This is a genomic window from Parabacteroides sp. merdae-related_45_40 (assembly GCF_001915675.1).
Genome location: NZ_MNQY01000031.1, coordinates 492 through 92,075, shown reverse-complemented (window position 1 = coordinate 92,075; position 91,584 = coordinate 492). Strand labels below are relative to the sequence as shown.

The 91,584-nt window shown below is 48.0% G+C and carries 59 protein-coding genes, 2 pseudogenes and 4 riboswitches; of the genes and pseudogenes, 36 read left to right on the top strand and 25 right to left on the bottom strand.

Annotation, left to right across the window (positions count from 1 at the left end; genetic code table 11):
• The 6 genes and pseudogenes from BHV83_RS01950 to BHV83_RS01925 all read left to right on the top strand — a co-directional run.
• A pseudogene (locus BHV83_RS01950) lies at window positions 1–253 on the top strand (O-antigen ligase family protein); the annotation flags it as partial.
• Between the two features lie 137 nt (window positions 254–390).
• Window positions 391–543, top strand: a complete 153-nt coding sequence (gene rpmH, locus BHV83_RS01945) for a 50S ribosomal protein L34 (RefSeq protein ID WP_005633099.1) — start codon at window positions 391–393, stop codon at window positions 541–543.
• A gap of 120 nt (window positions 544–663) precedes the next feature.
• Entirely contained in the window at window positions 664–1,296 is a 633-nt protein-coding gene (locus BHV83_RS01940; RefSeq protein ID WP_005650734.1) for a PASTA domain-containing protein, read from the top strand.
• 2 nt (window positions 1,297–1,298) lie between these two features.
• The gene (locus tag BHV83_RS01935) at window positions 1,299–2,378 is read left to right on the top strand and encodes an RluA family pseudouridine synthase (RefSeq protein WP_005633104.1); all 1,080 of its coding nucleotides are present in this window, start codon (window positions 1,299–1,301) and stop codon (window positions 2,376–2,378) included.
• A 3-nt stretch (window positions 2,379–2,381) separates the two neighbouring features.
• Window positions 2,382–3,359, top strand: coding sequence for a D-alanine--D-alanine ligase (locus tag BHV83_RS01930; RefSeq protein WP_005650732.1), 978 nt, complete (start codon window positions 2,382–2,384; stop codon window positions 3,357–3,359).
• 89 nt (window positions 3,360–3,448) lie between these two features.
• The gene (locus BHV83_RS01925; RefSeq protein ID WP_005633106.1) at window positions 3,449–4,606 is read left to right on the top strand and encodes a 1-acyl-sn-glycerol-3-phosphate acyltransferase; all 1,158 of its coding nucleotides are present in this window, start codon (window positions 3,449–3,451) and stop codon (window positions 4,604–4,606) included.
• Window positions 4,607–4,714: 108 nt separating this feature from the next.
• Here the strand turns inward: BHV83_RS01925 and BHV83_RS01920 are convergent, their stop codons facing one another.
• Window positions 4,715–8,683, bottom strand: a complete 3,969-nt coding sequence (locus tag BHV83_RS01920) for a hybrid sensor histidine kinase/response regulator transcription factor (protein ID WP_270658314.1) — start codon at window positions 8,681–8,683, stop codon at window positions 4,715–4,717.
• A gap of 222 nt (window positions 8,684–8,905) precedes the next feature.
• Here BHV83_RS01920 and BHV83_RS01915 point away from each other — a divergent pair, with 222 nt between their 5' ends.
• From BHV83_RS01915 to rocF, 3 genes are all read left to right on the top strand, one after another.
• A complete protein-coding gene (locus tag BHV83_RS01915; RefSeq protein WP_005633115.1) occupies window positions 8,906–10,138 on the top strand; it encodes an MFS transporter in 1,233 nt (410 codons plus the stop codon).
• A 623-nt stretch (window positions 10,139–10,761) separates the two neighbouring features.
• Window positions 10,762–11,970 carry an ornithine--oxo-acid transaminase gene (rocD, locus tag BHV83_RS01910; RefSeq protein WP_005650729.1) on the top strand — a complete coding sequence of 403 codons (1,209 nt, stop codon included), beginning with the start codon at window positions 10,762–10,764 and terminating at the stop codon, window positions 11,968–11,970.
• Between the two features lie 6 nt (window positions 11,971–11,976).
• Window positions 11,977–12,873: an arginase gene (rocF, locus tag BHV83_RS01905; protein WP_005646713.1), complete on the top strand. Its 897-nt coding sequence runs from the start codon at window positions 11,977–11,979 to the stop codon at window positions 12,871–12,873.
• A gap of 104 nt (window positions 12,874–12,977) precedes the next feature.
• Here the strand turns inward: rocF and tamL are convergent, their stop codons facing one another.
• Both tamL and BHV83_RS01895 read right to left on the bottom strand, forming a co-directional pair.
• Window positions 12,978–15,281, bottom strand: coding sequence for a translocation and assembly module lipoprotein TamL (gene tamL / locus BHV83_RS01900; RefSeq protein WP_005650727.1), 2,304 nt, complete (start codon window positions 15,279–15,281; stop codon window positions 12,978–12,980).
• Complete coding sequence (locus tag BHV83_RS01895) at window positions 15,278–19,906, bottom strand: translocation/assembly module TamB domain-containing protein (protein WP_195489572.1); 4,629 nt, start codon at window positions 19,904–19,906, stop codon at window positions 15,278–15,280. The genes tamL and BHV83_RS01895 overlap by 4 nt, the downstream gene beginning before the upstream one ends.
• 174 nt (window positions 19,907–20,080) lie before the next feature.
• Between BHV83_RS01895 and BHV83_RS01890 the strand changes: the two genes are divergently transcribed.
• A complete protein-coding gene (locus BHV83_RS01890) occupies window positions 20,081–20,869 on the top strand; it encodes an inositol monophosphatase family protein (RefSeq protein WP_005633122.1) in 789 nt (262 codons plus the stop codon).
• A 404-nt stretch (window positions 20,870–21,273) separates the two neighbouring features.
• Here the strand turns inward: BHV83_RS01890 and BHV83_RS01885 are convergent, their stop codons facing one another.
• Both BHV83_RS01885 and BHV83_RS01880 read right to left on the bottom strand, forming a co-directional pair.
• A complete protein-coding gene (locus BHV83_RS01885; RefSeq protein WP_286755767.1) occupies window positions 21,274–22,812 on the bottom strand; it encodes an Ig-like domain-containing protein in 1,539 nt (512 codons plus the stop codon).
• Between the two features lie 26 nt (window positions 22,813–22,838).
• Window positions 22,839–25,199 carry a TonB-dependent receptor gene (locus tag BHV83_RS01880; protein ID WP_122206114.1) on the bottom strand — a complete coding sequence of 787 codons (2,361 nt, stop codon included), beginning with the start codon at window positions 25,197–25,199 and terminating at the stop codon, window positions 22,839–22,841.
• Window positions 25,200–25,326: 127 nt separating this feature from the next.
• A riboswitch (cobalamin riboswitch) is annotated at window positions 25,327–25,533 on the bottom strand.
• A gap of 120 nt (window positions 25,534–25,653) precedes the next feature.
• On the opposite strand from BHV83_RS01880, the gene BHV83_RS01875 reads away from it, so the two are divergent.
• The 6 genes from BHV83_RS01875 (at window position 25,654) to BHV83_RS01850 (ending at window position 36,249) form a co-directional block, all read left to right on the top strand.
• Window positions 25,654–26,031 (top strand): thioesterase family protein, encoded by a 378-nt coding sequence (locus BHV83_RS01875; RefSeq protein WP_005633127.1) that lies wholly within the window; start codon window positions 25,654–25,656, stop codon window positions 26,029–26,031.
• A 367-nt stretch (window positions 26,032–26,398) separates the two neighbouring features.
• Complete coding sequence (locus BHV83_RS01870; RefSeq protein ID WP_081582786.1) at window positions 26,399–26,761, top strand: DUF8478 family putative metalloprotein; 363 nt, start codon at window positions 26,399–26,401, stop codon at window positions 26,759–26,761.
• A 176-nt stretch (window positions 26,762–26,937) separates the two neighbouring features.
• Entirely contained in the window at window positions 26,938–29,373 is a 2,436-nt protein-coding gene (locus tag BHV83_RS01865) for a TonB-dependent receptor (RefSeq protein ID WP_055284672.1), read from the top strand.
• Between the two features lie 226 nt (window positions 29,374–29,599).
• On the top strand, window positions 29,600–30,805 hold the full coding sequence (locus BHV83_RS01860) for a FecR family protein (protein WP_122203374.1): 1,206 nt from the start codon (window positions 29,600–29,602) through the stop codon (window positions 30,803–30,805).
• A 97-nt stretch (window positions 30,806–30,902) separates the two neighbouring features.
• Window positions 30,903–34,262 (top strand): TonB-dependent receptor, encoded by a 3,360-nt coding sequence (locus BHV83_RS01855; protein WP_055284669.1) that lies wholly within the window; start codon window positions 30,903–30,905, stop codon window positions 34,260–34,262.
• A gap of 28 nt (window positions 34,263–34,290) precedes the next feature.
• Entirely contained in the window at window positions 34,291–36,249 is a 1,959-nt protein-coding gene (locus tag BHV83_RS01850) for a RagB/SusD family nutrient uptake outer membrane protein (protein ID WP_286755756.1), read from the top strand.
• A 59-nt stretch (window positions 36,250–36,308) separates the two neighbouring features.
• Here BHV83_RS01850 and BHV83_RS01845 read toward each other — a convergent pair whose 3' ends face one another.
• Window positions 36,309–36,845 (bottom strand): RNA polymerase sigma factor, encoded by a 537-nt coding sequence (locus tag BHV83_RS01845; protein WP_005650715.1) that lies wholly within the window; start codon window positions 36,843–36,845, stop codon window positions 36,309–36,311.
• 387 nt (window positions 36,846–37,232) lie between these two features.
• Between BHV83_RS01845 and BHV83_RS01840 the strand changes: the two genes are divergently transcribed.
• The 6 genes from BHV83_RS01840 (at window position 37,233) to BHV83_RS01815 (ending at window position 44,332) form a co-directional block, all read left to right on the top strand.
• A complete protein-coding gene (locus BHV83_RS01840) occupies window positions 37,233–37,643 on the top strand; it encodes a hypothetical protein (RefSeq protein WP_286755752.1) in 411 nt (136 codons plus the stop codon).
• A 32-nt stretch (window positions 37,644–37,675) separates the two neighbouring features.
• Window positions 37,676–38,764, top strand: coding sequence for an acyltransferase (locus tag BHV83_RS01835; RefSeq protein ID WP_005650712.1), 1,089 nt, complete (start codon window positions 37,676–37,678; stop codon window positions 38,762–38,764).
• Window positions 38,765–38,994: 230 nt separating this feature from the next.
• Window positions 38,995–39,200, top strand: a riboswitch (cobalamin riboswitch).
• Between the two features lie 47 nt (window positions 39,201–39,247).
• Entirely contained in the window at window positions 39,248–40,765 is a 1,518-nt protein-coding gene (gene accC / locus BHV83_RS01830; RefSeq protein ID WP_138273129.1) for an acetyl-CoA carboxylase biotin carboxylase subunit, read from the top strand.
• A gap of 13 nt (window positions 40,766–40,778) precedes the next feature.
• Window positions 40,779–41,318, top strand: a complete 540-nt coding sequence (locus BHV83_RS01825) for an acyl-CoA carboxylase biotin carboxyl carrier protein subunit (protein ID WP_005646738.1) — start codon at window positions 40,779–40,781, stop codon at window positions 41,316–41,318.
• Window positions 41,296–42,828, top strand: coding sequence for an acyl-CoA carboxylase subunit beta (locus BHV83_RS01820; RefSeq protein WP_005633024.1), 1,533 nt, complete (start codon window positions 41,296–41,298; stop codon window positions 42,826–42,828). The genes BHV83_RS01825 and BHV83_RS01820 overlap by 23 nt, the downstream gene beginning before the upstream one ends.
• Before the next feature lie 154 nt (window positions 42,829–42,982).
• On the top strand, window positions 42,983–44,332 hold the full coding sequence (locus tag BHV83_RS01815) for a threonine/serine exporter family protein (protein ID WP_005646742.1): 1,350 nt from the start codon (window positions 42,983–42,985) through the stop codon (window positions 44,330–44,332).
• 38 nt (window positions 44,333–44,370) lie between these two features.
• On the opposite strand, the gene nrdG is transcribed toward BHV83_RS01815, so the two are convergent.
• From nrdG to atpD, 11 genes are all read right to left on the bottom strand, one after another.
• The gene (nrdG, locus tag BHV83_RS01810; RefSeq protein ID WP_005633029.1) at window positions 44,371–44,871 is read right to left on the bottom strand and encodes an anaerobic ribonucleoside-triphosphate reductase activating protein; all 501 of its coding nucleotides are present in this window, start codon (window positions 44,869–44,871) and stop codon (window positions 44,371–44,373) included.
• Between the two features lie 104 nt (window positions 44,872–44,975).
• A complete protein-coding gene (locus BHV83_RS01805) occupies window positions 44,976–47,183 on the bottom strand; it encodes an anaerobic ribonucleoside triphosphate reductase (protein WP_046452522.1) in 2,208 nt (735 codons plus the stop codon).
• A 288-nt stretch (window positions 47,184–47,471) separates the two neighbouring features.
• A riboswitch (cobalamin riboswitch) is annotated at window positions 47,472–47,678 on the top strand.
• A 270-nt stretch (window positions 47,679–47,948) separates the two neighbouring features.
• Window positions 47,949–48,806, bottom strand: coding sequence for a F0F1 ATP synthase subunit gamma (locus BHV83_RS01800; protein ID WP_286755740.1), 858 nt, complete (start codon window positions 48,804–48,806; stop codon window positions 47,949–47,951).
• Between the two features lie 52 nt (window positions 48,807–48,858).
• Window positions 48,859–50,439, bottom strand: a complete 1,581-nt coding sequence (gene atpA, locus BHV83_RS01795) for a F0F1 ATP synthase subunit alpha (protein ID WP_195292945.1) — start codon at window positions 50,437–50,439, stop codon at window positions 48,859–48,861.
• 14 nt (window positions 50,440–50,453) lie between these two features.
• Window positions 50,454–50,996: a F0F1 ATP synthase subunit delta gene (locus tag BHV83_RS01790; protein ID WP_005633035.1), complete on the bottom strand. Its 543-nt coding sequence runs from the start codon at window positions 50,994–50,996 to the stop codon at window positions 50,454–50,456.
• Window positions 50,997–50,999: 3 nt separating this feature from the next.
• Window positions 51,000–51,500, bottom strand: a complete 501-nt coding sequence (atpF, locus tag BHV83_RS01785; protein ID WP_005633036.1) for a F0F1 ATP synthase subunit B — start codon at window positions 51,498–51,500, stop codon at window positions 51,000–51,002.
• A 13-nt stretch (window positions 51,501–51,513) separates the two neighbouring features.
• The gene (atpE, locus tag BHV83_RS01780) at window positions 51,514–51,768 is read right to left on the bottom strand and encodes an ATP synthase F0 subunit C (RefSeq protein ID WP_005633044.1); all 255 of its coding nucleotides are present in this window, start codon (window positions 51,766–51,768) and stop codon (window positions 51,514–51,516) included.
• A gap of 35 nt (window positions 51,769–51,803) precedes the next feature.
• Window positions 51,804–52,862 (bottom strand): F0F1 ATP synthase subunit A, encoded by a 1,059-nt coding sequence (atpB, locus tag BHV83_RS01775; protein WP_005646756.1) that lies wholly within the window; start codon window positions 52,860–52,862, stop codon window positions 51,804–51,806.
• Entirely contained in the window at window positions 52,840–53,268 is a 429-nt protein-coding gene (locus BHV83_RS01770; RefSeq protein ID WP_005633048.1) for a hypothetical protein, read from the bottom strand. The genes atpB and BHV83_RS01770 overlap by 23 nt, the downstream gene beginning before the upstream one ends.
• Window positions 53,269–53,288: 20 nt before the next feature.
• On the bottom strand, window positions 53,289–53,522 hold the full coding sequence (locus BHV83_RS01765; protein WP_119216304.1) for a F0F1 ATP synthase subunit delta/epsilon: 234 nt from the start codon (window positions 53,520–53,522) through the stop codon (window positions 53,289–53,291).
• A gap of 8 nt (window positions 53,523–53,530) precedes the next feature.
• Window positions 53,531–55,048, bottom strand: a complete 1,518-nt coding sequence (atpD, locus tag BHV83_RS01760; RefSeq protein WP_005633052.1) for a F0F1 ATP synthase subunit beta — start codon at window positions 55,046–55,048, stop codon at window positions 53,531–53,533.
• Between the two features lie 302 nt (window positions 55,049–55,350).
• A riboswitch (cobalamin riboswitch) is annotated at window positions 55,351–55,608 on the top strand.
• Window positions 55,609–55,642: 34 nt separating this feature from the next.
• Between atpD and BHV83_RS01755 the strand changes: the two genes are divergently transcribed.
• The 4 genes from BHV83_RS01755 to BHV83_RS01740 all read left to right on the top strand — a co-directional run bounded on the left by BHV83_RS01755 (window position 55,643) and on the right by BHV83_RS01740 (window position 62,070).
• Window positions 55,643–57,640 carry a TonB-dependent receptor plug domain-containing protein gene (locus BHV83_RS01755; protein WP_036724435.1) on the top strand — a complete coding sequence of 666 codons (1,998 nt, stop codon included), beginning with the start codon at window positions 55,643–55,645 and terminating at the stop codon, window positions 57,638–57,640.
• 39 nt (window positions 57,641–57,679) lie between these two features.
• Window positions 57,680–58,765, top strand: coding sequence for a DUF5074 domain-containing protein (locus BHV83_RS01750; protein ID WP_005633060.1), 1,086 nt, complete (start codon window positions 57,680–57,682; stop codon window positions 58,763–58,765).
• Between the two features lie 63 nt (window positions 58,766–58,828).
• Window positions 58,829–59,905, top strand: a complete 1,077-nt coding sequence (locus tag BHV83_RS01745; protein WP_502687955.1) for an ABC transporter substrate-binding protein — start codon at window positions 58,829–58,831, stop codon at window positions 59,903–59,905.
• 1,001 nt (window positions 59,906–60,906) lie between these two features.
• On the top strand, window positions 60,907–62,070 hold the full coding sequence (locus tag BHV83_RS01740) for a 6-bladed beta-propeller (protein ID WP_046452525.1): 1,164 nt from the start codon (window positions 60,907–60,909) through the stop codon (window positions 62,068–62,070).
• A gap of 93 nt (window positions 62,071–62,163) precedes the next feature.
• Here BHV83_RS01740 and BHV83_RS01735 read toward each other — a convergent pair whose 3' ends face one another.
• From BHV83_RS01735 to carB, 3 genes are all read right to left on the bottom strand, one after another.
• A complete protein-coding gene (locus BHV83_RS01735) occupies window positions 62,164–63,540 on the bottom strand; it encodes an NAD(P)/FAD-dependent oxidoreductase (protein WP_122122322.1) in 1,377 nt (458 codons plus the stop codon).
• Between the two features lie 195 nt (window positions 63,541–63,735).
• Window positions 63,736–65,793: a transcriptional regulator gene (locus BHV83_RS01730; protein WP_286755712.1), complete on the bottom strand. Its 2,058-nt coding sequence runs from the start codon at window positions 65,791–65,793 to the stop codon at window positions 63,736–63,738.
• A 77-nt stretch (window positions 65,794–65,870) separates the two neighbouring features.
• A complete protein-coding gene (gene carB / locus BHV83_RS01725) occupies window positions 65,871–69,089 on the bottom strand; it encodes a carbamoyl-phosphate synthase (glutamine-hydrolyzing) large subunit (protein WP_005646775.1) in 3,219 nt (1,072 codons plus the stop codon).
• Between the two features lie 378 nt (window positions 69,090–69,467).
• Between carB and BHV83_RS01720 the strand changes: the two genes are divergently transcribed.
• Entirely contained in the window at window positions 69,468–71,297 is a 1,830-nt protein-coding gene (locus BHV83_RS01720; protein WP_119216298.1) for a heparinase II/III domain-containing protein, read from the top strand.
• 76 nt (window positions 71,298–71,373) lie between these two features.
• Here the strand turns inward: BHV83_RS01720 and BHV83_RS01715 are convergent, their stop codons facing one another.
• From BHV83_RS01715 to BHV83_RS01705, 3 genes are all read right to left on the bottom strand, one after another.
• A complete protein-coding gene (locus BHV83_RS01715) occupies window positions 71,374–73,122 on the bottom strand; it encodes an O-antigen ligase family protein (RefSeq protein ID WP_229032887.1) in 1,749 nt (582 codons plus the stop codon).
• Window positions 73,123–73,529: 407 nt separating this feature from the next.
• Window positions 73,530–76,796: an efflux RND transporter permease subunit gene (locus tag BHV83_RS01710; protein WP_286755700.1), complete on the bottom strand. Its 3,267-nt coding sequence runs from the start codon at window positions 76,794–76,796 to the stop codon at window positions 73,530–73,532.
• A gap of 13 nt (window positions 76,797–76,809) precedes the next feature.
• Window positions 76,810–78,255 carry a TolC family protein gene (locus BHV83_RS01705; protein WP_050760752.1) on the bottom strand — a complete coding sequence of 482 codons (1,446 nt, stop codon included), beginning with the start codon at window positions 78,253–78,255 and terminating at the stop codon, window positions 76,810–76,812.
• A 406-nt stretch (window positions 78,256–78,661) separates the two neighbouring features.
• Here BHV83_RS01705 and BHV83_RS01700 point away from each other — a divergent pair, with 406 nt between their 5' ends.
• Together BHV83_RS01700 and BHV83_RS01695 are read left to right on the top strand one after the other, a co-directional pair.
• Window positions 78,662–79,897, top strand: a complete 1,236-nt coding sequence (locus BHV83_RS01700; protein ID WP_117720306.1) for a site-specific integrase — start codon at window positions 78,662–78,664, stop codon at window positions 79,895–79,897.
• 12 nt (window positions 79,898–79,909) lie between these two features.
• Window positions 79,910–80,269 carry a RhuM protein gene (locus BHV83_RS01695; protein WP_117720305.1) on the top strand — a complete coding sequence of 120 codons (360 nt, stop codon included), beginning with the start codon at window positions 79,910–79,912 and terminating at the stop codon, window positions 80,267–80,269.
• A gap of 105 nt (window positions 80,270–80,374) precedes the next feature.
• Here the strand turns inward: BHV83_RS01695 and BHV83_RS01690 are convergent, their stop codons facing one another.
• Both BHV83_RS01690 and BHV83_RS01685 read right to left on the bottom strand, forming a co-directional pair.
• On the bottom strand, window positions 80,375–80,680 hold the full coding sequence (locus BHV83_RS01690; RefSeq protein WP_117720304.1) for a helix-turn-helix domain-containing protein: 306 nt from the start codon (window positions 80,678–80,680) through the stop codon (window positions 80,375–80,377).
• Window positions 80,681–80,707: 27 nt separating this feature from the next.
• A complete protein-coding gene (locus BHV83_RS01685) occupies window positions 80,708–81,007 on the bottom strand; it encodes a helix-turn-helix domain-containing protein (protein WP_182424850.1) in 300 nt (99 codons plus the stop codon).
• A 200-nt stretch (window positions 81,008–81,207) separates the two neighbouring features.
• Here BHV83_RS01685 and BHV83_RS01680 point away from each other — a divergent pair, with 200 nt between their 5' ends.
• The 7 genes and pseudogenes from BHV83_RS01680 to BHV83_RS01650 all read left to right on the top strand — a co-directional run.
• The gene (locus tag BHV83_RS01680; protein ID WP_106624794.1) at window positions 81,208–81,579 is read left to right on the top strand and encodes a helix-turn-helix domain-containing protein; all 372 of its coding nucleotides are present in this window, start codon (window positions 81,208–81,210) and stop codon (window positions 81,577–81,579) included.
• Between the two features lie 3 nt (window positions 81,580–81,582).
• Entirely contained in the window at window positions 81,583–81,936 is a 354-nt protein-coding gene (locus BHV83_RS01675) for a helix-turn-helix domain-containing protein (protein ID WP_117512732.1), read from the top strand.
• 23 nt (window positions 81,937–81,959) lie between these two features.
• Window positions 81,960–82,235 carry a DUF3408 domain-containing protein gene (locus tag BHV83_RS01670; RefSeq protein ID WP_106624792.1) on the top strand — a complete coding sequence of 92 codons (276 nt, stop codon included), beginning with the start codon at window positions 81,960–81,962 and terminating at the stop codon, window positions 82,233–82,235.
• A 23-nt stretch (window positions 82,236–82,258) separates the two neighbouring features.
• Window positions 82,259–83,862 (top strand): annotated as a pseudogene (locus tag BHV83_RS01665) (DUF3945 domain-containing protein).
• A 63-nt stretch (window positions 83,863–83,925) separates the two neighbouring features.
• Entirely contained in the window at window positions 83,926–86,016 is a 2,091-nt protein-coding gene (locus BHV83_RS01660) for a type IA DNA topoisomerase (protein ID WP_117720301.1), read from the top strand.
• Window positions 86,017–86,184: 168 nt separating this feature from the next.
• Complete coding sequence (locus BHV83_RS01655) at window positions 86,185–86,637, top strand: DUF1896 domain-containing protein (protein ID WP_181951174.1); 453 nt, start codon at window positions 86,185–86,187, stop codon at window positions 86,635–86,637.
• Window positions 86,627–91,584 (top strand): helicase-like domain-containing protein (locus tag BHV83_RS01650; RefSeq protein ID WP_286755819.1); only part of this gene is annotated, 4,958 nt, incomplete at its 3' end. The genes BHV83_RS01655 and BHV83_RS01650, both read left to right, overlap by 11 nt.

The following is a 91,584-nucleotide window of genomic DNA, read 5'->3' as shown; positions in this document are numbered from 1 at the left end:
AAACCGGCAGACGCTCGGAGATTACCGGGAGGCGGAAGAAGAATTGCTTCAGGCTATCGGGATACTGCCGGAGAGATTGTATCCATATTATTTGTTAGCAAAGCTATATGCAGAGCCGGAGTTCTACCAGGTGGATAAATTGCGGGCTGCCGCCAGTGTCGTGCTGACCAAAAAGCCGAAGGTGGAAACGACCGCAATCCGGGAAATGAGGGAAGAAGTAAAAAAGATAATAGACAAGGGCGACTTTGATTGAATATTCTATTTGTGATTAAAAGAGACTCTGTATAGATAAAGTTTTTCTTGCAACTCTTTGTTTATTAAAAAAAAGCCTCTATCTTTGCAGCCCAAATTGGTATGAGAATAAGATAATAATAAATAATATACAGAAAGATGAAAAGAACATTTCAACCTTCCAACCGGAAAAGAAAGAACAAGCACGGCTTCCGTTCAAGAATGGCTACAGCTAATGGCCGCAGAGTATTAGCTTCTCGTCGTGCTAAAGGAAGAGCTAAATTAACAGTTTCTGACGAATACAACGGATAATTCTTTCCGTTTGAAGATTTTTCATAAAGAAAGTAGAGGTTTTTACTAAAAAGCCTTTACTTTCTTTGTTTTAACGGCTTTGTTTTCTACTTTTGATCCGCCGACAAATACAAGATAGAAATGAAAGACTTTTTGGTTAAACTGATAAAAAATCCGTACGTCTTAAATCTGTTGCTGGCTGTGGTCGTGGCATGTGCTCTGGTGTTCGGAACATTGAAGTGGCTCGACTCGTACACCCGGCATAATGAGGCTGTGGTAGTGCCGGATGTTAAAGGATTGGGAATGGAAGAGGCCGCCGAATTTTTCAAGAATAGTAATCTACGCTATAACGTGATCGATTCCGTCTTTTCAAAAGACGTGAAGCCCGGTGCGATTGTCGAGCTGGTCCCGATGGCCGGTTCGAAGGTGAAGGAAGGACGTATCGTGTTCGTCACCGTGAATGCGCTCACTTCGCAGATGGCGACAATCCCGGAAGTGGAAGACCTTTCGTTCCGGCAGGCTTACGCCATTCTTCGTGCCCGCGGGTTTGAAAAGATCGAGATCGAATATGTCCCCGGTGATTTTAAAGACTTAGCTCTTGGTGTCGAGCTGCACGGGCGTGTTTTGCAGAAAGGCGAGCATGTACCGCTTACCGCTCCGTTGGTGTTGAAGGTCAGTAGTGGGGATGCTGAGATGCCGGCCGACTCGCTCGGACTACCGGATGACAGCGTGCCGGTCGAATCGTTGGATAGTGAAGAAGAAAACTGGTTTTAACTATGGATGAGTTTTTAGACGAAATGGATGATGAACAGGTAGACGACCTGTTACAACCGGAAGAGGGTGAAGATAAGGCTCCTCAACTGTATGAACACTTCCGCTTCGTGGCCGATCGCGGGCAGTCGTTGTTGCGTGTGGATAAATTCCTGGTAGACCGGATGTTCGGTGCTACGCGTAACAGGATACAGTCGGCTGCCGATGCCGGTTGTATCATGGCAAACGGCAAACCGGTGAAAAGCAATTACCGGGTGAAACCGGAGGATGTTGTGACAATTATGATGACACGACCTCCGCGGACTTTCGAGATTCTCCCTGAAAATATCCCTATAAAGATCGTGTACGAAGATGACGATCTGCTGGTGGTCGACAAACCGGCAGGGTTGGTCGTACATCCCGGACACGGAAACTATACCGGAACGCTGGTGAATGCCCTTGCTTGGTATTTGAAAGACGATCCTACCTACGATCCCAATGATCCTGCCCTGGGACTCGTCCATCGTATCGATAAAGATACATCCGGCCTGCTGGTTGTCGCCAAAAAGCCGGAAGCGAAAGCACACCTCAGTATGCAATTCTTCCATAAGACAACCAAGCGGGAATATCGGGCCTTGGTGTGGGGGATCGTGCGTGAAGACGAAGGACGGATAGAAGGCAATATAGGCCGTAACCCGCGTGACCGTATGCAGATGACGGTTTTCCCAGAAGGCGACCAGGGAAAGACGGCGGTCACCCACTATTCTGTTTTGGAACGTCTAGGCTACGTCACGCTGGTGAAATGCCGTCTCGAAACCGGACGTACGCATCAGATACGTGTCCACATGAAATATATCGGGCATACGCTATTCAACGACGAACGTTATGGCGGAAACGAGATCCTGAAAGGAACAACCTCTTCTAAATATAAACAGTTTGTCGATAACTGTTTCGCCATTTGCCCGCGGCAGGCACTCCATGCCAAGACGCTGGGTTTTGTTCATCCGACTACAGGCGAGGAAATGTTTTTTGATTCCGAAATACCTGCCGACATGACTGCGTTGATCGATAAATGGCGCGTATATGCAAATACTAAAGAATTATAGATGATGAAAAGGAACATTGCTATTGTAGCCGGAGGCGATTCCTCCGAAATCGTTATTTCATTAAAAAGTGCGGAAGGAATCTTCTCTTTTCTTGATAAAGACAAATATAATGTATATATTGCCATCGTAAAAAGAGACGAATGGGCGGTAAAACTTCCCGGCGGGGAACACACACCAATAGACAAGAATGATTTTAGTTTCCGTGAGAACGGCGAGATCAGACATTTTGATTTCGCCTATATTACGATCCATGGAACTCCGGGAGAAGACGGACGTCTGCAAGGATATTTCGATATGATCGGAATGCCGTATTCTTCTTGTGGTATGTTTGTAAGCGCACTTACGTTCAACAAGTTTGCCTGCAATCATTATCTGAAGGGATTCGGTGTCGATATTGCCCGTTCTATACATTTGTTTAAAGGACAGACTGTGACAGACGAAGAAGTGGTCAGTCGTTTGGGGCTTCCGGTCTTTGTGAAGCCGAACGACGGCGGCAGTAGTTTCGGAGTGACGAAAGTGAAAGAAGCCTCGGCTATCCAGCCGGCGATTGACAAGGCTTTCAGTGAAGGCCGGGAAGTGGTCATCGAAAGTTTTATCGACGGGACCGAGGTTACATGCGGTTGCTATAAGACATCCGATAAGGAGGTGGTGTTCCCGCTCACCGAAGTCGTAACGGATAACGAGTTCTTCGATTTTGACGCCAAGTATAACGGACAGGTACAGGAAATAACGCCGGCCCGTATTTCTGCAGAACAAACAGAAAAAGTACAACGCGAGACATCGAGGATTTACGACATATTGGGGGCGAAAGGTCTGATCCGTGTGGATTATATCATTCCGGCGGACGGTGAACCAAAATTGCTCGAAGTCAATACGACTCCCGGTATGACGGCAACCAGTTTTATCCCACAGCAGGTACGGGCTGCCGGTCTGGAGATGAAAGATGTGATGACAGATATTATAGAAAACGAGTTTAACTAATTGACAATGAACAATTGCCAATTGCCAATTATATGAGAAACGAATTGTCGATTGTCAGTTGTCCATTGTCAATTGTCAATTATAAAAATATGGAAGTTCCTATTAATGATTTTGACGATATCCGTCCGCTGAATAACGACGAGGTGAAAGACGCGATCGAATCGCTGATAGCCAACGAAGATTTTGAGCGGGCCTTTCGGTATATAAATCCGGATGTGAATTGGAAAGAGTTTTCAGAAACCATGCGTTCCTTCAAGACAAAGGAGGATTTCAAAGCGAAGTTGGCATATGAAGCGGTAATGATGGTGGCAAATAAAACCACTTTCTCACTGACGATTTCCGGTCGTAGCCGTTTGCCGAAGGACAAAAAGCCTTGTACCTTTATTTCTAATCACCGCGATATTGTATTGGATGCCTCTTTTTTGAACGTCATGCTGTATGATGTAGGGTATGGAATGACACAGGTTGCTATTGGTAATAACTTGTTGATCCGTCCGTGGATCGAAACGCTGGTTCGTTTGAACAATAGCTTCATCGTGAAACGCAATGTCCCGGTGCGCCAGATGTTGGAAGTGAGCAAAGTCCTTTCCGCTTATATCCGTCGTACGATCACGGAGACGAAAGAATCCATCTGGATCGCGCAACGTGAAGGTCGTGCCAAGGATTCGGATGACCGTACCCAGGGCAGTATCTTGAAGATGCTGAACATGAGTGGTGACAAGGATATCCTGTCAAACCTGATGGAATTGAATATTTTTCCGGTTGCAATCTCGTACGAGTTCGATCCGTGCGATTTCCTGAAAGCAAAGGAGTTTCAGCAGAAACGCGATGATCCGGACTTTGTGAAGAGCCAGCGTGACGACCTGTTGAGCATGGAAACCGGTATCCTGAATAACAAGGGACGTGTTCATTTCACCTTGACGTCGCCGATTAACGATCAGTTGGCGCAATTGGATCCGAATATGGAAAAGAACGAGTTGATCGCCGCTATCGCCTCCATTATCGATAAGGAGATTTACAAGCACTATCGTTTTTATCCCTGCAACTATGTTGCCTATGATATGCTGACAGGCACACGCCGTTTCAGCGAACATTATGGACTGAAAGATAAAAAGCAGTTTGAAGATTATCTGCAAGGTCAGTTGGATAAGATCGTATTACCGAACAAGGATGAAGCTTTTTTGCGTACGAAAATCTTGGAAATGTATACGAATCCATTGAAGAATTTTTTTGCTAATCAGGAATAAGGCCAAACGTGTTTCATCACGATCTTTCAGGCCCGGATTTCACATCGTGTGATTCGGGCCTGAATTATTTCTGTTAGTAAGTTGGATTTTGTTTAGGCACACCTTTTTCTATTTATTCTCTTTCGCGTAATTCGACGGGCTCATACCGAATTGCTTGATAAAGGCGGACCAGAAATAAGACTGGGAGCTGAAGCCTGTAGCTTCCGAAATCTCATAGATCTTCATATTCCCCTGTATCAACAGCTCAGCGGCCTTTTTCAGACGGCTTATCTTGATCAACTCGTTAGGAGTCAGGTCGGAGATGGCACGGATTTTCCGGTACAAGGTCGGGCGACTCAGGTGCATCAGGTCTGCGATCATATTTACATCTAAGGCTGGATTGCCGATATGCTCGTTGATGATCTCGTTCAGCTTTTCCAGAAAACTTTCGTCCGCTTTGGTATAGGCCATCGATTTCATATTCGCTATAGGAGAGTTGAAATAGAATTTGCGTATATTGTCGCGGTTGGAGATCAGATTGGAAATCTGCGCCATCAGCAGGTTGGTGGAGAAGGGTTTGTCCAGGTAAGCGTCGGCTCCTAATTCCAGACCTTCCAGGCGTGACTGTATGGTGTTTTTGGCTGTCAGCAGGATGACTGGGATATGGCTGAATTCGATCTCCGTCTTTACCTCTTTCAAAAGGGCGAAGCCATCCATGACAGGCATCATCACGTCGCTGATGATCAGTTGAATGCTGCGTTTCTTTAATAACGTGATTGCTTCGGCTCCGTTTCCGGCTATCTCTACATTATATAACTGGTTGACTTCATCGGCGATGAAAACGGCCATTTCTTTATTGTCTTCGACGATCAGGATCGTCGGGCGCGATTCGTCGTGGACGAATTCTATTTTTTGAGGTACGGTTTGCGTTATAGCCTCTTCTTCTGTCTGCTTGATGGATTCGGGCAGCTTGACGGGCAAGGTCAGGCGGAACATCGTCATGGATGGGCTGTCGGCAAAAGTCTCCAACTGCAAGCTACCGTGGTGCATCTCTGCCAGTGAACGTGCCAAGGGCAATCCAAGCCCTGTCCCCGGTTTATCCGTAGCGCCTTCTTTCACCCGGAAGAAAGGTTCGAATATTTTTTCCTTTAATTCTGCAGGGATAGGAGTGCCATCGTTGATAAAGTCTATCGTGAATGTCTCATAATCGGGAGAAAGTTGCAGGCGTATGATGATGCTGCCGGATGCATATTTGATTGCGTTCGTAAACAGGTTGCTGAATATCTTTGTGATCGCTTCTTTATCCACGAACACGTACAATTCCGGCAAAGACAAGTCGAGGTTCAGCAACAGGTTGTGTGCCGTTGCCGATTCTTGGAACCGCTTGGCTGTATCGTTTAGGAGCGAGACGATCTCCGTTCGGACGAAACTGAGGCGGTATCCTTCTATCTCTGTTTTGCGGAAGTCCAACAATTGGTTGACCAATGACAGGAGGCGGGATACATTTTTATCCATCAACGTAAGCGACTTATTCTCTTTTTCCCCGATCTTGTCGGATTTCAGGAGACGTTCGAGCGGGTTCTTGATCAGGGTGAGCGGCGTACGGATCTCATGAGCGATATTGATGAAGAAATCGATCTTGGCCTGATACAGTTCCTTCTCTTTCTGATCTTCGAACAACTGCATGTTGTAGGCCATTGCCCGTTTGGTTTTCCGGCGCCAAGACCAGAAGAAGCCGACGATGATGGCGAGAGTGACGACAATATAAGAAGCATATGCCGGAGTCGATGCCCACCAAGGGGGCAAAACGGTAATATTCAGTCGTGTCGGAGTGTCGCTCCAGTTGTTCGACAGGTTGGCAGCCCGTACCTCGAAGGTGTAGTCGCCCGGATGTAATTCAGCGAAATAGACCGTGTTGCGTTCTCCGATCGGAATCCATTCCTTGTCCATATTTCCCATCCTGTATGCATACTGGATGGATTTAGGGGCGATGAAGTTGAGTGCGGAGAAGTTGATGCTGAATGTGGATTGCTTGTAGGTCAGCGTGATCTTCTTAGCCTCTGATTCGGCGGAAGAGTTGATGATGCGTTTCTCTCCGGCTTCATTCTGGATTTCGAGGCTTCCCAAATGGACGTTCATCTTCTCGGCTGCCGGGATTACTTCGGATGGCTTGAAATGGATAAAGCCTTTGACCGAACCGAAATAGAAAGTCCCTTCGTTGTCTTTGAAGGCGGAGTTATCGTTGAATTGGCGAGTGATGAGTCCGTGGGATTCCGTGTAGGTCGTGATCTTACCAGTTCCTGTTTCCAGGCTGACCAGTCCGTTGGCCGTACTGATCCATAAGGTTTCGTTTTCGTCAGGTAGGATGCGGAAAGCAACATTGCTCGGCATACCGTTTTTGACGGTGTAATGTAGGGATTCGCCGGTTTGGAAGTCGTATTTGATAACCCCTTCTACGGTAGCAAACCACATATTGCCGTCTTTGTCCTCGCAGGCGTCGTTAACGAAATTGTGGCGTTGGGTGTTCAATTTGTCGTACGGCAGATACATGCCGGTATTGCTGATCGGATTATAATAGAAACTGCGGTTGAACATGCCGGTCCAGATTCTTCCTAAGCGATCTTCGTAGATGCAGTTTACTGCGAAAGGAGGAAATTGCGGGGCATACAGGAAACGGTCGTTCAGGAAGTCATATTTATAGATACCGTCATCGGTCCCGACATAGACTTGTCCCTCCTGCAATACTTTGATGCAACGGACGGTGCTGTTCTTTACCGTCAGCGAGTCTTTCAGCAGGTTGTAATGCTTGATAACCTTTCTCGTCTTGATATCCATCAAGTCGATGCCGTGGATAACGTGTCCGATCCAGAGCCGGTCACCTGATGCAGCCAAGCCTCGGATATTGGTGTGCGACAAGCCGTTTCCCCCCGGAACCGGCTGGTAGTTGGTGAATGTCCCGGTTTTCTTTTCCAAGCAGTTGATGCCCGCATCTTCCGTCCCGACCCATATATTACCGTATATATCGGTACAGATATCGCGGATCACTTCTCCTTTCATCGAATACTGCCCGTCCCAGGGATAATGCACATGGAAAGGGCGGAAAGGGGAATAATAGTTGAGGCCGTTTTGGTGGAAACAAATCCAGATGCCGTTCTCCCTGTCTCGGCAGAATGCAGAGATAAAATGGCTCGATAAGGCGTATGGGTCCAACGGGTCCTGGCGGATACGGGTACACTCGCCGGTGTTGACCTTATAGATAAACAAGCCGGAGTCTGTCCCGATCCACAATTCGTCCTTGTCTTTTTCGAGGAAGCTGTTGATCAGGATCGTAAGCTGGTTGATCTTTTGAATGTTCAGATCCTGGTAGTCGCGTGTGGCCGGATCGAATATCTTCACGTCGTCATGCTCGAAAGCGATGTAAATGCGATCAGTCGTAGGAGAGGGATATAACATGGAAAGTTTCCGTGGCGTGTTCGGGGATGAGTGGGCGAATACATTATAGGACTCCATCGTCTCGTCTTCCGGATTCAACAATGAAATCAACCCGTCCGAACTCCCGATCCAGATACTGTTTTCGCGGGTAATGCAAAAAGTGGTGTAGCTTTGGTTGTCTTCCGGAGCGAAGATACGGAACTGGCTGTCCTCCGTATTGAACCGGATCAGGTTACCGTCCATCAGTATCCATAGTTTATTGTCTTTGTCGAACTGGAAGATGTCGATCCCTTTGTCTGCTGTGAAAGGAATGTGCCGGAACGATTCCTTTTCATCGTCATACTGATATAATCCCGAAAGCGTCCCTACCCACAAGTCGCCGTTCATGTCGCACCCCAGGCATGTGATCCAGTTGCTTCCCAATGTCTCGGTTTCGTCGGGGTCGTTACGGAATACTTTGAACGTATATCCGTCGAAGCGGTTCAGACCGTCGCGTGTCCCGATCCAGATATATCCTTTCCTGTCCTGCACGCAACAAGTGGCCATATTGTCGCTGAGTCCGTTTTCGACCTGATAATGGCGGAAAAGATAGTTACTGTCGTCTGCATATGTCCGGGTGAGACAAAATATGAATAGGATGGATAAGATTAACTTCAGATGTTTCATATATGACTTTGCTATTATGGGCGAAAGATACTGAAAAATGTATTATGGATTTCCTTTTATTGTGTCACGGATTTCATAAATCATCTCAATAAGGATGATAACGGCAGAGAATGAGATGAATACGGAAAAGATTGCAACAAGGTCAAACAAACCGGCCGTGGAGGAATCGATACATTTGTACCATGTGAAACACAGGTAATAAAAACCTTTTATTCTAATAATATGAATACTCTTACTACAAAACAAGGAATCGGAACGAAGGTTCAACTCTGCACAATGATGTTTATGCAGTATATGCTGAGTGCAGTCTGGTGGGTTCCTTTAGCTGCTTACCTTTCCCATACGCTTAAATTGGAAGTGTATCAAGTCTCGTTGGTATTAAGTGCGATGGCTATCGGTGCGATGGCATCCTCTTTTATCGGCGCGATAGCCGACCGTTATTTTGCCGCAGAGAAGATCTTGGCTGTATTGAATATACTGACAGGTGCCTTTTTGCTTCTGGCTGCCCAGCAGACATCATTTGTTCCTCTTATGGCATGTGTCGTGCTGGCCATGCTTTGCCATATGCCGACACAGAGCCTGACCAGTACGATCGCCATGAGCCATACGCCTTCGGAACAGTTTCCGCGTATCCGTATGTTCGGTTCGGTAGGATGGGTAGCTTCCGGTATCTTCAGCGTGATCGCCCTTCATGTGATGCATTTATCCGCTTTCGATGATACGAACCTGCCGATGTATTGCGGCGCCGCTGTCTGTTTCGTGGCTGCGCTTCTGAACTTGCGACTGCCGCACACCCCGCCTTCGGTCGATAAGAGTGCCGGTATCTCGGTGATGGATATAACCGGCTTCAGCGCTTTCTCCCTGATGAAGGATAAGAATTACCGGGTTTTTATGATTCTGACGTTCTTGGCTATCATCCCGTTCAACTTGTACCATGTATATGGTTCGATGATTCTCGCCGACGAGCATGTGCAGAATATAACGGTGACGCTGAACCTTGGGCAGTTGGCCGAAATGTTTTTCCTGGTCATCACCACTTCTATACTGATAAAGTCGGGGATTAAGAATACCTTGATCTTCGGTATGATCGCTCTCGTGGTCCGGTATGCTTCGTTCTATATCGGTGCGGAGACCGGTCTGCAATGGTTCTATTATATCGGGATTATCGTACACGGGTTGATCTTCGGCCTCTTCTTTGTCGGTGGCCAGGTCTATACGGACAATGTGGCTCCAAAAGAAATGAAAGCACAGGCACAGGGTTTGCTCTTCTTCCTGGTGTGGGGCATCGGCTTCCTGATCGGGACGCTTTGGAATGGCTGGCTGATCGGCCTTTTCCGTGACGGGGATAAATGTGATTGGCCTGTCGTCTTTGCCATCTCGACCCTGTTCTCGTTCGTCTTGTTGATCCTTTTTGTCTTTTTATTTAAACCGGTAGCATTAAAGACTAATAAATAGTAAAGAGTAGTAAAGTAATAATTTTATCAAACCCTTTTAATTCTCAAGATCAAATATATTATCACACGCCAGATGTAATGCGGGCTGTCCAACAACTTTGGATGGCCCGCTTTTATTGATGGGAATTAGCTCCGGGCACTTATTTTTCCTTTTTCATAGTTACTGTTTTTTTATTTGTTACGTGATCTACAAATATGTATATTGTATTATTAATTAATCAACAAATACACAGGTATTAACAGCATTACTACCACTCCTTTACTTTTCGCCCTTAGTCGAAAAGGTTTTTGACCAGTGTCGAAAGGGCTTTTGACCAAGGGCGAAAAGGTTTTCGACTAAAGGCAAAAGGTCTATGAGCAGGCAGTTTGACAACAGTAGCATGGCGATTGTCATTTAAATAGAACCTTCCGGGGCCCGACTTTATCCCTGATGGAGGCAGACGTAAGCGGTGAAACTCCTTTTACTACCGGCATTCATCTGTCCGATGCCGACAGAAAGGAATGACACTGGCGTATGTTTCTTAACATACTCTTTTGGGTGACATAATGTTAGCCTTATTTCTTATCTTTGGGACAAGGACGTGAGAAACACTTACAGTCTGCTAATTTTAAATCTGAATGAAGATGAGACCGGAAGATTACATCACCCGTGAGGGGAAGTTTGGTGCGCACAACTATCATCCCCTGCCTGTCGTTCTCCAGAAGGGAGAAGGTGTTTATGTTTGGGACGTGGAAGGAAAACGATATTTTGATTTCCTGTCCGGCTATTCCGCCCTGAGCCAAGGGCATTGTCATCCGAAGATCATTAAGGCACTTACCGACCAGGCACAGCAGTTGACACTAGTGTCGCGTGCTTTCCATGCCGATATTTTAGGAGAGTACATGGAGTTTGCCTGCAAGTTCTTCGGGTATGACAAACTGTTGCCGATGAACACCGGAGCCGAGGCGGTCGAAACGGCTCTGAAGCTGGCGCGGCGCTGGGGATACCGGGTGAAGGGGATAACCCCTGAACATGCGAAGGTCGTCGTCTGCAGCGAGAACTTTCACGGACGGACGATCACGATCATTTCTATGAGTACCGATCCCAGTTCGTATGCGGACTTCGGGCCTTATACGCCTGGTTTTATCAAAGTGCAATATAATAATGTGGCCGAATTGGAAGAGGCATTGAACGATCCGGACGTAGTCGGTTTCTTGCTGGAACCTATACAAGGGGAGGCTGGCGTGGTCGTCCCCGACGAGGGGTATTTGCGTAAGTGTTATGACCTCTGCCGGCAACATAACGTCCTCTTTATCGCCGATGAGATCCAGACGGGTATCGGACGCACCGGTAAACTGCTTGCCTGTGATTATGAGAATGTCCATCCTGACATACTGATTTTAGGTAAGGCTTTATCCGGAGGTGTCACTCCTGTCTCGGCGGTCTTTGCCGACGATGAGATCATGTTGACGATCGCTCCGGGTGAACATGGTTCCACCTATGGCGGTAACCCGTTGGCTGCCCGTGTAGCGATAGCTGCCCTTGAGGTGGTGCGTGACGAGCATCTTTCGGAGAATGCTTTCGAAATGGGTATCCTTTTCCGCAGTGAAATGGAGAAGATCGACAATCCGATGATCCGCCAGGTGCGTGGAAAAGGACTTTTGAATGCTGTTGTCACTGAGCCGCGAGGTGGAAAAGCGGCCTGGGATATCTGTTTGGCACTGAAAGAAAAAGGATTGATTGCCAAGCCAACGCACGACCATATCATCCGTTTCACTCCTCCGTTGGTCATTGACCGGGATCAGATGATGGAGGCTATTGGCATTATTAAAGATACGTTCGCTCAATTTTGATTGCCTATGAAGATAAATGTGATAGGAGTACCTCTCAATTTAGGGTGTGACCGCGAAGGTGTGGAGCGTGCTCCGAACCATCTGCGTGAACGGGGCCTGATGAGGATTATCCGTAAAAACGGACATCGGGCCTTCGATCTGGGTAATCTGTATGTCCCTTTGGTTTCGGAGGCGGATAAGTTTGCCAGAGGGCGGAGCTTGAAATATCTGGATGCGATTGTCGAAGTCAATAATAACCTGGCAGAGCTGGTCTACGACACGTTGCGCGGAGGGGCTTTCCCTTTGGTGATAGGCGGAGATCATTCGTTAGGGTTGGGCAGTGCGTCAGGGGTGGGGAAGAGCTTTGATGATTTCGGTATCATCTGGTTGGATGCGCATGGCGACATCAATACGAGCGAGACTTCTCCCAGCGGTAATATTCATGGGATGCCGCTTAGCGCCTTGATGGGGATGGGGAGCGAAGAATTAGTCAATATCTATGCGCCCGGCAATAAGGTGAACCCGCAGAATGTCTTCCTGGTCGGGACCCGGAGCCTGGATGAAGGGGAGCAGGCTTTGATCGAGCGTGAGCAGTTAAGCGTTTACACGATGGACATGATCCACCTGAAGGGTATCGGTTTTGTTGCCGAAGATATCAAACGGAAGCTAAAGGAACGGAAGATACGGAATGTCCATTTCAGCATAGACGTGGACAGTATCGATCCCCGCTTTGCACCCGGTACAGGGACACGCGTGTGCGAAGGGTTGATGCCGGACGAGTTCAAGGATTTCGTCGAACATATACTATCCACCAATCTGATCAAGTCGATGGATCTGGTCGAGCTGAATCCCGAACTGGATGTGAACGATCAGACAACCAATCTGTGCTTGGACATAATCGATTATATAACAGCCCGTTTGTAAGCGGATTCTATTGTTGAGAATGGGACTTGGGGTTCCTCGTAGAAGAAACTGTCTTGAAACTCCAAGAGCCGTTCTTGAAGCGTAAGCATATTCGAAACCGTTTTTTAGAACGGATAACCGATTGCCAGATGGACGCCCATGCCGTCTTTGAAGTCCGGAATATTGTAATAGCCTTTCTTTCCCGTATCGTACGGTACGTGCAAGCCGATTCCCCAATCCAGGCGGATAACGAGGAAGGTCAGGTCGTAGCGTAGTCCGATACCGGTTCCTAAAGCCAGGTCTTTCAGGAAACGGCCCCATTTCAACTGTCCGCCGGGGCGGCTTTTGTCGTAGCGTAGCAGCCAAACGTTGCCGGCATCGAGGAAAGTCGCTCCGTGCAGATCGCCCAAAATCGGGAAACGGTATTCCAGATTGGCTTCAAATTTGATGTCACCGGTCTGATCCAAATAGCCGTATTTTGAGTCGGTCGGGCGATAACTGCCCGGTCCGATGCTTCGGATCGTGAAAGCCCGGATACTGTTGGCACCGCCTATATAAAATTGTTCGCTGTAAGGTGTCGTGATCGAATTGCCGTAGCTATATGCGACTCCGGCCATCAGGCGTCCGACCAGGTGTTGCTTCTTTCCGAGATAATAGTTGTATCGTATTTCGCTCGTCAGTTTGGCAAACTGGGCGAAGCGGTTCCCTAACAGTTTCTTATCCCGTTTGTTAAAGCTCTTACCGGCGATGGCATAGGCACCGTCGAGAATAAGGCCCGCCTGTGTGATGGAAGACTGCCACCAGAGATGGTTCTTTTTGGTAGTGATGGGAGAATCGTCATACGTGTATGTATAGCCCATCGACGGGATGAACTGGTTCTCGAGGCTTCGCCCCAACGCCTTGTTGACATCTACGATGGAGTCGAATTCATGCGTCGTATGCTGCAACAGCGAGTAGGTCAGCTTGAACGGCGTCACCGAATGGTGGCTGGTCGCCGATGGCTGGAACTCGTACGAGGCGCTTCCGCCGAATGCCAGCATCTTGAAGAATTTGGCACGGTTCAACTGATCCGCATAGATACGGAAAGAGGTACTGGAAGGGTATTTCGTATCATGCTTTATCAAACTGGGGAAAAGTACCCGCGGGAAAGTCAGCGTACCGCTGATACCGAACTCCCAGCTGTTGATCGCCGAGCTGTTGCCCGAAACCCGTTTGCCGGTCTGCCATTCGTAAGAACCGCGCATACTGACGCCGAATGTCTCCCCTCCTCCGAATATATTCCGTTTGGTAACGCTGAAAATGGCGCCCGGTCCTGTCTGGTCATTGCTCTTGGTAGTCACGTTCAGTTCCAGTTCTCCATCCAGAGGAAGGTCGTAAACGGTGTTGATCTGCAAGTTCAACGTATCGCAACGGCGGGCGGTATCTTTGGGGATATATTGCATTTCCGAATAACGGAAAATGCCGAGACGGGAGAAGCCGGTCTGGGTCTTTTCCTGCTGTTGCTGCGAATAGAGATCGCCGGGGCGGAATTTCAGCCGGTCGTACAGCACCTTCGGACGGACACGCAACTTCCCTTCGTAAAAGATGGTCATATCTTTATACCGGATGGAATCTGTCGGTGGCTCGTTGTTGTAGCCGTTCAGGAATACCGATATGTCGCCTATCTTCCAGGGGCGCAGTACGGTGCGTGGCAGCCCTGGCTTTGTGGAGATACGGAGCGCTACCTTTCCGGGATTCATGATCGTATCGGCCTGGTAGCTGATAAATTCGGGACGGAAATAGTAATACCCGTTGTTACGGAGTAGGGAAGAGATGCGTTGGCGTTCGGCTTCGAGTTGTACGACATTGAAATTATCTCCGTCGCGCAGAAGCCGGTCGCCGATGTTGCGCTGGACGAGTGTGTCGATGCGATGCCGTAGCCGGACGTAAGCAATGCTGTCGTATGTGTAGGCATTGTTCATCTCCACCTTGTAGCTGATCTTTGCCTTTTTGGGGTTCTTGGGGTCCGGTTCCACCTCGTAGGAAGTCGCTCCGTTGAAGTATCCATATTCGCGAAGCAGGTTATAGGCTACCTTTGTCCGGACTTCCGGATTGACCGTGTTGATGAAAACGGGTTTGGATGCCAGTTTATTGAATATCCATTTACCCACTTTTCCCTTTCTGTTCACGAATGCATTGTACATCCATAGTCCGAACGGCAAAGGGATACGGATAGACGAACTCCCTAGCAGGGCGTTATTGGGCGGATAGGCAAGAGCGGCCTCTATTTCCGTCAGCGCCTCTTCCCCTTCCTTGCTTTTGTCCTCATTCGTCACTTCAATCTTCTTGATTCCCGTATATAAAACTTCCCCCTCCGGCAAATTCTTCGTTGTAGAGCAGGAAGCAAGCAGGAATAACGAAATATATGCAATATATTTGATGTGTTTCATTTTTTCTCTTCTGTTTGTTTGTCGTCCGTTACCGGTTTGGGCTTGTTTTTTTTAAAGATGAAGAGTTCACGGAGGTGAAGCATCTTTTTGCGCAGGACGATACCGGCACCGGTTTCTGTGATCTCGCCTTCCAGCAGACTCTCGTAGTTCTTGTCGTGGAAGAGCTTGATGTAGCGGGTTCCGCTGCCGTCGAGACGGTATTCGATCGAAACGTTGTCGATGAACTGCTGCGACTGTCCGGCGTTGACATCCTGTCCGGTCGAAACACGTCCGCCCAGTATGATACTGATCCGGTCGTTGTAGAACCGCTTGGCGAAGCGGAAGGAGAAGTCTGTCCGCTCCCCGCCCGATCCTGTGCCGTTCTGGTCGTACTGCTCCATGCCCAAAGTGATATCCACAGACTTCAAGGCGCTACCCGCGATATTGTTGATCTCGCTTTGCAGGAAGCTGTTCAGGGCGGCTCCCATATCGAGGCTCGGTTTCTTTCCGCCGCCGCCGACATCGCTCATGTTGAGGTACATCCCTGTGACAAGCATCGTAACGGCGATCTGCGAGCGTTGTCCTTCGCCCATCTTGTCCAGTTCCTGTTGCATGGATTGGTCTTCCGGTGCGGAGAGGATAAATTGCAGTTGCAGGTTCTCCAATGTCTGTTTGATCGCCACACCGACATTGAAGGTGACCAGACGTGAGCTGCCGTCGTCTTGTGTGACGGATGCCCGCATCCGTTCGGTTGCTGTCAGGTTCAGCATCGGGTCCATCGGGTTGCCGCTCCACTGGACGTAACTACCGTCCTGTATCGTGAACTCCTTGAGCGGAATAATCGGCATGGCATATTTTACCATGCCTCCCGAAAGTGTATAACGTCCGTTCAGGATCATTTCACCCTGTGTCGTATATTGGAATGACAAGTCGCCCCCTCCCTCCAGTTCCACACGGCTCGATTGGTCGGGGGTGATATCTGCGTTCAGACGGACGGCCTGGTCGATCCGGATCGTCATCAACATGTCCAGTCCGCCGATGGGCAGAGGTGCTTCCGGCCGGTGCCGGCGGGTCAGCAGCGTATCGGAGAAATCGGTAAAAGTCACAAGGTCTGCTAAGCGGTCTTGAGCCGTGAGCGGGGATTCCTGCATCACGTAAGTGACATTTGTCCCGCCCAACAGTTGTAAATCTCCTCGCATGATCAAGGCATCGAGCGGCCCCTTGACAGTCGAGTTGAGGTTGACAAGCAGCTTGCCGTACACCATGCTTTCCTTATTGCGTTTCACATTCAGCAGTTGCATGTCGTGGGCTGTCAGTTTCAAGTTTGCCGTCATTCGGGAAAGATTGTGAATGTCGATCGTTCCGTCGACTACGAACGGATTGATCCCCGATGCATAGATGTTGTATTTGTCGAAACTGATCAGATTATTCTTGATCTTGATATCCTGCTTGTCGAAACGGAAGGAAGAACCGACTGCCGTGACATATACCGCCGAGCTGTCCATCCGCACATACCCGTTGACGGCAGGGGCCGAGGTGGTTCCGGTTATCGCCAGTTCCCCTTGCAAGGCTCCCGTCAGTTTGGCCATCTTGTCCGGAATGAACGGGTTTACCATCTCCAATGGCAAGGCGGTGATGTTCATATTTCCGTCCAGATAATCCGTTTTTCCCATTTTGTAATAGGCATTGATCGCCGCAACCTCGTTACGGTCGCGGAAAAGGTGCATGTCGACCTGATGCTCCTTGTCGCTAAGTGGCAGGTAAACAGTGTTGAACATCAGTTCACCTACCCGTCCCCCTTCATAGAACAGGCTGTCGATATGAGCGTCCGCCACAACCATGAAGCTGCTGTCCGAAGGGGCATACTGCAAGTCGGCGCTAAGCATTCCTCGCATGGAAGGGAGGTCCGGGAATCCCTTCGTGATCGCATCTAGGTCTATCTGGCTTAGCTCGGCATGGATTTCTTCCATTCCTTCTTCTCCGGCAAGCGAGTGAATCCAGAGCGAAGCATTGTTTTCACCGGTCAGCCGGACATCGGCGGCAATATCCTTTATGTTGCGGTACAGGATATAATTATCGGTATTCAATTTAAATGTACGGAAAGCCAGTATAGGGTCTTCCGGGAAAAGATGCAGGCGCAATCCCTCTTTTTCCTTGTCGACACGAGCCCCTAACCGGATACCGGTTTTACCTTGGCCGTCGGTATATTTCAGTTTGGCATCGACAAAAGTGTTGCGGAGCTTTCCCAGCAAGCTGGCGGTGAAAGGTTGTTGTTTCCTGTATTTTGTCTTGATGACTTTCGTGTCGTACAACAAGCCGAGCGAATCCTGCCGGACAATGAGGCAGATCGTGTCGATCCGTGTTGTGTCCTGCATCAGGTTGAAGAGATCGGCATCGAGGAAGAAACCCTTTTCTGGTGAAGTGTTGGCTTCGATATTCAGGTTGTCGAAGGTAATATAATATTGTTGCAGGATGTTGTAGATCGGATTATCCTTACCGGCTGTGATTTTCAGGTCCATATCCGGGAGGAGAGGACGGAAAGATGGAATGTCGATCATCGAATCGCGTTCTAGCTGTTGGGTGAGACCTTCGTTTATTTTCGTGAACTTATCGGTCATCGTCTCGATATCCGCATTTCCGGTCAGGACGATTCCAAAGTCTCCGGCGTGGAAAGAGACGCGGGTAGTGTCTTTATCGCTGTGAGCGTGTAAAGTCAATGTTTTCGGGTGGAACTTACCGGTCGGATTTATCAGTTCCCAGTTACCGAGGGTAACGTCCACTTGGTTATTCTTTCCCATGTCTGTTTCCGCCTCTGCGAAAAGCTGGAAGGAGGTCGCCAGCGAATCATTCATAAAGTGCATGCCGTACAGGTCCAGGTTTTGCACGTCGGCGATTAGCATCGCATTCACTTTCTTCTTGTGGAGGGTTGCATTGAGCGACATATCCATCTTCGCAAGCGGATAATGGCTGAGCAGGTCGAATTTCAACAAGTTCTTTTCCAGCGAACCGTCTAACCTTACGTCGGATACGGCGTATGTCCCATACTCGATATTCGTAATCTTCCCCTCTAATTTAGCCCAAGTGGAAACGTCGAACGGATCATACCCTTTCCCCTCAGCACGGAACGAGGCGGCCAGGTGGTAAAGGGAATCTTTGGGTAAGAATTCGGTTGGTTTCAGGCTGTCAATCTTCAGGTCAGCCAAGTAAGACGCTTGTACGGGGTTATAACGTGCAGTCAGTCCGACCTTGCCTTCGCCTTGCGTGAGCAAAAGGTCGGCGCGGTACTCTTGGTTTTGCAAAGTCGCTTCCCCTTTCAGTTTCATTACCGGAAGGTTATAGCGTGACCGTTCGGATTCCGGTAGCATGCTGAGAACAAAGTCAAGATTCCCGGTTTGGGCATCCAGCTGAAACTTACCCGAACGGCGGATACTGTCTGCCACGGCTCTCATTTCTCCTGTGATATTCAGATTGAAGATGCCAGGCAGTTCGCCTTTCAGCTGGCGCAGCCGTAAAGCAGCCAGGTTCCCTTCTATTCCGGCTGTCAGGCTGATTTCTTTTTGGGGATAGGCTTGTTTGAACTCCTTGGGGAGAGGACCGGCAAAGATAAATACATCTTCTTTTCCTACCGAGGCTGTCAGCAGGCTATGGAGCGTACCGCTCGGTGTATTGTCGAACGTATTCCAGGGAACGGTTGCCAGCAGGCGGATCTCTGAGTAAGGTGTTTTCAACAGAAGCCCCGGAACCTGTATCGTCGTGCTGTCACTGCTGATGTCTCCGGTCAGTGAACTGAGCGTCAAACCCGAGCGGTCATTAGCAGAAAATTTTTTGATCCGTGCACTGATGTCCCTGCCTCCGTATAAAAGCGAATCGATCCGGATATTCACATCGTTCAAGGCTATATGTGCCGGATCGAAACCCGGCGCCGGGTCACTATAGCTACCGTCGTAGCTCAGGGAAGAGCCGGACAGCAGAAACTGGGATGCACTGTAGCGTGCCGATCCGAGGTCGACTATCCCGTCGGTTAATCCAGCCTTGTCGATATAGGTCGAAAGACGCAGCGAGTCGCCCGGCATCTGCATGGCAAACGCTACCCGATCCAGGTCGATTTGATCCAGCATCAATTTCCAGTTGACCGCCGTCGATGTCGTATCCTTGTTTGTTGTCGTGTCGTTCATCAGGAGAGTGATGGCTGTGTCCGAAAGGTCGATTTTGTTCAGCCGGGCGATCTCTTTTCCGAGGTCTATACGATCTGCTTTAGCATAGAGCTTTCCTAAAGTACCTTTGATCTCCATTCCCTCGATCAGGTTGCCAGTATTGGCTTTCACGCCGCGCAGGTCGATCGCATCCACCAAGACTTCTTTTTTCAGCAGTGGCAGCGGACGGATGTTGACTTGGAAACTTTCGAGTGACAATAACGTGTCGGGAGGAGTTATGACTTTCACGTCCCGGATCGTCAGATTCAGCGGGAAGGAAAGACGTATCTGCCCGATCCCGATATTCATACCGGTTGTTTCACTGGCATATTCGGTGGCTAGCCGCACAGCGAAATTCTGGAAGGGAGGTATATATAAAAGAATTGAAATCAAGATGACCAATACCATCGGTATCAGGCATATGATCCCTATTCGCTTCATCCAACGTCTCATTTGTTCTTATTGTGTGTTTTCGTTATAATCATAACGGTTAAAGGACCTGTTTTGTTTGACATTCCATTAACAAAAATAGGGAATAAATTAAAAATAAAGAAGTAATATCGATAAAACGGTAATAATAACTGCTTAGAGCCGTTATATTAAGGCTGAACATAAAAAGATTAAACGATGATTGGAATATCGGACCTGGAATACCTTTGTGCGGAAGTACGGCAAATAGCCCGTAAAGCCGGTGCATTTCTGCGTGATGAACGGCAAAAGTTCGATCGGGAGCGGGTGGAGGAAAAGAGTGCACACAATTATGTCTCGTATGTGGATAAAGAATCCGAACGGCGTCTGGTCGAACAACTTTCGACATTGCTTCCCGAAGCAGGGTTTATTGCCGAAGAGGGTTCGGGAAGCCTGACGGACGAGGAGTATTGTTGGGTGATCGATCCGCTCGACGGAACCTCCAACTATATCCATGATATGGCTCCTTACAGTGTCAGTATTGCCTTGCGGGATAGGGAAGAACTGTTGTTGGGTGTTGTATATGAGGTCTGTCGCAATGAATGTTTTTATGCTTGGAAAGGAAGTAAGGCTTATCTGGACGGTAAAGAAATACGGGTAACGGATGTAGCTGTTTTGGATAAGGCTTTTGTTGCGCTTGGTTTCCCCTATGATTCCGACCACTATCGTCCGGTCGCCCAAAAGCTGGTGGACCGTTTGTATGGTTATGCCGGGGGGACGAGGCTGTTGGGATCTGCTGCGGCCGAGCTCTGTTACGTCGCCTGTGGGCGATTCGATGCTCGGATAGAAGGACATCTCGGCCCGTGGGATGTTGCGGCAGGCGGCTTGATCCTGATGCAGGCGGGTGGCAGGCTGTCAGACTTTGCCGGTGGCGACACTTGGCCTTCTGCCGAGCAGGTGATGGCGAGTAACGGGGTGATACATGATAAGATCCTCCGCTTGTTGTAGTATTGTTTTTATCAATGCCGTTATTTCCTTTTCCAGTCCTTTTTGAGGGCTTTCTTTCGGATTAGGATGATTGGGATAAATATGATAGCTATCCAAAAGAGGCTGATCAACATAAGAGTTAGAGATGAAAGGTTCTCCGGCATCAATGCTTTGTCGGCCTGTTTATCGGGTATTGCTTCGGAATGTATCTTTTGGGCGGATAGATGAAAAAAGTCCTACCTATTTTTAGGTATGAATGTAAAGGGCAGAATGATTTATTTGTCGGAAAGAATCGTGATGAGGAGCGATATCCCTGCTAACAAGCCCTCGAAACTAATCAATTCTGGTGAAAGAGGTTGTGCCGAAACAGTCTTGTTCCCGCACAACCTTTTTATTTAAATAGATACAGGCAGATTAGGAATGGATCAATCGTTTTCTATCACACGGATCATGTCGAAGTAGAATTCGCCGGCTACTTCTGCTCCCTTTTCTACAACTCCCGTCTTTGTATCGTAGATGTAAATGATGGCATTAGTGTCGACTTCAGTGTTCACACCGAAATAAGCTTTCTCGTTGAAGACGACAGAACGCTGTGAGAAACGGCCGCCACTGTAAGCGAGTTCTTTTCCTTCATAGCTCAAACGTGTCCTTTCGCCTGTAGCAAGATCGATGATAGAATAATAATGGCTGTAACTGTCAATTGCTGTACCAGCAGCATCGTTGCGTGCATAAGCTAGAGCTTTGCCGTTTCCCAAATACTGGATGGTGAGCAATTTACCGTCTGCATTCGGATATCCTTCGTAAGTGGCGTCGAAATCGATTTCACCATTGTTGATACGCAACAGGTGTCCTTGTTCCAAATCGCCCTTTTCGGTGATTGCGGCGAGGTAGAGGTTACCGCTTTCATCATACATTACGCAGTCTTGCATCAATTCGCCGTAGGCACTTCCCGCCATTTCTCGGGCAAGCGAGTTGCGCTTGTTGCTTTCTACCGCCAGAGTGACAGGATCGAGCACTGCTGTATAAAAAGCAGTAGTGGTTTTGCCGCTTTTTCCTGAAAGACCGTTCTTCCCGTAATAGAAATAGAACAGTTTTCCCGTTTTTTCATTATAGGTAAGGATGCCCGATGTGGTGAATTTCTTTGTTTCTTCTCCTGTAACCTCTGATTCCGGTAGTAGGATGTCCAGTGTGCCTTCTGCCAGAATCGACATATTATCGGTGTTCAGCTTACTCCAGATGACCTTGCTTGCATCGCCGTTGGCAGCCATGACAACAAGCGTGTTGTCATCTATCCAGGCATGGGTGTAGGAGCGTACTTTGTATGTATTTGTCTTAAAGGGAGATGATGCACATTCTATTACTTTGTTATCTTTGATCTGATATTTTACGAAACGGTCGTTGCTTGAAGGGATCTGATAGTAATATTTCCCTTTCGAGATGCTTTCCATCGAGTAGTCTCCCAATTCGGTTCCTTCACCTTTAACAGTGATAGTCCCCATATCGGCTGTCAGTTTATTGACGCTGTTGACAACCGTCGTGTTCTTGCTGCTCATGCCGCCATGTTTTCCTACGGTCAGAAACAGGTCGAAATGATACTTGCTTTCGTCGAAGGCAGGTGCATCGTTGGTTACAGTCACTTCACAAGTGGCAGTGAATCCACCGTCGTCCGTTTTTACCTTGATTGTAGTCGAACCTTCGGAAATTGCTGTTACAATACCATTTTCTATTGTAGCGATATTCGTGTCCGAACTGCTCCAAGCGACAGTTGTAACAGCTGCATTTTCAGGAACGACAGTCGCAGTCAGTGTTCCTGTAGTTCCTGTTTTTAGTGTTAATGTGGTAGGAGTGATCGTGACACCGGTCACAGACACGTTTTTCAAATCATCGTCATCAGAACAAGCCGTGAAACCAAGTGAGATCAGGGCTGTCATGAAGGTGAGTAATGCAAATTTGAACTTCTTCATTTTTTTCTTGTTTTTAAATATGAATGTTAATTGATAAATACTCTGAATTTTGCAAAGAATGCGCGTCCGGGTTTTTGCAGTTTATAGTTGTCATAAGCTGTTTCGTCGAGGAAATTAGAACATTCCAGTGAGATGTTGTAGCTGTCGTGTTTCCATGAATAGGTGATATTGGCATTGCAGATATGCTGTGAGGGTATACGGGCTTTGGTATCGCGGTTGCCATAGGCTTCCCATGTCAGGAAATACCAATGTACCCACTGGAATGTACAGCCTAAACGTAGCTTGTTGTCATGTAGTAGGAGGTTGTGGAACGTATAACTCGCCTCCGCGTTGCCGAATAGCCAGGGACGGTTGGGTACGTGGTTGTCATATGTGGCGGATGGTTTGCCGTCTTCTTTGTATTTTTGTTGGTCACGGGCGTCTTGATAGCTGACGTTGGCCATGAGTTGTAATCGACCGTCCCAATCATAACGAATTTCCCCTTCTACGCCTTTGATATGGACGGCTGGATCATTGACAAACTGCATCATACCCTCTTTTTCAATGACGGAGGTTTGAATATAATTGTCCACATAACGTAGGAATCCGTTTGCCTCGTAATAGATAGTATGTCTGCCGGCAGGATGCCATGTGCCAAACAAGGCGAGATTGACGTTGTTGCTTTTTTCTGGTTTCAGCGCTACATTTGCATAAATGGTGGTTCCGTTGCCTAACAATTCACGGGCGATGGGCAAGCGTACGCTGTGTTCATAAGAAACCTTTACCGCTAATGGGTCGAAGAACATATAGCGCAGTCCGGTACCATATCCAAAGTAATTTTTGGTAGTAGAACCTTGCACTTTGTCCGATCCCGTCACGGTGGACTGGTCGGTCTGCCGGATATTCGGGTGATTCACATAATCTTTGGCAAAGAATACATTCTGCATTTTCCCATCAAAAAACGACTGGCTGTAGGTCAGTCCGATGATATGTTTGGTAACTGCATCGTTTGATGGTTCGAAACTTTGGTCCAAATCATCATAGCGATCATTTCCGGTCCGGTTCATATGATAATTCAGGTTAAGACCGTGATGTCCGTCCAGTTGGTAATCCAAATTGACACGCACGATAGTCAGAGGGCGTTTGTAATGACGTATAGAAGGTTCATTACCTCTGATTTCGTTGCGTTGACTCACGATATAGCCTCCATCCCAATAATATTTCCGATAAGCTGTATCGATAGTAATGGAATGATCCCATGTATGTGACAAAGTTGCTTTCAATGTCATGCCTTCGGTCATGAAATTATATTTGTTATAACGAACCGATACGTTCCATGCATCCGAATTATGTTCAGCCATACCATAAACTTTGGTTTGTATGGATCCGGTCTGCAGTTCCTTGTCTGTTTTGGAGTAGGAAGCGGAAACGAAAAGTTCGTCAGCCCAAAACTTACCTGTGATTCCAGCTTCTATCTGTGCCAATAGCGAAAAATAGCCGTCATGGAAACGTTTTGGGTTGCCGTAGATGAATTGATCACCTGTCTCATTGCGCATCTGCACGTCTTTCATCCGGTAGTCGTTTTTCGAATAGCTGATACCGATGGCAGGACGCACGACCAATCCGGTGTGCCGTTCCATAAACTGTGCGTTCAGGTTGGCACGATGTGTATGGAAGGAACCGATGCTATAAGAAGCGTCCATGAAACTTTTCTTTTCTGCCTGGGTGATAATGTTGACAGCTCCGCCTAATGCATCCGTCCCCAATGAGGCTGGTACTACGCCTTTATAGATTTCCACTCGGTCAATCAGGTTGACGGGCAGATTGGCGAGCGTCACATAGCTCCCTTTGCTATCCAAGGGAACACCGTCTATGAAATAGCGGACGGAATTACCTGACAGCCCGTTGATCGAGAGGTCGAAATCGGAACCTACGCCTCCCTCTTCGCGTATTTTGACACCGCTTGTACGATTCACTAATTCATTCAGGCTATTAAGTGAATTAATGACAGGCTTAACGTCAAGAGCATTAACCGAAAGTGCGCTTTCTCTTACCTGTTGTGATTGTGTTTTCCCATACACCTCCACTGGACTTATGCTTACGGAACTTTCTTCCAGTTTGAAGTCGAGGGTTTTGTCGTGATGAAGGTCGAGTGAGGTTTTGATCGTTTGGTATCCTAAGGAGGAGACGACGAATGTGTGTTTGCCAGGGGATACTTGTAGGGAATAAAGCCCACTGTCATCTGTATAAGTGCCGGAGACCGTGTTTTCGACGGCGATCGTTACCAACGACAGGGGCGTACCTTGTTGATCGGTGACTTTCCCGGAGAGCGTAATTTTGTTTTGTGCCGTCAGACTTAGTTGCGACAGGCAGACAAGCAAAAGGAATACATGTACAAAGACTTTCATTTTAATCCTTGATATAGTGTTCATGACTTGCTTAAGGGAATACACACAAGGAGAAATGATATCTTTATGTAAGGGGATAAAGAATGACTTGACTCGATGTTTTGTAGCTTTATTTCCCGAAAGCTTTAAAACTATGTTTGTTTTGGCAGGTCTTCTGACTTGTTCCGTCTTTGAATGCCTTCCCATCCGGTGACGGACAGTGGCTTGTAGCGTATTCAAAGATTTGGAGAGGAACTTACAGCAGCGGGTCTGTTCAGGATTCGCACCTGATTCCCTTTTCATCACGCCTCCCGTAGCGGTTGGGAGCCGTGAAACCAAAACTGTGGCAAAGGTATGAAAAAAGTCTGTCTGTACAAAAAACGGATTAAAAAACAAATTCATTATTTTTGGCGCCGGATTCGTTAGACTCCGTGAAAGAATAACAGAATGTGGAACGATTAAAAATGAAGTGACTATGTTGGAAAAAGGATTGAAACATATCAGCCGGACTGTCGTGCAGCCGGATAATTTCGCATTGACGATGGGATCGGGAGATTTGCCTGTATTGGCAACACCGGCTTTGGTAGCATTGATGGAAAATGCGGCAATGTTGGCCGTAGCGGCTGAACTCCCCGAAGGGGCGACTACTGTCGGTGCTAAAATGGACATGACACATGTTCGTCCTTCCGGTGAAGGTGAGGAAGTGCATGCGGAAGCGACGCTGGTTGAGGTGGAAGGGCGAAAGTTGACCTTCTCGTTGGTTGCCAGGGATTCGGCAGATGTGATCGGCGAAGGCACGCATATCCGCTATATTGTCGACAGAGCGAAATTTTTGTTGAAACTGAAAGGCTAACCATCACTTCGATTGCTGCGAGAAAAGGAATATGAAGTTACCTATTTGTAGGTGTTTACAGTCTGCTGAATAGTTATTTATGGTGATTTTATATTTCTTTTCCACCTTCTATCTTTGCCTCAATTTAAAATAATCAGATATAATCATAATTGCTAATTTGCATAGACAACGAAATTAAAATCGAAGAAGGCTTCTCGTGAGAGAGGCCTTTTTTATTTGAATGTATTCTACCGATAACTCGATCCTAAAAATGACTATATGTAGGTAGTATGGAGGTCTGTTTTACCTGTAAATAGGGATTGGATATTATCGTTAAATTTGCGAACTTTGTCACCTAAATGGCTGTTATGTCTATAGTTCTCGATAAATGGAAGGATTAAGGAAATATTTAAGGATTGCGCTCCCATTACTTTTCATATCGTATTTGGGATGCCTGATAGCTTTTACCCACGTTCATATAGTGAACGGGGTGACGATCGTCCATTCCCATCCCTATCAGAAAAATGACGACGGGACTCCCAAGAAAGAACATAACTACGCCGAGTTTCAGTTGCTGCACCAACTTTCGACTATTCAAATCAGCGGTGCTACTTTTGCACAAGTGCTGATTGCTGCGTTTCTTGCAACATTTTGTGTTTTATCCACCTGTCCGGTTTATCCGGATCACCTTCGTCCCGTCCTGGGGAAGGTTTCGCTTCGTGCGCCACCATTTGTCTTTTTTAATAATTAATGACGGTACAAAAATCTACTTGTCCCTGCATCTTGCGGCGAGACCGTAAAAGAACATGCCTTATCAACCAGATGTTTTTATGGCCGGCTTTTATGTGATCTCGCGTCTAACGTGGGAACAAGGCAGTTCTGTATACCTACCACTTCCTATATTATTAATTTTTAAAAGACATCTCAATGAACAAAATTTATATACTTTTCCTATGCCTTTGCTATGCCGTTTCGGCAATAATGGCAAACACCTATAAAAATGATAAAGAAGTGACGAGCCCTACGGATGCCAATATTTTTGGGCATGTCGTGGATAAGGCGACCGGTGAACATTTGCCGGGAATAACGATCATCCTGAAAGGAACGACGATCGGTTCCGTGACCGATGACTCCGGGCATTATATGTTAAAAAATCTCCCCGAAGGAGAGTTTACGATCGAAGTCTCTTTTGTCGGCTTCAAGACAGTTACGAAAAAAGTAACGACCGGAAAAGGGAAGACGCAGGAACTGAATTTCGAGCTTGAAGAAGATTTGATATCGCTCGAAGGAGTGGTCGTCTCTGCCAACCGCAACGAGACGAAACGCCGTCTGGCGCCTACCCTGGTGAAGGTACTCAGCCCGACCGTGTTCGAAAAGACCAACTCCACGACTTTAGCACAAGGGCTGGTTTTCCAACCGGGCGTCCGGGTCGAAAACGATTGCCAGAACTGTGGTTACTCGCAAGTCCGCATCAACGGTATGGAAGGAAAATATACACAGATATTGATTGATTCCCGTCCTATCTTCTCCGCATTGGCTGGCGTGTACGGATTGGAACAAATTCCGGCCAATATGATCGAACGGGTCGAAGTGATACGGGGCGGAGGATCTGCTTTGTTCGGTTCGTCGGCTATCGCCGGAACAATCAATATCATAACGAAAGAGCCCATTCGCAATTCCGGTTCCTTTGGACATACGATTTCTAATCTGGACGGATCTGGAGCGTATGATAACAATACGACCCTCAACCTCTCGTGGGTATCTTCTGACAATAAGATGGGAGCTTATATCTATGGGCAAAACCGCTATCGTTCGGCCTGGGATTCGAATGGAGACGGCTTTTCAGAGCTTCCAAAGCTGAAAAATCAGACGATTGGTTTCAACGGCTTCTATAAGACCAGTGCCTACTCCAAATTGAATATTGAATACCATCATATGGAAGAATATCGTAGAGGTGGTAGTGGAATGAAACTTCCGCCGCATATCGCCGAAGACCCCGAGCTCAACGGAACAGGTGAGGCCGGGCTTGTCGAACAGTTACAACATTCGATTAATACGGGAAGCCTGAAGTTTAATCTTTTCACTCCGAACCAGAAACATAACCTCAGCTTCTATGCGTCCGGACAGCATATCCACCGTGACAGTTATTACAGCGCATATGGCCGGACGACGGATTTCACAGGAGTGATGGGAGCGCAGTATATCTACAGTTTTGACAAATGCCTCTTCATGCCTGCCGATCTGACGGGAGGTATCGAGTTCTGTCACGACGATCTGGACGATCGTGCCACCGACAAGCAGAAGTACCGGGAAGCGGCCCTGGCGGAAGATCCGACGGCTACCGGACAGCATTTGCAGGAACTGATCGAAAAATATACGCCGGCATCCTTGCATCAGATCATAAACGTATGGAGCGCCTATGCACAGAACGAGTGGAAAAATGATAAATGGAGCTTCCTTATCGGTGGGCGTGTCGATAAAAACAGCATTATGGATAAGGCTGTTTTCAGTCCACGTGCCAATGTGCGCTATAATCCGACAGCCGACGTCAATCTCCGGTTGAGCTATGCCGAAGGTTTCCGTGCCCCGCAGGCCTTTGACGAAGATTTGCATATCAGTAATGTCGGAGGTGCGCGCGTCTCGATCGTGCGGGATCCGAATCTGAAGGAAGAGCGTTCGCGGAGCGTGAACGGGTCTGTCGACTGGTATCATTATTTTGGAGATTTCCAGGTGAATATGTTACTGGAAGGATTCTATACGAAATTGAGTGACCCGTTTGTCTTGTCAGCCCCTGTAGAATCGGAAAATGGTTCGCTGGTGCAGACTCGCAGCAACGGTTCGGGGGCAAAGGTGTACGGTTCTACGCTGGAGGGAAAGATTGTCTGGAGGAATAAAGTACAGATACAGGCAGGTATAACGGTACAACGGAGTTTATATGACGAACCAGAGGAATGGAGCGCAGATAAGGAACATTTGACGGATGCGGAGCGGTATAGCGATAAAATTTTGCGTACTCCGAATCTGTACGGTTATTTCACTGCATCCTATACACCGGTAAAACCGTTTACAATAGCGTTTAACGGTAATTATACCGGGCGAATGTATGTACCTCATCTGATGTCTGAAGTGAATGGGACGGCGGATGTTTTGGTGAAGAGTCCGGATTTCTTTGAATTGGGAGTCAAGTTGAGCTATGATTTCAGGTTGACGGCAGCCATGACCTTGCAACTTAACCTGGGTATCCAGAACCTGTTCGATTCCTATCAGAATGACTTCGACAAAGGGGCAACCCGTGACTCCGGCTACATTTACGGTCCGGGAACTCCCCGCACCTACTATGCGGGGGCAAAGTTCAGTTTTTGATTTTCCTTTATGGACGCCTGTTCGTTATTTCATTCCCTTCTTATTTAAACTTTCGATTCAGGCGTCCATACGCGGGTTCTTTATGTTGTTGTAGATTGTAAAAGAATAGACGAAATTTTGGGAGAACTATGTCAAGATAAAAGAAAAATTGATCGTTAACAGTGTTTAACGAATAAGATGGGGTCATTTGGGGCGTTCTTTTGTCTTTTGGTAAAACAAACTCAAAGTGGAAGAACTGCGACATAGAAAAAATATAGACCAATTGTTACATGACAAATCTTTTATTCTTTGGTGTCTGTTTCCTACAGAGGAATCGGATAAACAATGGAAGGAGAATTATTTGTCACTTTATCCTGAAGAAGCGGAGACTTTGATGTTGGCTAGAGAGAAGGTTTGCCGACTTAAATTCAACCACGTACGACTTGCCTTTGCGGAAAAGACTGCATTGAAAAAAAGAATTCTGGATAATTACGAGAAACACCGTAAGCCTAAATATATTAGGTTGAGTTGGCTGTTTGCGGCTGCTTGCTTGTTGATATTCTGTTTTTTGGGATCTTTATACTTGCAGTATCAAGAAGTGTCGAATGTGGAATTGAGCACTTCGGTCTTAGCTGATGTCAAAGTGGATCCGGAACAAAAAGAAGTTGAACTTCATTTGTCAAAGGAAAAAATCCAGGTTACGGATAATTCTACAATTTCAGTCGATAAAAAGGGTAATGTACAAGTTGCTGAAATAGAAATAAAATCAATTGATCGAAAGCAACATTTTGAGCAGGAAAAAGAAGACGAACATCTGAACATGTTGAGTGTCCCAAATGGGCGACGATCTTCATTGATCTTGTCTGATGGGACAAAAGTATGGATTAATTCAGGAACGGTATTGCAGTTTCCTGAAACATTCGAGAAAGAGAAAAGAGTGCTCTATGTGAACGGGGAAATCTATATTGAAGTAGCCAAACATCCCCAATGGCCTTTTTATGTTAAAACGAATCAAATGGAAGTACAGGTTTTAGGTACTTCTTTCGGGATTACTGCGTATGATGACGAAATTTTCCAGACTGTCGTATTAAAAGAAGGAAGCGTCTTTGTTAAGAATAACCAGGGAAATGGACAGACAATTCAACCTAACCAATGTCTGATGGTTGAAAAAGAAGAAATGACCGTCAAGGACGTTGATGTTTATGATTATATCTCATGGATAGATGGTGTACTTCAATTTCATGAGAAAAGTTTGCAAAAGGTGTTGAACAGCTTATCACGCTATTATCGTGTCCGTTTTGACTGCCCTATGGAGATTGGGCAGATAAAGTGCTCGGGTAATTTGGTCTTGTTTGATGACATTGACCAAGTCTTGCAGACACTTCAACGGACTCTCTCTATTTCTTTTAGCCATCGGGATGAAGTAATAAAAATAGAATATGTTCATAAATAATAAAAAGCCTATGAGAAAACATACAAAGTGAAGTTTAATTGAAACCAAGTATTTGGTAATATGAATCATGTGATTTTTTTTAATAATTTATGCTATCATGAAATATCAAAAATTAAAAAGAAATTTGTACACAGCATGCGTAGTCGCAAATTTATTTTTGATTCCTAGTCCTGTACTTTGGGCTGAACAATCATATGCGCAGTCTACGCGTTTGTCATTGGAATTATCCAACGCAACGATCAGTGATGTTTTTGCATCTGTTGAGAAAAATAGTGAATATCGTTTCTTTTATTCTGACGCAGTTCGTGCGGAATTATACCGGAATGTCGATGTGAATATTAAGAATAAAACCATTGACCGAATCTTATCGGAAGTTTTGGATGGTACGAATCTGACGTATTTCCTTAACGACAGGCAGGTGATGATTATCAGGAAAGAGGAAAAAACGCAGCAAGAGAAAAAAATATCAATCAACGGAACTGTCAGAGATGCCCAACAGGAACCTTTGCCCGGAGTCAACGTATTGGTCAAAGGTACGACTATAGGTACGACGACGGATATCGATGGAAATTATTTTATCAGCGTTCCCGATAAGAATGCAGTGCTAGTCTTCAGTTATATCGGCTTTGAATCGCAAGAAGTGAAGGTTGGTGGACAAATCAATATCAATGTCAATATGTCAGAAGAGTCTAATAGCCTTGATGAAGTGGTGGTTGTCGGCTATGGCTCTCAGAAAAGAGCTTCTGTAGTCGGTTCTATCACGGCGATAGAGCCTGCTCAGTTACAACAAGGGACTACCCGTGCCGTGTCTAACAATCTGGCAGGACAATTGGCTGGTGTGATTGCCGTACAACGTAATGGTGAACCGGGATCTGATGGTTCGGATTTTTGGATTCGCGGTATCTCTTCTTTTAAGGGGACTGGTGTTTCGCCATTGGTGTTGGTCGATGGGATTGAGCGCACGCTGGATGACTTGTCGGCTGCCGAAATCGAATCGTTTTCCGTACTAAAGGATGCAGCGGCTAGTGCTGTATATGGCGTACGAGGTGCAAACGGTGTCATCCTTGTGAAAACGAAGAGAGGTCAATTGGGAAAACCGAAAGTCAATTTCCATTTGGAACAAGGTTTTACCAAGCCGACACAGTTGCCTGATTATATCGGTTCGGTAGATTATCTTTCCTTGATGGATGAATTGTATATGGATGCCGGTAATCCGAATCCGCTTTATGGAGAGGAAATGATCAACAACTACCGTAATAATGTAGATCCGGAGTTATATCCGAATGTCAATTGGTTGGATGCCGTATCGAAAGACATGGCTTCCAATACGCGTGGAGATTTGACTATTACCGGTGGTAGCGATATCCTTCGTTATGCGTTGGTCGCATCGTATTATGGTGAACGAGGCATCTTTGTTCGGGATGAAAGTAAGGATTGGGATTCGTCTACACGCTTGAACAAATATAATATTCGTTCGAATGTGGATATCAATGTGACGAAGACGACTGTTGTGGGCATTAGTATCGGTGGTTACCTGCAAGAACAGAACGGTATGGCTGTCAGTGGACAGGATATTTGGAATCAGGCGTTTGACACACCTCCGTTTGTTCATCCTATACAGTATTCTGGAGGACGTGATGTGCGTATACAGAACCGGCAAAATCCATGGGCGGAAGCAACGCAACATGGTTATCAGACAACATCCAGCTCCAAAGTTGAATCATTGTTCTCGGTTGAACAAGATCTGAAATTTATTACTCCCGGTTTGAAATTCAAAGGTCTGTTTTCTTTTGACCGCTATTCGAAGTCGTGGGTGAAACGGCATCGCACACCAACCTACTACAATCCGGCTACGGGCCGTGATGAGGAGGGTAACTTACTGCTGAGTGTCGGAACGGACGGACAGGAGTTCCTCGATACGGAAAACAAAGGCGAATGGGGTAATAAGGCTACTTACTTGGAAGGAAATATCACGTACGATCGTACGTTTGATGGGAAACATGCCGTCAACGCCATGTTTCTTTATAACCAACGCGACTATCAGGACGGCAATGTCGTCCCTTTCCGCCGCATGGGTATCGCCGGACGTGCTTCCTATACGTATGACAATCGCTACATTGCCGAATTTAACTTTGGATATAACGGCTCCGAAAACTTCACGAAAGGGAACCGCTTTGGTTTCTTCCCCTCTGTGGCTGTCGGCTATATGCTCTCAGAGGAAAAATTCATGGAGAAATACAAAGATACTTTTTCTAAGATCAAATTCCGTGCTTCTTGGGGGTTGACCGGTAATGACCAGTTGGATGGCCGTCGTTTTGCCTTTTTGCCGACCATTGATACGGATGGCAGTTATAAATGGGGAGTCAACAACGATTATAACCGTGCTTCCCGTTTTGAAGGAGAATTTGGGGTGACGGATCTGACTTGGGAAACGGTTGAGAAACTGAATGTCGGAACCGAAATAGGTTTATGGAATGCCTTGGATTTGCAAGTGGATTGGTTTAAAGAGCAGCGTCGGGACATCTTTATGCAGCGTAACAACATTCCGTCGGCAGCCGGATTCCGCAAAACGCCGTGGGCAAACTATGGTAAGGTGGATAATATCGGTGTGGATTTGTCGCTGACTTACAACCAACAGATTACAAAAGATTTGCACATTGGTCTCAGAGGAACGTTTACGTATGCCCACAATACGATAATCGAAATGGACGAAGCGCTTGGTATTTTGGGAACGAATCGCCAGCGGACGGGACATTCGGTGAACGAACTGTTCGGGTTAGTGGCAGACGGGCTCTTTACGGAAGATGATTTTGTTACTAACGATAAAGGGGAACAGGTGTTGAAAGAAGGTATTCCATTGCATACGTTCAACAGCGTGCGTCCCGGTGATATTAAATATGTGGACATAGACGGTGACGGGTCAATTACGAATAAGGATGAGGTTGCCATGGGAGGAACGGTCAATCCGGAAATTGTTTATGGTTTCGGGGCGACAGCCCGTTACAAGCAGGTCGATTTCAATGTCTTTTTCCAAGGAAACGGTAAGACTCATCGTTTCATAGGCGGTGTAGTGTCGAATTTTCTTCCTGGTTCTTCACAAGGGACATTGGGTAATGTCATGACTAATTACAACGACCGCTGGACTCCGGAAAACCCGAGTGAAGATGTTTTCTATCCGCGCTTAAGCTATGGGGTGAATACGAACAACAGCCAGAATTCGACTTGGTGGCTGCGTAATATGAGCATGTTGCGCATGAAGGATATAGAAGTCGGATATACGTTGCCCAAACGTTGGATGAGTCGGATCGGATTGGAAAATATCCGCCTGTATGCTAAAGGGTCAAACTTATTGACATTCTCGGCTTTTGATCTCTGGGACCCGGAACTTGATACGCAGAATGGTGCGAAGTATCCGATTATGAAGTCTGTTTCATTCGGTATTGATGTTAATTTCTAATTTGAGTTTAAGTTTATAAAATAGAATTATGAAACTGTTTAAATACATAACAATAGCTTTGTCAAGTTTTTTTATGTGTGGTTGTTCGGACTATTTGGATAATGCTCCGGATGATACGTTGACAATGGAAATGGTTTTCAATGACAGGACTCGTACTGAAGACTGGCTATCTGGTGTCTACAATCGTGTGCCTGATACTTATTGGGCGTTATTGCGAACGTGGGGATACGATTCTATGGGGGATGATCTTGATCCGTCGCAACGTTGGTACCAATGGTGGGGAAACTCTCTAAACTTTATTATTGGACAATGGTTTACTAGTTCAACTTGGGATGCTGCCATTTGGAAAGAAAATCCAATTCGTATTCGCTCAGCTTACTTATTCATTAAGAATGCTCATGCTTTGCCGGATCAAGGAGTAAGCGAAGCTGATATCGAACGGATGAAAAATGAATGTCGTTTCTTGATTGCTTACTATTATTGGTTGATGATTGAGGCACACGGCAGTGTTCCTTTCTTTGATGATCTTGCAGATGTGAATGATCCGAATTTGATGCGTGGACAAATGCCTTTCGATGAAATGGTAGATTGGATTGATGCACAGTTGGTTGACCTTTCCAAGAAACTTCCGGCTTCTTACTTGAATGAATCTACACAATTTTATGGTCGTGCCACTTCCATCATGTGTTTGGCGGTTCGTGCCCGTATGTTGTTGTTTGCTGCAAGTCCGTTGGTAAATGGGAACGAGTGGTATGCAGGTTTCAAAAATTATGATGGTAAATTCCGGTTCAGCCAAACTTACGATCCTGCAAAATGGAAACGTGCCGCTGATGCTAACCGGGAGTTGATCGAAGCAGCACATGCTGCCGGTCATGATTTGGTACGTGAATATAATGCCGATGGCAGTATTGATCCTTTCATGTCTTGTTATAATGTGTTTTTCCTGCGCGGCGATCAGAATCCGGAAGCTCTGTTCATCCGTTCCGATTGTGATTTCAGCGAGTTTGAAAGGCATGCCACTCCGCGTGGAGCATCCGGTAACGGCGGTTTGGGTGTCTATCAGACATTGGTCGATGCCTTCGCCATGAAGGATGGTTCCCTTCCGATTACCGGTTATGATGGCAATTATGGAAAACCGATTATCAACAAGGAATCCGGCTATACGGAACGCGGTTTTTCTGCGCAAAAGGATATCCGTAAAACTAAGTACAATCTTTACCGTAATTGTCCGGGAGCTACAGTCGACTCGGTTGGCGCAGATGGTTGTACCTATAATCAAGTGGCTGCCTCTGGCACTTACAATATGTATGTCGATCGTGAACCTCGTTTCTATTTGACGGTGATGTGGAATCGTCAGTGGTACCATCAAGCGGGGCGTGAAGTACAAATGATGTCGAACGAACAAGACGGCGGCCCTACGCATGACGCTCCGCAAAACGGTTATCTGAACCGTAAGAAAGTTTCGCTTGAACAAAATAATCGTAATGGAATTCACCCGTATCGTCCGGGTATCCTTTACCGTTTGGGCGAGGCTTATCTGAATTATGCCGAGGCCTTGAATGAGTGCGATCCGGGTAATCCTGACATCTTGAAGTATCTGAACTTGATTCGTGAACGTGCCGGTATGCCGCAGTATGGAACCGGAAAGGATAGTAATGGCTTTGATAAAATTCCATTGAACGGCCAGGATGAGGTGCGCGAAGCGATCTATCATGAACGTCGCGTAGAACTTTGCTGTGAAAACGGCTTGCGTTATTTAGACCTCCGTCGTTGGAAGAAAGCGGAAGAAGTGTTGAATCAACCTATGTATGGTATGAATTTCAGTGGAACGAAGTTGTCGGATGATCCAAATGATGATGCTGCATTCTTCAAGCGCACGCAATATATCAAACGTGTCTACGAGCGTAAATTTTATTGGTATCCGATCTATCAGGAACAAATAGATAAAGACCCGACACTTGTTCAGGCTCCGTTTTGGGACAAGTGAGAATGTACAAAAAGTTATTCGTAATGCTAAAGAGGGGCAAAACTGCCCCTCTTTATTGTTTATCTCAGGAACATCAGTAGAAACAATAGTTCAATTTTTCCTTGTTGCATACGTTCTATGGCACGGTAGATCATTTTTCGCACACTTTTGGGAGTGATATTAAGTATTTCGGAAATTTCTTGTATGGAGAGTGCTTTGATAAAGCGCAAATATATGACTTCCCGCTGCTTGTTTGTCAGTAAATTCAATAGGTTTTCAACCTCTTTCTCATAGTTTCTTCTTTCTTCTTCATCTTCCATTAAAGCTTCGGCATCAACTTCTATTTTGAAATCATATTCGACTTCTTCATCTAAGCTAAGCCAGTTCGCCTGTTTACGTAAAGATGTTATTATCTTGTTCTTGAGAGCACTAAACAGATAGGATTTCGGAGAACCGAGAATTTCTATTTTATCAGCCGATTCAAACAAATGCAAAAAGAGATCATGTATTGCATCTAATACAAAATCTTTTTCCACTCCGAAGGCTATTCCATAGGCGAACAACTCATCTATATAGTTCTCATACCATTTATCAATTTCTGATTTGATATTTGACATTTCGTATTGGTACAGTGAAATTCAAAACCGCAAAAATATAGAATCTCATTCGAATAGGCAATGAAATATCAAGGCTACGCACCAAAATTGTAATTGCCTTAGTTGTTCAAGAGGGTGACCGTATCACAATTTTCTAAGGTCATGATCTCTATACGGAGTTTTCACAAATCCTCTATCACTCTATCACTACGAAGGTTATGGCTATTAATATTCAAGCGTTAGAGGCAGTGATACAGGACGTTTTCCTCTATCACTCCTCTATCACTTCTGACACATGGTGCTTTTGTCATATAATTGAAAACCAGTGTATTGCCTTCTTTTGCTTTTGAAAAAGCATATGAAATAATCGAATAAACAAATGTAAAAACGAATATAACAGGTATTAAATTGGCGAAATACGATTCTTCATTTCACAAAAGCCCTCTCTTTATTTCGCAGAAACAAGCAGATAATTCCGTAAACACCCCCATGTTGCCATCCTTAACATCCGGGTGTAGAGGGTCGGTACATCCGGGTGTAAGAGGGGGCAACATGGGGATGTCCGGCAACAAAAGTGCCTTGCCGGACAATCAAAACCACCCGGTTTTACCTATTTTTATAGCCGTTTTTAGAGAAAAAGGCTCTGTTTTTTCTTTGGTATATTTCATGCGATTTCCGGGTTTTGGTGCGGTTGCCCTGGTTGTTCAAATCTGTTTGAGAGGATTTCCGGCTTTTTTCCTATCTTTACCGCCAATTAAGCAGTATCAGGAAAATTACGAAGATTTCCGCCATAAATGCATGCTTCGCCTAAAGAATTAAATCTCTTATTAATATAGTAATTAAGCAAAAAAATGAAACGTATAGTTTTTTTGGATTATGTACGCGTGTTCGCATGTTTCCTTGTTATGGTCGTTCACGCCAGTGAAAACTTTTACGGTGCCCCCGGTTCGACGGACATGGTGGGACCGCAAGCCTTTCTGGCAAATGAGTCAGACCGGCTATGGGTGTCCATATACGATGGGTTTTCGCGTATGGCCGTGCCGTTGTTTATAATAGTCTCTGCTTTTCTTCTTGCGCCGATGAAGGAAGGGCAGACCATGTGGCAGTTCTATCGTCGGCGTTGTATCCGCATTCTACCACCGTTTTTCATATTCATGATACTCTACAGTACTCTGCCGATGTTGTGGGGGCAGATTGATGGAGCGACCTCGATCAAGGATCTGTCGCGGATATTTCTGAACTTCCCGACACTGGCCGGGCATCTATGGTTTATGTATCCCTTGATCAGCATTTACCTGTTTATTCCTATCATCTCGCCCTGGTTGAGCAGAGTGACGGTCAAAGAAGAACGTTTCTTTATCGGGTTGTTTCTCTTGTCGACCTGTATGCCATATCTGAACCGTTGGTTCGGAGAAGTGTGGGGACAGTGCTTTTGGAACGAATACCATATGCTGTGGTATTTCTCCGGTTACTTAGGCTATCTTGTGCTCGCACATTATATACATGTCCATCTGACCTGGAACCGTTCCAAACGTTTTATTATCGGAATTGTTTCGATGCTCATTGGTGCAGCTATTACCATATATTCGTTCTATGTTCAGGCCGTTCCCGGAGAAATACTCCCCACGCCCGTGCTGGAAATAGGGTGGGCTTTCTGCACCATCAACTGTGTGTTGCTTACGGCCGGCACGTTCCTGATGTTCAGTTGTATTGAACTTCCCGAAACTCCGCGCTTCGTATTGGAACTCTCTAAACTCAGCTATGGGATGTATCTGATGCATATCTTTTGGCTCGGTCTGTGGGTGGCGGTGTTCAAGTCCGTCTTGCCGTTACCGACTGTTGCCGCCATTCCTGTGATTGCGACATGCACGTTCATTTGCTGCTTCGTGACAACCAAGGTTATTTCGCTCATTCCGGGCGGCAAATGGATCGTCGGGTAGAATATATTCGTTTGTTACTTTCGATTTTCACTTTGTAAAGGGTAAAAAGATCGTTATCCCTTCATTTATTCTAAAATATTCTAAAATCAGCGACAGCAATTCTGTAATCAGTGGCAGTGATTATATAATTGCTGTCGCTGATTTTGTAATTGCTGCCATTGATTACAGAATATTTCGTGTGTCCGTACCGAATTTTGGCGGTCGAAATAGAGCGTATCAGAAAAAAAGTTTACATTTGCCACCGAATCGGTTCTGTATTTCCCGTTCGGGAATATGGATTAAAAGGGAATCGGGTGTAAATCCCGGACAGTCCCGCTGCTGTGAAGCTCCGTTTTAACATCTTGGAACTACTTTCGCCACTGACTTGTTATAATTAAGTCGGGAAGGCTTCAGGATGGGAGTCAGTCAGAAGACCTGCCGTTCATTATAAGGTTCATATCCTCGTGGGTTAGGCTATGGATGCGAAACATAAATACAATAAATATGATAAGAAAAGTTCTGATTGCGAATCGGGGCGAGATAGCTGTGAGGGTTATGCGCTCCTGTCGCGAAATGGGGATACGGTCGGTGGCTGTTTTTTCGGAAGCAGATCGGACAGCACGTCATGTCCTTTATGCCGACGATGCGGTCTTGATAGGACCGGCAGCATCAAAAGATAGTTACCTGAATATCGAAAAGATCATCCGAGCAGCCAAGCAACACAAGGTGGATGCGATTCATCCCGGATATGGTTTCCTGTCCGAGAATGCGGATTTTGCCCGCCGGTGCAAAGAAGAAGGAATCGTCTTTATCGGCCCGTCGGCAGAAACGATGGAGGCGATGGGAGATAAAATATCCGCCCGCAAGCGGATGATAGACGCCGGCGTGCCGGTCGTCCCTGGCACGCAGCAGCCTTTGCAGGATGTTGGAGAAGCATGCCGGGTCTGCCGGGAGATCGGTTTTCCGGTCATGCTGAAAGCCTCGATGGGAGGCGGTGGAAAGGGAATGCGTCTGATCCATAAGGAAGAAGAGGTGGAAGAGGCTTACAACGCCGCTCGCTCGGAGTCGCTCTCTTCTTTTGGTGACGATACAGTTTATTTGGAAAAGTACGTGGAGGGACCACATCATATCGAGTTCCAGATTTTAGGCGACAATTACGGGAATGTGGTCCATCTCTGCGAACGCGAATGCTCTGTGCAACGCCGTAACCAGAAAATTGTCGAGGAAAGTCCGTCGCCGTTCATTACGCCGGAACTGCGGAAAGAGATGGGCGAGAAGGCGGTTGCGGCTGCTAAGGCCGTCGACTATTCCGGTGCCGGGACGATCGAGTTCCTGGTCGATAAACACCGTAATTTTTATTTTCTCGAAATGAACACCCGTTTGCAGGTGGAGCATCCGATTACCGAAGAGGTGTTGGGGCTCGACTTGGTAAAGGAGCAGCTTCGTATTGCCGACAACGAACCGTTGCATATCCGGCAGGAAGATATATCCCAGCGTGGGCATGCTATCGAATGCCGGATCTGTGCCGAAGATACCGCCAACAATTTCATGCCATCTCCCGGCATTATCCGCCAGCTGACCGAACCGAACGGGATCGGAGTGCGAATCGACAGCTATGTCTATGAAGGCTATGAGATTCCGGTCTATTATGACCCGATGATCGGCAAGCTGATCGTGTGGGCTACCAGCCGCGAGTATGCGATCGAACGAATGAGGCGTGTCTTGCACGAATACAAGATTACCGGGCTGAAGACGAATATCAGCTATCTCAGGCGGATCATGGATATACCTGATTTTGTGCATGGAACCTACGATACGTCGTTTATCGGAAAGCATGGCGAGGAGCTGCAACATCCGGTGAACCCCGGAGACGAGCATGAATCGGAAAATATCGCCATGATCGCTGCTTATATGGATTACCTGATGAACCTGGAGGAGAACGCATCGGGCTCTTCGGCGGACAACCGCCCGATCAGCCGTTGGCGTGAGTTCGGGTTGCAGAAAGGTGTGTTAAGGATTTGAAAAATTGTTTATAATGGAAATACATATTGGAAACCGGGTGGCTGATGTGGAGCTGCTTGGAAAGGATGGAAACAAGGTGCGGCTCGACATAGACGGACAGCCCTACGAGGTGGATATCGTGATGGCTGAGAACGGGGCTTGTTCGATCTTGCATGACGGACATTCTTACAATGCCGAGCTGATCCGTTCGGGAGGAGGAAAGAACTATCAGGTCAACACGCTTTTCTCCTCTTATTCGGTCGACATAATCGATTCGCAGGCCAAATATCTACGTATGCGCAAGAACAGCGAAGAGAAGCAGGGCGACAAGGTTGTATCGCCGATGCCCGGAAAGGTCATGAAGATTCCTGTGAACGAAGGAGACCTTCTGTCTGCCGGGGATATCGTGGTGGTGCTCGAAGCCATGAAGATGCAGAGCAACTATAAGGTCAGCTCTGATTGTCGGGTACGTGAAATCCTGGTGAAGGAAGGAGACACGGTAAACGTGAATCAGGTGTTGATGACATTGGAAGTAATTAATCAGGAAGGAAATGCAGAAAGAAGAGATATATAAGAAGTTTGAAGAACTAGATAAAGTGGCTGCTCTGGGTGGCGGCGTAGTTCGTATCGATAAGCAACATGAGGCGGGGCGTATGACAGCCCGTGAACGTATTGATATGTTGCTGGATAAAGGTACGTTTGTTGAACTGGATAAGTTCGTGACGCATCGATGCACGAATTTCGGCATGGAGAAAAACAAGATTCCGGGAGACGGTGTTGTTTCTGGATATGGTAAGATCGAAGGTCGTCAGGTCTTTGTCTACGCCTACGATTTTACAGCTTACGGAGGAACGCTCAGTTCGACCAATGCCGCCAAGATCGTAAAGGTTCAGACGCTAGCTCTGAAAAATGGTGCGCCTGTGATCGCATTGAACGATTCGGGAGGTGCGCGTATCCAGGAAGGAGTCGGTAGCCTGGCAGGTTATGCGTCGATCTTCTATCAAAATACGATGGCCTCTGGGGTGGTTCCCCAGATTTCGGCTATCCTCGGTCCTTGTGCCGGTGGAGCTTGTTACTCGCCGGCACTGACCGATTTCATTTTTATGGTGAAAGAGAAGAGCCATATGTTCATAACCGGACCGGATGTCGTGAAGGCCGTTACGCATGAGACGGTGGAGAAAGAGGAATTGGGAGGCGCCTATGTGCATAGCAGTAAAAGTGGCGTGACGCATTTCGTGTGCGATACGGAGGAGGAAACGTTGATGAGTATCCGCGAGCTGCTGAGCTTCCTGCCGTCAAACAATATGGAGGATGCGCCGTCTCTCCCGTGTTCTGACGATATCCGTCGTGAAACGGAAACGTTACAGACGGTGATTCCCGATGATCCGAACGTGCCGTATGATATGAAGGACGTGATCGAGCCGGTGGTCGACAATCATTATTTTTTCGAAGTGATGTCTCATTTTGCAAAGAATGTGGTGGTCGGCTTTGCCCGTCTGGGTGGCCAGTCGGTTGGTATTGTGGCGAATCAGCCGGCTTTCCTAGCTGGTGTGCTGGATATCGATGCCTCGGACAAGGCGGCTCGTTTCATTCGTTTTTGCGATTGCTTCAATATCCCGCTGGTGACGTTTGAGGACGTACCCGGCTTTTTACCCGGCTGTCAGCAGGAGCATGACGGGATTATCCGCCACGGGGCGAAGATCGTTTACGCTTATGCCGAGGCGACAGTTCCCAAAATTACGTTGATTACGCGTAAAGCTTACGGCGGCGCTTATATCGTGATGTCGAGCAAACCGATCGGCGCCGACATCAACTTGGCTTACCCGATGGCGGAAATCGCAGTGATGGGAGCCGAAGGGGCTGTCAATATCCTGTACCGGAAAGCGGAAGGAGAAGAAAAAGCACAGGCTATGAAGGCATACAATGAACAGTTCTCGAATCCTTATCGAGCAGCCGAATTAGGATTTATCGATGAGATCATCATGCCCCGTCAGACACGTTACAAGTTGATACAGGCGCTTGAAATGGCAAAAAATAAGAGCCAGAGCAATCCGCCAAAGAAACATGGCAATATGCCTTTGTAAATCAAGGACGTCGATTTGAAAATTATAAATAACTAACATGGTGAACAAAAGAATCATTCGACAGAATCAATAGAATTGATTAGAGGAAGGCTTGCTTGTGAAAGTCAGCCTTCTTACTTTTGTGCCCGCATTTAATAGAGAAAAGACAAAAAGGATGGAAAAAGAGACTTTGACAGACCGGGAGGTCTTGTTGTTACGGAGAAAACTGGACTTATTACTCCGTACGGGAAAATTGCTGATGGAGAGTGCCGCGGATACGAACCGCATCGAACGGAACATGAAGCGTGTGGCTGCTTTTATGGGGATTCCTGAAGAAAAGCTTCATCTGGATATCAGATGGACGATGATTATGGTGAATGTGAGCGACGAGACACATTCCTTTTCAAAATTTCAGAAGTGTGAGAAGCATGGTATCAATATGACGACCATTACGGAGGTCAGCCATCTGTCATGGAAGGCGATTGAACAAGACTATTCGTTGGACCAGTATGAGGAAGAGCTTGAGCGGATTGCGCGTAAACCTCGTAACTATATGCCTTACCTGGTGGCAATCGGTGCCGGGTTTGCTTGTGGCGGTTTCTGTAAGTTGTTCGGCTGTGACTGGATCGCGTTTTTGTTCGCTTCTATTTGTGCATTTGTCGGATTCCGTGTCCGAGCGCGTTGTATCGAGTTCGGGATAAATGTGTATATGAGTATTGCGATTGCGGCGTTTGTGGCGACTTGTCTGGCGTATGCTTCTTCTTTTTCGGGGCTGTCATCCACGCCTTACCATCCGTTGCTGGCTTGTGCTCTGTTTATCGTGCCGGGAGTACCGTTAATCAATTTTGTGGATGACATGATTGACAATCATTTGCTTGTCGGGATTACGCGGGCGGCCAATACGATGATGATGGTCGGAGCGATGACGTTCGGGATTGCTTTTGCCATGCGGGTGTTGGTAATGAACGATATAGAGATCGACCATAAGTTCAGTGAATTGAGCATGGTGCCGCACGATCCTTATTATATTTATGCCATTGCAGCGGCTATTGCAGCGATGGGTTTTTCAATGATTTTCAATATCCAGCGACGTTTGTTGTGGGTTGTGGCTTTAGGGGGGATCATTGCAGTGTGTACCCGTAATTTTGTGAATTTTGAGTTGGGATATGGTCCGGTGATCGGTTCGTTTATGGGAAGTTTTGTCGTGAGTCTGATTGCGGTAAAGGCGGTTCATTGGTTCGATGTCCCCAATCATGTGTTAACGATCCCGTCTGTTATCCCGATGATTCCGGGAGTACTGATGTATCGTTCGTTGTTTGCTTTTATCAACCTGCACGGGGTGATTGGTGAAGTGACCAATGCTTTTGCTAACGGGATCAATTCGGCTTTAATTATCCTGTGTATCTCTTTAGGTGTTGCCGTTCCGAATATCTTCGCTCGTCGCTACATTGCCAAAGACCGCCAGCGTTATCTTGAAGAAGAACTTGAAAAACGCAGGCAGCGTGGTAAGTTCATTGAATGGTAAGGAGATTCATGAATTATGATTTATGAGTTATAAAAGATTCATAAATCATAATTCAGTTCCAACAAGACAGTCTTGTTGGCTTTTAGGGAAGCTTTGACATCGATCAGGCGTTGGTTGCTGCTGCCACGGAAAAGAAGGCTTTCATCGCGTAGGGCTTGTTTGAATTTACCATCTACCAAGACGTCGATGTATTTGAGCAGCTCTGCCTGTTTCGGATTGTCCAGAAGACGTTCGAAAGTATAGCCGGTATAACACCAGATGTTTTTCCGGCTTTTTTCTTTGATCGCCTGTGCCAGCTTGGTGAAACCTTCCGGTTGGAACATGGGGTCGCCGCCGCTGAAGGTCACGTTGGCAAAGTCGTCTGCCAAGACCTTCGTTAGAATCTCTTCCGTCGATATTTGTTTCCCCTTTTTTATGTCCCACGATTCGGGATTATGACAGCCAGGACAAGCGTTCGGACAACCTGCCGCATAGATCGCGGTCCGGAATCCCGGACCGTCGACAGTTGTATCTTCTATGATATCAATGATGGAAAGCACTTTGGAATTTGAAAATTAAGAATTGAAAAATAAAATGCTTGACTTATAAGCTTCAATTCTTGGTTTATAATATAACTGTTTATATCTCTCGCAATCTTCAATTTTTAATTATGGACGACCCTGTCGTTCAGTTCTGCCAGTTTCGCTTTGTTCCAGCGATCTGTCGTACCGACCAGGTAACCGGTGATGCGCTGTAGTTTGTCGAGATGGGTGCTGCCGCATTTCGGACATTTCTCCAAATGGGTTTCCGCATTTTCGTAGCCGCAGTCGAGGCAGCGGTTACGATTGTGGTTGACGGAACCGTAGCCAATATTATAACGGTCCATCATATCGACAACTTGCATGATCACTTCCGGGTTATGGGTCGCGTCTCCATCCATTTCGACATAGAAGATATGGCCTCCGCGTGTCATCTCGTGATAGGGAGCCTCCACTTCTGCCTTGTGGCGGGCGCTACATTTGTAATAAACGGGTACATGGTTGGAGTTTGTATAGTAGTCGCGGTCCGTGATACCGGGCAACGAACCGAATTTCTTACGGTCACGACGGGTAAATTTGCCCGACAAGCCTTCGGCCGGTGTTGCCAGTACGCTGTAATTATGCTGGTATTCCTCTGAAAACTGATTGGCCCTGTTACGGATATAGCTGACGATCTTCAGGCCTAACTCCTGCGAAGCCGCATCTTCGCCGTGGTGTTTGCCGGTGAGGGCGACCAGGCATTCTGCCAGGCCGATAAAACCGATCCCCAATGTACCCTGATTGATAACGGGTGCGATCGTGTCGTTCGGTTTCAATTTCTCGCTACCCAGCCAAAGAGATGACATCAGCAACGGGAACTGTTTGGCATATGCCGTTTTTTGGAATTCCATGCGCTCGTGTAGTTGGCGGGCGGTTATATCCAGCATGTGGTCGAGCTTGGCAAAGAATTGGGCGATCCGTTCTTCCTTGTTTTCAATGTGCATGCATTCGATAGCGAGGCGTACGATATTGATTGTCGAGAAAGAGAGGTTACCGCGGCCGATAGATGTTTTCGGACCGAAGCGGTTCTCGAATACACGCGTGCGGCATCCCATGGTCGCAACTTCGTGCATATAACGTTGCGGATCATCGGCACGCCAGTCTTCGCTCTGGTTGAATGTCGCGTCGAGGTTGAGGAAGTTCGGGAAGAAACGGCGAGCTGTAACCTTGCAGGCAAGCTGGTAAAGGTCGTAGTTACGGTCTTCCGGCAGATAGCTTACCCCGCGTTTCTTTTTCCATATCTGAATCGGGAAGATGGCCGTTTCGCCATTGCCGACTCCGCGATATGTGCTTTTCAATATCTCGCGAATGATACAGCGTCCTTCAGCAGAAGTGTCCGTTCCGTAATTGATGGAACTGAATACTACTTGGTTGCCTCCACGAGAATGGATGGTGTTCATATTGTGGATAAAGGCTTCCATCGATTGATGCACGCGGCTGACAGTTTTATTGACGGCATGTTGGATGATACGTTCGTCGCCACTCAATCCTTCGAGCGGACGATTCACATAGTCATCCAGTTTCTGCTGGTAGAGATGTGAATAATTCTGTCCGTTCAGTTCTTCCAGGTTCTTGATTTCTTCGATAAAACTATTGCGCACGTAAGGAGCCAGATAGAAATCGAATGCCGGGATCGCCTGACCACCATGCATTTCGTTCTGGGCTGTTTCGAGCGAGATACAGCCTAAAATACTGGCTGTTTCGATACGCTTTGCCGGGCGTGATTCGCCATGTCCGGCTGAAAAACCGTATTTCAGGATGTGGTCCAACGGATGTTGTACGCATGTGAGGCTCTTGGTCGGATAATAGTCTTTATCATGGATATGCAGATAGTTGTTTTCTACCGCCTCCTTGACCTCTTCGCTCAACAAGTAATCGTCGACGAACGGCTTGGTCGTTTCGCTGGAGAACTTCATCATCATGCCGGCAGGCGTGTCGGCATTCATATTGGCATTCTCGCGGGTGATGTCGTTGGATTTGATATTGATGATCTCCAGGAACATATCGCGTGTCTTGGCTTTGCGGGCGATGCTGCGCTGGTTGCGGTAAGCTATGTATTTTTGTGCAACGTCTTTGCGGCTACTGTTCATCAGTTCCAACTCGACAGCGTCTTGGATGGCTTCGACAGTCATTTGCGAGTCGCCTTTGAAAGAAATATGATCCGTGATCTGGCGAACCAGCTCCCGGTCTTCCCCGTTTTCTGTGTGCAACATCGCTTTGCGGATAGCTGTTGCTATCTTTTCTTCGTTGAATCCAACGATACGTCCATCACGTTTAATAACTGTCTGAATCATGATAAATTTATTATTGAGGTTTGTGAATTTTGTAGTTGCAAAAGTATATAGTATAACAATATGGTAAACTTTTTGGAAAACTTTTATGCAGTTAAAATATGTCAATTCGCTGATATACAATTATATATTTTGAGTAATTGGAAAACTTTAAATGGCTATCATGTTTTAATGTTGTCCAAAAGTGTATATCTTTTTCAACTTTTCGTGTATAATGTGGAAAACTTCTGAAGGAAGTGTTAACGTGAAAAAATAACTTGGAAAAGAGATACACGCTATGCTTTTTTTGTCTAATTTTGTCTTCGGATCGGTTTCGTATGATCAAATCAGATGATACGGATTAAAAGGGAATCGGGTGAAAATCCCGGACAGTCCCGCTGCTGTGAAGCTCCGTTTCAACATCCTGAAAACTACTTTTGCCACTGGCTTATGGTTATAAACCGGGAAGGCTTCGGGATGGGAGTCAGTCAGAAGACCTGCCGTTCATTAAAGGCTATTCTTTCCTCGTGGGGTAGGAGAATGGTTCGAAAATGTTTCTAACTTCATAAATAGTAAAAAGATGGAAAAACTTTGCTTGTGTTGTGGCACAAAGTTTTCCGGCAATATTGATTTATTGTCAGGCGACTTTGCTGCTACTTATTTTTCTATACATAAATAGTATTGTTATTCGTTGTTAGAATATTGTTCAATAGTAATTAAAGTAAGAAGCTCCGTCGAAGTGATTCGCCGGAGTTTCGTGTTTTTTAAGCGCATAGCCGGACGTTTTTTTTACTGTCCTCCCATAATATCCAACAGCTCGTTGGTGATAGCCTGCTGGCGGGTTTTGTTGTATTGCAGGGTTAGTTCCTGAATCAGGTCATTAGCATTGTCGTTGGCCGTTTGCATCGCCATCATGCGGGCGGCATGCTCGGATGTCGTTGTGTCGAGTAATGTCGTGTAAATCGTTAGGTTGAGCAGCTTCGGAAAAAGCAATGCCTGAAGGCTTTCCGGCGACGGTTCCAGGATGTAATCGGTTGTCGGGACGGTGTTTTCAACCGAGGCCTGTGGCAGGGTGACCGGCAGATAGACTTTATGGGTCAATACTTGTGTGGCCATATTCTTGAAATGATGGTAAAGCAGCTCCACTCGATCGGCCTTACCCGAAGAAAAGAGCTCCATCAGTTTTCCGGCGAGGCGGACAGCCTCTTCGTACGAAGGTTTCTCTCCTAAATGCAGGAAATCGTCTTCAGTCGTATAGCCAGCCTTGTGCAATTCGTCGGCAATCTTTTTCCCGATGGGGTAGAGGCAGACGGCGGTGTGTTGTGCTTCTAATTCGTGCAAACGGGCAGATAGCTCTTTCCATACGTTGGCATTGAACGTGCCGCATAGTCCGCTGCTGGATGAGAAAACGGCGATAGCGACCTGTTTCACCTCACGCTTTTCAGTGTAAGGTGATTCCAAGTCGCATTCCGCATCTAAAAGACCGTTTAAGATGGCGGAAAGTTTGTTTGCATAAAGGAGTGTGTGTTCGGTTAGCGTCTGGGTATGATGGAGCTTCGCTGAAGATACCATTTTCATGGCTGCGGTGATCTTTTGCGTACTCCGGATAGACGCGATCCGAACTTTTATTTCTTTTAATGATGCCATAATCCCTTTTTTTAATTGACAATTAGGTGTCGCTTGTTGTAATTGTCCATTGTCAATTGTTCATTGTCAGTTGTTTTGCTGTTTCTTCCAGTTTCTTCCGGATATCGTCGTTGATAGTTCCGGTTTTCAGGATGTCCAGTACGTCGTGCTGGTGTGATGTATGCAGTTCGTGCAGGAATTCCTTTTCGAAGTCGTGCACTTTATCCAACGGGACTCCTTTCAGCAATCCCTGTGTACCGCAGTAGAGGATGGCGATCTGGTCTTCTACAGGCATCGGGCTGTATTGGGGCTGTATCAGCAGTTGCGTGTTCTTTTGTCCTTTGTCGATTGTGAAAGCCGTAACGGCATCCATCTCACCGCCGAATTTGGAAAACGATTCCAGTTCGCGAAACTGTGCCTGGTCGATCTTCAGCGTTCCAGCCACCTTCTTCATCGCCTTTAGCTGGGCGTTACCTCCTACACGAGATACCGAGATACCGACGTTGATAGCCGGACGGTTTCCTTGGTTGAAGAGGTCAGTTTCGAGGAAGATCTGCCCGTCGGTAATGGAAATGACGTTCGTAGGGATGTAGGCTGACACGTCACCCGCCTGGGTTTCGATGATCGGCAGGGCAGTCAGGGAACCGCCGCCTTTTACCTTGTCCTTCATGCTGTCCGGCAGGTCGTTCATCTGCCGGGCCACTTCGGGCTGATTGATGATCTTGGCAGCTCGTTCGAGCAGACGGGAATGCAGGTAGAAGATATCTCCCGGATATGCCTCGCGTCCGGAAGGACGGCGTAGGATCAGGGAGACCTCTCGATAGGCGACTGCCTGTTTCGAAAGATCGTCGTAGACGACCAAAGCATGACGTCCGCTGTCCCGGAAATATTCACCGATGGCGGCACCCGCAAAAGGAGCGAAATATTGCATGGCTGCCGGATCGGATGCTGTCGCGCTGACAACGATCGTATAGTCCATCGCGCCTTTTTCTTGCAACGTGTTGACAAGCGAGGCGACGGTAGAACCCTTCTGTCCGATTGCTACATAGATGCAGTAGACCGGATTTCCGGCTTCGTAGCTGCTGCGTTGGTTGATGATCGTATCGATGGCGATGGAGGTCTTTCCGGTCTGGCGGTCTCCGATGATCAGTTCGCGCTGTCCGCGTCCGATCGGGATCATTGCATCGACAGCCTTGATACCGGTCTGTAACGGTTCATTGACGGGCTGGCGGAAGATAACCCCCGGCGCCTTGCGTTCGAGTGGCATCTCACAGGTTTCTCCCGTGATTTCCCCTTTTCCGTCGATAGGGTTTCCGAGCGGGTCGATCACACGTCCGATCATACCTTCGCTGACATTGATGGAGGCAATACGTCCTGTGCGTTTGACGATGTCGCCTTCCTTTACCTGGTCTGTTGGTCCCAGCAGGACAGCTCCCACGTTGTCCTCTTCCAGGTTCATCACGATCGCTTCCATCCCGTTGTCGAACTGCAGGAGTTCGTTAGCCTCGGCATTGTCGAGACCGTAAATCCGGGCTACGCCATCGCTCACCTGGAGCACCGTACCTACTTCTTCCGTCCGGATACCGGTACTGATCCCTTCCAATTGCTGGCGCAGGATGGCGGAAACTTCACTCACTTTTATCTGATCTGTCATACTTCTTTCTGTTTTTATCTGTTTTCGAGTAACCGGCTACGGATATCCCGTAGCTGTGTCGCATAGCTGGCATCTATCCGGTAGTTCCCGATACGCAGGCGAAAACCGCCGATCAGCTCCGGTTGTACAATGCCGGAGAATTCGATGGTGCTGCCTGTCTCTTCCTTCAGCTTGTTCTGGAGATGTACTTTCACTTCCTCGCTTACCGGAACTGCGGTACTGAACTGCACGCGGGTGATGCGTTTGTCTTTCCGGTACAGGTGGATATAGATATGCGCCATGAAGAGCAGGAGGCTTTCCCGTTTATGTTCCAGTACGAGGTGCATGAAACGTTCATACAAGTCGGAGACCTCTATGCCGCCTGCCGCTGTCAGCAGCTTGAGCTTTTCCTCTGCCGGGAGGATCGGATTGCCAAGGGCGACCCGCAGTCCGGGTTCGAGCGAGAAGCTGTCTGCCAGCATCTTCATATCATCGTATACCCGCGTTTCCAGTCCTTTCTCCTTCGCTAAGGAGAAAAGGGCTTTCGCATACCGGGAAGAGATTGTTCCTATATCCATACGTTACGATTTACAAAACGATACCTCATCCAACAGCCGGTCGATGATTTGTTGTTGTTCCTTGTCGCGGCTGATCTTTTCTTTCATCACCTTCTCTGCTATGGCGATCGAAAGGTCGGCAATCTCGGAACGGACCTCGCGGATTGCTTTCTCCTTCTCTTCGCGGATACGTCGGGCTGCCTCTTCCACCTGCAAACGAGTTTCGGCGGCAGCTTTCCGGTGAGCTTCGTCGATGATTTGTTCCTTTTCGGCAAATGCTTCTTTCAGGATGGCATTCTGTTTTTCCTTTGCTTCGGCAAGTATCCGGGCCCCTTCGGCCTGGATATTGGCAAGCTGTTCATTCGCCTGGCGAGCCGTTTCAAGAGAGTTGTCGATGTAGGCTTTCCGTTGTTCCACTGCCTTGATGATGACAGGAAATCCGTATTTGGAAAGGATGACAAAGACAATCCCGAATGAAACGATCATCCAGAACAGAAGTCCCGAATCCGGTGTTAATAATGACATAACCTGTTACTTTTTATTGGAACAAAGCCAGGAAACATACCACGATGGCAAACAACGCCACACCTTCAACCAGAGCTCCCATGATCAACATCGAGGTACGGATCTCGCCCGCTGCAGAAGGCTGGCGGCCGATTGCTTCGACAGCTCCTTTTCCGATCAGACCGATACCTATACCTGCACCGATAGCGGCAAATCCCGCTCCGATTGTTGCTCCCATCTTCGCTATGCCCATTCCGGCAGCTGCTTGTAATAAAATAGTCGATAACATTGTGCTTTAAACTTTAAATTAGTAACCTAATATATTTAATCTTTAACCTTAGCCAAACCTATATAATTGGCTGACAATAATGTGAATATATATGCTTGCAGACAAGCCACCAGCAATTCCAGACAGTTCATGAACGCGCAGAACAGCACCGAAACGATCGTCATTCCGAAATTCACCAACAACCCCATCGATACCGTGATAAAGATCAGGCAGGTGAGGGCGAGGATGATCGTATGTCCTGCCATGATATTGGCAAACAGACGGATCATCAGAGCGAACGGCTTGGTGAATACGCCGAAAAACTCGACAAAAGGCATGATTGGCAATGGCAGTTTCAGATAGATCGGTGCTTTCGGCCAAAATATCTCTTTCCAATATTCCTTTGTCGCAAACAGGTTGACAGCGATAAACGTACATCCCGCCAAGACGGCCGTGACCGCAATGTTGCCGGTGATGTTGGCCCCTCCCGGAAAGACCGGGATGATTCCGATCAGATTGTTGATCAGGATAAAGAAGAAGACCGTCAGCAGATAAGAGGAAAACGGCCTGTACTCTTCTTTGCCGATCGACTCCTTGATGACGCCGTCCTGTATGTAGGAAATAATCATTTCCATCAGGCCGGTAAACCCGCTCGGAACCTGGTTCGGATGTTTCTTGTACCAATGGGCGGTCCGTAGAACTACGAACAGCAGGATGCCGCAACTCAGGAACAGGCCGCAAACATTCTTGGTCAGCGACAAGTCGACCGGGCGCACCTCTTCTCCGCGGCTGTTCTTTTCCACCACCTTGCCGGCGTGTTCGCCTTCTGTAGCGATATAATAGTTGTGATGCGCTTGGCCGTGATGTAAATGGTGGGAGAGGAACATGTCCCATCCACGCTCTTCACTTTTGACCAATATCGGCAGAGAGATGGCGATCTCCTTTCCGTTCCATTCGGTAATATGCCAGGTGTAAGCGTCTTGGATATGCGAAAAGACAATATCCTGGACATCGATGCCTTCCTCTTTGGAATCAGCATGAGCCGGGGCCAGAAAACAGAGCCACATCAGCAATACTATCCATATCAACCTGTTATTTTTGATATTGTTCATCATTTTCCTTTTTCTCTCTTTTCATTCTTTTCTTCTCGAACAGATAAACCGTATACGTTTCCAATCCCAAATAGATAAAATAGAAAAGCATCAGGGTGAAGCCGAACATTCTCAAATTTTCTCTGACCAGTGCGGCATAAAGCCACAGGAAAACAACGGCAAGGGTGAACTTGCAGAAACGGACTACCATGAAAGCGGTAATCGTCACATCGCCGTTTTTTCTTTTCTTCCGGTCAAGTATATAGGTCATCACAATTGCCATCACCCAGTAAAAGATCGGAATGGAAGGATACCATTTGAAATAATGATCCGGCCAGATCGTGTATAATAATCCTCCTAACGTCACACCGATGGCTGCATTGATAAATGTAATCAATCCCATCAGCTTTAATTTTAACCATCCAGTCATGTCGTCGTATATACTTTTATTTATTCGATGCAAACAGATATGTAATCATCCTTAACCTCTACGAATCCGCTCTTGATAGCCTGTTCGCCTTTTTTGCCATCGTGTTCATATTGGATGGTTCCCTGTCGGAGGGCGGCTATCAGCGGGGCATGATGGGGGAGGATATCAAATGAACCGGCCGTGCCCGGAAAGGAAACACGCTCTGCTTCGCCTTCGAAAAGAATGCCGTCCGGTGATACAATTTCCAATCTCATATCCATTTTTAATTTGCTTGTTCAGCCAATCGCTTTGCTTTTTCCATCACGTCCTCGATCGTGCCTACGTTCAAGAAAGCCTGTTCGGGGATATCGTCCGTCTCTCCGTCCATGATCATCTTGAATCCTCGGATCGTATCTTCGATGGAGACCATGACGCCCGGTACACCGGTGAATTGTTCCGCCACGGAGAACGGCTGTGAAAGGAAACGCTGTACACGGCGAGCGCGGTTGACGGTCAGGCGGTCTTCGTCGGAAAGTTCTTCCATGCCGAGGATCGAGATGATGTCTTGCAGTTCCTTGTTGCGTTGGAGGATTTGTTTCACACGCTGTGCCGTTTCGTAATGCTCTTTGCCCACGATCAACGGGTCCAGGATGCGCGAAGTGGATTCCAACGGGTCGACGGCCGGATAGATACCGAGTTCGGTGATCTTACGGCTCAATACCGTGGTGGCATCCAGATGTGTAAAGGTCGTTGCCGGAGCCGGGTCCGTCAGGTCGTCTGCTGGCACATAAACTGCCTGAACGGAAGTGATGGAACCTTTCTTAGTGGAAGTGATGCGTTCCTGCATGGCTCCCATCTCGGTGGCCAGTGTCGGCTGGTAACCGACGGCGGACGGCATACGTCCCAGCAGGGCGGATACTTCCGAACCGGCCTGTGTGAACCGGAAGATATTGTCGATAAAGAAAAGGATGTCTTTTGTTTCCCCCTCTGCCGCCAGGTCACGAAAAGACTCGGCGATCGTCAGTCCTGAAAGGGCTACCGAAGAGCGGGCTCCCGGCGGTTCGTTCATCTGGCCGAAGACCAGTGTCGCCTGCGACTTGGCCAGTTCATCATAATCGATCTTGGACAAATCCCAATGACCTGCCTCCATGCTTTTCTTGAATTCTTCGCCGTAGCGGATGACTCCGGATTGGATCATCTCGCGCAGCAGATCGTTTCCTTCGCGTGTACGTTCACCCACACCAGCAAAGACGGAGAATCCGTTGTTCTTCTTCGCGATGTTGTTGATCAACTCCATGATCAGGACCGTCTTTCCTACGCCAGCTCCCCCGAACAGACCGATCTTGCCTCCTTTGGAGTAAGGTTCGAGCAGGTCGATCACCTTGATACCGGTGTATAAGACTTCACGGCTGGTGGTCAGGTCTTCGAACTTGGGCGGTTCACGATGGATCGGAAGAGCCCCTTTCTTGTCGAGTTCGGTCATTCCGTCAATGGGATTCCCCGTTACGTTCATCAAACGCCCTTTTACCTGGTCGCCGACCGGCATCGTGATGGGCGAACCGTGCGAAATGGCTTCCATTCCTCTCTTCAGTCCGTCTGTCGTATCCATCGCTACGGTACGGACCGTGTTTTCCCCAATATGCTGTTGGACTTCCACAATCAGGATTTTTCCATTGGGGCGGGTTATCTCCATTGCATCGTGAATGCGGGGAAGTGTTATCTTTTCTTCCTTGCCATTATCGAAATGAATGTCCACGACCGGACCGATAACCTGTGAGATATAACCTTTTATTTCTCCCATACAATCTCTTTTTTCCTTAATCCTATTCAAATCTTCAGCTGCAATATTACGAATTATGAATTTCCGAAAACCGGAAATATTACTTTTTGAGTCTTTTTGTACTTAGTTAAATATTCAACTAATTTCAACCTCTTCTAAAATGAACCAATCGAGTTCTGAAATGAACCAAAATAGTAGGAATAGCTTATTTTGTAAACCATAGAGATAGAAGATTCTAAGCATGATATGCCGTTTTGTTGGCGAAAAACAGATGAAATGTTTTACTTTGTTAAATAAAAAGGATTACTCATCTGTTTTTTCTACCTTTGCAATCGGATTATGGTGTAACCGTATTTGCTTCCGCTGACGGTTAGTAAAAGGGAATCCGGTGAAAGTCCGGAGCTGTACCCGTAGCTGTAAGTTCTGAAACCCCGGCAAATCTTGTTGCCACTGGTGGTTCAATTGAGAATTGACAATTTGAACACCGGGAAGGCTGCCGTTAGTTGGTAATTGTCCATTATCAATTATCAATTGAAAAGGGGGGAACAAGCCAGAAAACCTGCCATTATTCGGTATCCGGTTCCTCGGGTAAAGGAACTGATGAATCGAAAAGGTATGCAGAATATATTTGTAAAACGATTGTCGGGCCTGTTATGTGCCTGGCTATTTCCGTTTGCCGCTTTGTATGCGCAGGTAGACACGACGACCTATCACCAGCTTTCGGGTGTCGAGGTGTTAGGAAAGGTACGCCCTTCCACCACCCGTGAGAGTACACCGCTTCAGGTGATGGACAAGGCTGGGATCGAACGGCTCGGTGTGCAGGACTTGTCGGAAGCCGTAAAACGCTTTTCCGGTGTGACCGTACAGGATTACGGAGGTATAGGAGGTTTGAAAACCGTTTCCGTCCGCAGCCTCGGTGCCAAACATACGGCTGTCTGCTATGACGGGGTGACGGTCACGGATGCACAGAGCGGCCAGGTGGATATCAGTCGCTTTTCACTGGACAATGTCGATATGATCTCCCTGTCGATCGGTCAGGCCGACGATATCTTCCAGACGGCACGGATGTACGCTTCGGCAGGGGCGTTGAGCATAAAGACAAGTCGGCCCGTATTCACTGATCGTTCGTACCATCTGAAAGCACAAGTAAAAGCCGGTTCGTTTGGTTTGGTAAATCCTTATTTACGGTATGAGCAGAAGCTGGGGAAAAAGTGGTATACTTCTTGGCACGGCGATTATTTACGAGCGGATGGGAATTATCCATTTACGTTGGTGAATGGTAATTTGATAGAAAAGAAGAAGAGATACAACAGTGATATCGAATCGTGGCGTACGGAATTGAATTTTACAGGTGATTTAGGGAAGTTCGGTACATTATCGATGAAAGGATATTATTTTGACTCCCATAGAGGATTGCCCGGATCTGTAATATTTTATAATGATTATTCGGGTGAACGTTTGTGGGATAGGAATGCTTTTGCACAGATTCATTATGAGAATCATATAACTGAAAAATTTACTTTCCAGGCACAGGCTAAATATAATTATTCGTGGATGCGCCATTTGGATGTTGATAATAAATATGAATCGGGACGACAGGATGATCGATATACACAAAAGGAATATTATCTTTCTATTTCGGGGCTATATTCTTTGGCTGATCATCTTTCTTTGGCTGTAGCTGAAGATTATTTCATTAATTCATTGGATAATACAATTCCAGAATGCCCGTTCCCAAAACGATATACGTCTTTGACGGCTTTGGCTATCCAGTATAAAGATCCGAGACTGACTGCTACTACCAGTTTGTTAGGAACATATATAACCGAGAATGTAGAGAGAGGAGACAGACCGTCTGATCGTAAACGATTATCTCCTGCTGTAAGTCTTTCTTGGCGAGTTCTGTCAGACCATAACTTCCGTTTACGAGCCTCTTATAAAGATATATTTCGTGTTCCGACTTTTAATGATCTATATTATTTGAGGATAGGCAATACTGATTTGAAGCCGGAACGGGCGACTCAATACAATGTAGGTATGACATGGAGTGGTTTGTTGCCTTTTATTAATTATCTGAATGTTTCAGTAGATGGTTATTACAATCGTGTGAGTGATAAGATCGTTGCTATACCGACAATGTTCATTTGGAAAATGATGAATATGGGAGAGGTCTCGATCGGAGGAATTGATGTGAATTTATCGACAGAAGTTCCTCTGTGGAAAAATATCTCCTTAACCGGACAAATGTCTTATTCTTGGCAACATGCGATAGATATAACAGATGAAACAGAAAAGAACTATCGGGATCAAATACCTTATACCCCCAAACATTCGGGAAATTTTTCTGCGGCATTGCAAATGCCTTGGATTAATATTTCTTATTTATTGACAGTGGTTGGAGATCGTTATGCCAGTCCGCAAAATATAGAGAGAAATTTGATAGATCGTTATGCAGAACAGACTGTTTCGTTAAACCGGACGTTTACTTTTGGATCTTGTTCTTTGCGGTTACAATTTGATATTATAAATATAGGTAATATAAATTATGATGTGGTAAAGTACTATCCCATGCCTGGACGTTCTTTCCGAGGAGGACTTGTTTTTATATATTAAGACTAGATATTGATTAACAAACAATTAATGTAATTGAAAATGAAAAAGAATTTTTATTGGTTTGCTTGTTTTGCTTGTGCAACTGTTGCATTAGCGTTTTCTTCTTGTAATGATGATAAGATAGAACCGGATATAGAGGTTCCGACAGAAGTGACAGGGGTTTATATTCTGAATGGCGGTGATTATGGAGGAAACAATGCTGGGATTTCTTATTTAGACTCAGAAGGGAAGGTAACTGAAGATATTTTTAAGAAGCAAAACAATCGTGCTTTAGGCGATATGGGGCAGCATATGATTAAATATGGTTCGAAACTATATGTATCGATGTATGGCTCGAAAACTGTTGAAATCTTGGATGCAGCAGATGCCACAAGTCTGAAACAACTGACTTTGACAGACGATCAAGGAGCAATACGTCCTCCTCGTATGTTTGCAGCTTACAATGGTAAGGTATATCTGACAACATTCGATGGTTATGTGGCTAAAATCGATACTGCATCGATGGCTGTTGAAGGCTATGTAAAAGTTGGACCTAATCCGGATGGTATAACGATTGCTAATGAGCGCATCTATACAGCTGATACAGATGGTATGAATTGGCCGAGCCAAAGTACTAGAGTCTCTGTTGTCGACATAAATAGCTTTGAGTTTGAAAAAACGATTACAGTATCATTGAATCCGAATTATATCTATTCAGATTCCGATGGGGATGTATATGTTATTTGCATGAGCGACTATTCAGATGACAAATCGTATATTGTACAACGTATTGATGCTAAAACTGACGAAGTAAAGACTGTTGAAGGTATTAAGGCTTATAAAATGACAGTTGCGGATGATATCGCTTATATCATGTTTAATGATTATTATGCAAATGAAGTGAAGTACTATAAATATGATTTGAAAAATGAAAAATTGCTAAGTGATAATTTTATTACGGACGGAACAGTAGTCAGCTCTCCTAATGGCATCGGGGTAGATCCGGTAACAGGTGATATCTATGTAGGAAAAAGTAATAAGAAGAATAACGGTGATGTATATGTCTTTTCTTCTGAAGGAAAGCTGAAATCTCAGTTTGAAACGCTTCCTTATCCGGCCGATTTTGTATTTATGACTAATAAGTAAAAATATATTCACTTGAAACGAATTTGTTTTTTCGTAATTCTTGTACTTTGGGCTGTTTCGTGTATACAACCCAAAGTACAAAATTCTGCTGGAAATAATTTATTAACTTCCGACACCATCCGCTACGCCCAGGGTTTTATCGTGCATCATTTCGATGGCTATACGGCTATTGAAGTGCGTGATCCGTGGGATAGTACGCGCCTGTTGCAACGGTTTCTTTTGGTAGACCGTGACCGGCCTGTTCCCGAAAACCTTCCGAAAGGAACGGTCGTGCAGGTTCCGGCACAGAATGTCGTGGTTTATACATCCGTGCATGCGGCTATTATCGACCAGTTGGGCGAGACAGGGCGGATCATAGGCGTTTGCGAGCCTCGCTATATGGACACCCCTGCCATCCGGGAAGGGCTGAAAGCCGGACGGATTGTCGATATGGGAGAGGCGACCGCCCCTAATGTGGAGATGATGATCGACAAAGGGGCCGAGCTTGTGATCGTTTCCCCTTTCCAGAATAGTGGCTACGGGCCGGTCGAGAAGTTGGGAATCCCCATTATCGAGGGAGCCGATTATATGGAATCGCTGCCGTTGGGACGTACCGAATGGATTCGTTTCTACGGGATGCTGTTCGGTAAGGAAGCGTTGGCCGATTCCATTTTCAGGCAAACGGAAAAGAGTTATCTCGATCTGAAACAGCTGGTCACGGCCGATATGCCTCGCCCGACCGTTATCTCCGAAAAGAAGTTCGGCGCTTCCTGGTTTATGCCGGCAGGAGATAGCTATATCGCCAATATGTATGCCGATGCCGGAGCCGATTATGTTTTCAAGGAACTCCCCGGAGCCGGAAGTACGCCTTTGGCTTTCGAGACGGTACTCGACCGGGCTATCCATGCCGATATGTGGCTGATTAAGTATAACCAGTCCGGAGACATGACCTACGGTGACCTGCGTGCCGAATACGCGCCGTACGAGAACTTCGATGCCTTTAAGAACCGCCGGATTTATTCCTGCAATACGGGACTTGTCCCTTATTATGAGGAATTTCCTTTGCATCCCGATTACCTGCTGAAAGACCTGATCTGGGTGTTCCATCCGGAATTGCTGCCCGGCTACAGTCCTCGTTACTATCGGAAGATGCAGGACTAACCGGCAACGAAAGTTTGTGGAGAATAATCTATATGTTTGTTGCATAGTGGATTGTGTAGATGAAGGATTTTTTTTCATTATCGATGACAGTACGAAGATAAGGCCCCGCTACAGGCAGGAATACCGTTTCGGGAAGATCGGCGAAGATCGGTGCAGAAACAGGTAGGAAGAGGTAGGAAATAGATGTCATTATATTTTGAATATCAGCATTTATTGCTTATCTTTATAGGGCAATGAAGCGATGGGGATGAGGAGGAGGAATGAATTCGACGTCAGGCGTTACGGGTAGCAGGTATAGACGGCCCTTTACGGTCCGGATTCGATGTCGGCATCAGCTGATAACGGTTGTCCAGCTGGATGGGGGGCAAACCCGGAGCTGCAGGTGAGGATGATCGTGCAATATCAAGGTGAGCCTTGAAACAAGGGACTTCTGTGTACGAAACAAGGGACTTTGACGTGTCAAACCAAGAAGTTCGGGAGGTAAAAGACCGGACTTCCGGATGCGAAAGAAGGGATTTTTCTCGTTCCTGTCGTGTCTTTTTCTATGCCGGTTTAAAAGGGCACAAGGAAATGAGTTTATATATATATATATTATTAATATATTTATTCTAAGATGTAGGATTGAAACGCAATGAACGAAAAACCTCTGTAATCTGCTTGCAATGAATGGTTTATATTGAGACATTGACTGCACCGTTTGTTTGCCTTGGTGAAATCGGAGTGGCGGTAATTGTTAAAACACAGGTACAGTTAAGGTCCATCAGGTATTCGTTTTTTGTAATGAAGTCGTTGATAAAAGAAGTATGTGTCAGACCATATTCCACAATTAATGATTACATTTGTGCGTATAGATTGTGATTGAGTCTGAATAAGATAGTTCAATATGGAACCTTCCTTGTCGTTTTGATTCTTGTCGTGGCATGCAATCAAGACAAAAGGAAGGAAGTAGCGGTGCAAAGTGTCACCAACAAATGAATAATGAAATATAATTTCAATTTGCAATGAAAAAAAGAATAACGATTGGGACGCTTACCCTCTTATCTCTCATGGGAATGTTCGGCTGTAAGCAGCAGGAAACGGTCGAGGCACTTATGACTCTTGATGTAAAAGCCGATTATCCGGAAAAGGAATGGGTTGTTCAAGACTTTTTGGATGTGGAATACATCCCGTTGGAAACGAACGACGAGTTTATCACCCAAGGCAGTGTCAAGGCGATAGGAAAGCGGTTCGTGCTGGTGACGAATCTGCTCAACGATGGCAATATCTTCGTTTTTGACAGAAAGACAGGCAAGGCGGTCAGGAAAATCAATCGGAAGGGACAGGGAGCCGAGGAGTATGCTTTTATCAACGGGATCATCCTGGATGAGGAAAAAGACGAGATGTTTGTCAATAGTGCTTCGAACAAGAAGATATTCGTCTATGACTTGCAAGGGAATTTCAAGCGGAGTTTCCAGCATGCCGAGGGCGCGCAGTATCTGGATGTGTTCGATTATGACGCCGACAATCTGATCTGCTACGATATGTCTGCTTCTTATAAGGACGGGCAGAAAAGGGATAAGGAGTTTTACCATGCACTCATATCGAAGCAGGACGGAAGTGTCACCCGGGCAATTCCGCTTCCTTTTGACATTATCAAGGCTCCGTTTGTTCAAAAGGGGGATATGGTTGCTGTCGCTTCCGTTCGCTCTATCACGCCTGACCAGGGAAACTGGCTGCTTGCCGATACCTCTTCCGATACGGTGTATCGCTATATTCCCGGAAAAGACAAATTAATCCCGTTCATCGTAAAAAAGCCGGCGGAAAATCCGGATATGTTCCTTACGATGGGGGTGAACACTGGTCGTTATTGTTTCATGCAAACCATTGGAAAAGAGTTTAATTTTGAAAAAGGAAGGGGTTTCCCGACTACGGACTTGATGTACGACAGCCGTGAAAAGGCTGTATTCAAGCCGATAGTGCTCAATGCTAATTATACGACCCGGAAAAGGGTGGACTTGATATCCCGTCTCGGAAACGAGGAAGTGGCCGCCTATGAGATTCTTTCTGCCGACCGGTTGGTCGAGGCCTACGGGAAAGGTGAGTTGAAAGGCGGGTTGAAAGAGATTGCGGCCGGTTTGGACGAAGAGTCGAATCCCGTGTTGATGTTGGTCAAGCATAAGAGATAGAACCGGAAGGAAATAAAATCCCCCCGTACTCTTACAAGCGAGCCGGGGGATTTTCAGTTTGGCATTTTTATTATAGGGAGTTGTTTTAAGTTATCATGCCCAGCCGTTCAACATTCCGTAGAAATACATGGGTTTCAGGAAATAAACCTTCAACAGCCATGCGGCCCATTGCTCTTTCGATGTGTCCAGCAACGTGAACGGGAACGAGTTTTGCGCCTCTTTCTTATAGTTGAACTCACACAAGAGAACATGTCCGTAGTCCGTCACGATCGGGCAGGCGGCATATCCGTCGTATTTCTCTGCCGGTTCTTTGCCTTCCATCAGCGAGATCAGGTTCTTGGCTGCGATCGGCACTTGCTTGCGGATTGCAGCGGATGTTTTGCTGGTCGGGATTCCGGCTACGTCTCCTAGGGAAACGATATTCGGATATGTTTTGTGTACCAGTGTCTCTTTGTCTACCATAACCCAGGCATCGGCAGCCAGTTTACCTTCCGTCCAGCCCAGTCCGGCTTCTCTTACAAAATCGGGGGCCGACATCGGCGGCGTGAAATGCAGAAAATCATAATCTTCTACAAACGGAGTGTAGACTTTCTGATCGCCCACTGTTTCGATCTTCTCGAAATGAACCTGTTTGGCAGCCGTATCCACACCTTTCACTCGTACATTCAGGTTGATAGGAATGTTACGCTCTTTGTAGATTTCCAACAAGCGGGGAGTGAAAAACGGGACATCATACAGCTCTTTGGATGCTGTGTAAAAATTCAGATCCACCGTTTCGCGTGTACCCTGTTTGCGGGTATAGTGTTCTGTCAACAAGCAGATTTTCTTGGGAGCACCTCCGCATTTGTGCTTGGTATAAGTATCAGTGTAGATTCCACGTCCACCCGTCTTGGAGAATTCCTGTATGGCTTTCCAAGTCTTTTGTGCACCTTCGAAATCATAGATGCTGTGGGCGTTCCCTTGTCCAAGTGTCGCTTGCGTGATACCTTCTACCTTTTCCCAGTTGATTTGGATTCCGGGAGTCAGGACCAGGAAGTCGTAGGCGATCTTTCCGTTATTTTTGGTCGTTACCTGATTCCATACGGGATCGACGGCAGCAACAGAATCTTTAATCCATTTGATGTCACTGGGTATGCAGTCCTCCTGCTTTCTCCAGACGTCATCCGGTTGATATACACCCGATGCGATTAAGGTGAAACCCGGCTGATAAAACTGACGGTCACTGGGATCGATCAAAGTGATATCCGGCTTGTCCAGCCAACTCTTTAAACGGGCAGCCATACTGATACCGGCAGCACCTCCGCCGATAATTACAATTTTACCTTTGGCTTTGCTTGAAAATGCTTTTGCCTTTTGGGTACTTGCAGCAGTCAGTAAACCGGCCATTGCCATCAGTTTGAAAAAGTGGCGGCGGTCGATACCTTTCTTCTCGAACGCCTTTAATTGATCTTCCAGTTCGTGTTTCATCATGTATGAAAATTAGATTTTGATCGCAAAGAAAGGATAATCCGCAGGAGCGTACAAAGAAAGGACTACTACATGGCTTGCGCAAGTGCTTTGAGTAGAAAGAAATACTACAACATTACTTTCTCATGTCTTTTTATGATGCATTTAATTATCTGATATGTAATAGTATATAAGATGTGAAAATCTGAGAAAATATTTTCAGAAATTCATTAGGAAATCGACGAGATTCGTATCTCCTTCCAGCTCCAAACGCTTCCTTAGACGGTATCGGCGCAGCTCTATTGCCCGTACGGATACGTTCATGAGGGATGCTATTTCCTTTGTGGAGAGATTCATGCGGAGCAAGCAACAGATGCGAAGATCGCCTGTCGTGAGATCGCTGTATCGCTGTCTGAGGCGGTCCATGAAATTTTGGTGCGTGCTGTTGAAATAGCTTTCGAACAGTACCCAGTCCGCCTGGTTGTTCAAAGTCTCTTCCATCAGAGTCTTCATGCGGATGTAGAGTTTGTTCGGATAACGTTCGCCTAGCGTTTCTTTTTGTTTTTCCAGTTCTTCCAACAGGCTTTGGATGGCCTGGTTGCGTTTGACGAGGGCTGTTGTCTGAAGTGTCAGTTCGTTGTTCTTGTTTTGCAGTTCGGCTTCGAGCATCCGGTTTTTTATGACCTGCATCTGCTGTTGCTCGGCTTGCCGTTCGGCTTCGGCTTTTTCCTGTTCTTCCTTATGCAGGTTCTTCAGGTTGTAGCGGAGCACGGCCTGTACGAGAAACCAGACGAGTGTGATATAGACCAGCCATGCCCATACGGTATTATACCAGGGAGGGCGGACTTCGATGGGCAGTGTGAGTTCGGGATAGGGACCCTTGATGACGTATTTGCGGACTTTCAATTCATACCTCCCTTCCGGCAATTGCAGGAAAGTGATTTTCCCGTCGTGTTGCCAGGCTGACCAGTCTGAAGATACGCCTTCGATCTTGTAGCTGATCTGGTGGTTGGAGGTGAATATCGTGGTGCCTGCCCAGACATTGAACTCCTGGAAGTTGTGCGGGAGAGAAATGCGTTGCGTGTTGATCGGCAAGTGATGGATACCGGAAGCATCGACGTATTCGAGTCCCGAAACTTTCAGGGGAGTGCTGCCCAGGCTATTGCCGATCAGTTCCCGGATATTGACCAATAAAGTTCCTTGCATGGCAGAGACCAAGACCAGGGAGTCGTTCAAAGGGATGATCCGTTTGCCTCTCGTCACGAGGTTCATATTGTAATTGTCGAAGAGCAGGCGGCATTTCAATGTTCCGATGCCGTCCGCTACGTGAAACAGTCCGGCTTCGTTTTCGATGGAAAGCCAGTAGAGGTTGTCACCGGCCGGATAAACATGTTCGGCATCGGCAAATACGCCCACTACTTCCGTGTCCCTAAATAATTTCTTAACGGTCGGAGCGGGGCCTTTTTCGATCCTAAAGCAAGGTTGCGCTTCGGCTTTGCTTACGGCGATGAAAGGGCTTGTGGCTCCCAATGAGCGCTTGAAATAGCCGAGGTTGGTTTGGATATACAACTCTTCGCCATCTAGTCCGGCATTCACCAGTTTGCCGATCTCGCTTCTTTTTCCTAACAAAGTGATCGGAGGATCGAAAGAGATTTGTGATAATCCGTTGTCGAGCGCCACCCAGATTTGCCGGTTGTCCTGTACGCAGATAAAGCGGACGATATTGTCTTGTAGTTGGTTCTGTAAAGACAGGTGTTGCAGGATCGTACCGTCGGAGTCTGTGATATATAATCCTTGTGTGAGGGTTCCGATGAAAAAGAGCGTTCCGTTGGTAGCGAAGGCACTCGGCTGTGCATCCTGTATTTCTTTCGGTAAAGTAAAAGGTATTTCAACAGGGGGTGGAGTGAAGCGGATTTCTGGCGGGACCGTGTCCAACGGGTGGTAGCGGAGGATTCCGTCTTTGTCGTATGTCCAGCTTCCCAACATCGTCTCGTTGCGGGTGTAGATCGTGTCGTTGTAGTTCGTTACGCCGGTCACCTCTTCCTGTCCCGGCAGCGAATATAGTTTCCATGTGTTGCCGTCGAAAGCAAGCAGGCCGGAATTGTTGGCGACATACAGCATACCGTCGGGTGTCAGCGAAAAGCCCCAGTTCTGGCAGCTCGCTTTATAATCGTCGACCGTATAGTTTTTTACAAATACATAAGGAATGGCTACTGACGCGCGCATGGCATGTGCCGTGAACAGAAAAGAAATGAGAATGGTCAGCAGTCTGTACATAAGTCTAAATGAATATAGGCACGGAAGTCCAATACTTCCGTGCCTGAATGAGGTTACAAATATAATGAAATTCCTATTTACTTGTATTCCTGCCAGCTCTTAATCTGGATGTCTTTTTCGTCCATATTACAGAAAGCGCTGATGAAAGCACTTGCCAAGCGGGCGTTGGTGATCAATGGAATGTTGTGATCGATCGCTGCACGACGGATCTTATAGCCATTGGTCAGCTCGCGCTTGCTGTGGTCTTTCGGAATGTTGACAACCAGTTCGAACACGTGCTTGCTGAACATATCCATGATGTTCAGGTCGCCCTGTTCGTCCGGCCAGCAAACTGCTGTCGCAGAGATGCCGTTTTCATTCAAGAATTTAGCCGTTCCAGCCGTTCCGTAGATGTTGTAACCTTTGGCTGCCAGCATATGGCACGGTTCCAGCAGTTCAGCCTTGCTCTTGGCGGCACCGGAAGAAACCAGTACGTTCTTCTGCGGGATTCTATTTCCGACAGCGATCATGGCAGAAAGCAATGCTTCGTTGAAGTCGTCGCCGATGCAGCCTACTTCACCTGTAGAGCTCATATCTACGCCCAGTACAGGGTCGGCCTTATGCAGACGGGCGAATGAGAACTGCGAAGCCTTCACACCGATCCAGTCGATGTCGAATGCACTCTTGTCCGGTTTGGTGTAAGGAGCGTCAAGCATGATGCGGGTTGCCGTTTCGATAAAGTTGCGTTTCAGGACTTTTGATACGAACGGGAAACTGCGGGATGCACGCAGGTTACATTCGATAACCTTCACATCGTTGTTCTTGGCTAGGAACTGGATGTTGAACGGTCCGCTGATGTTCAACTCTTTGGCGATCATTTTGCTGACCTTCTTGATACGGCGGGCTGTTTCGAAGTAGATCTTCTGTGCCGGGAATACCAATGTCGCGTCACCGGAATGGACACCGGCAAACTCGATATGTTCGGAGATGGCGTACTCGACCACTTCGCCATTCATGGCTACCGCGTCGAATTCTATCTCTTTCGCCCCTTGCAGGAATTCGGAAACAACTACCGGATATTCTTTGGAAACCTTGGCTGCCAAGTTTAGGAATTCGATCATCTGCTCCTTACTGTGGCATACGTTCATGGCTGCGCCGGAAAGCACGTAAGACGGACGGATCAGGATTGGGAAACCGACCTTTGCGATAAAGGCGTCGATCTCTTCCATGCTGGTCAACTCGGCCCAACGTGGCTGGTCGATACCTAACGTATCCAGCATTGCGGAGAATTTGTGACGGTTTTCGGCACGGTCGATCGACAGTGGTGAAGTACCCAATACAGGTACGTTCTGGCGGTACAGTTTCATGGCCAGGTTGTTCGGTATCTGTCCACCTACGGAGACGATTACGCCCTTCGGCAGTTCTAAGTCCATGACATCGAGTACGCGTTCGAACGAAAGCTCGTCGAAGTACAGACGGTCGCACATGTCATAATCGGTGGAAACCGTTTCCGGGTTATAGTTGATCATGATGGATTTATAGCCTAACTTGCGGGCTGTCTGTGCGGCATTCACCGAACACCAGTCGAACTCAACGGAAGAACCGATGCGGTAAGCGCCCGATCCCAGAATCACGACGCTCTTGTCGTTCGGATAGTAAGAGATATCGTGCTGGCTGCCGTCGTATGTCATATACAGGTAGTTCGTCAGTTCGGGATGTTCCGATGCGATCGTATTGATGCGTTTTACACTCGGCAGGATACCTAATTTCTTACGCAGGTTGCGCACGCGGATATTTTCCTTTTCCATGTTGCCTTCCGGGTTTTCAACATAACGAGCAATCTGGAAGTCGGAGAATCCCAGGCGTTTTGCTTCCTTCAGCACATCTTCAGGCAGGTCTTCGATCTTATCGTAAGCAGACAATACTTTCGTATAGTCTACGATGTTTTTCAGTTTTTCCAGGAACCACGGAGTGATCTTGGACAGTTCGTGGATGCGGTCTACCGTGTAGCCTTTTTCAAGCGCTTTGGCCACGGCGAAGATACGGAGGTCGGTCGGGTTGGCCAGCGCGTCGTCCAGGTTATCGAATTCCACGTCGTTGTTGCCGACGAAACCGTGCATGCCCTGTCCGATCATACGCAGACCTTTCTGCATGATTTCCTCGAAGCTCTTGCCGATCGACATAATCTCGCCGACAGATTTCATGCTCGAACCGATCTGGCGGCTTACACCGACAAACTTAGTCAGGTCCCAACGCGGGATCTTTACGATCATGTAATCTACTTCTGGTGCTTTGTAAGCGGAGTTGGGAGTTCCCATCTCACCGATTTCGTCAAGGCTGTAACCTAATGCCAGCTTGGCAGCCACGAATGCCAGCGGATAACCGCTCGCTTTGGATGCAAGTGCGGAAGAACGGCTTAGGCGGGCGTTTACTTCGATCACACGGTAATCGCAAGTATCGGAGTTGAATGCGTACTGGATGTTACATTCGCCGACGATACCTAAATGGCGGATCGTCTTGATTGAAAGTTCTTTCAATAGGTCCAGTTCTTTGTCTGTCAGTGAACAGGTAGGAGCGACAACGATACTTTCGCCCGTATGTACGCCTAACGGGTCTACATTTTCCATGCTTACAACCGTAAAGCAGTGGTCGTTCTTATCGCGGATTACTTCAAATTCAATTTCCTTCCAGCCTTTCAACGATTCTTCCACCAATACCTGGGGAGAATAGGCGAAAGCGCTTTCTGCCAGCGTACGCAGTTCTGCCTCGTCTTTGCAGATACCGCTACCCATACCGCCCAATGCGTATGCGGAACGGATCATGACCGGGAAGCCGATCTCGTAGGCTGCCTTCACGGCATCTTCCAGGTTTCCGACAGCGTGGCTAACCGGAGTTTTTACTGCTATCTCGTCAAGTTTCTTTACAAACAGGTCGCGGTCTTCCGTGTACATGATCGCTTCGACCGAAGTTCCCAGTACCTTTACACCATATTTGGCCAGTGTTCCGCTGGTATACAGTTCGGTTCCGCAGTTCAGGGCAGTCTGTCCGCCAAAAGCCAGCAGGATACCGTCCGGTTGTTCTTTTTTGATCACTTCTTCAACAAAGTAAGGAGTGATCGGCAGGAAATACACCTTGTCGGCTACCCCTTCTGATGTTTGAATGGTTGCAATGTTCGGATTGAGCAATACGGTGCTGATTCCTTCTTCTTTCAGCGCCTTCAGTGCTTGTGAACCAGAGTAGTCAAATTCTCCGGCTTGTCCGATCTTCAGGGCACCCGAGCCCAGAACAATCACCTTTTTGATACCACTTTTCGACATAGTAATTTGGGTTGTTTAATTTATTGATTTTATAGAATGTTATAATTGCCTTACGAGATCACAAGGTGCAAAAAAAATGCGTTAGTAAAAATAACTAACGCATCCTATATAACCAAATGATAATCCTTTAAAATAAAAAAATGAGCTTCATTGTCCGACATATAACCGGAAAAGTACGCTGGATTATCCTTATGTGCTTTCTGTGTCATGAAACTCTATCTTCAAAATTTCGGCAAAGATAAGGCTTATATTTCAAACATGCAAGAGATGTTGGTGCCCTCTTTCTGAAAAATACTTTTCAAGTTGACCGAAATGTCCGGAAGATAATTTTATTTTCCTATCTTTATCCCCATCAATCATTCAAATAATTCTGATATTATGAATAAGACACTTTATCTCATTTTTATTTGTCTCCTTTTATGTGCCGGCACCCGTCTTGTTGCCCAGACTTTTGATTATAACCGAGTGAGTGGCCATCCCCGCTTATTGATGAAGCAGGGTGAGGAGCAGCAGATACGAGAAAGCCTGAAAGATAACCCCGAAATGCAGCGCGTCTATAAGCAGATTGTCGGAGAAGCCGACCGGCTGTTGGTCTGTCCGACGTTAACATATAAGAAAGAGGGACGTCGTCTGTTGGCCGTTTCCCGTGAGGCTTTGAAACGTATTTTTGACCTTTCGTTTGTATACCGGATGACCGGCGAAGATAAATACCGCTTGCGTGCCGAGCAGGAGATGGTGTCCGTCTGCTCTTTCGGCGACTGGAACCCGTCTCATTTCTTGGATGTCGGCGAGATGACGATGGCGGTTGCGATCGGTTATGACTGGCTGTTCGATAAGCTGTCTCCGGAAACAAGGAGAGTGGTACGTGAATCGATTCTTCAGAAAGGTTTTGCTCCGTCGAACGACAAACAATATAACTGGTTCCTGAAAGCAGAAAACAACTGGAACCAGGTTTGCAATACCGGGCTGGTATATGGAGCCCTTGCCCTTTTGGATTCGGACAGCAAAGAAGCGGCTGCTGTTATTGAACGGGCTATGTCGTCTGTTCCTCTGTCGATGAAAGTGTACGCGCCTGACGGCAACTATCCGGAAGGGTATAATTATTGGGGATATGGGACGAGTTTCAATGTGATGCTAATCGCCGCTTTGGAATCGGCTCTCGGTTCGGATGGAGGACTGAGTGCGGTGGAGGGCTTTATGTCTTCGGCCCGGTTCATGCAGTATATGGCGGGAACGACCGGTCTTGCCTTCAATTTCAGTGATGCACGCGAAACGACTCAATCTTTTCCGGCCATGTTCTGGTATGCATCCAAATTAGGCGATCCTTCCTTGCTCTGGAACGAAAAAATATTCCTGACACGCGAGGATACGCATTTTACTGCGGAAGAAGAGCGTTTCCTGCCGATTATCTTGATCTATGGTTCCCGCTTCGATATGAAGGAAGTGACGCCTCCTGTCTCGAAAATCTGGACCGGACATGGAAAAGTGCCTGTAGCTCTGATCCGTACCGGATGGGATAAGGGTGAAGGTTTTTATGTCGGGATAAAAGGAGGAACGGCTTCGGCCAACCATGCTCATATGGATGCCGGATCATTTGTGTTCGAAGCTCAGGGAGTACGTTGGGCACAGGATTTGGGTATGCAGGAGTATTATTCTCTGGAAAAGGAAGGCGTACGACTGTGGAACGGTGATCAGGACGGGCAACGTTGGGATGTCTTCCGCTATAATAACTTTGTGCATAATACGTTGACGGTAAACGGAGAAAAGCATCAGGTAAAAGGAGCGGTTCCGATTCTCGCTACTTATACGAAAGATGCACGGTTGGGAGCCAGCTTGGATATGACTTCTTTGTTCGGTAGTAATCTGAAGAAAGCGACACGCGAGGTTGTGCTTGTGAAGGAACAGTATTTGCAGGTAACGGATCAGGTGCAGGCTGCCGGCCAACCAGCTTCTGTCCGGTGGACGATGGTCACCTCCGCCACTCCTAAGCTGCTCGATTCCCACACGATAGAATTGACGAAAGAAGGTAAGAAATTACATGTGATTATCGACAGTCCTTCGGCTGCCGCCTTCTCTGTGGTCGATAATGTTCCGTCGCATAGCTACGATGCTCCGAATCCCGGTTCTGTCCGGATTGTTTTTGATGTTGATGTGAAAGCCGGTCGGAAGGAAACATTGAAAGTGCGGCTGGTTCCGGTTGTGGAATAATACATGAATGTACCGATATGCCGGGGTACGACAATACCGTTGAATGGGCATATCGGTATGCTTCAATTTCTATTTGTTATTTGCCGAAATTCCAGTTCCTGATGATTTGCAGTATTTCCTCTTTCATTTCCTTCGTTATGTTGTTTTGTGTACTGGGCTGGAAGGCGAGAAACCTCTTGGCTGCTTTATGGAATTTGTCCGGATGTAAAAAAGAGGGGTTTGTATACAATTTGGCGAGTAGGAAGTAGGTATATCCCTGTTCCGGTAAAATCCGGCTGATTTCCAGCAGGTAACTTTCCGCTTTCTGGTATTGCTTGATCGCCTTTTCGTTTTTTGCAATTGCATAGTATAGTTCGGGGGCTGCACTTAGTTTTAATGCCCTGTCCAACCATTTGATGGCAATATCGTGCTGTCCGGTCTTATAGAAACATTCTGCTCCCTCATATAGAAAATCTGTTCGGTGGTATAACTGGACAAACAGACCGGCATACCGGCTGGCTGCTTGTTCGTACTCCTGATTATGATATAATTCCTGAAGCGTCTTCCATTCCCTATAGGTATAGTAGGTATCTTTCTGTCCGTAGAAAAGAATGTAGGTAAGAATGGCGGCGATGGCACTGATATACGGGATACTCCTCTGTGCTCGCTGCTTGTTATGCTTCGGATTGGTCACACATATGGCGGTCAGGAATAAGAGCAGAACCCAGTAGGTCGGGAGTTGGAGCGGATAGGAATAAAGGGCGAAGATTCCGAGTGCCAGAATTCCGCCGGATGCCCCAATCTGTCTGTGTCTGATCCCATAATAAAGGGAAAATGCGAGCCAGAAGATAAAGAACAGCAACCCCGTAATACCTAACTCAAGTCCTATTTGCAGATATTCGTTGTATGCATACTGGGGACAGGTTGCGGTTTGTTTTTCTTTGGAAGAAGCGGTATCGGTTTCGAAATAGGCAGATTGTTCCTTTGCGTATGTAGCTGGAAAGCCGCCTATACCTATGCCGGTTACCGGATGTTCCATGATAGCCTGGGTCGTGATATTCCAGATCAAAAGCCGGCGATCTCCGGCCTGGGCTTTTTGGATATTCCCGACCAAAATGACTGCCGTGATCGCAACAAACAGGATAATCGAAGAGATGGCAAACAGCTGGATGTGGTTCTGTATGGCTTCTTTCGTCTGTTTCCATCCGATCAGCCTCATCCAGCAAACCCAGATTCCGGAAAGGAGGGCTGCAAGCCATACGGGTTGGTCTGTTTTGAATATTAAGGTGGTGATAATCAAAGTAGATCCGAGAATGGAGAAATAGAACAGGAAAGTACGGGATTTCCACAAAGCGATCTTGTCGCAATTCTTAAAACGGAGTAATGTGTTCAGACAGACTGGAAAAATGACTGCGATATAGCCATAGAAAGGCTCTGGTTTCAGCGATGTTTCAAGCAGCCTGAAGACAGGATGGGTGATGGGAGCAGGATTGATGGTATGGCTGATCCCCCAGATGGCCGGAACGATTCCGGTAAATATGATGATCGTAATGAAAAACGGTCGTAATTCCTGATGCGCCTGTAAAGCACCTCTGAGCATAAACCAGAGAGCAACCAGCTGAGCGATGAAAAGGAAACGTTCCGGCTGAAGATTCTCGTCTTTGTCGTAAGAAACCAATACGATACCGAACAGAAGTAATAATAAGGCATCCGGTAATGAAAAGATAAAACGGCTTTTCTTTGTTGTGAATTCCATAAGTAGAACCCCACCGGCTAACAATAGAGATGTGAAATGAAACCAGCAAATTTTTCCGGACAGCGTGCCGTCTGCTAATTCCGGATTCATGGCGAAGATTATACACAATAGTAACATTCCACTCGTTGCGAGTAAAAGTAATCTTAGATAACTAAAAAAATTATTCATAATTATATTTATTAAAATGTGAAAAAACTCTGCTTTCTGTGGGTTGAGAGGCAGAGACCTTCTCACAACTTATCTGTCAGGCATTGCCAAATGGATGGCAAAGAAATGGACCGATGCAAGTATACCCTATTTAAACAGAAAGAGAAGCCAGTGTGTTTTCCTTTTGGGAGGAAAGATTTGAACAGGTCTAAAGAGGTCGCAAAAGTATATTATGCTTTATTGGAGGGTGAATGTTAGAGTTGACATTTTGTTGACAATATGCAAACGGCTGGCATACAAAATATTTTGATGATAAACGGTAATCCTTATTTGAAAGGGGAAAGTTAAGGTTAGGGTTGTTTTTTTAATGTGAAAAGAGGTAAATAGAGGAAGATTCCTAATATAGACATGGCAAGCCCGCCGATGGTGCCGGCGGCCAGCGGGAACCAAAACGCTTCCTTATCCGGACCTAACATGAATGGGATGAAGCCTAAGATGGTCGAAACGACTGTGAGGAAAATGGGCGTGATCTTAGCATTCCAGGCTTTCAGATATGCCTTGTAGGGCGACATCAACGGTTTGCGTTGCCGGATTTGGTTGTATTCATTCAAAATGTAGATGCTTGCGTTAACGGTTATGCCGCACAACAGGACGAAGGAGGCAAATCCTCCTTGGTCGAAATTCAATTTGAACCAATAGAACGTGAGGAATACGCCAATGTAAGAGATCGGTATTACAAAGATAACGGCCAACGGCTGTTTCTGCGAATTGAACAGGATACTGGTGGTAAAGAAGATAATGACGATGATCAGCAATAACAGAAGATATTGTTTATTGTCCTTTTTGTCCCAATACCAGTAAGCGCTTTCCGACTTGGCGGTATAACCCATCGGCAGTATGGCATTGATTTCCTTCAGGTCGCGTTCCTGTATCTTATTTCCCTGATTGGAAGCCCCGATATATTCGTATTGCAGACAGAGGCGGTATTGTTGGTTTACTTTGCAAACCTTCTGCGGCATCTGTCCTTTTTCGACACTTGCAAGTTCTGCTAACTTGTAGGGCTTGCCGTCAATAGTTTGTGGAACATACTGCATGCTCCACACATCGTATTCCTGTGACTGGCGGGAGGAGAGTTTCAGTTTCTCTGTCTCTTCGTTGACGACGATCGTCCCGGTATAAATGTCCTTTCCGAAAACGGGATTGATGGAGGCGAACAGGTCGATCGGCTGTATGTCCTCCTGGGTCAGCCGGGCTTTGTTGAGGTTGAAGTAGAACTCCTGGTAATCGTCTTTCCACCACGAGAACTCTGAATTGATCAGCACTTCCTTGATGCGGCGGTGGGTGAGCAACTTGGCTTTCAGCTGTTCGGCCCATTCGTACAGCTCGTCGTAGTTGTAACCATACATCACGATACGGAAAGAACCGGCTCCTTCGCGCACATCGTTGCTGAATCCCTGGTCCTGCAAACCGTAGACTTGCCAGCTTCCCCCCCCCAATTCAAGAGCTTTGCTGATGATTTTGCTTTTCAATGTGTACGGGAAACCACTCCGTTCACTCTCTTTCGTAAAATAGATGCGGATACCGGCCTGGCGTGCGCTGTAGACGTTTGTTTGGAACTGTCGTATTTCTTTGAAGGTGCTGAGATAGGCTTCCATCCGGCTCATCAAGGTATTCATTTGTGGCAAGGTCGTCCCGTTCGGGAGCGATGCGCTGACAGACAGGACCGTTTCTTCGTTGCGGGTGAAGTAACTTCCTTCATAAACTTTTTGTACGAACAGGCGTAGGGTCCCGCCCAACGCCTTATCGACGATGGGTTTGATCTTCTCCTTGTACGTCTCGTTGGAGGCGAATTTATTATATGTATCGATTAGTAGGGTGTCTGTTGCCGTGTAGACCTTCTTTTTGTCTTTCGTGTCGTATTCGATTTTTTCCGGTAACAGGAAAACCGGGATGCCGAATGCTAACAGTAAAATGAAACATGCCAATTTCTTCCATCCGCAAAGGAAATCGATCTGACATTGATAGTACCGGTTGTAGTAGACAGGGAAACGTTTGAGAAAGCGGTTCGTTCTTTTTCTGATCCGGCTTTTCCATGTATACCTGGTCTCTTCTCTGGATATGTTCTTTTTTCCGCTTTTTTTCCATTCCAGGTTCATCTTATCGATCAGGGCGGGAACCAGGAAAAGCGCGATCAATAGGGAGACTCCTAAATTGATGATGACGACAGCCGCAAAATCCTGCAGATTGAGGCGTATCTTTTCATCTAAGAAAAAGATAATGACCAGTGCACCTATCGTTGTCAAAGTGGCTGCCAATATGGATAGGATTGCCTTTCGGTTATGTCGGTTCCGGATATGTTCCGTCATGACGATCGTGTTGTCGATCACCAGGCTGAGTGAGATTGTGACGCCTGCCAACGAATAAAGCTGCATTTCCAGTCCTGACAGATAATAAAGGATGACAGCAATACTGAGGTTGATCGAAAGGCTGATGATGATCAGTAACAGATATTTTATCTCGCGTGTGATCAGCAAGACAAACATCAGTAGGATCAGGACGGTGAGCCCCGTACGGACATAAATCTTGTTCAGTTCGTCCTGAATGAATTCGGTCGCGTCATAGCTGGTATGTATTTCATAACCGGGTGGAAGCAAGGTACGGATATATTCCATTTCGGCTCTTACCCGTTTGGCAAGTTCCAGCTGGTTCGCCGTCTCCTCGGCGCGGATGGACAGATAGATGGAATTCAAGCCGTTGATACGGTAATAACTCTGTGGAGCCTCTTCCTGACGGGTGACTTTTAGCAGTTGGTCCAGGCGGATCAGCTTGCCGTCTTTGTTCAGGACGGTTATAAGCGATGGGTTGAATCCGTCTGTTTCGTTTTCAGGAACCAAAGCGAGACGTATCCACTGGCTACTTTGTCCTTCTTTGCACGAAGTCGCCAACTGGGTTTCCACGTTTCCGGTTCCTAAGAATTCTTTTTGATAATACTGGCTGATCGCTTTCTGTATATCCGGGATGCTGATACCTAACGTTGCCAGCTGACGGCTATCATATTCCAGTCGCCATTCCATCGGGGTGGCACCGCTGACATCGATGCGGTAGATGCCGGGAATCCCGCTTAGGCGAGGTTTTATCTGGTCTTCGGCAAAGCGTTGTATGAATATGGGTGTGGCTGCCGCATTCAGTGTGTAGCTCATGAAAGGCCGTACTTCCTTGTCGTCCGGCCGGCTCATTTCCAGGACTGGATAGCTCAGTCCGTCCGGTAGGCTGGGCCATGTCTGTCGGATGATGGTAGACGCTTCGAAACGGGCGGCATCGATATTGGTATGCTTGTCCAGCTCGAGCGTGACATATCCCCATCCGTTGCCGGAAGTGGAATTGATCTCCTTGATCCCCTTGATGCGTGCCAACATCGCTTCGAGCCGCGAGGTCACTTCCATCTCTATCACGCGTGCCGAATTGCCCGGCATGTTATAGCTGATAGTCAACTGTGGCAGCGTGCGTGACGGCGACAGCTTGATCGGCAGCAGCGGTATAAAGGCAATCCCTGCCAGCGCCACGCAAAGGAAGGTGACGATGATGGTGAAAGAGGATATTTTAGGAGATGCACTCATTATTCATTTTTTGTTACAATCCGTATTTATATTCGAACTCGTTCGAAAGGGAAACTCCCGTTTCGAAATCGTGCAACGTCAGTTTTCGGATCTTATAATAGCTCAGCCAGTAGTTCTGTAAAGCCGAAATATAGTTCCGCTGCGCTTCCTGTTGGCGGTTCAGCGACAGAGTAAGACTGTTGATATCCGCTTTTCCGATCATGAAGCGTTGCTTGGTTTCGCTGTAGGCTGTTTCTGCCAGGTCTACCGCTTCTTCGGCACTCCCAATCAGGGCTTGCTGGATATTGAAGTCGCCGACTGTCATAATCACGTCTTCTTCTACTGTCAATTCTTTTTGTTTGGCGGATGTTTCGGTGACAAGCAGGTTGTTCTTGGCAATATTATGCTTCCCTTTTCGTACGCCCCAGTCTACCAACGGGATCGAAACAGACAAAGAGACGATTTCCTGCTGTTGCAGATTTTTGTAGGCGTCCTGTATGTTCTTGGACACTTGGTTGAATCCGACGCTGGCATTGATCTGGGCGTTGAACATCGCTTCTTTCTTGGTTTTGTCTACCTGCTGCTGGGCTTCTAATATTTGCTGGCGCAACTCCAGAAAGGTCGGGTTGTTTGCACGTGCCAATTCGAGTGCTTTGTCGACCGAGATTTCCATATTGCGCGGGCGGCTTGGGAGGCGCAGGCGTATTTCTGTATTCTTGTCGAAGTTCAAGTAAGAGGCGAGGCTGAACATGGCACGTTTTAGGGCGATTTCCGCATTTTTCAATGTGTTGCGTGCGTTTACGGCATCCAATTTCAGTGTCAGCAAATCCGCTTGGCTGATAGAAGCTATCTTATGCCGTTCCTGCCCTGTCCGGTACAGTGTGTCGGTCGTGGCGACATTTTCCTTGGCCAGATCATATTCCACCTGTGCCATTGCCAGAGCGAAGAAATAGGTCGTTGCTTGCTCGCTCATTTGCTCTACATTATATAATAGTTCTTTCTTGACCTTCTCGTATTTCAACGGTTCGATTTTCCGTTCCCATTTAAAAGCGTTATACCCCAATAAGTCTTGCTGGTAGCCGAGGCGGATCGGAACCGATGAGAACTGGTTATAAGTTTGGTCGCCGAAATAGCGCATATAATCCAAGTCTGTATCCAAATAGAATGTACCGCCTAAGAGGTCGAAATTCTGTTCGATCTCCAATTGCCCGCCCGCATAAAACGATTGTTGTTTTCTATATACGTCGATATCAGCCTCCGAGTCATATCGTTGGGTAAAATAACGGCGGTATTGTGCCGGCGTCAGATTTAGGGTAAGGCTTGGCAGACGGCCGGCCTTGTAAGTCCGGTATTCCCAGTAGCCGGCCAGATACATATTTTTGTATCGGAAAGCGTCCAGCGAACTGTCGGCCGCCAGTGTGATAGTTCGTTCCAGCGTCAGTGTGAGCTGCGCTTTTCCTCCGAATACGCATGCAAGCATCAACAACGTGATGACATATCTATAAATGAATTTCCTGTCCATAACTTCCAATTTTCAATTTTCAACATTCTTGCTACAAAGTTAGCGAGAAAAAATGATATATGGAAAAGTAAGGCAAAGATATTGATAGATAGGTGCTTTTAGGGATTATCATCAGAAGTTCGACGACGGTAAAAGTCATATTCCAGCCATGTTGGTACTTCGCTACGTTACCCATTTGTTACCATGCCCTGTAATGTGTCACGGGGATGTGGAAAAACATAGCAAATCACTATGGTATAGTGAGTTACTAACAACTCACGCAAGAAAAACCGAACCGGAAATAAATTGCAGTATTTTGCATTTGTTTGCGTACCAGCCAAAGGCTCTTCACCAAGTAATTTTGAAACCAAAAAAGTTCAGAACGATGAAGAGTACATTTTCAGTTATCTTTTACCTCAAAAGGCAGGTAGTGAAGAAGGACGGGACAGTGCCCGTCATGGGTCGTATCACGGTGGACGGAAGCCAGACACAGTTCAGTTGCAAGCTGACCGTCGATCCGAAGTTGTGGGACACCAAAGGCGGGCGTGTCACGGGCAGAAGCACGGCGGCACTCGAAGCGAACCGCCTGCTCGACAAGATGCGGGTGCGCATCAACAAGCACTATCAGGAAATCATGGAGCGTGACAACTACGTCACGGCGGAAAAGGTCAAGAACGCCTTTCTCGGACTGGAACACCGTTGCCACACGCTGATGCAGGTGTTCAGCCGGCACAACGAGGACTACGAGAAGCAGGTGGAGGCAGGCATGAAAGCCAAAGGCACGCTTGCCAAGTACAGGACCGTGTACAAGCACCTGCAAGAGTTCCTCAACATCCGCTACCATGTGAAGGACATCGCCTTGAAGGAGCTTACCCCGGCGTTCATCTCCGACTTCGAGATGTTCCTCCGCACGGACAAGCACTGCTGCACCAACACCGTGTGGCTTTACGTATGCCCGCTCCGGACGATGGTGTTCATCGCCATCAACAACGAGTGGCTCACACGCGACCCGTTCCGGGAGTACGAAATCAAGAAGGAGGAAACGACACGCAGTTTTCTGACGAAAGACGAAATCCGCCAGCTGATGGAAGGCAAACTGAAAAACGCCAAGCAGGAGCTTTACCGTGACCTCTACCTGTTCTGCGCCTTCACGGGCTTGTCCTTCGCCGACATGCGCAATCTCACGGAGGAGAATATCCGAACCTACTTCGACGACCACGAGTGGATCAACATCAACCGCCAGAAGACGGGTGTCGTTTCCAACATCCGCCTGCTTGACATCGCCAAGCGGATTATCGACAAGTACCGGGGATTGTGTGAAGACGGCAGGATATTCCCCGTCCCCCATTACATGACCTGCCTGCACGGAATTCGAGCCGTCGCCAAGCGTTGCGGCATCACCAAGCACATCACATGGCATCAGAGCCGCCACACGGCAGCCACGACGGTGTTCCTCTCCAATGGCGTACCCATTGAAACGGTGAGTTCCATGTTAGGGCACAAGAGCATAAAAACAACCCAGATTTATGCGAAGATAACCAAGGAGAAACTCAACCGGGACATGGAGAACCTTGCCGCCAAGTTGAACACCATTGAGGAATTTACCGGATGTAACATTTAAAACAGAAAAGCTATGAAACGAGGAATCATTACCATAGAGGAGAAGAAGGTCAGCGTAACCGGTAACGAGGTATGGATGACCGCCACCGAAATCGCCGGACTGTTCCACGCAAGTGTCCCGGCAGTGAACGCCGCCATCAAAGCCGTCCGCAAGTCGGACGTGCTGAACGACTACGAGGTGTGCCGCTACATGCGGCTTGAAAACGGTCTGCACGCCGATGTGTACGCGCTTGAAATCATCATCCCCATCGCCTTCCGACTGAACACCTACTGCACGCACGTGTTCCGCAGGTGGCTGGTGGAGAAGGCTCTTGCCAAAGAAAAGCGGCAGGCATACGTGATGCTTATCCACAAGGCAAACGGGTATTGCTGAACACACAGGGACATGGACATTGACGGTGTCGGCAACACAAAAAGGAACGGGCAACTCCACGACAGGGGTTGTCCGTTTCCTCTTTGTGCATACAGCCGCCTTATCTCATCCTTCCAGCGGTTTTCTATAATTTGCTTCCAGCACTTCTCGCAGTCCCGATTCCGGATAAAGCACCTTTCCCGCCAGCAGGATAAAAGGTAATATCCTGTTGTTGCGGTATTCCTGCAAGGTCCGACGGCGGACGCGCAACAGTTCCGCCACTTCCTTGTCCGTCAGGTATCGCTCCCCGTCCAACGGCGGACGGTAACTTTCCAAAAAACCGGAAAGCCATTCGGATTCTTTCCGCATCTTTTGCAGCAATACGGCTACCGATTCACAATCCATCGTGATGACATTGTTTTCTTCATTCATATTACATCGGTTTAAGTCGGTACCCGGTCATTTGTCAGTGGGGCAAATTGTACCGATAAGCGGTATAAGCCTTTTTACATCTTCCGGCTTGTAGTAAAAACGGAAGCCGATTTGCGAATAACCGATAAAGCCCCTGTCCCGCAGTTTCTGCAACGTGCGCAGGCTGATTCTCAACTGCCCGCAGACCTCTTCGCCCGTGAGCCATTTCCCAAGCCGCTTTCCATCGCCTTTGCGCTGTAAGGCGGCTACCTTTTCCACGAAGGCATCCGTTTGTGCCATCATTTCCCCGAAGGTCTTTTTCTCGATAGATACTATTTCCATATACAAAACGATTTTGAATTTGCCGCAAAGGTAACGGCACGGGCTGAAACGCCCATCGTTTTTGTCTGAATGGCAGCTTGTTGCGCCGATTGTCCGGGTTACGGAGCCATTTCCATAAAAATCTTGCGTGAGTCACGTAGTGAGCTGTTAAAGCCGTCCTTGTTTATTGCCGAACTTTGCCACAGAAACAATAAAAACAACTGTATATGAAAGTGATAACAATCGAGAGTTCCGCATATCAGGCTATGATGGAACAGATAACGGAGATAGCCGGATATATCCGCGAATTGAAAGAGGAGAAACAACGTCAGGATGCGGCGACGAAAGACTGCCTGCTCAATACAGCCCAAGCCGCCGAACTGCTGAACGTGAGTACCCGTACCCTGCAACGGATGAGGGATGACCACCGCATAGAATATGTGATAGTACGCGGCACTTGCCGCTACCGCCTCTCCGAAGTGCAAAGATTGCTGGAAACGAATACCGTCAGGAACAAGGAAAAAACGATAGACGCCCTGTTCCATAATTATTCCCTGCGGACGGGCGGCAGGAAAACCGGCAAAGGAAGGAGGAAATGATATATGGAACTGCTTACCCGCAACAACTTCGAGGGCTGGATGCAGAAAATCCTCGACCGCCTTGACCGTCAGGACGAGCTGCTGCTGGCGATAAAGACGCAGGGGCAGCAACCACCGTCCCTGTCCGAAGGCATCCGGCTTTTCGACAATCAGGACTTGTGCTTGCTGCTCCAGATCAGCAAGCGTACCCTGCAACGCTACCGAAGCGAGGGCGCACTCGCCTACAAGACCTTGGGCAAGAAGACCTATTACAGTGAAACGGACGTGCTGGACTTCCTTTCCAAACATGTGAAGGACTTCCGACAGAACGACATCGAATTCTACAAGGCACGCATCCGCAACCTGTTCAATAAATAACGACCAATTAAAATTTTTATCAGATGGAACAAAAGAAGAAAACAGGCGGCAACCAGACCGCACAGAGACAAAGAAAACGCCGGATCACACTTGATGAGTACAAGGAAAGATACCTGCAAGTTCCCAGAATCACGAACCGCAAGCCCGTGTTCATCAGCGAAGAATTGCGCAACAGACTCGACAGGTTGGTACGCTATCACGGAGAGCGTGGGATGAGTGCGTCCGGTTTCGTCGAGAACCTGCTACGGCTTCATCTGGACGCACTTGAGAGAAACTTTGAAGCATGGCGCAAATTGTAATAAACCAATTAAAACAAAAGTAAATGGCAAAGAAAACAGACGAAAAGGACGTGCTGATAGTCCGTGACGAAAAGACGGGCGAAATCAGCGTGGTGGCCGGGCTGAATGCCGACGGCTCCCCCAAGCGCACCCCCGCCAAGGCGGAGAACGCGCGGAGTTTCCTGCAATTCGACCGGCACGGCGACGTGCTGGACAACTTCTTCAAGAATTTCTTCCGGCAGTGCAAGGAGCCGAGCCGCTTCGGATTCTACCGGGTGGCGGCAGAGCAGGCCGACAAACTGCTGGAGGTGATGAAGGAACTGCTGAAGAACCCGGACGCTAACAGGGAGCTGCTCGCGCCCCACACGGTGGACACCTCCGGCTACGAGAAGCAGGTGCAGGAAGAACAGGCGGCACAGACCGCTGACCAAGAGCAGAAACCGGAGGAACAACCGGGACAGAAACAAGATGACGAACCTAAAAATCAAGAAGAAATGGAACAGAAAAACGAACAGAATCAGGAAAGCCCGCAGCAGACGCAGGGCAACCGGGGCTACCAACCCATCGACGAGAGCAGAATCAACTGGCAGGAGCTGGAGGAGAAATGGGGCGTGAAGCGCGACGACCTTGAAAAGTCGGGCGATCTGACAAAGATGCTCAACTACGGCAAGTCCGACTTGGTGAAGGTAACGCCCAATTTCGGCGGTGAGTCTTTCGAGCTGGACGCCCGCCTCTCCTTTAGGAAGGACGGTGAGGGCGATGTCAGCCTCGTGCCGCACTTCATCCGCAAGGAGCAGAAATTAGACGAGTACAAGGAACACAAGTTCTCCGACGAAGACCGCAAGAATCTCCGTGAAACGGGCAACCTCGGCAGGGTCGTGGATCTTGTGGACAGGGAAACGGGCGAAATCACCCCCTCGTTCGTCAGCATCGACCGCAAGACGAACGAGATCACGGATGTCCCGGCAAGCAAGGTGCGCATACCGGAGCGTATCGGCAACACGGAGATCACCAGGCAGGAGCAGGACATGCTGCGTGCCGGGCTGCCCGTGCGTGACAAGCTCATCGAGCGCAAGGACGGCAGGAAGTTCCTCACCACCCTGCAAGTGAACGTGGAGCAGCGCGGCGTGGAGTTCGTGCCGGGTACGGGCAGGTCGCCACGTACCGCACAAGCGCAGGAAACGAAGGACAATCCCACGCAAGCGCAGTCGCAGGGTACGGAAACCACCGCCAACACGCAGAAGGAGCAACCGCAACACGTGGACGAACGCCGACGGCAGCATCCGCCCCATCAGCAAATGGAGCGGCGTGGACTTCACCGAGCAGCAGAAAGCCGACTACGTGGCTGGCAAAGCCGTGACTGGAGAACGTGACCGACAAGCAGGGCTTCCACGCCACGATGTACATCAGGTTCAACCCGGAGAAGGGACGCCCGTACCGCTACGACACCAACCCCGACAACGCGCAGAAAGTCGCCCCGTCCAACGAGAGCCGCACGCAGGTGGCGGTGAACAACGAGGGCAAGACCAACGAGGTCACCAAGAACCTGAAGGAGCCGTTGCAGAAGGGACAGACCGCCCCGAAGGACGAAACCCAGCAGCGGCAGCAGGAGCAGCCCCAAAGAAAAAGCAAGGGCATGAGGATATAATCCGGTGTCCGCCACTAAATCCAAAGTAACAAGTAAAAGTAAACAATCAGACAGCAAGAAAACATGAAGACAATCATTGCAGAAAAGCCATCCGTGGCACGTGAGATTGCCCGCATCGTGGGCGCGACAAAGAGAGAGGAAGGATATTTCGAGGGTGGCGGCTACGCCGTGACATGGGCGTTCGGACACCTCGTGCAGCTCGCCATGCCCGACGGCTACGGCGTGCGCGGATTCGTCCGTGACAACCTCCCGATTATCCCTGATTCTTTTACGCTCATTCCACGACAGGTAAAGACGGAGAAAGGCTACAAGCCCGACAGCGGCGTGGTGTCACAGATAAAAATCATCGCCACCCTATTTAACAAAAGCGAGCAGATCATCGTGGCGACCGATGCAGGGCGAGAGGGTGAGCTTATCTTCCGCTATCTCTACCATTACACCGGATGCACCACCCCTTTCGTGCGCCTATGGATAAGCTCGCTCACCGACAAGGCTATCCGCGAGGGGTTGCGAAACCTCGAAAATGGAGGCAAGTACGACAACCTCTATCTTGCCGCCAAAGCGCGGAGCGAATCAGACTGGCTCGTGGGGATCAACGGCACGCAGGCACTCTCCATCGCCGCTGGACACGGCACATACTCTGTCGGGCGAGTGCAGACCCCTACGTTGGGAATGGTGTGCGAACGCTACCGGGAGAACCGCCGTTTCACGCCCGAAGCCTTCTGGCAGCTCCATATCGCCGTGGACGGCAATAATAACGGGACAGTGAAATTCTCCTCCTCCGAAAAATGGAAAGAGAAAGAACCTGCGACTGCACTATATAATAAGGTAAAGGAAGCAGGCACAGCCACCGTCACCAAAGCAGAGCGCAAGGAGAATACGGAGGACACTCCGCTGCTGTACGACCTCACTACCTTGCAGAAGGAAGCCAACACCAAGTACGGCTTCACGGCGGAACAGACGCTTGAAATCGCGCAGAAGCTCTACGAGAAGAAGCTCATCACCTATCCGAGAACCGGAAGCCGCTACATCCCAGAAGATGTGTTCGCCGAAATCCCCAAACTGCTCGCCTTCATCGGGGCTTTGCCCGAATGGAAGGGCAAGGTGCAGGCAAAGGCGCAGCCGACACGCCGTAGTGTGGACGGAGGCAAAGTGACCGACCACCACGCCCTGCTCGTCACGGGCGAGAAACCGCTGTTCCTCTCCAAAGAGGACAGCACCGTCTATCAGATGATTGCCGGACGTATGATAGAGGCGTTTTCAGATAAATGTGTCAAGGACACCGCCACCGTCACGGCGGAGTGTGCCGGAGTGGAGTTCACGGTGAAAGGTAGCGTAATCAGGCAAGCCGGATGGCGTGCCGTCTATGGCGAGGAGGACAAGGAGGAAATCTCCATCCCCGACTGGCAGGAAGGCAACATGCTGGCACTGAAAGGCTGCTCCATCACGGAGGGCAAGACCAAGCCCAAGCCGCTGCACACCGAAGCGACATTATTGTCCGCTATGGAAACGGCCGGCAAGGACATCGAGGACGAAGCCATGCGCCAAGCCATGAAAGACTGCGGCATCGGCACGCCTGCCACCCGTGCGGCGATTATCGAAACGCTCTTCAAGCGCGGCTACATGGAACGCTGCAAGAAATCACTTGTGCCTACCGAGAAAGGACTCGCACTTTATTCAGTCGTGAAGACGATGCGCATTGCCGATGTTGCCATGACAGGCGAATGGGAAAAGGAGCTGGCACGCATCGAGCGCGGGGAGCTGTCCGCCGAAACTTTCAGCAAGGAGATAGAGGCGTACACACGTGAAATCACCTCCGAACTGCTCTCGTGCGACAAACTCTTCTCACACAAGGATTCCGGCTGTGCGTGTCCCAAGTGCGGAACGGGCAGGATGCAGTTCTACGGCAAGGTGGTACGCTGCGACAACGCGGAGTGCGGGCTGCCCGTGTTCCGGCTGAAGGCGAACCGCACCCTTTCCGATGACGAGATCAAAGACCTGCTCACCGACGGGCACACGAAGCTGCTCAAAGGCTTCAAGAGCAAGCAGAGCAAGAGCTTCGATGCCATAGTCGCCTTTGACGGGGAGTTTAACACGACTTTTGTGTTCCCCGAAAGGAAAACGAGCAAGAAATTTTCAGGACGGAAGAAATAATAGTAACTTTGCCACTGGTTCAGAGTAATGAATTGTTCTTCGATACCGGATTACACTCATGCTTTGGATTTAGTGGTGGCACTCGGAGGGATACCGGGTGCCTTTTCTTTCTCCTTTCTGGACGATTATCCCAATTATTATCAATCCACTAAATTCCAAAGTAAAGTAATGAACAACAAGAAGAAAAACGAGGGTCAGACCGACTTTTCCTATTACGGTCTGTACCTGCTGGACTACCTCCACACGAACAGGTTTGAACAAGCGACTGATACCGCCTTCATCCGTGAGCGTGCCGACCGTGCCGCCGAAACGTATGAACAGGCGCGGCTTGACGGCTATCCCGCCGAGGGTGCGCAGGAGCTGGCGATGAATGTCCTGCTGGGCGGGCTGCACTATTCCAAGTACGCCATCCTCCGCGAAGTCGTGGAAACAGAGTTTGCCGACGAAGTGCCGGAGGAAAAACGGGAAGCCTTCATCCAAAAACTGCTTCCGCTCGTGGATGCGGTGTTCTCCATTTACGACCTTTCGGACGACGACTTCGCCCTGTCGCCCGAATATGACCTGCTGCGCACGGAGCTGACGGGAACCGTCGTGCTTTACATCGAAAAGTATGGCGTTTAACCGCAAACAGAAACTGCGGGACAACATCGAGGCGATACGGACGGCGTTCATCCTTGACAGGGAACAGCGCACCCCCACCGCACGCGAAAGGCTGCTGCTGGAGCGTTACTGCGGTTTCGGAGGGCTGAAGTGCATACTGAACCCCGCCAAGGAACTGACGGATGCCGTCCATTGGGCGAAATCCGACCTCGAACTGTTTGCCCCTACGGTGGAGCTGCACAAACTGGTGCGCGAGAACAGCAAGGACGAAACGGAGTACAAGCGGTACGTGGATGCCATGAAGCAGTCCGTGCTGACCGCCTTCTACACCCCGCCGGAGATAACCGGCACTATCGCAGACGTGCTGCATGAACACGGCATACGCCCCGACCGGGTGCTGGAGCCGTCGGCGGGCGTGGGCGCATTCGTGGATGCCGTGCTGGACAACAAGCCGGACGCGGACATCATGGCTTTCGAGAAAGACCTGATGACGGGCAAGATATTGAAACACCTGCATCCCGACCAAAAGGTAAGGGTGCAAGGATTCGAGAAGATAGAGAAGCCCTTCACGGACTATTTCGACCTTGCCATCTCGAACATCCCGTTCGGTGACGTGGCGGTGTTCGACCCGGAGTTTACGGGAAGCCAAGACCCGGCAAGGCGTTCGGCATCGAAGACGATACACAACTATTTCTTTCTGAAAAGCCTTGACGCGGTGCGTGAGGGCGGCATAGTGGCGTTCATCACCTCACAGGGGGTACTGGACGCACCGTCCAACGCGCCCATACGCGAGTATATGATGGGCCATGCCAATTTAGTGGGTGTCGCACGCCTGCCGAACAACCTCTTCACGGACAACGCGGGCACGGAGGTGGGCAGCGACCTGGTTATCCTGCAAAAGAACAGCGGCAAGAAACGGGAGCTGTACGATTACGAAAAGCTGTTCGTACAGACGGAAAAGACACCGATCGGCAGTTTCGAGAACGGGTATGTCGGCAGCATCGGCATGATTCCCCACTCGGATCTGATACGCGACACAGACCCTTACGGGAAACCAGCCTATAAGGTCATGCACCGGGGCGGCATTGCGCAGCTGGCGGAGGACTTGCGTGAACATCTAAAGATAGAGCTGCACCAACTGGACAGGGAGCTGTATGAAAGGCATAGTCTTCATTCGGAACAAGGGAAAAGCACGGAAACTGAAATTATTTCCAGTTCGGTGGTTACTCCCGAAATACAGCCACGCCATGAAATGGCAGCGAAGCCCGAAGCGGCAGCACCGCAGCCCATAGACGAGAAGCCGGAGATAGAACCGCGCCGCCCCGATTATTCGGAGGGCGTGCAGCTCTCCCTGCTCGACCTTTGGGGAATGACGGAGGAAGTCCGCAAGGAGCAACCCCCCAAGAAGAAAAAGGCGGCGAAGAAAGGAAGCACGGCAAGGCGTGTACCTTCCAAACCGCAGGTTGCGCCGAAGATTACGACCGCACCGCCACAGCCGTCTGCCACCCCTTTGACGGAGAACGGGGAAAAACATGAATCAAAGCCGGAAAATGTTGAAGCCAAAGGCGATCCGGATGATATTTATGCCACTCTGGATTGGGAAACCAACCCTCCCATCAACGGCTTTTACGAAATGATGATGGACTTGACACCGGAACGGCGCAAGGAGCTTCGGGAACTGGCGGCGCAGCATCAGGAGAAACGGCAGAATGTCCCGGACGTGAAAGCCGCACCGGAGCAGGAAACACGGCAACCCGAAACGCAGCCGGAAGCCGCCGCCACTCCTGCCGCTCTCGCAACGGAAACGGCCGCGACCTCCCTTTTCCCCGGAATGGAAGCGGAAAAGCCGAAGGAGGAAGCCCCCGACCTTACGCCGCGTCCCTACCACCGCACACCGGAGATGCACCTGCGTGAAGGCTCGCTGGTGGCAAGCAGGGCGCGTGACATCGGTTATCTGAAGGACATCACTCCCTACGGCGCGACATTCCAGCCGCTCGGACTGACCGGGTATCAGAAAGAGAAGGCGCTGCTGTATGTGTCGCTCCGTGACGCATACGAGCGTCTGTACCGCTATGAATCGAATAGGCGCGAGGAAAATGTCCCGTGGCGCGAGCACCTGAACACCTGCTACGACGAGTTCGTCATGCGCTACGGCTACCTCAACGCCAGGCAGAACGTGAAACTGGTGATGATGGATGCCGGAGGGCGAGACATCCTCTCGCTGGAACGGGCAGAGAACGGAAAGTTCGTAAAGGCGGACATCTTCGAGCGTCCCGTGTCCTTCTCGGTGGAGAGCCATGCCAACGTAAGCTCTCCCGAAGAGGCGTTATCCGCATCGCTCAACAAGTACGGCACGGTCAATCTCGACTATATGCGGGAGATAACCGACAATACGGAGGATGAACTGCTTGGTGCCCTCAAGGGGCGCATCTTCTACAACCCGCTCGTGACAGGTTACGAGATAAAGGACAGGTTCATCGCCGGGAACGTGATAGAGAAGGCGGAAAATATCGAGGCATGGATAAACGACAATCCCGAAAACGAACGGCTGCCGGAAGTCAGGCAGTCGTTGGAGGCATTGAAAGAAGCCGAACCGGAGAAAATCCCGTTCGAGGATCTCGACTTCAACTTCGGGGAACGCTGGATCCCCACGGGCGTGTACGCCGCCTACATGAGCCGCCTTTTCGACACGGAGGTCAAGATAGCCTATTCCGCCAGTCTGGACGAGTTTTCGGTGGCGTGCGGCTGCCGCACCATGAAAATCACGGACGAGTTCTTGGTAAAGGGCTATTACCGGAACTATGACGGCATGCACCTGTTGAAACACGCCCTGCACAACACCTGCCCCGACATGATGAAGTCCATAGGAAAGGACGATAACGGCAATGACATCAAGGTGCGCGACAGCGAGGGCATACAGCTCGCCAACGCCAAGATTGATGAGATACGTAACGGCTTTTCCGAGTGGCTGGAAGAGCAGTCGCCGCAGTTCAAGGAGCGGCTGACGACGATGTACAACCGCAAGTTCAACTGCTACGTGCGTCCGAAGTATGACGGCTCGCACCAGACCTTCCCCGACCTCAACCTCAAGGGGCTGGCAAGCCGGGGCGTGAAGAGCATCTATCCCTCGCAGAAGGACTGCGTATGGATGCTTAAACAGAACGGCGGCGGCATCTGCGACCATCAAGTTGGGACCGGCAAGACGCTCATCATGTGCATTGCCGCCTACGAGATGAAGCGTCTGAACCTCGTCCACAAGCCGATGATTATCGGGCTGAAAGCCAATGTCGCAGAGATTGCCGCCACCTATCAGGCGGCATATCCCAACGCCCGCATCCTCTATGCCTCGGAGAAGGACTTCTCGACCGCCAACCGCGTGCGTTTCTTCAACAACATCAGGAACAACGACTATGATTGTGTCATCATGTCGCACGACCAGTTCGGCAAGATTCCGCAGTCGCCGGAGTTGCAGCAGCGGATATTGCAGGCGGAACTTGACACGGTGGAGGAAAACCTCGAAGTCCTGCGGCAGCAGGGCAGGAGCGTGTCGAGGGCCATGCTGAAAGGATTGGAGAAGCGCAAGCACAACCTTATAGCGAAACTGGAAAAGGTGGAACACGCCATCCAATCGCGCACGGACGACGTGGTGGACTTCAAGCAGATGGGCATCGACCACCTGCTCGTGGACGAGTCGCATAACTATAAGAACCTGACTTTCAACACCCGCCATGACCGCGTGGCGGGCTTGGGCAACAGCGAGGGAAGCCAGAAGGCCCTGAACATGCTCTTTGCCATACGCACCATACAGGAGCGCATGGGCAGGGACTTGGGGGCCACCTTCCTATCCGGCACGACCATCAGTAACTCGCTGACGGAGCTGTACCTGCTCTTCAAGTACCTGCGCCCGAAGGAACTGGAGAGGCAGGACATCCGGTGCTTCGACGCATGGGCGGCCATCTTCGCCAAGAAGACGACCGACTTCGAGTTCAACGTGACCAACAACATCGTGCAGAAGGAGCGTTTCCGATACTTCATCAAGGTGCCGGAGCTTGCCGCCTTCTACAACGAGATTACCGACTACCGCACGGCGGAGGACGTGGGCGTGGACCGTCCGCACAAGAACGAGATACTGCACCATATCCCGCCCACGCCCGACCAAGAGTACTTTATCAAGCAGTTGATGCAGTTCGCCAAGACGGGCGACGCCACGCTGCTCGGCAGAGAACCGCTGTCGGAAACGGAGGAAAAGGCGAAGATGCTCATCGCCACCGATTACGCACGGAAAATGGCACTCGATATGCGCATGATAGACCCGCATTACGAAGACCATCCCGACAACAAGGCTTCGCATTGCGCCAAGATGCTTGCGGAGTATTACCACAAATACGACGCGCACAAGGGCACGCAGTTCGTGTTCTCGGACCTGGGGACGTACCGGCCGGGCGAGGGATGGAATGTCTATTCTGAGATAAAACGCAAGCTGACGGAGGACTACGGCATACCGGCAAACGAAGTCCGCTTCATTCAGGAGTGCAAGACCGACAAGGCGCGCAAGGCGGTGATAGACGCCATGAACGCCGGGACGGTGCGTGTGCTGTTCGGCTCCACGAGTATGCTCGGAACGGGCGTGAACGCGCAGAAAAGGTGTGTCGCCATCCATCACCTCGATACACCGTGGCGCCCGTCCGACCTCGAACAGAGGGACGGACGGGGAGTCAGGGCGGGCAACGAGATTGCCAAGCATTTTGCCGGGAACAACGTGGATGTCATCATCTATGCCGTGGAGAAGTCGCTCGACAGCTACAAGTTCAACCTCCTGCACTGCAAGCAGACGTTCATCTCGCAGCTCAAAAGCGGGGCGTTGGGAGCGCGTACCATCGACGAGGGGGCTATGGACGAGAAGTCGGGCATGAACTTCTCGGAGTACATGGCGTTGCTCTCCGGCAACACCGACCTGCTCGACAAGGC

Bases quoted from the DNA above. Each gene is read 5' to 3' on its own strand.
- BHV83_RS01735 (WP_122122322.1), bottom strand. From the start codon at position 63,540: ATGATGAAACACGAACTGGAAGATCAATTAAAGGCGTTCGAGAAGAAA.
- BHV83_RS01940 (WP_005650734.1), top strand. From the start codon at position 664: ATGAAAGACTTTTTGGTTAAACTGATAAAAAATCCGTACGTCTTAAAT.
- BHV83_RS01925 (WP_005633106.1), top strand. From the start codon at position 3,449: ATGGAAGTTCCTATTAATGATTTTGACGATATCCGTCCGCTGAATAAC.
- BHV83_RS01815 (WP_005646742.1), top strand. From the start codon at position 42,983: ATGGAAAAAGAGACTTTGACAGACCGGGAGGTCTTGTTGTTACGGAGA.
- BHV83_RS01800 (WP_286755740.1), bottom strand. From the start codon at position 48,806: ATGGCATCATTAAAAGAAATAAAAGTTCGGATCGCGTCTATCCGGAGT.
- BHV83_RS01715 (WP_229032887.1), bottom strand. From the start codon at position 73,122: ATGAATCCGGAATTAGCAGACGGCACGCTGTCCGGAAAAATTTGCTGG.
- BHV83_RS01765 (WP_119216304.1), bottom strand. From the start codon at position 53,522: ATGAGATTGGAAATTGTATCACCGGACGGCATTCTTTTCGAAGGCGAA.
- BHV83_RS01875 (WP_005633127.1), top strand. From the start codon at position 25,654: ATGTTGGAAAAAGGATTGAAACATATCAGCCGGACTGTCGTGCAGCCG.
- BHV83_RS01885 (WP_286755767.1), bottom strand. From the start codon at position 22,812: ATGAAGAAGTTCAAATTTGCATTACTCACCTTCATGACAGCCCTGATC.
- BHV83_RS01895 (WP_195489572.1), bottom strand. From the start codon at position 19,906: ATGAGACGTTGGATGAAGCGAATAGGGATCATATGCCTGATACCGATG.
- BHV83_RS01690 (WP_117720304.1), bottom strand. From the start codon at position 80,680: ATGAATGAAGAAAACAATGTCATCACGATGGATTGTGAATCGGTAGCC.
- atpA (WP_195292945.1), bottom strand. From the start codon at position 50,439: ATGACAGATCAGATAAAAGTGAGTGAAGTTTCCGCCATCCTGCGCCAG.
- BHV83_RS01730 (WP_286755712.1), bottom strand. From the start codon at position 65,793: ATGTACAGACTGCTGACCATTCTCATTTCTTTTCTGTTCACGGCACAT.
- BHV83_RS01870 (WP_081582786.1), top strand. From the start codon at position 26,399: ATGGAAGGATTAAGGAAATATTTAAGGATTGCGCTCCCATTACTTTTC.
- BHV83_RS01680 (WP_106624794.1), top strand. From the start codon at position 81,208: ATGAAAGTGATAACAATCGAGAGTTCCGCATATCAGGCTATGATGGAA.
- BHV83_RS01770 (WP_005633048.1), bottom strand. From the start codon at position 53,268: ATGACTGGATGGTTAAAATTAAAGCTGATGGGATTGATTACATTTATC.
- BHV83_RS01930 (WP_005650732.1), top strand. From the start codon at position 2,382: ATGAAAAGGAACATTGCTATTGTAGCCGGAGGCGATTCCTCCGAAATC.
- BHV83_RS01850 (WP_286755756.1), top strand. From the start codon at position 34,291: ATGAAACTGTTTAAATACATAACAATAGCTTTGTCAAGTTTTTTTATG.
- rocF (WP_005646713.1), top strand. From the start codon at position 11,977: ATGAAGATAAATGTGATAGGAGTACCTCTCAATTTAGGGTGTGACCGC.
- rpmH (WP_005633099.1), top strand. From the start codon at position 391: ATGAAAAGAACATTTCAACCTTCCAACCGGAAAAGAAAGAACAAGCAC.
- atpF (WP_005633036.1), bottom strand. From the start codon at position 51,500: ATGTCATTATTAACACCGGATTCGGGACTTCTGTTCTGGATGATCGTT.
- BHV83_RS01920 (WP_270658314.1), bottom strand. From the start codon at position 8,683: ATGAAACATCTGAAGTTAATCTTATCCATCCTATTCATATTTTGTCTC.
- BHV83_RS01805 (WP_046452522.1), bottom strand. From the start codon at position 47,183: ATGATTCAGACAGTTATTAAACGTGATGGACGTATCGTTGGATTCAAC.
- BHV83_RS01675 (WP_117512732.1), top strand. From the start codon at position 81,583: ATGGAACTGCTTACCCGCAACAACTTCGAGGGCTGGATGCAGAAAATC.
- tamL (WP_005650727.1), bottom strand. From the start codon at position 15,281: ATGAAACACATCAAATATATTGCATATATTTCGTTATTCCTGCTTGCT.
- carB (WP_005646775.1), bottom strand. From the start codon at position 69,089: ATGTCGAAAAGTGGTATCAAAAAGGTGATTGTTCTGGGCTCGGGTGCC.
- BHV83_RS01740 (WP_046452525.1), top strand. From the start codon at position 60,907: ATGAAAAAAAGAATAACGATTGGGACGCTTACCCTCTTATCTCTCATG.
- rocD (WP_005650729.1), top strand. From the start codon at position 10,762: ATGAGACCGGAAGATTACATCACCCGTGAGGGGAAGTTTGGTGCGCAC.
- atpD (WP_005633052.1), bottom strand. From the start codon at position 55,048: ATGGGAGAAATAAAAGGTTATATCTCACAGGTTATCGGTCCGGTCGTG.
- BHV83_RS01700 (WP_117720306.1), top strand. From the start codon at position 78,662: ATGAAGAGTACATTTTCAGTTATCTTTTACCTCAAAAGGCAGGTAGTG.
- accC (WP_138273129.1), top strand. From the start codon at position 39,248: ATGATAAGAAAAGTTCTGATTGCGAATCGGGGCGAGATAGCTGTGAGG.
- BHV83_RS01935 (WP_005633104.1), top strand. From the start codon at position 1,299: ATGGATGAGTTTTTAGACGAAATGGATGATGAACAGGTAGACGACCTG.
- BHV83_RS01890 (WP_005633122.1), top strand. From the start codon at position 20,081: ATGATTGGAATATCGGACCTGGAATACCTTTGTGCGGAAGTACGGCAA.
- BHV83_RS01655 (WP_181951174.1), top strand. From the start codon at position 86,185: ATGAACAACAAGAAGAAAAACGAGGGTCAGACCGACTTTTCCTATTAC.
- BHV83_RS01670 (WP_106624792.1), top strand. From the start codon at position 81,960: ATGGAACAAAAGAAGAAAACAGGCGGCAACCAGACCGCACAGAGACAA.
- atpB (WP_005646756.1), bottom strand. From the start codon at position 52,862: ATGATGAACAATATCAAAAATAACAGGTTGATATGGATAGTATTGCTG.
- BHV83_RS01710 (WP_286755700.1), bottom strand. From the start codon at position 76,796: ATGAGTGCATCTCCTAAAATATCCTCTTTCACCATCATCGTCACCTTC.
- BHV83_RS01720 (WP_119216298.1), top strand. From the start codon at position 69,468: ATGAATAAGACACTTTATCTCATTTTTATTTGTCTCCTTTTATGTGCC.
- BHV83_RS01825 (WP_005646738.1), top strand. From the start codon at position 40,779: ATGGAAATACATATTGGAAACCGGGTGGCTGATGTGGAGCTGCTTGGA.
- BHV83_RS01755 (WP_036724435.1), top strand. From the start codon at position 55,643: ATGCAGAATATATTTGTAAAACGATTGTCGGGCCTGTTATGTGCCTGG.
- BHV83_RS01845 (WP_005650715.1), bottom strand. From the start codon at position 36,845: ATGTCAAATATCAAATCAGAAATTGATAAATGGTATGAGAACTATATA.
- BHV83_RS01865 (WP_055284672.1), top strand. From the start codon at position 26,938: ATGAACAAAATTTATATACTTTTCCTATGCCTTTGCTATGCCGTTTCG.
- BHV83_RS01695 (WP_117720305.1), top strand. From the start codon at position 79,910: ATGAAACGAGGAATCATTACCATAGAGGAGAAGAAGGTCAGCGTAACC.
- BHV83_RS01915 (WP_005633115.1), top strand. From the start codon at position 8,906: ATGAATACTCTTACTACAAAACAAGGAATCGGAACGAAGGTTCAACTC.
- BHV83_RS01750 (WP_005633060.1), top strand. From the start codon at position 57,680: ATGAAAAAGAATTTTTATTGGTTTGCTTGTTTTGCTTGTGCAACTGTT.
- BHV83_RS01660 (WP_117720301.1), top strand. From the start codon at position 83,926: ATGAAGACAATCATTGCAGAAAAGCCATCCGTGGCACGTGAGATTGCC.
- BHV83_RS01855 (WP_055284669.1), top strand. From the start codon at position 30,903: ATGAAATATCAAAAATTAAAAAGAAATTTGTACACAGCATGCGTAGTC.
- BHV83_RS01705 (WP_050760752.1), bottom strand. From the start codon at position 78,255: ATGCTTGCATGCGTATTCGGAGGAAAAGCGCAGCTCACACTGACGCTG.
- BHV83_RS01880 (WP_122206114.1), bottom strand. From the start codon at position 25,199: ATGAAAGTCTTTGTACATGTATTCCTTTTGCTTGTCTGCCTGTCGCAA.
- atpE (WP_005633044.1), bottom strand. From the start codon at position 51,768: ATGTTATCGACTATTTTATTACAAGCAGCTGCCGGAATGGGCATAGCG.
- BHV83_RS01835 (WP_005650712.1), top strand. From the start codon at position 37,676: ATGAAACGTATAGTTTTTTTGGATTATGTACGCGTGTTCGCATGTTTC.
- BHV83_RS01790 (WP_005633035.1), bottom strand. From the start codon at position 50,996: ATGGATATAGGAACAATCTCTTCCCGGTATGCGAAAGCCCTTTTCTCC.
- BHV83_RS01820 (WP_005633024.1), top strand. From the start codon at position 41,296: ATGCAGAAAGAAGAGATATATAAGAAGTTTGAAGAACTAGATAAAGTG.